Here is a 101,227-nt window from a genome sequence, read left to right as displayed (position 1 = left end):
GCTGGAGCGATTTGATGAGCCGTGTGTCCATTATGATTTTCATCCAGTAATTTTGGACGAAAGATCAGAAATCACAGGCTCATTTCATTTTGGAAACAAGGGCTCCGTTCAGGCTCATTTCATATTGGAAGAGACTCTGGCTGTCTTTTACGATCTTGCGGGTATTATACTCAAAAGTTGTTCTAAGTCCGACAGGCTCCTAGAGAATCGAGATAAATGACCATTCTGGTTGATGGTTTTGCTGAACCGGTAGAAAGATCCACCGTAAATGTTTCTGGAAGCTCCTGCCTGACCACGGTTTCCTGATAGTTGCCGTGGGGTTGGTCGGTGATAACCAGAGTGGAACCGGGTACCGGCTTCTGTTTTAACCAGTGCTTCAGCGTATCCCGGGTATTGGGGCGATACCAGTACCCTTGATGGACGTGGCCCGGAGTATCGATAAACTCTGCCGGTACGGCTTTCAAAGCGATTGGCAAGTCTGCCAATTTATGTAAAAGAATGGCTACATCGGTTTCTGTTTTTGCTGGCTTCAGTTCATAAGCCTGTGCCCATTTGGCCAATACATCGGACTGATCCATAGGGGTGAAATTAAAAGTGTCCTTTCACCGGTTACCCTAAGCGCTCCCAGTACTGATCCCATTCACCGTTAGCTCGTAATGTTCTTAAGCCAAGCATTGCTTCAGCGTTCTCGGGTTTCCACCAGGCGCCGGGTATCTTGAGTCGCATTTGCACTATTGAACTGTTCGCACTCTCTATTTCACCAGAACCGATGGGAAGGTTTACCGCTCTCGCTGCCGCATATTCAAACTGACCTGGACGGTTTCTGATGTATCGATGGCATTCCTCAGACTTATTCGCGGCCTTGCCCTTCTTTCCATTTCTATGCTGATCAAGCTCTGCTATGACTGCACTCACATCTCCTGACTTCATCCGTTCCTGTTGGCAATGCCGCCACTCGATACGAGCCGCCTTTTTATAGCCCACGCACTCTTCTGCTGCATCAGCAAAGTACTCAGAGAGATGGTAATAGTCGACAAGGTAGCTCCCTTGGTTTCCAAACACCCTTTTTGCCTGGCTGGCAATCCAGGTAGCTCCATCACTTACGCAGTGAATAGACGACTTCGGATTAAAGCCTTGTGCTAAAGCACAGTTTAACCACTGATCACCGGCCTTATTAGGGCCTTTCATAGTAGCCAGATGACGCTTATCATTGCTGCCGAGCTTATAGACCTGACAAAGCTTGGCTTCTTGCCATTCCGTTTTACGCGTTTTTCGTTTGTCTCCGTCTTCTACGTCATTAAATAGAACAACAGGAATCATACTGCCATCCATTTCGCCCACAAACTGCTCAGCTTCACCGGTGAAGTCCTGAGAATTCTGTTCGGGAATGAAGGTTTCCTCTTGCATGCAACTGGCATGTTCAAGCGTAATAGCACGTACAGACGACTCAGGAATATCTATACCGTAATGTTCGTGCATTTTCTTAGAGGCTGCCTGGAAAGAGCAGTCAGCAGCAAAGTCGACAATTTTGCGTTGAATAGTGAGAGAATAGTCTCTGCAGTGAACCTGGGCAGCATGGCTAAAGGGTCTGAATCGATGTTGATCGATCGTTGGACAGCGCTCAACGACGCCTATTTTTCCGTAAGTGCTGAACCAATGAGTGTTTTTTTTCGAACTTTACTGTCGGGGTGTTTCAGGCAGGCCTCAGAAAACTTCTGATTTTCTTTGCAGGCACCCCAATCAGTAAGAAGCTCGTTACCCATACTACGGAGGTTCTGTATGACGGTCTCCTCAGCATCACTGGCACGATCGAGCTGTCCAGACTCAGCTTCAACGATATCTAATAGGGCAGACACTCTACGTTCAAGTATCGGGTGGGCAGCAAGTCTATCAGCAAGAGAAACAGGCGAGGACATATTGATCTAACCGCTGAGAAATACTCATACAGTATTGTTCAAATCTTGGTTTTTTGGGGATGAAAAGGCTCTGGTGAGCACATTTAATTTCACCCGATCCATAGTGGCGTGCAATGGCCGTTCACTGACCAGAAAGATAAGGTGTTTAAATCTCAGCCCCTTATCCCAAAGCTCCGTCAGATGTTGCAGCCGATGAAGCATGCCCGGTGCTGTTGAGCCCAGCAGAAGTAGATAATCATATTGGTTTGACGATGGTTCAATAGACCCTGTCATTCGGAGCTGTTTCAGTAATTGGAATACTCGGTGTGTTTTTTCTGCGGACAGATTGATGTCCGGTAATTCCCAGCGCTCCTGTGCTGGCTTTCTTCGCCACTGCTGACTGGCTTCAATCATTGAGCTCAGGCAGCCATCGTGAGTGATATCAAATTCATTTAAAAGTTGGCTCAATGGTTCAAGCAGATGTTTATTATTTGAGACGGCGCTTGGTACATCGCTGAAAGCTTGTATGCTAGAAAATATCAAAACGATAAGCCCATAAGACCAGTGGTAAGTGGGTATCTTCCGAGTCAATTTCATTGATTTAGTCCCTGATAAATCAGGGACAAGCATAGACGATTTACAGATTAGTGCTGCTGGGATGCGGCAGATCCGCTGTTTTGACTTTGCTGAAGGATAAACTGGCTGAGTTCGGGCATATCCTGATTTTCAGGAAAGTGCTTGGCCATGGCTTCGAGCATAACGGTGTACTCATCAGCAGGTTTTTGCAGCAGGTAAGTCAGGAAGGTATAAATGCGATCTGACATTTCTTTGTTGATCTGACTGTATTGTTGATCATTAATCTGTCCCATTTTCTGACACTCTTCAATAGTAGATTGACGAGTGCAGTTGGCAGAGACAATAAGTGCCAGTTTTTTGATGTTTTGGTCTTCCATGGAACGCTCCGTGTTCGCTGATTTAATGTCTGCATCACTAATTAAAGCTAGTTGTTGAATTCAGGTATTCAAGTTGGATTTACTCTCGGTTTTAAATTTTTCGGACAATGCTACAAATTTACAAAGCCTATTTGATAGGTCATCGGTTTATTTTCCTCTTTGGCTTTTTGAAAACAGAGGTTCGAGTGCTGTAAGACTACTTCGGCAAGGAAATTCATCATGTTCTCAGGTTTAGCCGTTTCGGCTTTATAAGATTGATGTCCTTCTGGGTAAACCAAGTGAATAGCGTTATGGTCTGCATGAAGTACTTGTGTAAAATCGGGAGTATTTTGGTGGGTGCTGTAACAGGAAATAATGAACCCCATTTCACGATTTAAATCGAGGGTGCCACTTTCAATAACGGATTCAAGGCCCTCTAAAAAAGATTTCTTCAATTCATCTGATGTTGAAAATGGGGATGTTATTGTTAAAGCTCTTTCTTTGGTTGGGTCATCTATCAATGTTTTGTAGCTGGATACGCTTTCATTTGATGGTGAGAATGTCATGTTTGGAGAAACAGACCTTCCCGCGGTAACTAAAATATTAGGTAGCGGGTCGGAAAGTGAGTTTCGCCAATTCTTATTATCCGCTTCACTCTGTTTGACCGAATGATCGATACTCCTCACAGCACGAAACAATTGGAAAGATAGGTAAGTAGTAAATATAAGAAAAGTTGTTACTCCCCTTCCCTTAAGAGAGGTGATATCAAGGAGTTTACACGCCCCAACTGAGATAATACTTGGAATAGCAATATTCTCGACTGCCCCTACAGTAAATAAACCTGCTTTGGGTTTTGATGAATCCGGTTTGCTTGTGGCCTCTATGGGGAGAGGGTTCTTTCTGGCTGAATCGGCACTATTAAACTGACCGTTTTGAGCTACAGCACCGGTGATGTGATCCATAATTACCCTCCAGGATTGTGAAGTGGAGAGCAGTTGATCACTGCTAACCACTGGTAATAAGCAATTGGAGAGGAAATAAGCTAAATAGTTCAAAATCAAAGGTTGTTCGAATACCTATTACTTTCCAGCAAAAAACGCCGCCATCACCTGCCGGGCTTCCTCAGAAACCAACCTTTCCCCAAACAGCCTGCCCTCTTCATCAATACGATCAAGAACATCCTGCCGGTGGGTGCCGGTAATCAGCTGTTTGGTCAGCACTAGCGCTTCTTGAGGTTTGGAAGCTAATGCCTGTGCTTTCTGGAGTGCCAGATCGAAAACCTCATTATTGGAGACAATACCATTGGCAATGCCCAGCTCTTTTGCTGTCTTACTGTCAAAAAAATCACCCAGCATCAACAGTTCTGATGCCCGTTGACGCCCCATCAGGTTAGGTAGCAATAGGCTGGAGGCGGCCTCTGGAACAACGGCGAGATTCACAAACGGCAGGCGCATTCTGGTATCTTCACCGAGATACACCAGGTCACAATGCAACAGCAAGGTGACACCGATACCGACAGCAATACCGCTGGCTGCCGCAACAAGCGGTTTCTTCTGAACAGCCAGTTGCCGCAGCAGTTTCATGGCAGCCGGTTCTTCGGAAGTATCCTGGGCCAGGAAATCCTGCAGATCGTTTCCGGCAGTAAATACTTCAGGCTGAGCACAGAACAAAACCACACGTATACTGTCATCCTGATCCGCAGAGACCAGTGCCGTACGAATAGAGTCGTACATAGCCGCTGTAAGTGCATTTTTCTTTTCCACGCGATTAAAACGAATGGTCAGTACGGCATCCAGTTGCTCTATAAGGATGTGGTTAGACGAACCTGACATGATTCTACTCCCAGCGATATTTTGTCATTATTTTCTGGGCATACTCTATTACAGGTATGTATAAAATGGCAGGAAATATCGTGAAAATAGGGAGGTTGCTTCCTCCTCTCTCCCTCAGAATTGTACTCTATGACCAAGCTGTTGGACTCTTGAATCCACTTTGCTTATTTTGCGTCAGACTAAAGCTGGCTGCTCGTTCTAATAAGTAGCGATTTCCCTGGTAGCGGTAATCTTTATCATTGGATAAAAATTGATGTAGATGCTCAACTTGTTTGTCTTGATCTTCAGTTGTGGCGTTTTGAATTGACTGAAGATGATCTTTCAGAGTATTTGTTGTTCCCTGAAATCTTGAGTAACAGTGCATTTTTGTCTGCAGGTTAAGTGAATCCCGAATTGGCTCAGGTTTATTTATTTTTGCGTTTTCTGTTGCTTCAACTCCTTTAGTGTTCATTTCTTCTGCCAAGCTCTTAATTTCTGGCTTAGTCAAGCTGGACAGATATTTTCGGATATTTACAGTACTTATTCTCGATGTATCTGGCCCTGGCTGGCTAGAACCTTCTGAGGTTTTAATTTTGGGTATTTTTTGCCAGTCAAGATAGTTATTGAGTCTTTCAACAAAATAATCGGTACATGGTTTTAAATGAGTATTGGCGTGAACGAGAAATCGGCAAAAATTTTCAATATCACAATCATCGTTGGTGGAAAGCAGTAAGTTGTAGAGGATACTTTCCTTACCACCTCGAAAACTCTGAGTACACTCTAAGCTGTAGGCTTTCAGGGTAGGACGAAGAGTCAACATCTCATAGCATGGTGTATTTTCTGCTTTGAAGCGTTTGTAATCAAAGTTTACCCGGCTAACCAATGTAGCGATGCCTTGGCTGCTTAGGGAATTTATAAACTCTTTGAGGCGCGCTTTGCCTATTTTTGCTGGTAAAGGTTGAGGGTTGTTCTCAAGGTATTCTTCATTGGGGTGAGGTTGGTGTGTAGCATGTAGATGCTGTACAAACTTATGGGTTATTGTATTTTCCTTGCTTGCTAACTCACAGAAAGCTATGACCTTTTTTCTGTTCTCTGGGTATGAAAGATCAGTTTTGTCCTTAACTCGCTCAAACGTTTCTGTCATGGTCGCTAGAGGGTGTTGTTCCCAGAAGGCACTTGGTGCATTTGGCATAATTTTTTTCAGTTCAGGTTTCAGGCTTTCTTTAGTGATGCTGACGTTGCCATTAGAAGTGCATTCCTGATAGTACTCTCTGACTTTTTTGACAACGTCTGCCGAGTATTTAAGTGTTTGAATGGCCTTGACCGGACTGCTTTCATGCACTTCTTTGGCAAATGCGGAAGCTATAGCGACATGTTGTGGTGCTGGATTCTGACATTTATCAATGACTGGAGAACTCGGTGTTGAGCCATTAGTGACCGCTGTCATATAGAAAACCCTCACTTGCTTGTTGCAGTGAGGGTTTTGACTGGTTAATTGATATTTAGTTCAAACTTGTTTTCTCTCACATCTTGGAAGTGCTCTGGGCGTTATCCTCATGTTTCCGTTTTATTTCTTTTAGGCACCTTGAGCAATAACAGTTGGCAGCCTTTATTGGTAATGGCAGCTTCTCCGTTGAAGGCTGTTCTGGTGCACCTTGCATACACCAGCAAGTTTCTGGTGGTTGCCCCAGTGAAAAGGCGCATTGATTGGGTTGTAAACACCCAGGGCAAAGATTGACTTCTGTCATGACAAGTAACTTCAACGTTCATGCTGATAATTATCAGAACATGGATTAACAAATATTTGTTAGCATATTGCCCAAATAACGAATGCCAATAATAAACAGAACAGCGTTACTGGAGAAGAAATGAAACAGCCCTCCCGATCATTTCAACAAATCGCGCTGGTTTTCGTCGCGACAAGTCTATTTGCCGGATGCAGTCAAGAAGCCGAGGTTGAAGAAGAATTATTGAGGCCGGTGCGCTCAATAATGATTAGCTCTATGGAATCTGTTGAGGTCAAAGAGTTTCCTGCGGTCATTGACGCGGCTCAGAAAGCCAATCTGAGCTTTCGGGTGTCAGGAAAATTGCAATCGCTGATGATCAAAGAAGGCGAGATGGTTGAAAAGGGTGAAAGTGTTGCCCAGCTGGACCCTACAGATTTTGAAATTCGACTGAAAGATCGTCAAGCCTCTTATGATGTTGCCCGTTCAGATTATGAGCGAGCCCGAAAACTGGTGGATAAAGGCGCTATTGCCAGGGCCGAAGTGGAGGCTTTGAAGGCCAAAGTCAGCACCGCAGGCTCGCAGTTAGAGTCCGCACAAAAAGAACTTGAATACACCATCCTGACAGCGCCCTTTTCAGGCCGAATAGCCCGACGATATGTTGAGAACTACGAAGAGGTATCTGCTAAGCAGGAAATAGTGTCCTTGCAGGATACTTCAACTCTATTAGTAAAGATGGAGTTGCCAGAAAGCGTATTGGTTCGTGCCCGTGCGGATATGAAAAATGGGCTGTTTTATGCGCGCTTCAATGCCATTCCGGGCCAGCAATATCCACTGACGTTGAAAGAAGTCTCCACGCAGATTGATGAAAGCAATCAGACGTATACCGTTACCTTTGATATGGCCGCAGTTAATGATCGTCTCATATTACCGGGTATGTCTGCCGTGGTACGGGCTGAACAGAATATACCCATCAGTGACCTTGTTCGCATCCCGGCGTATGCAGTTTTGGAAGACAATAATGGCCGTTTTGTTTATGTCGTCAGTGATCAGGGTAATGGCGTCGGAGTGATTTCCCGTCGTGAGGTGAGTACGGGGGAATTATCAAAAGTGGGTCTTGTCATCACTACCGGTTTGGCCGTGGGGGACCGTGTTGTGACTGCCGGTATGAGTCAGATGACTGAAGGTATGAAGGTCCGTCTGCAAGAAGGGGCGGCACGATGAATATCACCCGGGCTACCCTCGAGAATAATCGCACGGCACTGGTGTTGATTATTGTTTTGATTATTACAGGCATTCAGGCCTATCAGAACTTACCACGAGCATACGACCCGGGTTTTATAATCCGGGCGGCTCAGGTGATCACCTATTTTCCCGGCGCCAGTCCGGAGCGTGTTGAGCAGCTTATAACAGATCCACTGGAAAAGGTTGTTCAGGAAATTCCGGAGCTGGACTTTGTGCAGAGTGTCTCCAGAACTGGTGTTTCCATCATTACCGTGAGTATAAAGGAAAGTTACTCCGATATGCGGCCTATCTGGGACAGTCTTCGGCGGAAAATAGAGAGTGCGCAAAAAACGTTGCCTGATGGTGTGATTGGCCCTGAGGTGAATGATGAGTTTGGTGATGTGTTTGGGGTTGTTGTCACGTTAACAGGTTCTGAATTCAGCTATGTAGAGTTAAAGGAGATCGCAGATCAGGCCAAAGATGAGTTTCTTAGATTACCGGAAGTAGCCAAAGTTGAAATCTATGGCGCACAGGAAGAACGTATCTTTGTAGAGTACGACAATGCTCGCCTTGCAGAGTTTGGTTTGTCGCCCACACAGCTTATGCAGATGTTGAGCAGCCGCAATATTGTTAATCCCGGCGGTTCGATCACGATTGATATGGAACGTATCGAGCTTGAGCCGACGGGTAATTTCGAATCGGTAGAAGATATCCGTAAAACCATTATTACCATTCCTGGCAGCAACAATGTGGTTTATCTGGAGGACATAGCAACAGTAAAACGAGGCTATGTAGATCCTGCGTCTTCTATGGTGCACTCCTCAGGCAAACGTGCTTTGGGCATCGGCCTTGCTATGCGTGAAGGTGGCAATAATATCCGTATGGGCCAGGAGGTAACGACGGTTCTGAAGGATCTGGACCAGACTTACCCCATTGGCATTAATTTCGATGTGCTGAGTTTCTCGCCCAAAGAGGTGGAAGATAAGGTTAATGACTTTGTCAGTAACCTGCTGCAGGCGGTGCTGGTGGTGGCGGCCGTTATGCTGTTTGCCCTTGGGCCACGCACCGGATTGATTGTTGCGTCATTGATTCCCATGAGCATGATTGCTGCCATGCTGGTTATGTCGTTTTTAGAGATCGGGCTAGATCAAATCTCCCTTGCGGCACTGATTATTGCTCTTGGCATGCTGGTGGATAATGGCATTGTGATGGCGGAAAGCATCATGGTGCAGATGAACAGTGGCAAAAAGCCGGTAGAGGCCGCTGTTGATTCTGCTGGTGAGTTAAAAATACCGTTGCTGACCTCATCTCTAACGACGGCCGCCGCTTTTTTACCGATTTATCTGGCCGAGTCCGCAGTGGGTGAGTTCACTGCTTCTCTCTTTCTTGTAGTGACGATTACCTTGTTGTGTTCATGGGTTCTTTCCATGACGGTGATTCCATTGTTGTGTGTTCAGTTTCTAAAACCCAGCACAGACACTACGGATTACCAGAGCGGGTTTTATCTGAAATACCGAATGCTATTAACATGGGTGTTAAAGCATCGGGCGATGACGTTATCAGCCATTGTTGTCACCTTTTTTGTGGTGATGAGTGGCTTTCAATTTGTACCCAAGATTTTCTTTCCCCCTTCGGATCGGCTCTATTTTAAAACAGAAGTCGAGCTGCCTCTGGGCACCTCCATTGAGCGAACAGAAGCCATTGTAAAAGATCTGGAAGCTTATATTGCGGCAGAGCTTCAGGTGAATGGTGAACGCAGTGAAGGCGTGACGAGCTGGAGCAGTTATATCGGTAATGGTGGCCCTCGGTTTGTCCTTCAACACAGCCCGGAGTCTGCAAGCCCGAATTATGCGTTGATGGTGATCAATACCACGTCGTCTGAAATTATTGATGACATGATGCAGAAACTGGATCGCTATGCCTTTGATTATTTTCCAGATCTGCAAACCAACAGTCGTCGTATAGAAAGCGGTGTGTCGGTGAAGAACCCGGTTGAAGTTCGGCTGTATGGTCGAGATGCTGATCAGTTGTTTGTGCTGGTTGATAAGCTAAAGGCAGAAATGCACCGGATGGCGGGTTTGAAAAATATTAACGATGACTGGGGACAGTGGATCAAAAAATTTACCGTTGTCGTTAATCAGACCAATGCGTTGCGAGTTGGCGCCACCAGTCAGGACATTGCCCTGTCATTGCAAAGCGGCTTGAGCGGTCTTGAGTTAACCCAGTATCGGGAAGGTGAAGATGTTATCCCCGTAGTGATGCGTTCCCGGGAAGGAAATCGGCAGGATATTGATCAACTGGAAACCTTGTCTGTTTACATTCAGTCCACGGGTAAAACAGTCACTTTGACGCAGGTAGCGGATATTGAAGTGGTTTGGGAACCCGCAAAGATACTTCGGCGCGATGGGCTTAAAACGGTTTCTGTCGGAGGGCAGTTGGCAGGTGGTATGACGGCAGCAGAAGGTTTTGCCGAGCTGCAGCCGTGGTTGGACGAGCACTCGGCCAACTGGCCTTCAGGTTATCGCTATGAACTGGGTGGCGAGGCGGAAACGTCTGGTAACGCGAATCAGGCCATTGGCGATAAACTGCCAATGGCCGGTTTTATCATCATGATTCTGCTGGTGGCGCAGTTTAACTCTCTACGAAAGCCGGTGATTATTCTGGCCACCATTCCTCTTGGGTTGATTGGGGTCATTATTGGTTTGTTAACCGCCCAGAGTTTCTTTGGCTTTTTCACCTTGTTGGGTGTGATCTCTCTGGCAGGGATTGTGATCAATAATGCCATTGTTCTGCTTGAGCGTATCAAGTATGAAATCGACGACAATGGGTTGCCGCCTCAAGAAGCCATCGTGATAGCTGCACAACGCCGACTTCGCCCAATATTGCTGACTACAGCAACCACGGTATTGGGTATGATTCCTCTCTATCTTGGCGGCGGAGAAATGTGGGAGCCTATGGCAGTAACGATTATTGCCGGGTTGTTGTTCTCCACTTTGTTGACGCTGGGGTTGGTGCCTTTGCTTTACTCACTATTTTATCGGGTACAGTATAAGGAATGAATGAGAGCAGGGTGTTTTTAGATTGCACCCTTAATCCGGGTGCTTCTTTAATCTTATGAACGAATTAAGTCGTTGCTGATGTGCTTTCAGCATTGTTTGGTTTGTCCCAGATTCGTTTGAAATCTGGTAGAGACTTCATTTTTTCGTATCTTTCCTGATATTGATCAAGGGTGTTGCCAAGAGTTGTTATGAACTTTTGGTACTCGTTTTTCTTTTCAGAGGCGAGATGTTCTAAAAAATAAGTTGCACTCTTTTTCAAAAATTCTGACTGTTTATCAAGTCTCATTGATTTGATATGCCCTTCAGCTATTAAGCGTATTGGTTCCTCAATGGTAACGCCGCAATCGGCAGCTTTTCGTTTTCTGCTAGCCATTGGTTTTGATTGTATATTGGATGGTGCTTCGCAGAAGTCTGATTCTGCAAGGTTTCTCCAGTGAAAATAGTTTTCCGGGATACGGGATTTATCGTCATCGGGTATGAAGTGTGTTGCACTCCAGTCAAGAGATATCGTTTGAAATTGAACTTCGGGGTCCGCTTTTGATTTAATTTCTTCTCGCCTATGGTTCATCAGCCAACGATGTAAATTTGGATTTTCATTAGCTAGTTTGCAGGCTGTCCATTGATGACCATGATGAATAATGTTGATAATATTCTTTTCTACATAATCATTGAATTCACACAGTTTGTTCCAGTCGTTTTCTTTTGTGACCCATATTTTTATAGCTGACGTATAGTGGCTGGATTCCAGTAAGTCTTGAATGTCCAAAGAAACAGCTCTTGCTATCGTTTCATTATAAGTTGGTTGGATTGATGGGTTTTCAGGTAGGTAAAAGGAACTTCGGGATGATCTTCCCATTATAGATGGGGTTTGGTTGGTCATTGCTATAGGCGGTGTTTTATTTTCCGTGGTTAACTCCATTTTTACTTTTCTGGTTTTAAAATATGTGTTTTTACCGCCTTCAATATTTGATTCGGGATGTTTGAATGATGAAGGCTCGGAAGAATTCGGTTTTGATGAAATGAGGGGGGGGGTAATCATAAAGATATCCTGCAAATTTTAATTTCAAAAAAATTCGACAAAAAAAACGAATGTAAGTTCCAATAGTATCCCTGATTGATTTATCTCGATCATTGAACGAAAGTATTCTTATCCAGGCAGAATCAAGGATGGTTTACACATGGTACAGCTTGACTCAAGGGTTGCTGCCCTGAAACCTTCAGCCACACTGCATATCAACGAACTAAGCCAACAGCTTATTCGTGACGGTAAAGATATCATCAGGCTGGGATTAGGGCAGTCACCATTTCCAGTACCTGATCGAGTGGTTCAGAGCCTGAAAGATCATGCGGGAGAAAAAGATTATCTGCCTGTGCGCGGCCTGCTTCAGTTGAGAACGACCATTGCGGATTATTACCAGCGTCGAACTGGTTTGGGTTTTAACAGTGATTCGGTGTTGATTGGTCCGGGCTCCAAAGAGTTGCTGTTTAACCTGCAACTTGCCACCAAAGCTGAACTTATTCTTCCGGCACCTTGCTGGGTGTCTTATGCGCCGCAGGCTGAAATGCTTGGGCGATCAGTGCGTTATCTACCCACCATCATGGAAGACAACTGGCGTATTGAACCAGAACAGCTGAAACAACTTCCGGATTCGGGCTCGCCCAGATTGTTGCTGTTGAACTACCCGTCCAATCCAACTGGAGCCAGTTATGAGCTGGAACATATTCAGGCGCTGGTTGACGTGGCGAGAGCACAAAACATCATTATCGTTTCCGATGAAATCTATGGAGAAACCCGGTTTAGTGGAGAGCACCATAGTTTTGCCAAGTGGTATCCAGAAGGCACAATTATCAGTGGCGGGCTCAGTAAATGGTGTGGTGCCGGCGGCTGGCGTCTTGGAGCGATGGTGTTTCCAGAATCGTTGCGTGAGCTTCAGAATGCCATGGCAGTGATTGCCAGTGAAACCTTCACCTCGGTCAGCGCGCCTATTCAGCATGCGGCCTGCTGTGCGTTTGAGGAGCATGACGATATTCAGTGCTATGTGCAAAATAGTAAATCCATTCTAAAAAATATTGCCGAGTATATGGTCAGTCAGTTACGAGCTATGGGGCTGAAAATGGTTGATCCTGTTGGTGGCTTTTATCTCTTTGTCAGTTTTTCCGGTCACCGTGACGAATTAAAAAAACGCGATATTCTTACTTCTGAAGCCTTATGCGATGCGTTGTTGTCGGAAGCGGGGGTTGCCATGTTGCCGGGCAGTGATTTTGGATTGAACGCAGATGAGCTGTTTGTCAGGTTGGCGTTTGTGGATTTTGATGGCGCCAGTGCCTTGCAAAACGTGCAAAATCAGCCAGTTGATTCTCAACGGTTTGTTGAAGACAATTGTCCAAGACTTGTCGAAGCCTGTCAGCGTCTTGCCCACTGGCTTCAATAGAATGCTCCATAAACAGAAGAAAAACGGAGAAGGTTGTTCATGAAGATGTGGCTTAAAGCGCTTGGAATCAGCCTGTCGGTATTTCTGGTCGGATGTCAGACGGTATCGACCACTAATTCCGGCGTCATCGGTGTTGACCGTGAACAGACCATGGTTTCCCTGTTGTCTGAAGAGCAGGTGAACGCCATGTCGGTGCAGGCCTATAAAGAAGAACTGAGCAAAGCCAGTAAAAAAGGCAATTTGAATCAGAACGCTGCAGAAGTGAAACGCCTGAGAGGCATTGGTAAGCGGTTGGTGTCCCATGTGGGGGTATTTCGAGAGGATGCCCGTCGCTGGAACTGGGAAGTGAACTTGACCACCGATGAGCAGCTAAACGCCTACTGTATGCCGGGCGGTAAGATTATGTTCTACACCGGCATCATTAATAAACTGAAGCTGAACGACGATGAGATCGCCGCGATCATGGGCCATGAAATGGCGCACGCCCTTCGGGAGCATGGCCGTGAAGCGATGTCCCAGGCTTATGGCATTCAGCTTGGTCAGGATGCCCTGGGGATCTTACTGGGAATCAGCCCGGATGTTATGAATATTGGCAGCACAGTCGTAAATTATGCGTTGACGTTGCCAAATAGTCGCACCAATGAGGCAGAGGCGGATTTGATTGGACTGGAGTTGATGGCAAGGGCGGGTTATAACCCGAGAGCTGCCGTGTCCCTCTGGCAAAAAATGTCTGCGGAAAGTGGGCAGAAAGTGCCGGAATTTATGAGTACTCATCCGGCGCACGATACCCGGATTAATGGATTACGAGCCAATATTGTTAAAGTTGACCCGCTATATAGGAAGGCTATTGGAAAATAGGTGGAGCTGAGCTTCTTCTCTTTCGAGAGGCTGTCGAAAAACTCCAAATATCTCACTCCTATGCTTTGAGGCTGCCGCAAAAGCCCTGGTTCCCATGCTTTGCGTGGGAACCCATACATCTATCTCTTTGAAAATTAAGAGGTATGCATTCCCACGCGGAGCATGGGAACGAGGTTTCTGGAGTTTTGCGACAGCCTCGCTCCGCGTGGGAACGAGGTTTAAACGGCATTGGCATTGTTGTATTGCTATTAATTGTTACTTGCCGCACAGGGTTCGCTTCTGAGCCCTTTCAGGAATGCGTCCAGCGGGCTTACTTCCTGACCTTGTAATAAAGAATGAGCTTTTTGAAAGCGGTCGTCCATGCATCGATTAAATTCACGTATATGCTCATTCATTTTCTTGTCACCTTCGCGTGAACTGCCTTTCGTTTTTACTTCAACACCAGCGACCACCCCATGGACTCCAGAGGTGAATAGGTTGATAGGTGCAGTAAACACTGTCGCTGCAGCAGCTGCAGGAACACCAGCCAGGAACCCCGCTATTTCACCGGCGTTGGCGCCAGTGCGCAAGCCACGAATGGTGAATTCCGACAGCGATTTCGTCTCCCGTTTGCACCAGCCAAAATGTTCCCCTATATAGGAGCCAGCAATGCGAGCACCGCCTTCAACGAAGCCCGCTGCAGCTCCAAGGCCTGCACCTATACCCTCGAGAGCGAGTTTAGCGACGTTATAGGTAAGCTTGGCGGTGGTAATTGCAATTTGGGCCACCGTTCTACCAAAGCATTTGGCGGCAGAGCTGAAGGCTCTGGTGTTGGAGTGCGGGGCGCCAGTGGCATCTGGATTATTCAGGGGGGATTGTTGCAGGAATGTGCGTTCCAATAAATAGTCTAAGGTTTCCATTTTTTTATCCTTATTTGTATTTGCTGAGAAGGGCGGTCTTCAAATTGAAAAGCGAGAGGTACGAAACGATTGTGCAATTATAGGAGGGATTTGGATTTTGTCTGTACAACCGTACTGACAAGTAGGTTAGCAGGGCTAACAAAATACGAGGGTATCCGGAGCCCTGAATAGAGAGAGGTGTGAATAGTTATTCAGATACAGGGTTGTTGGAGTCCAGGCTCCAGCCAGTCCAGCCATCATCAAAAAGGCTGATTTTCTCCCAACCCATCAGATACGCGGCAAATAATGCTTCGCTGGCTCGCCAGCCTGTGCCGCAGTAAAAGCTGATGTCTTTATCCGGAGTGATGGCTTTGTTTGCCCAAATGGTTTCTATTTCAGTCCATGAGCGCATAGTGCCATCAATATCCTGATAGTTGTCCATATCGTAGGCAGTATTGCCGCTTTCCAGTAGCGTTGATCCGGGAATATGGCCGGCTTTCTGGTAATACAGGTAACCGGACTTCTCACCATTAAACTCTGCCCTGGTCATGATACTGGCCAATACGCTATCGTTTTTCTCAAGAAGCGTTTTCGCTTCAGGAATATTGATAACCAGCTTCTTGTTGGTGGGGCTGGTTAATGATGGCTTGCTGAGAGGCTCGGGCTTATTAACTTCGGTCTGAAGATCAAATCCTTGGGAGCTCCACGCCTTTTTACCACCATTCAATACGCGAACATTGGTAACGCCGGCGTACATTAAGGCAATTGCAGCACGATAGGCGGCCATGGCCAGCTTATCTGCATAAACGATGACCGTTGTATCTTTGGCAATACCGTAGTTGCTTAGAACCTGAAGCAGCTTTTTATCAGGAATATAATTCCAACTGGGTGTGCCACCTTGGTCCCATTCTATTTTCTGAGTGTCTAGATAAACGGCACCGGGAATATGTCCGTCTTTGTAGGCTGATTGCTCATCGTAGCCCACTTCAATAATGATGGGTTTAACGCCTGTTTTGGCTGCCGTTTGTTCAAAAAGCCATTGGGGATGAACCAGCTTTTCATACAGTGGTAATTGACGGGTTTTATAACCTGACTCGCTCCAGGCTTTCATTCCACCGGAGAGTAAAAAGACCTTGGCGAAACCCTGCTGTTTCAAATACTGATAAAATGGCTGAACAGTGTGGTTGTTGCCATAAATCACCACAGGGCTGTCTTGAGTAATGCCTTTATCTTTTAGTAGCTGTCGTTGTTTTTCGGGTGAATCCAGTAGATCGAGCCAGTTGGGCTGAAAGCTGATGGCACCGTTGATATGGCCTTGCTTGATGCCTTCGCCTACAGGCCATCCGTTATAGAAATGATCCGGACGCGCATCAATCAGCTGATGAGGAAGATTTTGCTGCTTCCAGCGTTGCAGTTGTTGTGCAGAAATTTCAGCGATGGGGTAATCCACTGGCGCAGGCGTGTCTTTTTGTTGGTGTTGATAAATAGTAACGCCAACTAGAATGGAAACACACAGGGCTAGCGTGAAAACTGTTTGGGTCGCAGGCTTTTTGAAGGGCATTGAGAAATCTCTTCTGTTGGTTCAATAGCAACAGATCAGTGAAAGAGATGGTTGTGATGTACAGAGTAAAGGACTCGGCCTTATTAAATGTAAGGCCGTAGATTCACTGATTATGGCTTCTCAGGGAGTTTGCAGAAGCCCTCGGCTGGAACATCCAGCGCCGCATTGAACTTACTGGACAGGTTCTGAAAGGCAATAAGCCCGGTCAGTTCGATAACGCCATCTTCGTCGAAAAAGGTTTTTACCCGGGTCATCAGCTCCGGAGTGACGTGTTGATCGCTGTAGGTGATGGCTTCGGCGTATTCCAATGCAATCTTTTCTTTCTCATCGAACAGAGCAGAAGTTTGCCATTGATCGAGGGCGTTGAGTTTATCCATGCTGCCACTGCGTTGAGCCAAGGTCATGCCGTTCACATCAATGCAGAAGGCACACCAATTCACTTGAGAAACCCGAACCGTGATCAGAGAGCGCAGTTCCGGAGAGAGAGGAGAGCTTTTGCGATCCAATACACCATACAGTGCAGCAACAGCAGCAAACAATTTGGGTACTCTTGCCCACAACAGGCCAGGCTTTAACACTTTGCCATAGCGGCGCTTCTGGCTCCAGAAGAACGGCTTGAGCCACCAGGGGTAATTTTTTAGTGGTTTTTCAGATACGTACATGGCTGCTTGGCTTTGTTAAGTAGACAGTTCGGTTGATAGTCTCAGTTCAACGTTGCCCAGGCAAGCATTGAACGAGTGTTCTATAAGGAGCTTCATAAGGGATTGATCGGGACTTTCGACATGATGGGCAGAAGGAATCACTACTCTTATTCAGGAAAAAGATTCAGGAAATAACATATGGTAGCAGTCAGGTATTTTCTTTAGAATGCCGACCTAAACATTCCAATTTTTTAAATAGAGGTCGTCTCATGGACGTAATGGAGCAAATAAAAGAGCAGATCGAATCCCATGCGATCCTGCTGTATATGAAAGGATCTCCAAAACTGCCACAGTGTGGTTTTTCCTCCAAAGCCGTTCAGATCCTGATGGCTTGTGGTCAGCAGTTTGCCTTTGTAGATATTCTGGCGAATCCTGAAATTCGTGCAAACTTGCCAAAATACGCGAACTGGCCGACGTTCCCGCAGCTGTGGGTTAAAGGTGAGCTGATTGGTGGTAGCGACATCTTGATTGATATGTACAACAGCGGTGAACTTCAGACGCTGATTGATGAAGCGGCTGGTGCTGATAAGGCTGAGCAAAAAGAAGGCTGAGCGTTTGAACAGCGAGCAATAATGGATGTGTTCGCTGATCATTCAACCTGCTTCATCTGAGAACCTTTCTGAACGGTGTGTTGATCTACATCAAAAGCCCCTTCTTCTTCTTCGTCCTTATAATTATCTCTTGCTGGTGTTGATCGTTTTCAGCAGCTGTGGCCTATGTCCGTTTTTAGCGCTACATCTACAGACACCCGTCTTCTATTTGAATGCTTGTCGGTGTTATCATTAACTTAGGATTATTCAAGAAACATTAGCAGGAAGCACTTCATGAATCATACCCAAATTGCCATCAACTCTATTGGCAAAAATATTTCGTCGCTGCAGCAAATCTCTGCATTTATCAGTAAATCCAGAAAATACCATTACGCCGTTGCCTGTCTCAGTTGTTTAGCCGGTACCGGACTATTGTTATCCAATATCGTGCTTGGAAAAGAGATGAACGTCATTGCCGGCTTGAGTGGCGCAGTGATTGCTTATGCCTTTACCATTTACTCTTCCATTGGTGCCCGTTCATGCGTCCAGCAGATCGAGCAGATTAAAGCGCTGGAAAAGGAAATGGATCTTGGTAAAAGCGAACTCAAAGTGCTTGAGAGCAGAATCACCAAACAGAAGCTTTCCGTTCGAGATGCAACCACCGTTTAGCTTTCCTGAGATAGCTTACAGTTGAAACATTAGTACACCTCACAAGGTATGTATTTACCAGTCTGTAGTAGGCGAATCTCGCAACCCTGTGTATTATTGTGTACGTAGTTTTTCATAGTGCGCTCTGCTTGGAAGGTTAGATAGTACTACCGTATGAAGCGCATATCTTTGCACCCTACTGGAGATAAAAATATGGCCGTTCTAGTCGGTAAAAAAGCACCTGACTTCACAGTTCCAGCCGTTCTGGGCGATGGTTCTATCGTTGATGCGTTTTCGCTGTCTGAAACGATTCGCGGCAAGTATGGACTGATTTTTTTCTATCCTCTGGATTTCACCTTTGTCTGCCCTTCCGAACTGATCGCCCTTGATCATCGTATGGATGCTTTCAAAGAGCGCGGTGTGGAAGTGATTGGTGTCTCCATTGATTCTCACTTTACTCATAACGCCTGGCGTAACACACCGGTTAATGCCGGCGGTATTGGCCCAGTGAAATACACACTGGCTGCTGATATGACACACGACATCTGTAAGTCATACGATGTTGAGTCTGATGGCGGTGTTGCATTCCGTGGCGCATTCCTGATCGACAAAGAAGGTGTTGTTCGCTCTCAGATTGTGAATGATTTGCCTCTGGGTCGTAACATGGATGAATTGATTCGTCTGGTGGATGCCCTGCAGTTCCATGAAGAACACGGTGAAGTTTGCCCGGCAGGCTGGAACAAAGGCGACAAAGGCATGACAGCGTCTCCTGATGGTGTGGCAAAATACCTATCAGACAGCGCTGATAACCTGTAAGTAACTGGCGTATTGAGAAAAAAGCTGTGTTAGCAGCTTTTTTCTTTATGAATTTTTTGTTGAAGAAGGCTTGACTCTCAGCGAAATAACCTTAATATTCGCTGCCGTTGGTTGGCGACGAAACATCGCTTCCAAACGCTGTTCCCTGATAGCTCAGTTGGTAGAGCAAATGACTGTTAATCATTGGGTCGCTGGTTCGAGTCCAGCTCGGGGAGCCAATATTTTCTTTGAATCTTTGCGTAAGATTTGAAGATATGGGTCGTTAGCTCAGTTGGTAGAGCAGTTGGCTTTTAACCAATTGGTCGAAGGTTCGAATCCTTCACGACCCACCACTTTCGTTAAAGAAAGTTACAGGCAAGTAATAGCAAGTAGCTAGTAATAGTAGAGTGTAGCAGTGGCTACAAAATAAACCGCCAGAGCATCGGCGGTTTTTTTATCCTGACAGAAGTGTTGGTGATAAAACGAGTTGATTCACGTTGAATGCGTGAAGATTGAAACAGTTTCAAGGGTCGTTAGCTCAGTTGGTAGAGCAGTTGGCTTTTAACCAATTGGTCGAAGGTTCGAATCCTTCACGACCCACCATTTTAAGATGTGTGTTCAAAATGCTAGACGGTGCATTAAAACTGTCGCGTAGTTCCCTGATAGCTCAGTTGGTAGAGCAAATGACTGTTAATCATTGGGTCGCTGGTTCGAGTCCAGCTCGGGGAGCCATTTTACTCTTTAAGCCTTTGCGAAAGGTTTGAAGAAACGGGTCGTTAGCTCAGTTGGTAGAGCAGTTGGCTTTTAACCAATTGGTCGAAGGTTCGAATCCTTCACGACCCACCATTTTAAGATAGCGTTCAAAATGCTAGACGGTGCATTAAAACTGTCGCGTAGTTCCCTGATAGCTCAGTTGGTAGAGCAAATGACTGTTAATCATTGGGTCGCTGGTTCGAGTCCAGCTCGGGGAGCCATTTTTTTCTACTATGAACCGCTGCAGAGTCGATAATCACAGCGGGATCATAGGAAATCTTGATCTCTTCCTCTCCTACGACAATCTCATCCAAAACTGAACTTAGAAACTGACGAAGCTTTTTCGGATTGTTTTGTTCCTTCATCATTCCTGAAAAAAAGTCCGATACTTCTTCAACCATTCCATCGGTAATTTCAAACTCTGGCGGCCTTTCTTCAGATAGTCTTTCCAGCTCCGCTTCCAGTTCTTTAATTTTTTGATTGTTCTCTCTGAGTCGAGGTATCAGATCACCAAGGTTTGCAGGTCCTTCAGGATCTTCCAGAAACTCATAGAGTCTTCTGTTTCTGGTGCGCAGCTTTTCGGACTCCGCCAGAAGAGTTCGTTTCTTTCTTCTATTTTCTTTTACCCAGTTACCGGCCAGGTCATTAATTTCCATAATCAGTTCAGTAAGATTTTCACGAGTGAAAATTCTGGCAGCGATGGTATCGAGCAGAAAGTTATCAAGTGCACCTGCTGAAATACGTTTATGTTTTGTGTCACAGCCTGAACCGTTGCTTCGGCTCTGGCACTCATAATAGTAATAGGTTGAACTTCGACCAGTAGCACTGGTGATGACCATGTTCTCTTTGCAGCGACCACATTGAACAATACCCGTGAAGAGCCTGGTGCTTTTGGCAGAGCCTGCATTTCCTTTTGGTGATGCACCATCAATCAGTTTTTGCACCTGCACAAAGCGATCTTTTGAAATGATCCCATCATGACTATCAACAGTAATCCATTGCTCAGGCGGGTTTTTGGTGCCGTTGTGAGCGCGTTTATTGAATGTGGTCATACCTGCCACTTTCTCGCTCTTTAAAACGCTATATACAGAGGTTTTCGTCCAACGCTTGCCTCTATTGGATGAACCCTGCTCATTTAGGATTAGTGCAATAGATTTTGCTCCCATCCCTTCTTCACGGAGTTTAAATATTTGTTCAATGAGTAGCGTTTCAGTTGGTACTTGGACGAGGCTCTTTCTTTTAGGGTCTGCTGGGGATGGTGCGGATTTAAATCCGTATGGAGCGTTTCCTCCATTCCAAAAGCCGTGCTTGGCGTTTTTGATCATGGATCGGCGAGTGTCTGCGCCTACCTGGTAGCTCAGGTATTCATCGAACAATTCAAGCATGCCTTCCTGAAGGATGCCTGAGCCAGATTTTTCGATGTTTACCGTTACATAGGCAACTTCGGTTCCAGAGTCTGTCAGCCGGCGTTTATTGAGCTGTGCTTCCAACCGGTTTCTGGCGAAGCGGGAAGTTGACCAGCAGATGAAGTAATCAATATCGAGGTTTTCACAATAGGCCAGTGCTGCCTGAAAAGCTGGCCGGTTGTCATTTCGTGCACTTAAACCTTCATCTTTGAATATCTGCTCAACGGTTGCCCCAAGTTCAAGGGCTTTTTTCTCACATTGTTCAAGTTGAGATTCCAGGGGAAGCTCTTTCTCGGCCTGCTTGTCGGTACTGACTCGCAGGTATATGACGGATTTTTTCTTCTGCTGCTGGCTCATGACACCTTCTTGCAACTCTTTGAACGGTTCGCAGGCTGATATCGATACCCATTTCAGCCCGTAGATACTTATGTATGACAACAGGACTCTCACCTTCGTTCGCAAGAGCCTTGATAACTTGATCTCTCTGATAACGCAGATAGCGTTCGTATCTTGGCACGGTAACACGAATAGAGCTATTCAACTCTGCGCCCTGGTCGATTGCCTGATCAAGAACCTGCCACATTTCAAGAAAGGCAGGAACGCCAATCACGGCAGCAACATCCAACCAGGTTTTTGAAACACCCATCGAAGCGAGCTCAGAAAGAGCCGAACCGGAAACTTCAGAACTACTGCAGATATTCAGGTACCCACCCCCCTGCTGGGGAGGGATGGTTTGTTCTTGCCGAGCCCCCACCCCTTGCTTGATGAGGCCCATTTGCAGGTGTTCATCCAGATATATTGGGTTTGTACTGCGCTTTACCCTCAGTTGAGTATCCATAAGTGCTTGATCTCCCGTAGTGTGCGAGCTGTTCAACTGCGCATAATGGGAATATACGCAGTTCATATCATCTTCTGCCAAAGACGTTTTAGGCTGTTCTAAAGGGAAGTTTCCAGCACACCCGACATCGTGCGGGAAGCTCCGGTTTTACTGGGTTTAATAATATGTACAGGTTCCTCCTATATCAGTTCTATTACCCTGCTGCATTTGAAAGCAACATCCGTGACCTGATCTAAACCGTGGCCAGAAGATCCTCCTCTCTCACCAACAGAAAGCTCTGCCCTTCATACTTCACTTCAGTTCCAGAATACCGACTGAACAAAACCGTATCACCAGCAACCAACGGAGCGCTCACCTTATGCCCAATATCCAGAACCTTGCCATGAAACTGCTGTGGCTCATCGGTTGTTGGCAGGGCAATACCACCCTCAGAGGTTTGAGGATTACTGGCACGATCAACCAGCACCAGGTTATTCAAAGGTTTTGGCTGACTCATAGTGTGCCTCGCTTCTTCATTTCCTGAACCAACGGAGTCACCGCTGTAGTAATCTTGCCCAGAGGGTTGGTCTTATCAATCACATCGGTCAACTTCTTGCGGGCGATCCGGGCATAAATCTCTGATGTCTTAGGGTCCGCATGCCCCAGCACAGCCTGAACCTGCAAAGTACTGGATTCTTCCTCCATCATTTCTGCGCCCATCATGTGACGAAAAGCATGAGGGTGACAAAGCTCTTTTGGCAGGCCAGCCGCAGCGCCATACCCCTGAATCATCTTCCATACTGATTTGGTCGACAGCCGCCGCGCTTCACCTCGGTACTCATGCTCCGGCACTCTCCGATTGCGAACACTGACAAACAACACCCGCTCACCACTGGGCAACGTACGGTCAACCTGCTGAAGCTCATCATGGCCAAGATACGCCTGAAGCAACAAAGCCGCTTCATTGGGCAATGGCAATTCCCGCTCGTTTTCCCCTTTCTCGGAAACAATCAGCCCCAACCGTTGAACGCCGTTATGCTCAAACCAGTACAAACTCTCCTGATTCAAACTCACGAGACCAGCAACCCGCATACCGGTACCCATCAACAAAGCCAACATGGCCGCATCACGCACACCATTGAAAGAACTGATATCCGCCTGCATTAACAATTGCTCAGCATTCATCAACCCCAACTGGCGGGGCAATTTACGACCAACACTGGGATACAAAAGATAAGAGGAAGGATTGTCACTGATAAGACGCTGGCCATGGAGCCATTCATAAAACCCACGACAGGCCGCCACAACAACATGACGACTTTGCGGAGCGATGCCCTGCTTATGCAACCAGAGCCCGGTAAACTCAGTCAGTGATTTTTGATCAGCCTGGAAAATGGAACGATCACGCTCCCCCAAAAAAACCTGCAGCTGCTTTAAATGGCCACGATATTTATTCACAGTAGAAGACGCACGACCACGACTGGTCAACAACCAGGTTAACCAGCTCTCAATCAGCAGTAATTCTTCATCTGCCTGGTCATTATCCGACTCATTGTTCTTATTCATAATCCCGCCAGGCGCAGCGCAGTTCGTGGAACCGTTGAATGACTATTATTTTACCATATCTCCTTGATATATCAGCTATTACCTCACCACAAACACCCACAAATTTACCCGTGGATGACGGTTTCAGCCGTGGATAAAAAACCAACCTCAAAATAAAAACCGTGGATGCTCCTTGCTGGTATTTTTGTCTGTTTTCTTCCCCCTCTCTTTCTCTTTTCTTCTTCTATTTCAAAGAAATAAAAATATAAATAGATACTGGTTGGCAGAAAACGGCGAAAAATGGCGAATGTGGATAAAACAGGAGCAGTAGTGGGAAAAAGCACAAAGGCTGTGGATAGATAAAAACGTCAATGGCATAATATTCAGCAGGTTAACGACAGCAGCCCACGGAACCACGGAAAAACCAAAGGCTGCCCGATACCCCCATAAGGGAGCAGAGGCGCCCAGCTCCATCCATTCTTGGTTTGGCGCTTGCGCCCCATTCAGGCAGCGCCGCAGGCTACTCGTTGGGGGTGCGGGGGAAGTGGTAAATCATCATAAAGGCGTTGTTTCAGTAACAGACAGTTGGCGGGGTCGGGAGGTAAGTGATGAACAGGTTTATTACGATCAATGCAGGTGAATCATCATCCTTCTGGACACATAAGTGTGCAGAGAAACAGATAGTGGCCGTTTATGTCCGACAGACCAGTAAAAGCATGGCAGAAGTGCATTGGGATTATCAGCCTGGTGAGGCATGTAAGATCTTGTTCGAACAGGAACAACAGCTTGATGGCTATATCGCTGGTCTGCTGGATGCGATGGAAATTAAACCCCGTTCGCGTTGTTGTTATAGCGCTCTGACTGGAACAATCATTGGGTTAACCCATGATGCTGCGCACAAACTGGCCGGTCTTATTGCTGACAAACTGGTTCCTCTATGTGAGAAACGGCTAAAAGAAATAGGGAAATACAACAATCTTCCTCATGTTAAATATCAACGAGAGAAACTGAGTCAAGAGGTATAAAAATTTCTCGTTCCCACTGTCCTCCGTGGGAACGAGAAAGTACTGTAGTTAATGGGAAAAGACCAACGGATTGGTCTAATACGGCGTTATGCCCTCTAGCCAACCAAAGAGATTTTAGTGAAAAATTGATGATCAATAAATTGTAATAAACATATAGATTAGGGGTTAAATTGAAGAAAGTAATATTAGTAACTTTATCCTGCTTGATGAGTTTCACAGCTTATGCGAACGTTGAAATGTATGAATACCTTGGTCTAAAAACAGTTAAGGGAAATCCTTGTTATCTCACTAATGGGCAGTTTACGGAATCATCGATTAATTTTATGGTTTCTGCTTATGGTGATTTCAAAGAAAAGAGTCATATTATTCTTACTGTCATAGAAGTCGCATTAGATGCTGGGTGCGATATTGATTTGCCTAATGAGGTTGGTTTATCTCCTTTAAATAATGCGATTCTGTTCAATGAACCTAAGCTTGTAAGCTTTTTGCTTAACCAGGGAGCAAATCCAAGAAAGCGAATAAAAAGTGATAAGCAATTATTAAACGGTCTTGACTCATATCATTTCTTGGAACTAATAGAGTCTAAAGACCCAAAGAGATATGAAATAATTAGTATATTGGAAAATCATAAACAGAGGGCATAATCAAAAATTTCCAGGGGACGCCTACGGCGCCCCTGAAATTGGCGTTACATTTCTTTCTTAATTATTCACTAATCTTCAAGTATTTATAGGAGCAAATATGAATTACCCTGTTCAAGGATCATTAGATTTAAAAGTTGAAAAGGAAGTTGAAGTTGACGGGGTAGGAATGGGAGTTCTATCCGATGGTACACCCTATTTGACAGGTCGAGGTCTTGCCCGTCTTTGTGGTGTCGACAACTCTGTTATTACCCGACTCGGAGCTGAATGGTCTGAACAGCTTCAGAAACCTAGGGTAACAAGAATCCGACAGATTCTAAATCTCAGAGGCATCAACCCCCAAACTCCATATCTTGAATTTGCTGGCAACAAATATTGGACTGGTTCTGTATGTATTGCTGTACTTGAGTACTATGCTCTTGACGCATCTCAGAACAACAATTCAATTGCCCTTCGCAATTATAGAACTCTTGCTGGCAGAGGCTTTGAAGAGTTCATCTACACGCAAGTCGGATACGATCCCAGTCAATCTGTACCGGATCAATGGAAACAGTTCCACGACAGAGTATCATTAACTTATAATTCCGTTCCTGCTGGTTATTTCAGTATCTTCAAAGAAATTGCAGATATGATTGTAACGTTGGGTCAAGCTGGATTGCATATTGATAATACTTTTGTTCCAGATATCAGCGTTGGCAGAATCTGGAGCTCACACTGGAAAAGTAATAATCTAGCCTCAACTTACGGCGACCGTAGTAATTATTTACACAACTACCCTGATTATTTTCCGCAAGCAGCTTCAAATCCACAAGAACCACTCTGTTATCCTGAAGCAGCTTTAGGTGAGTTTCGTCGATGGTTCAGAGAAGTTTATATTGGGCAAGGAAAGTTTAAAAATTACTTATCTGGTCAAGCTAAGGCAAAAGCACTTCCAGCATCTTTCTCACAAATTGCATTGAAAGCTTTGAAGAAATAAGTAAACGAAATTTTCTCGTTCCCACGGTCCTCCGTGGGAATGCATACCTGACTTATCGGATGTACTTATCGCTTCCATCTACATTCCCACGCAGAGCGTGGGAACGAGGCAATGCTTGGCCACGATAAAACTCACAAGCATCCCACTCTTTATACTCTACGGGTTGCCTATCAACGGTTAGATGCTGAATATGACGATCTTCCGATTCAACCGAATAACGTATAAACCCAATATGGTTATCTTCGCTTGGGGAGTAACCTATAAAAGTTGATGTTTCGTTGTACACTCTTAATTCAATTTCTTTTTCATCCTGCTCATTATAGAAATCAGACACAGCCGATTCTATTTCTTCCATGGTGGTGTATTGCGAAATCTTCACAAATGCACCATGCCACTGAGCACTATTTATGCCTGGTCTAAATGCAATTAATTTCATCAGGAAAAACTCCTCATTACTTTGTTATAGGAAATACTGTTTTCAGGTGTAGCCCAGGCGGGTTTAATTTCAGTTAAGTAGAGAGTCCCTTTTTGATTAAACGCTCTTCTCCTCCCCACCCAGTCATCGACGATATTTTTTAACCCAAGCTTTTCAGCGATTTTCTTTGCATTTCGCGTTTTTCCACATGCAACAGGGCCGTATACAATTATGCTTTGATTCATAGCGTTTTTTCTCCACGGTAGTTATTTTTAAACAGCTTTAGAGAGCCACCTCAACCGGATAAACCTTATCTTCCCATTTCCTTTCTCTAACAACTTTTATCAGCTTTCGACGAATCAACCCCTGAATCGTTTGGGTTCCAAAATGCCAGGCAGGTACAGGGGTGTTAGTTATATGAGAGTGCCTGATCTCTACCCCCGGAGCAGACCAAAAGCCACCGGTGTATTTAATCAGGCGACCATGCTTTAACAGTCTGCTGTAAGCCTTTTGCATTTTCGGTGATAGCTGGCCTGCTTCTGATAAAAGCCCATATTCAACAACTTCCACCAATTTACTGGCATGAACTCTTTGCTTATCAGAACAATGCCCATCTGGGAAAGCGACAATCACAAAGACAAATTCATCTTTGTATGGCTTTCTGCCTGCCCATGCCTGCAATTCTTCCAATGAGTAAAACAGGTATTGACGACACCCTGTTTTCAAACGGAATACCAGAGCAATGATTTCGCTATTTGAGTCGTGTGATTGAGTCATCATCTTTCTCCCTTACCACCCATTCCTTTCAATCCGCTCTTCTTCCCGCTCCCTTTCCTCCCGAGCCTCCTGCGCCTTTAACTCCTTGCGAGCCTTCCGAAGCACCGACTCCAACAGCTTGATCAGATTCTCCCAATAGCTGGAGCCCCAATCCTTGCCAATACCCTTGAGCACAGAAACCTTGGTCAGCTCCATCTGGTTCAGATCGGATGGGTTCACCACTTCAAACTGGCGCAATTCAACAGAGCCCTGAACGTTAATCTCCGTATAAAAGAAAAGATCCGATGTGCGGTACTGGCCGCCGATGCCGCCCTCCCAGTGGTAACCGCAGATATCCGGCACAAAGCGAACGGGGAATGGCTTGTCCTGCTTCTGACCTTCGTAATACTTCGATTCCGGTCTGAGGTTGGCAAATACTGTGGACATAATATGCTCCTGATTTTATGAGTTATTGTTTTCCGGTTAATTCAAAGCCCTGCCCCTGGCGGCGCATGGAACCTTCTTTGAGCAAAATATTGAATGCACTTTTAACTACTGGATGCCGGGCGCCTTCTTTTTTCATCACTTCGCGAACAACCGGCCTCTTTCCATAAGCACCTGAACGAGCACGTTCAGTAATAAGAGAAACCTTTTCATCAAAAGGAAAAGAAGGAGGAGTGAAGCCTGATTGCACGTCGGGCAGAGGATTGTCTTTTTCTGTTTTGGCCGGTTTTGTTTCTTTCACCGGCAACGGCGTCTGAAAGCAACGAATAGCGCAATAATCCAGCAGCCAGGCAATCACCAGCCACACAGGCCAGCGCATCCAGTCCGGTGCGTTATTAATGGCTGCTTCCACAGAACCGGAAGGCGCAACGGATACCGAAGCCTGTTTCAACTGTTCCAGCTTCTCCAGCAAACCATCACGGCGGGCGGTTTTCTCTTCAACACTGGTATCCAATGCACTGAGACCACGGCCACGGTAGTTGCCATCGGTGTCGCGGTCAGACACCTTCAGGCGTATATCAATCTGCCGGTTCAACTCGGCTATCTGGCCCTTGAGCTGTTGCACCTGAAAGTCATCGTTCTGTAACGCCTGCAACTGTTGCGCCGTTGCAGAGCGTTGCAACTGCCATGCGTATTCAATAAAGGCAGCCGTTGCAAACATCGAAACACCCATGAGCAACAGCCCGATCAAACGATCCTGCTTCCGGCGGGCAAACAGGAACAGGCAAGCCTGTAACGCAACACCGGCAACCATGGCCATTCCCTGTTCCACCGGCGACTGCACCAATCCGGCAAGCGCCAGAACCAAAGCAGCGGTAGAGACCAGGGCCAGCATCAGGCCGAAGATCCACCGAGTGTAATATTCCGTATAGGTCATGGGGCAACCTCCCTAAAGCGCACAGTCAGCGCAGTAAAAAACATCATCTTCATAAACGATGTTTTCCGGTTCCATTTGGCTGGTAACCGCGCCACATTCTCCGCAACGGGAATCATGGCAAGTGTCACACAGCGTTAAATCACGGGAATGCCAGGCATTGGCCGGTTTCTCTTCTGTGCCTTTGATCAATTCCTTACAGCCGTCGCATTTAAAATTGCTATCTTCCATCCTTCTTCTCCACTAGCTCGATCAGTCGTTTCACATCCCCCAGGAACAAAATGCGAGCGGTCTTTCTGCGGTGCTCTTCCGGGGTTCGGGTTCTGGTGTCTTGCAGGGCTTCCAGTTCCATATTGGTTTCAATGAGCGCCCTTTCGTTGGTTCCCATTGTTGCCTCCAGTGGCTTCTGGTTTTTTAGGTTCAGGGTCATAACTAAGATCCGGAATGCTCACACTCAGCCCGAACCGCTCCAACTCTTTCAGGGAAATACCAAACAGGTGGGTGGCGCGTCTTTGTCCGATGGTGCGTTCCTTATCCCGGAACTCATCCGGGCAGACGCCGGCCTCCTTCACCTGACGGGAGAAAACCGTGGCACTCTTCACAGGCATGGCATCGAACTTGGCTCGCAGGCTGTTACTGGTAGACATGTGCTGCATCATGTGGGTAAAGCGGATGAACAACAGGGTGTCGTCCGGGTCGGTTGGGTGCTCTTCAAACTTGTAAGGGAAGCGGAAGTTACCAGAATCAATCTCACCCAGAATGATTTCCATAATCCAGACCCAGGGCTCACGATCGGCGCTGGTTTCAGTAACGTGGGCGTTCATGGCGCTGAGCAAATCCAGGGGGAAGTCACCCTGATTGGTGGGTATTTCCAGAAAGTCGCAAAGCAGACGCCAGGCGCAATAAATGGCAGCGTAGTTGCCCACCATCCGGTTTGCGCCATCGTCTTCGCCACTGGTGGCGCTCTTATCCATAAAAAACTGACGGCATTTGCTGTACAGGTCCATCACGGTTTTGCGGTCCATGGTGGCGAGCCAGCGAATCCATTCCCGAACCGGGAAGCGGGGCAGTTCTTCGGATAACAGGCCGTTCTGCCGTTTGGTCAGATCCGAGCGCACCACCTTGCCCAGCAGGGTATTTACCGGCACATCCTCACCGGCCAGCAATACCGGAGCACACTGCACATACTCAGTCATATCCGTACCCCGTCGGGTAACGGTGTACTGATAGCACTCCTGCAGCATGGCCACGGCTTTATCAATGATGTCCTGTCGCCGTGCAGAGAGCTCTTCCCAACCCACCGGATGGCCGGTATGGGAAACAGACGTTAGCAAGCGGAATTCAGTTTGCAGGCTCTGGCCACCAAACATGGTCATGCCGGCTGTACGTTCCAGTCGTTTCACCAGGGTGGATTTACCAGCAGCCTTGCCGGCCTGAAGCACAAAATGAGGCCAGAAGCCGAGAAACACTTTCAAGTGAGCGCCCAGCACCCAAACCAGGGGAATCAATGAAGCGTTGAACTTAAAGCTGTCCTGATAGGCTTCCACCACCTTCCGGCCTTGATGGATAGAACCGGAAGGGAATTTCAGGTTGTGATAAGGGCACTGCTTTTCCGGTTCGGTGAAATAACAATCCGGCCCTTCATTCAATACCGGGCGACCATTACGCCAGGCAAGCCCCACAAAGTTGATGGCATCCCGTGCGCCGATATCCGTTGCCCGTTCCATAATATTGAGCATGCGGGAGAAACGGGCAGCGGAATAAATAGGGCCAAACTTTTTCCACTGCTCCGGGTTGTGCAGCTGTTCATCCTGAAATACCCGACGCTGCAGGCGCTGACCATGGCGGGGAGTTTGAACCGTAGCGGCAAAAATTGTATTTGGCTGGGCGTCTTTCTCACCACTCATGGTGGCGGTGGCGCTTTGAATGGATACACGGCTAAGGCCAGCTATCCGAAAACCGCAAAGATCCTGATGGTCTATCTTGTCGTTGCCGTCTTCATCTTTACCGATTTTCAGAAACTGACTGAAATCTTCTTTAACCCGAAACTTCCAGTAAACCGCATAGTCATGTGATGGCAGAAACAGGCGCGGTTTACCGGGGGCTTTGCCTTCACTATCACGCTTGCCCTGATAACCAGGAATTAACCAGGGCTCAACTTCTTGCAATGCGGAGGCCAGCGCACTGCTGCCAGCGCTCGAACCGAGATTACAGAGAAAATCATTCAGGTCGTTAATGCCTTCCCATTTACCGCTGCTGATCTTATCCACAAACAGACAAGGCATATTCATGGATGTCAGTTTTTCATGGACGCTCCAAGCGGCCTTATCGCCGGGGCAATAGCCGGTTTTCTCGTCGGGCGCGTCGTTATCAAAGGCAACCACCACCCGTTTACCTTCCAGAATGCTCCAGTCCTTTTCATGGAGATTACTGGCACCCATCACCGCCAGCGCCGCCCAGCCTTTTTTAGCCAGCGTGGTGCAGTGTACCGACAGGGCATTCATTGGGGATTCCACCAGAACAATGGTGTGGGCCTGCTTAATCAATTGTGGATTCAGGCACCAGAATGCGGGTCCTTTTTCACCATGACAGTGGTTTTTTACGCCGCCATTAAGTTCCTTATCGAAGTAGCGATACTCCAGAGCTGTCACCCGTTTACTGGTGAAATCTCTGCAGATAAACGCCACGGCAGGGCCGCCATGGAACTTCTCGCCAGCCTTGAGTTTGGTGGAGGTGTAATCGGAATAACCCAGAGTGCGTGCAGAAATGGCCTGCTTCACCACATCATCGGATAAACGGCGTTGGTCGATCAGATAAGCACGGGCGTCTTCAGGGTTTTGCAGCACCTGATCCGCCAGCCACTCCTCTTTTGTTTTTTTACGGACGGGCGCGTCCGGTTTATCCAGGGGAATATCAAATTCATTGTGCAGCCAGCGCAATGCCTCGCCAGTGTCTGAAGCATTACCAACATAGATCACCAGATCAATAATACTGCCGCCTTCGTCGGTGGCGTGATCTTTCCAGCGCAACTCACCACCGCGACTGAACACTGAAAAGCTGGCGTTTTTATCCTTGCGCACCGGTGAGTGGTACATGGCCGCACCACTGGTTTTTATACCGCCATCCCGCTTCATATCCAGCCGATCACACAATTCATTCAGGTCGATCTGCTGCTTCAGTTGCTCAATGCTGGCCATAGAGCGCCTCCTTCACATCGTCAGCGTCTACTTGAATATCACCGTTAAAGTGTTCTTTCAGTGTCTGGAAGGTTTCATCCTGCAGCAGCTCCGCCACTTTGGGCTTGCGGGCTTTTAAATGCTGCCATGCCTTTCGCTTCTGCGCCGGTTTCAGCTGGGAGAGCGATATCTTTCTTCCTGTGCGAGTCTTCATTCCTGTTCCTGATTTTCCGCGCCATCTGCCAATAGCGTTCTTTGTTATTGATGCTGACGGTTAAGAGCAGCTATTCACCAGCTTCACCCGCTCGGCTTCTGGTTTATTGCACTGCCCGGAGTCGGGGCAGAGTGGACGATCAGCGGCAAAGGCCGGACGACATTTGGCGGGTATCTGTCTGCCAGTGCAGATGCTCGCCGGGTAGAAATGACAGCGAAAACCCAGAAGGTCATCGCTTTTGCTGTGTCTTTGTCGGTTCTGTTGTCTGTGCTGCTGTCTGTCCATGGTCTTGTTCTTTCTGTTCAGTGTCTGGGCGGGGTTTCCGGTAGATCGCCTGCCCTGGCTGCTTTGGCACCAGTTCATAGCCGGTGCCATTGGGTTGGTTGCGAATTACGAACATCGAATAACTCGTTTAGTGAACAGTGGCGGTAACGTCGCCCCCATCATTCCGGTGCTGGGCAGGGGATCAACTTTCCCCATATGGGCAATGCTCTTATTAATGTCATTCAACAGTTTCAGCACCTGCCGGGACTCCTGATCAGAAAGAGCCCCATCCAACGTCATGTGATGCTGACGAATATGGGAGATCAGCTTGCTGAATGCCTTTTCTTCATCACTGGTGATTTCCAGAGATTCAATCTCAAAGTCATACACGGGTTCAGCCATGGTCATTCCCTCTTACCTGGTAGTGCAGGTGATCCTTCCAGCGCTCAGCGATTTTCGGGAACAGTTTGTAATCATCAAACAGCTCCTGAGGCTCGATGCCGTCCAGCACCCGCAAATTGATCAGCAGCAGCGCTGCCTGATAGTGCTGTTTATCCAGAACACACATATCCCGAATACACAGATGAAAACTTGAGCCGTCGTAACAGCTCAGCAACACCTGGGCTGCTGCCGAAGCAGCACCCGTGTCGCCCATGGCCAGATCAACCAGGGAACGCACCAACGCCTGCGCTTGCTTCCGATTGCTCTGTTGGTTGGGTTGCGTAGCCACTAAGCCACCTCCTTTTTATTCAATTGTTTTTGTTGTTTGGGCTTACACGCTACTTCCTGCCCATTCATCTGTAGCCAGATCTCTTCGCGCCAGATCTTCACGTCTTTGGGCGCATCAATCAGAAACCGGACGAAATTGCTCCGGGGTTTGCTGATCACTTTCAAGCCAGCAGCATTGAACAACACGCCATGGTTCCGGTTGATCAGTACGCGCTCCTCACTGGACGACAGGGAGACATGGATATAGTCATTGCTGAAACCCAGCAGCTTCAGGCTCAGGGAACCGTTAATACGAATGACTTCTCCGGTTTTGCGGGTCAGTACCAGCATGAAATTCTCCTAAAATTGATAAAGCTGTTTGACCAGCCCGGCAGCCACTGGCCAGTGATCAATACTGGTGTTGGCTTCTTCAATCAGTTCATGGAACAGGCGCATTTCTTCCCGGCCAAATTCGGCTAAACCTTGCAGATCCACCGGAGAACGAAGCGCCAGACCGACAAAAATGGCGGCAAGCTGCCTGGCGTTGTCGCCTACCGGGTGATCAATCAACACGTATTGCAGAACCTGTTTCACCACCGGTGGTTGAATATCAATACACAGAGCAATAGACGCCTGTTGTTGTTCATAGTGAGCTTGATCACTTCTTGATAATTGGCTGTTCATACCGCAAACCTCCCGAAATCCTGCATCTCTTCTTTGTCTGGCTGGGTATAGATGGCCGTGGTCTTTAAATCTTCATGGCCAAGAAACACCTGAACCCGCAGTAATGTCCGGCCGACATCATCACCGGCCTCTACCTGTCGCTTTGCCCAGGTATGCCGCCACCAGTGGGGAGAGCCGGGAGCAACACCCGCCGCTTTGCACCAATGAGTCATGCGGGATTGGAAGGAACGAATGCTCATGCCTTTATGGTTGCGGGAGAGAATCAACGGGCGATCGTGGTAGGGAGTTTCTGGCCAGTCCTGTTCCTGAGCCATCTCCTTATGAATTTTCACCAGGGTGCGCAGGGCTTTAAGAATGTTCTTACTGGCAAACAGGCTCTGATGTTTATTGCCCTTGTTTATCTCCGGGCGAATTTCCAGCCGTTCACTGCGCAGTGCCAACATGGCATCACCCAGGGTGAGGCCAGAAAGCACACAAACCCGAACCGCCGAGTGGCGAGCCAACTGCATCCATGCCAGATCCCGACGGGCTTCGACACTGGCCTGTTGTTTCAGGCAGGCAAGCAGCCGCTTTTCTTCGGAATGGGTAAAGTAAGTATCAAACACCTGTTGTTTTCTGGTTTTTATATTCTGCTTCACGGCTTACCTCCTTCAGCTTCACCGATGGCCTGTTTCTGGTTCTGTTGCCTTTCCCGGGTTGCCCGGGCATAGAGCTTGATGATTCTTCTGAGCAAATCGTCATCCATGGCTTCTTCAAAGCTCATGGCATTCACCAGGGAGCTTCGTTGAAAGCACTCCGACATCTGCGCTGGTGTCACGTCCTGCTGCTCCAGCGTTATGCACAGCTGTCGCTTGGGGAATCGCTGCCAGCGGTGTTCGGGTCTGATACCTGGCATGGTGTGTTCTCCTGCCGTTCCTGGTACCTCGTTAGGAACTCGATTAGTTCGTCCTTAAAGAAAATACGAGCAGCTTTGGCAACATGCTTTGGGTCTAACACCTGACCGGGCGCAACATTGTCGGTAACCCGCTGAATCCCCCGCTTGCGAAGATCTTTCGGTATTTCAGCCATCGATCAAGGCCTCTAACCGGTTCATAAACAGAAAGAACTGCTGAACCTGTTCCAGGCCTTCTTTGAGAATCCGCTGGTACTCATGCATTTCGATGCGACCGTCTTCCAGAGTTTTGGACACTTCTCGGGCTACATCTCCGATCTCCGCATGCCATTTGGCATAGGCATTGAGTAACTCAACATCACTGGTGGTAGAGAAATCTCCCAGGGGAATAATGGTGTGGTTGAGAATGGCGGCAATGGCTCGCAGGGGAGCAGGGTCTTTCAACAGGCTTAACAGGGTAAGGGCATCGAACAGGCCAAGCTTGTGGCTGCTCATGGCGGGGTTTAGTTCGTTGGCAAGGGTGTTACTTCCTTTCCCCAGCGCCAGACTTAAGGCGTTTGTACCGCCGGGGTATTGCTCACAGGCTTTGCGGATCGCGGACAGTACCAGGCTGAAATCAGGCCGGGCAGTATCGGTTGATGTGGGCATTGTGACGTCTCCATTTCCATTCACATGGTTAATTGGTGGACGCCGAAGTACCCTTGACATACAGAAGATGTGCTAATATCTGCTGTGTGGCGAAAGTGTGCGAGCTATCGGTTCAGCCCTAGGGCTTTCCGGCGTCACTGGCAGGGCCTGCTAGCCTTGCCTGTAAAAGCCCCCCTGCCAGGGGGCTTTTTTTTTGCACCTTATAAAGGTGTTGTGCGAACTATCGGTTTAGTTGAAACCTTTAATGCTGAGATTTTCCCTCTTCCAGCAAATCGATTTGCATACCGTGTTTTTTCAGGGTTCCACCCATCGCATCATTAATTTCTGCCAGGGCTACCCGCTTCATCGAGGCATCCTGAATACGATCTACCCTTGCCAGCATTTTGCTCACCTGGTCAGCTTCAGCCAGTCGGTTCTGGCGAACCTTGTGGAGGTCAAGGTCTAAACCGACACCGTTAGCGATACGAGCGGCTCGCTCGGTTTCGAGGAGATATTTTTGAACTTGTTTGGCTTGATCTGTCGTTGAGTGCATTCCAGCAACTAAGAACGAGTCCCAACAGATGAGAGTGGCTTTTGTGTCTTTTGGACTTAGGTCTAAAGCTTCGATTAATTCAGACCGGACATTTTGTCCGAATGAACCAATGGATCGGGTAGGAATTTGAAGTCTGGTGAAAATTTTTCTCACACCAGACTCATCTGTATACCCAAAAACGCGGGCTAACGAACTCCTTCGTCCGTAGCAACGCCCCTCAATAAGCACTGTTTTGAAACCAAAATGCTCACCGGCACGTTGGAACAGCTCAGTTTCAGTCTTACGATCAATCTCACTCAGATAACTTTGAATGCCTGTGTTGTCGTCTGCCAGTACTGCGATTTGCAATTCAATCAGAGATTTCATATTCTTATGTCTCTTGTTTTAAGTATGTTTATTGAACCCTGCCAACTCCACATTGGTGGGGTTTTGTTTTTTCAGGCCGCATGATCTGCCTCGTTACTGCTTGCTTCACTTGCCTTATCAATGGGTGGCAAACCCAACTTCTTCTCCATGGCATTCAGACCATCTTCAATAATCAGTCTTGCCATTTGTGCCACCTTTCGACGATCTGTTTCCGCCAACCTCACTAAACGCTGGTCAGACAACTCATCGATAAACCGAAAAGTGCGAATAGGCAGTTGCTTGTTGCTTGCCATAATTTGCTCCCCGTCTAAGTTGATTAATCTTGCCCACTGTACGTTGGCGGTTTATTCAGGCCGCATGATCGTTTACGGCTTTTTCGCCTTCAGTGATTGGTGGCAACCCCAGAGCTTGCTCTTCTTCACTTACCGCCTTTTCCAACATCATTCGCATCTTCTGTGAGCGACTGCGATTCTCCGCCGTTGCCAGTCGGTCTATTCTCTCGGTAAGTTCGAGAGATGCTCTTGAACTGAGCAGAACGAATTGCATATTTGTCTCCTTATAAGGAATAATTAATGTAATGTGTCACACTGTGCAGCAAGTCATATATTTATGATTGTTTGCAGAGTCAGATTAATTTAAATCATGTATTTATAACTGTCAAAGCATTTTAATCACATTTTGATGACTATTTTTCTCGAGCGACTCACAGATATACTTCACGGGCGAAAAATAACCCCGTTTATTAATGACTTGGGTTTCTCGAGAGGGGTATCAATGCACATTACGAAAGGCAATATTCCCGGAGCAGATATTCTTGTCGCAATTCAGAGATCAGAGAATGTAAGTACAAACTGGTTACTCGAAGAGAAAGGCTCGCCTTATATCGTTGCGAACTTTGAAACTGATTTGCTCCTGGCTGAAGAGCTTCAGGCGCATGCAGAAGACGGCATATGGGAAAATGTTTATATTTTCACCGACGGTCGTCGGGTAGTTATCGAATTAACGACACCGGCTTACCATGAGTACAAAGGAAAGGGCATTAACTATACCGCCAGAGAGTTTATGGCTGGGCCTTTCGGTGACGAGACCTTACATTATTTATGGGATTCTTTTGCAGATAAGCGCCTTTACATTTGCTACATGGAACCGGAACCATTAAACGGTATTGCCACCGGAAGAGTTGGTCCTTACCAGATACACGGCGATGGTAAAACACTTGGGCTATATCAACCGGAACCAGTAAACGACAGGGATTTATCATTTGGACAGCTGCAAACCGTAAAACCCGTAGTGGAGAAAGGCGAAGTATCCATCACCTTGATGAGAGCAGTCATGCAAATGGTGAAGCAGTTGCAGGCCGATGAAGGTGTTAGCCTGAACCTGGATGATGAGATCAAGGTGATCGCTGCAGCCTATAAACATGCGGTAAAAAAGAATCTGGCACCGGCCGATCTGGACCCCCTTGTTGTACAGGGGATGATTGACGTTTTATAGACCCGCCAAGCACAACAGCCATCAAGGAGGATAGTATGTTGACTGAATGTAGAGAATGCCATCATTTGGTATCAAACCAAGCCCCTGCCTGCCCTCAGTGCGGTATTAAAGCTCCCGGTCTATCACGCAGGCAGAGAATCATCTCGTGGGTAGTTTTTTTGACTTTGCTACCTATTGGACTGATTGGAATGTTTGTTCTGTTTCTCCTGTTTGTTGGTTAAGCAGGTTTTCAACTTTCTGTTTATAAAACCCCTTGTACTTTTTTCGATGAGCAACCAATTTCACCCGAAGGCGCGCCAGAGATATCAAGCGAGCAAGGTTGTCACGATAGTTCTCCGTCACCATACGTTCTATGACCAAACACTCTGCCGCCTTCATTCTTTGGTAGTCAGTAATGCTGATACTTACCTTGGATGTCATGGTGTTCTCCTTTCTGGCTTCCTGCTTCAGGTTTCGTTCCATTACGCTATTTGTTTTGTCAATGTGAACTCAAGCCCTTCTGTCACATCGCCTACCCTGTAACGCTAACTACTTTTCAAAGGCATGACTACAACAAGCCAGTTCAAAGGTACTTGAGGTGCAGTAATGGCCGGGTCAACCGACTACCTCCCGGGAACAGCCTATAAACGATTGAGGTTTGCCCGGAACACGGCAGGCCTATCACAGAAGCAGCTGGCACAAATGATGAACCGAAGCCTGAGTGCGGTTAAAGAGTGGGAGAAGGATAGCTATCCGAAAACCATGCACTGCATCGAAAGGCTCTGTGAGATTCTGGATATCAGTATGGATTGGTACATAAGAGGCATTGGTCAAATGAGAAGCAAAAGAATCTGCCGTATTGAGCAGGAAATAGTGATGGAAGCTCAACGCTTAACCGATGAAGAAAAAGCGTTAATACTGTCGGTTGCCAAGCGAATGATCGGCGCTAAGCAGGGTTAGGCACCTGTTTTACCCGTTGCTTGGGATAACTGGCGGTAAAGCTCTGCCATAAGCCCTGATTATCCAGGGTTTCCGTTAAGGATTTCACCACCCATTCCCCGTTAGCCTGTGGTCTGCGATGACCGGTGATATTCACCAGGGCTTCTGCCCGCACATCCTGATTCACCGGCATTCTGCTCATAATAAATTCAAACTGCGCTCGCTGAATTTCATGGAGCGCCGCCCAGGCTGCTTGTCGGGCATCGGGTTCAAAATCGTAGAGCTGAGGCAGCACCTTTTGAGGTTGTTCTGATGACGTTTCGACAAACTGCTCACCACCGGCATTGAGGTTGCGGTAGTTGGCCCGTACCGAGTTCTGCCTGACCCGGCCACTGAGTTTCACATTACCGGCGGTTTCCTGATTAATGGGAATATGCACTGGCTTGATACTGTTACCGGACACACTTTTCCCGTCGCCTTTCTCAAACAGCACCAGTTTATTACCTACCGGTTTCATGGTGGCATCGTAACGACTGGCTAACCGAGTGAGCAGATCGGCATCGCTCTGGGCTTTCTGATCTTCAAATTCGATGGGGATGTTGTTGAGCTTTTCGGAAATGGCCAGATCAAACCCATGACGCACCGCAATGGTTTCGGCAATGGTGCCCAGAGTCATCTCCTGCCAGACGCCATCCCGGGGCGAGGTAAAGCCACCGCGTAAACGGGCACCGGAAGCGGAGAAAATCATTCGATAATCCGGAAAGGGAAACTCCACACCATCGAGCCGGTAGTTACCCCGATACACCAGATCAATATTACGGGTCAGTGGGTTGCGATAACCGATCCAGAGTTTTATATCCTGCTCTTTGGAAGGAAACGCCAGTTTGCCATTGTCGTGCAGCTCAATGGTCAGGCTGTCGGATTTGTGCCCGGCCTCATCGGTACGGCTGATGCTGATCAGGTTTTCCCGGATAATCTCTGTTCGATCTTTACCGCCTATGGTGATTTTAAAATCTGGCGTCATGGGTGTTCCCGTTATTCACATTATTCAAACAGATCAATGCTTTCGGTGGTGCCTGTGGCTTCCAGCACTGGCAATTCAATCACCAGCCCGGCGGGCAGTAGTATCGGCTTTTCGCATAAGCAGGGGTTGGCATTGAGTACCTTTTCCAACGTGCCGTTCAGGTGGCCGTAATACTGGTAACAGATGGCATCCAGCATATCCCCGTCTCTGGTGGTGTATTTGGCCATTATTGAACGGCGCCTCCGTATTGTTTCAGGGAGATTCTGAAATCAATTTTTAGGGGCACGCCTTGTTGTTGGAGTACGGTTTTACGCTGAGTAATTCGGCGAATGGTCCAGAGCCCCATATCCTGACCGGTACCCAGCACCAGTCGCAATGGTGAACCCTTGTCGGCTTCTGCTTTCATGGCTTCCACCTGACCCAACCCACCGCGAAAGTGAGGATAAATCACACCGGGTAATTCAAGTGAATCCAGCCCGGGGCCAATATAATCAGATCGGGGTTTGCCCTGAATAACCTCTTTATCTGCCCAGCGCCATTCGGAGGTTTCGTCCATCTCCTGCAGTGCTGCGGTAGTGGTGCCAAAACGATATGCACCCAGTGCCAGTTGTGGTTCGACCATAGAGCCCCCTAATAATCCGTTAGCTGTCGCTGTTGATCCCGGCGCATTTTGTCAGCGGCACGTTCCATTTCTTCACGCATCATTTGACGGGCTCGCTCTAAAAACTCTTCATCGCGCTCGCCTTCTTTCTGAATGAAATTCATATCACCCATATTGACGGTAACTGGGGAACTACTGGCCGCGGCCTTTTGTTGAATGCTTCGCTCCTGTTTCTGGAATTCCTGCAACAGGGCTCTGGCTTGCTGATCTGCCGGGCGCTCCTGATCTTCTGACAGGAAATAACCGGAAAGCGCACCACCCATACCACCAATAAGGGCGCCGACACCTGCGCCCACAGCGGTACCAACTACAGGCACAATGGAACCGATAGCAGCCCCGAGAGAAGCACCACCGGCCATACCCATCGCACCAAGACCCGTTGACCCCACCACCTTTTTAGCCGTGTCGTTGTCGGTATCTTCAAAAAGGCTTGCAGTGGAGCTGATCAGTGAACTACCAGCATCATCAAGAAAGGAATTCCAGAGGGCTGAGATATAGGTCAGGTTCGATGATGCGGTGTTTCGGTTCTCCATTGCCGCATTGGTCAGCGCTTTTCCATCACCCTGAGTACCAAGATAATTGTCGTAGTCTTTCCAGCCGTTTTGATAATCAATCATCATTGGCTTAATCAATTCGAATGCTTCATCACCAAAGACTTTAGTCAGCTGGGTAGGCAATCCTTCAGTGGCATCAAAAAGCTCTTTAAGAACGACTGACGGCAAACGCATTTGTTCCCCGGGTTTTGTTTGATCGAACAAATCCACCCCGAAACCTTCCAGTTCGTCCCGGTTTGCAAGCAAATCACGAGTCACCGCTTTTGAGGCACTCACTGCGGTATCTTTAGTACTGGTACCAGTCATACCAAACTGCAGTAAAGACATAGCTTCAACATTACCCTGAGTACCGGTGATGCCACGGGCTCCAAGGTCGGAAAGCACACGGCCACCCATACTGGAATAATCTTTCAGGGTAAACGCGCCTTTATCACCAAGCTGTTTGGCAATATCTAAATTTTCCAGCATCTCCTTTGCACTTCGAAGCCCCATTTTTTTATTCAGATTGGCAACCAGGCCACCAATATCCACACCGGTAGAGCCTGAACCCTGAATACCAATAGCCATGTTTTCCAAGTTTTCAGAAGCCAGATCCAGATCACCGGTCAGCTTTTGTATTTCTGCAATGGAGGCTTTCAGCATGGTAGGGTTTATCCGCATTTTCACGGCCATATCAAAAGTGCGGTTTTTCAGGGATTCAATTTTTTCAGCAGAGGCGCTGGAGTCAGTTTTCAGTCGAGTCCAAAAGGCTTCATCATCCACCAATTGTTTAGCCGAAAGCCCGACAGCCGCGCCGCCACCAATAGTGGCCACTTTGGTATTGATGGCATTGCCTGTGGCTTTGGCGGCTTTCTTTAAACGACTATGGCTTTTGGTAGCGGCTTTGATTTTGCGATCGTAATCACCAATGGATCGGGAAGCCCGTTTGAATGCCTGGTCTTCCCGCCCAATACTGCGAGTGACGTCTTTAACCGTACGATTCAGGCGACCCTGAGAGCGAGCCACCTGACCAATAGCCCGGGTATCTCTACCCGCATTGCCGATCATGCGCTTACGGGCATTCTCCGATTCTTTCGCCGTAGTACGAAAAGCCCGGATGGTGCGTTTATCCACCTCGCCAGTAATGCGAATACCGATGTCATTCTTCTGGGACATCCCGGGCCAGCTCCTTTAGTTCCTGCAGGGTTTCAAAGATTTCATGAACCGGTGTCGCTTTCAGCTCTTTGAGGCTGTGGCCTCCAAGGGCTTTGGCAAGAACAATGCACGCTTGTCGACATGATCGAACACCGGGCACATAAAAGCATCGAAGGCACTCTCCAGTTGCCTGAAGTCGTAAAACGCCAGAGAACGCACAAACTCTTCGGATGTTTCTGTGAGATTGGCGTAGAGCAGAATGTCCTTATGAACAGGGCTCTGCGCCATGAGTTGAGCCAACTCCACATCTTCCGTAGTGGGCGGCCGCATAATGACGGATTTTTTCAATTCACCACCCAGTTCTTTTGGTACTTGAAACTGGATGGGAATTGGCTGATAACCCACAGACTGTTCGCTATCACTCATATCAGTTACCAATCAGGTTATTAATGTCAGCCCGCAGATCCTTACCATCAACGATCAGTTGCCCACCATCGGCATCCACATCGAAGATAACTTCGCCTTTGCGCTCCAGTTTGTAGGTAACCAGCGTCATCTCAATATCGCAGTTGGAGAGTTTTTTGCGCTCAATGTCATCCATAGAGAAGTTTTTCAACTGCGCCTGACACTTCACCACAAAGCCTTCGGCCTCACCACGACCGGTCAGTGCCGAGCGGAAGGTGTACATCTTTTCTTCACCGTTGGTGAATTTGAACAGCTTCAATACCTGTGGGTCAGGCTCTGCCAGAGTGACTGTCATGGTTTGCGCTTCAATACAGCCCATGAAAATCTCAATAGGCGCTGCCATACCGCCCGCCATATATTCTTCCATCACCTTGGTGAAGTCGGGCAGTTTGATTTTGGGGACCAAACCGACTTTGCCGATGCCATCAGCAAACCAGTTGTAATCCGCCAGTACTTTTGGGGTTGCCATAATGTGTTCTCCCTTTCTGGTTTATGGTGCCGTTGAGTAGCCGGGGCTACTCAAAGATGGTGGTGGCGTAGTCATTGACGAAATGACTGGTGATCATGATGGCTTGCGCCACACCCGGAGGGGTGAAGTTGTAATCCATATAAAATTCACCAGCGAGAATCACATCAGGGGCATTCAGCTCCGGATCTGCGTAGGCAATACCACCCAACAGGTTCTTGGCGCGGGTTTCCCCTGCCAGAAAGTTGTTCTGGGTTTCCAGCACATCATCCACAAAGGTCTTGTTCATCTTGCGATCCCTTGCCCATTTCAGTGCAGCGGTGGAGGCATCGAGAATGATGTCGTTAATGCGCACATGGGTTGAGAACTGCCACTTCGGATCATCAGAACAGTTGTGATTGCCCCAGTACCGAAGACCACCGTCGTTGATAATGGTGCTGATCTGGTTGCTGTTGAGAATGTAAGCCAGGCAGCTGTTATCACCGTCTACAAAATCCACCGGATATTCAGTGCCGATAATAGGCAAAACTTTCCAGTTGGAAATGCTGGCGGAATACTCTTCCCAGGGTGTGTTGTCTACTTTTGCACGGAGCCCCGCAGCCACGGCAGACATCGGTACTTTTTCGGCCTTGGTGTTGATGACTCTTGGCCAACACACTTCGAGACGACGGGAACCGAAGTTCTGACGATAGACATTGGCGCCGGTTTCGGTGCTGCCGGGAGCGTCTGCGTAACAGAACCCACGGAGACGATTGGCCACTGTCTGCAATTTAGTGGCAACCGCCTGATCACTGGAAAAACCGGGAGCAATCAAAATACGGGGCTTGAGCCCGTGCATGGCCTGAACATTGAAGACTGCATCGATGCCGGTGCGCTTTCCGGTGGCATCGGTCCCGCCCAGAATGTTGGTGATGGCTGCTGCATCGTCGTCACCTTCTTCGGTACGGATGACAACAACAATAGCGCCGGTAATGGCCAGAATGATTTCCACCGCTGATAACAGCGTGCCGGTGCGCTGGCCTTTGGTATCCAGCTTGGCGGCTTTCAGGGGTGAGCCCGGAATCAGTACCGGTGTATTGAGGGGAAATACCGCTTCATCCGCATCGGGAGCGGTTCCCCAAATAACAATGGTACTGGTAGGTGCGATAGTGACGGGGCGGGGACCAGCTGCGCTGGTTGCGCCATAAATGCCGTGTCGAAACTGAGGCATTGTGATTCTCCTTCTCCTGAGAGAGTGAATCGCAATACCTTCGATGGCTTCTGCGGGTTGTTTGGGACTGCTGTTAGTTGGACTGCTGTTAGTTTACTGCTTGTGGTTACTGCTAATCAATGCACTAGCCTACGGGGCGTGGTACACCTTCCGGCCAGATCGGGCGCCATGACTGATCAGGGAAATCCGAATGCTCGTTAGGGCCGGTTTTTAACAGGTCGATGTAGTCGCCTATTTTATCCTGGGCTGTTTGGCGTTGTTCTGTCGTCCAGGTAGTGTGGCCGAATTTTGGGGTGAAGCAGCGGTCGGCTAAGGCCAGTTCCTGGTTGCGCCATTGGCGTTCGATGGTTTTATCTAGGTTTATAGGCTGATCTGGTAATGGTCTGCCAGTAATAGAGCCAGAAACATCTCCGTATAATTCTGTGCTCTGGTTACCAAGCAGTAATGCTTTTTCATGCTCCTTTTTGTTTGTTTTTATGGCATTTCCAGGTGGTTTATTAGTGATGTAAAACCCAGTAATTAAACCATTGTTATCAATCGTATAGAAATACTGTTTCACAGTCAGACCCTCCCCATGGCAACCCACCAGAAACTACCAACAACACCTCCGTGAACTTTCATTGCAGAAGTACTTGCCGTAATAGTTGTTATGGATATATGGCTCCCGGATTGATCGTCAATAGCATTGACGTAATGTATCGAACTAAAGGCAGCAGGAAAGAGCACATTATTATTACCATTATTTGCACCTTTACCGAAATAAATCCTAAATATACCGGCAATGGTAATACTGCTGATTTGAGGTGAATTAGAATGATTAGCCCAAACGCATACTTTTGAAAGAAGCCAGCCAGCTAATGTTTTAGGGGTCACGGCCACGTCGTTTATCTCACCTGCATTCACCTCATCCTGTGTGCCGATTCGTAAAAAACCTTTCAATAATTCTGTGGCATCTTTTGCGAATAATGATAGGCGGCGCTGGAGCTTCTTTGAAGTAACCCAATCAAAATCATCTTCCCCTTCATCTACCTTCGCATCCGTAGCAATCTGCCCAATCCCCAAAAACTTCTCAGTGGCCGGCGGATTAGTCAGCGTAATATCCCCCGAAGGCATTATGCTCCCCGGCGCCGCACTCAGATTCAGCTGCTCTGCCAGAGAAAATACCGAATCAGGTCCTTTACTCTGAAGTACCGAGCCATCATCACTTTGTGCGGTGGCAAACAACGCACCGGAGCTGACGTAAAACTCCATCTTGGTCACATCGTAACTTTCGTTCACGGTGGCATCGGTAGCGACGGTGTAAATCCGTGAGGGTTCGATCACGGACACACCTTGCAACGTCAGTTCTTTAACCAGGCTGCTGCCGTTGTACAGTTTGACTTTACTCAACGTCTCGCCGGAAAAACCGGAAGCCTGGGCGTTGATGGCGGCATCGATGCCGCTCTGGTGAATAGTGAAAGCCATTATTCCCAGTTCCCCCTGTGTAATACATGAATGGTCAGCCGTGATTGCAATTCCACCGGTGCCGATTGCACGGTACCCACGGTGAAATCAAAATGACTGCGTAATGGTTTGGCCTTGTTGATTGCGTTGATCATATCGGACTGCAAATCCCCATCGGGGCGAAAAGCAGCACTGGTGATGGTGCCGGGGGCGTTGTCGGGGACGGTTTCGCCACCATAATCACGACTCCAGCCTTGCTTGCCATTTTCAAACCGGGAATTTGTTATCAGTTGCTTATTGTCGAATAAATCCCACAATTCAACCTCTGCTACTTGCGCCAGCCCTGAACCTGAATAATTCACAATAAAGTGAGGGCGAACATAAACCGTTCCCTCTTTAAATGAATCATCACTGGTGCCGATTCCTGCAACCTCACCCTCAAAGGTTACCCAACCATCTTCAGGTTTGATCGCTACACCTTTAGCTGCACAATGAACACGAGGATAACCACCAATGTTTATCCCTTTGTATTCAGAGTCCAGAACAGTAATTCCTGCATAGAACTGACCACTTCCTTCAACTTTTCGAGTCTTTATTTTGAGCTTGTAAATTCGGCTTGTTCTGACAGGGATAGGATCTGCCCCATAAATAAAAACCTGTCCACTGATATCCAACACCGGCAACATCCGCTCATTATCCTGAGCCGATACATCCACCTTAAAAGTATGGGGTTTACCTTTTGGCGTGGTTTCCCACCATTCGGTGATATGCCCAACGGTACCAAACCGGGCAATGGCATTTTCCACCGCCAGGCGGCTGCCCTTAATACGGTGTTGATAGAGCGCATCATCAATGACCTGTCGTTTGATATGTTCTGGCCAGTTGTTGTTCCACTCATCCACTGAGCTTTGATAGGCGAGATAGGGCAGCAAATCCAACGGACATTTAAACGGGTCCCAGAATTCACGATACAGCACCGGAATGTTGTTCAACCGTTCATCCAGCTGAGCAACGGCGCGTTCCTGCCGGGTAGCGGAAGCGGGTAACAGATCAACCATTGGCCACCTCCAGCGTTAATTCAATAGCAGAACAGAAGGTTGAACCGGTATCGCCCGGATCAATACTGGCAACGGGTGAAACAAGATTCACATCAATAATGCCGGGCTGCTGAAGTGCCGCATAAATACCGGAGATGGAGGCTTTTACCTTCATCCGATGCACCAGTGATACGTATTCCTGAGCTTTGGCTCTGGCGGCTTCTAATGCCAGCGATGCTGTAGGGCCGGCAGCGGCAATCAATCGTGCTTCCAGTCGATAGGTGTGAACGGTGGCACTTTGAATCACGACTTCATCAGTCATCTGTCGGATATGGGGTTGCATCATATGCGCCCGAACCCGTGACAAAAGTTCTTCACTGCCGGTGCCATCCCCTTCCCGGGAAAGAATACTGATTAGCACTTGGCCTTCAGTAGGGCTTTTCTCGGCAGAGTCCAACACCATTGGGTCAGACGATAACGCATGGAAATGATAAGCGGATTCTGTACCAGCATTGGTTTGCCCTTCCATAGCCAGCAGGATTCTTTCCAGAAAACGTTCATCGTCTTCTTTAATCGGGTCAATGGGTGGTGTGGCGTCCGGATCACCGGGGTCAATCACCTGTCGTTCAACTTTCCAGCGGGCGCCCAATTGATCAAGGTCATTACCTTTTGCATAAGCCGGCATTACTCCCTTGCCGGATTCATTCACATACTGCCGCAGGTGCAGTTCCCGCAGTGATCCCTGGAGGATGCTGTTATAGGTTGGATCACCCACTCTCAGGTTATCCGCCAGCTTCGGATCAGTGGTTCGCAATACTGCTAGGCGCTGCTGAAAAATAGTGTCTACCGACAACTCTTCGACAAAGCGCGGTGGCGGCAGCTGGGAAAGGGGATTGCTCATAAACCGATGCCCTCCAGAGTCACGACCCGACCATCCACCAGGTATTCACCTTTCAATATCAGCGATACATCGCCGGTTTCGTTATCAATGGCCATATGCGTCTGGTGCAGTTTGAATTCGTCGTTAATCTCGTTGACCGGGTTGGCCAGTGTTTCCGCCGCTTCTGCGTACACATCTAACCGGTAGCCGGGCACGATTTTTCTATCCACCTGTTTTGGCATATCCGAACCGTAGGTACGCTTGATCACCAGAGTACCTTTGCGGGTACGGAACAGGCGCTGAATGCGTTGCTTCAGTTCCTGCAAGCCGGTGATTTTTTTACCGGTGATTTCATGGGTACCGATGGCCATTCAAGTCATCTCCGGAGCTGGGGGAACATGATTGCCTGTGGCGTGGGTGTTATAGGTGTCCCGCATATCATCCATAGAGGATTTTTTGTCGGTGATGTCTTTGGTGGAGGTGATCGGGCCATCTACAGCCAGCGGGCCTTTCATGTTGATGCCGCCCTGGCTGATAAAGTTGGTGGTTGCGGCAGCTGGCAACGTGATATTGAGCTGATGACTTTTGCTGTTGTACTCAAACATTGCACCATCTGGCATATCACGACGGAATACATCAGGGGAGTTGCTGTGCTGGCCGTGCTGATCGGAATCCACCGCGCAGATCACCACACCCTGACGACCGCCACCGGGGCGGGCACACAATACTTGCTCACCTTTTACGTAAGGGTCCCAACTGGCAGAACTGGCCATACGCTGAAAACCATGGCGAAGCCAATAGCTTTGCCTTGAGCTGGAAAACTTCACCCGATAGCGCAGAGGGTTTAACTTCACCTCATCGATGGTGCCGGTTTCCAGCAGCTTTTCCAGACGCTGATTAATGTCTGCCAGATCAATCATGGTCGTTCTCCAGCAGATGGGTGTAGTCGTCTTTATGGGCTGCGCCGATTTCCGGTTCCCGGCTGGCGTACATATTGCCGGTAAACTCTCGTCCATCGTCCCAGCGGTTTTCATTGATGCTGAGATCTAAAGGGCCGTATTCGCATTCCGCCATGTACCAACCTTCAGGGCATTCCACCTGCAGGCTGGTGACAATGTTGTTAATCCGCACCAGGGCGCCGGCATCACTCTGGGTAAAACCCTTGAGCTGTTGAATCATGGCCAGTTCCTGTTGTTCCAGCTGCAGGCCATCGCCGTTTTTCTGGTGAACACGGGTTAAGCCATAAATCAGCACTTTGATGGTGCTGGCGTAGGGATTGTCCGATGACATTTCACCCCGGTAGAGCAGGGCATGAATACCGATGTTTCGCTGTTCTTTTTTATAATGATCCCGGTCGCGCCATTCTCTGGTCACCAGTTGCTCCGGATCGGTTTGATGCACATAGGCTTCGAGATTGGTGCGCAGCTCTTCCATCACCTGATCGGTCATATTCATAAGCCCACCTCCGCCAGTGCGTTGGTGACGGACTGCCGCAACAGTTGCTCAATACGAGGGGTGATTTTTTCTGCCGCTTCATCATTAAACGGCTGTGGCTTAATACCATTGCGGGCAATGGAACGGCGAATCATAAACGCTAAGTCACGCTGATCATGGGCGGGATTGTTCGGAGTGATGCCTTTTACCCTGATCCAGTCAATCAATGCCTGCAGTGGCGGTGCGCCACCGGGCTGAGAACCGTTATTTATAAATGCGGCGTAATCAGTATTGGGTGCAGCAATGGCAGTCAGCTCACCATCCCGCGCACTGCGGATGCTGTTTACCAGTGTGCTGTGGGCTTTGGGTGCGTTGCGCTTCAGTTCTCTGGCGGCTTCCTGACCACCACGACCTACGCTCTTTTTAAGGTGCTTGCGCAGCGTCTCGGGGGCCTGCTCCAGAGCTCTACGAAATTGTTCATCGTTTAAGACATCGATAGAGAGAGCTCTTAGCATGATGCCCTCCGCTCAAAGTCGTTCAGGAATTCTTTATAGAGTGCTGCCGGTGTGCCTATTTTTGTTGCGCCGGAAACCATTTGCTTGCTGCTGATGGTTTTATCTGAATAGCGGATCGACAGAATCTTCATGGCTTCTGCCTGGGCCCGGAGTAATAGCAGATCTCTTTCGGATTCCGGTACTGTGGTTTCTTCTGTGCTCTCACTCAATACATGACGGGCGTAGTATTGATAATCAAACCGGCAGCCCGCTTGTCCCATCAACACATGATCGGGCGGAAATGAAAGAGCCAGCTGTTTCGTTTTTCCACCGGTGATGGATACCGTTGGCAACCGTTGTGGATAACCAGGCTGCCAGGGCTGATACATCTGGCGCTGTGCTAATCCCCAGCTGTGACATTTAAAACCGATCAGATCGGCAGGGGCATCGTAGACAGTGACGCCCTGTTGCAGAGTAACAAAGCTGTGGCGGGTGTAGTGTTTGAAACGTGCCAGCTCTGCCGCCGCCAGAGTAAGAAGCTGCTCGAGCATATCTTCCAGATACTCGGCAGAATCAGTCAGAGAGGCTTTTAAATCTTCTTTGAGGGATTGGAGGGACATATCAGTCATGGCGCCCCTCCAGTAGCTTTAATACAAGATCAAGCTTGGTTTCAATGCGGTTTTCCATGTCTTGCAGGAGCGCACGAATCTTCTGTTCTGGAATGTACTCTTCAGCTACTTTCATCTTCAGGTTGTAGAGCTGGGTGAACAGGAAAACATTCCATGCCAGCAACAGCCCACCGATGAACAGAATTAACGGCATTAGTGCTACGAGTGCATCCCAGAATTCCATTACTTATCCTTGCCCCAGATTTTGACAATGAGTGGCATAAGGTTTTTGACGGTTCTTTCACCAAACAAAAAACCAAGCACCAGCAAATTAATAACGATCATTGCTGTTTGTTGTTGCTCTGTTAGTTCCCAGCTGCTGAACCACTTGAAATCCAGATACATGCAAAGGAAACCCCAGACAGGTCGCTGGCACCCCCTAAGAAAAATAATAATCGGGCCCAAAACTGGAATAACTTTCAAGTCAGCAGCAGTGCCTTCAAGATCCTTGATTCTTTGATTAAACTCCTGAGCAGCTTCAGACGTTGCCTGTTCTGCCCTGGCTTCGCGTTTATCCTGAAGATTCTGCAAAGCCATTTGCACTTGTGACTTTTCTTTCTCCGACATAGATGGAGGAAAGTAATCTTTCACTGTGCTGAAAATCTCTTCTGCCAAGCCTCCGGTGAGTGTCTTGGCCAGTTTTCCAAGAAAACCCATATCAATAGCTCCAAACCCACGGACGATTTCCAACACGGGAAATATCCAGATGAATAAACCGACGACCATGATCACCTTTCTGGCTAACACCAATCCCGGTAAAGCAACTCATACGGGTTGCTTCCCGCAGTAAATGGTGTGCCTGCTGACCACTGACCAGAATATCCACAGCAACCCCTTGGCTATGAGTACCGGGGTTTTTCTTTCTGGCTTCCGTTGGATGGTTTTTGCAGCGGTAAGCGGAACTGATGGCAAAGGGAAAACCGCAGCGATTCCGTAATTCCTGAACCTGCTCCATCAACTCCGGGCTGATCTGCTTGCCCGACTCAGGTGAACAGCTGCCACATTTGCAAGCCAGCTCACCGTAAGAAAAGTTAGGCCAGGGAGAATCGCTCATTTTGGTTTACTCCTGACCGTCGCTGTCAGCTTCACCACGAACACTCAGCTCATGCTGAATCATGGCCAGACGACCTTCGTCTTCTGCATGAGCCATCAGCTCACCTTGAAGCTCTTCGTCGCTCATGGCCTTGAGTGTGGCGGCGAATTCATCCGCTTCTGCTTGCGCTTTGCGGGCTTCCGCTTCAACAGGGAGCGCGGCTTCCAGTTTCTTGGGTGGCTTGTTGGTTTGGTAATGCTCTACCACGGCGGCAAACTGCTCATTAGTGAGCTCGGGCAGTTGTTTGATTTCTTCTGCCTGATTCTGTTTGACGAACTCTTCAAGGCTCCAGACCGTTTCAGCAGATGACGATTTTGGCGCGTCCTGTCGATCTTCCTGGTTGGTTCTGGCCAGAATATACGAGGATTCAACCATACGGGTTTCCCCAGGCGGAACAGTGACACTGCCGAGATGCTGAGCTTTTTCTGTTTTGTTTTCGTAAGGAATTCTCATGGCTCCGGGTCCTTATTCTATTGGGAGTTACCCAACCCCGGGGAAGGGGTTGGGGCATGCCTGCCAGTCCTTTGGCGTTAGTAAAAAAGGGTTAGCGATTGCTCTTGCTGTAAAACAGCACCGAGGTGTAACGCTCGTTCAGCGCGGGCGGTGTATCAATGGCGTTGTACTCTTCGCCATAGCTTTCTTTACCGCCGATCAGCTGGCCTTTTTCGTCCCGGGCTTCTACTGGCTCGGACATCTGCCAGGGCTTGGCCACGGTATAGCTGGTAACACCACGCTGACCGAGAAGGATACGCTCGTCGCCCAGATCAATGCCGGGGGCATTGGTACCAAAAGCAGGAATTCCCTTCACGGTGGTCAGGTCACCATCGGCGCTGGTGTTTGAACCATCCCGCTTGGCCTGATAGGTGAACTGCTCGGCGTTGGTGCAGGTGTCGTTGAGGGTTGGGCTCATCAACATAAAGTTGGGAGCAACAAAACGCTCAGAAGACATCATGGCCTTACGACCACCAATGGCCTGAATCAGCTTGTTGAGATGAATTTCCTGAGTGATGCCATCAGGCACATCGGAATCTACCTTGATAACGTTGGTAGCGTAGCTGTAGCTGCCCTTGACTGTGCCGGATGGTGTTTTAACCTGGCCATGCTGGTTAACAATACTGATATAGCCAAGGTTGTAGTTCACCACTGCGTAGTAGGTGCCTGCGTCCTGCTTGCCGGAACCATCGAAAGCCGCCAATGGTGTGCTGCCGTCTTTTACGACGATGGCATTCTGTGCATTACCAACCGGAGTGCCCTGAAGGTCATACACCTGCTTTTCCCGAACAATCGGGAACTTATCAGTTTTATAAACACCAGCTTCAATGGTCAGTGTCTCGTCAGAAACAGACGCTGCATTGTAGGCATCGGAAGCCCGTTGCATTTCGTTGGCAATGCGACGGCAGAGGATCTCTTTAACCAGGCGGGAAGCACTGGCCAGATTGCGGCCCCAGGCATCCCAGTTAATGCCAGAAGTTTTGCTGAAGTGTGCCACTTCGTTAGAAACATCAACTGCCAGTTTCATTGCGTTGATGTACGCAGTGTACATACGCTGCTGAACACCGACTTTAGGAATCGCCCCTCTTTCAGAAACGATGCCGCTGTGAGTCAGGCCACCTGTGTTGCGCTGCTCGTAAGGAATCTGAGTAGCAACGGTTGCTGTTGGATCAACAAATGTACTGACCAGTTGCAGCACATTCATATCTGAATACGCTTCGCGGATCACTTCGCGCTGGAAGCCAACCGGCAGATCGGTGTGATTGATGTTAGTGGGGCCACCTTCAGCGAGAGTGCGAACCGCTTCACTGATCTGGGGAGCGTTGACGGAATCAAAGACGCGCAACACTTCACGGGTAAAGTGTGAAAGGTTCTTGTCTTCCGCCAGTTGAATCTGACCATTCATAAACGCACTGGTAGTGCGCAGCTGTTCGTGCTGAACAGATTGCAGACGGATAGCTTCAGTGGACAAACCACCGCTGACCTGAACCTGACCACGGGGAGTGGTGACATTGAATCCCATCTCCTGCAGTTTGACGGCCGCAGCCTGTTCGTTACCGTGTTTGATTTCACGCTCGGCCAGGGCCTTGATTTGATCATCGCTCATTTCTGGTGTGATCAGTTCGCCCAGCTCTTTTTTGATCGTGGCTTTTACATCGTCGTCCAACCCTTCGGCGGCATCGATGGCTTCTGCCAATACTTTCTGTTTGTTTTCTCTGGATTCCTGCAGCTTGCGAGCGTTGGCGGCAGTTTCATCATTGGCTTCTTTTAATAGCCGTTTAACGTCGTCTTCCGAGAGCGTTTTCGTTTTGCCCTTATCATCAAGATTGCCATCAGCAGCAGAACGGCTAAAAGCTGCCAGCGCTTCATCCAGCTTGATGGTGACGGTGCCACTTTTGCCGCTTTGCGCGTACTCTTCAGACAGTTTGATAGCGCCGTTTTGCAGCGTATCAATGATGATTTTTGCTTTGGCTTCGTCTTCCACGCTGGAGAGCATGGTTTCGGCCAGCTGCTTGAATTGAGCCTGGATGGATTCACCCAGTTTTTTATCTGAAAACATCGCCATCATGGCGGCGATAAGGTGTGCGAATTTCATGGTGTTCTCCTCCTGGAGCTTTTTGGCGATTCGTTCTGGGATAATGGTGGGAATATTGCTGTCGAGATCTTCCGCCAGCACCACACGATCCAGTCCTTTCACATGGGGACGAACCACCAGACCGGCACCGAAAAGCAGTGGGCCATGTTCGTTCCGTTGTTCGTTGTCGATGTAGTTTTCGGTGTAATCAACCGAGAGGTAGCGATAACCCTTGTTCTTCACCGCATCCACGCCGAAGGAGGTCCACTCTACCAATCCCCGCAGTTTGCCCCCGTCCAGACGCAGTTTGCGGATATAGCCAGCGGCACCGTCTTCAGGCTTATGGGCAACATCAATGGCGATGTCTTGCCCGTAGGTGCCGTTGTCAAAATTCTTGATTAAGTCTTCCAGCAGCTTACGGGTATGTTCAAAGCGCCCGTATTGCGGATGATAAAAGCTGCCGGTGCGGGTCAGAGTGACCCAGGATTGAGGATTGCCGTCGCTGCTTTCTGATTCAGACAGCGAAAGCGCATCGGACAAAATCCGTATGCGCTTACTGAGTTCGGTCGGTTCGCTGAGCTTTCTGCGTTCTGGTTTGCGAATCACACCAGCTTGCCCTCTGTTGACCTGGTAACAAAAAAAAAGCCCGGGACTCTGCGGGAGAGTCACCGGGCTTTAAAAATGCCTTCGTCGGTAGGGTTCCAGATTCTCAGGTATGGGGCGACAGTAAAAGGGAACGGGGTGTCGTCCTATCTTTTAGAAAATCTGAAGGTTTCAAGGTCTTTAATAATCATTGACCGCAAACCGTCGGGTGAAAATAAGCTGCCACCAACAATACTTGGCCTATTCGCTTCATCAGATTTACCTTCATACATTATTGATAATCTGCTCTCTACCGCCTCAAAGTTGAAGTTGGAATAATACTCTGAAGAAAAATCTTCAAACCCGGCTGCCTCATAGAGACTCTCGTAAAGTACGAATTTGCTTTTAGCCTTCTCATAAAGGTCAGGACGCTCTAGTTTCCAGACGGCAAATAATGCGGATATTGAAATTATGTCCCATGCGTAAGTATGCATCCTTGGCCAGCAAGGCATTAATATTGTGTAGACTTTTTCTATCTTCCTATAGGAAAGGTCATAGAATTCTGCAAATGAAGATATAGCAAGCTTTAGCGTATCTGCTGCTTCCTTTTCTCTTTTTGTGTTTAGAAGTTCAAACCTTTCACTCATGGACTGACAGTATTTTACAAAGTCATTTCCAAAATTCCTGTCATTATATTTTCCCGAGCCATATTGCTTAGGTAGTCTCGTGTGTAGATGGTAGAACTTCTGCAAATAGTCTTTAGCCTTAATATCTGCACCATAAATGCCTTTGACAGATCCCTCTATTTGCTCATTATTCATAGAAAGAACAAAGACGACATTATCTACACAAAATAGATGCTTAACTTTTTCCAAAACCTCCAAAGCATAATCTGGTCTGCATCGGTCCAGTTCATCGATAATGACAACTAAAGGAAAGCCTTGAGATTGTCTTACCTCTTCAGCACTTTTTTTAAGCACCTCTCTGAAATGGGTTAATGATGCCTCATCTTCGTTTTTTTCAAGTTTCTGTTCGAGATAACTTGTCGTACTATTTTTCAGCGTGTCTCCTATGTCTTTCTCAATATCCTTAAAGTCTTCTGACGTTATGGTATTGAGTGTTATAGCTTTTAGACCAAGCCCAATGCTTTTAGATAGAACAACTTTACCAACATTTAGTGCAGCGTTTTTGAATTCCTTGCTTTTCTCTTGTGAAATATGCTGCTTAAGGCTGGTTTGAAGTGATTTCAATATTGAACCAGTTATCGCAATGTATGGATCACTGATGTAATCGTACTCGAATGCATCGATGTATATTGTTTCGACAGAGTCTGGTCTCGCCTTCAGGTATTCTCTCCATAGCTGGATGAAAGTAGTCTTTCCATCCCCCCATTGTGCGTCAAGGTTGATGACCAAAGGCTCATTGATGGACTCAATCAAAGCATTTAGCTCAATGCAGAACTGTTCTCTTTCGAAGCAGTCATGCTTGAAAATGTCCTCAGGATCAATAGACAGTGGTTTAGGGTAAATTCTCATATATAACTCCATTTATGTTTCAATAAAGTTATAAGAAGAAAATTCCTATCTGGCAATGTTTATTGTTAACTTTAGTAGTTCAATGGCGCATAAACGACAAAATACGTATTTCTATAACTGTAAACGTTAGGAGCACGGATAGGCTCCTAACAGAACTTTTAGACTGGTTGCTTTTTGAGTCGCTGAGACGCTACCTCAAAGTAATGATTCGTATACTCAATACCAACGAACTGTCGTCCAGAATTGACGGTTGCAACACCGGTACTCCCTGAACCCATGAATGGATCAAGAATAGTTCCACCAGGTTCAACAATAGAGATAATTTCCTTCATCAATTCTACTGGCTTGCCGGTCTGGTGAAAGCGCCCGCCTTTATTGACTGAACAACTACTCATGCCGGGAAGACAACCAACCCCTCTGTCATTTGATGGCATATTGCCCTTACTGCCCCAGAGTACAAACTCGGCAGTCTGTCGGAACTTACCTTTGTTTGGTCGTGCGTTTTTCTTATCCCATACATAGGCTCCACGCCAGACAAAACCGGCAGACTGGAGAACATCACTTAATACGGGGTACTGACGCCAATCAGTAAACACACAGATAGGGGCGCCGGGCTTGGCGATTCGATAGGCTTCTGACAGCCAGAGTGAAAGCCAGAAGGCATAGCTTCTTTGATCACGGCTATCGCCGGGAAAGTCTGGAAAGCTGTTAATGGCATTGCAGGAGGTGTATTTCTGACCTGTGGTCTGGTTTTTAACATTCTGGTGAATCCCACCAGATGAATAGGGCGGGTCGGTGATGATGCCATCCACTGAATTGTCTGGCTGCTCCATCATGATTTTCAGGCAATCACCCTGGTACAGAGTGACACCCTCGACTGGTTGTTGAACAACTTCTTTCACTACAATTCCTGTATAGAGTTCGGCTCCTTCGTCCTTCTTTGTTGTTATGGCACTATCAATACGGCAGATAGCAAATGGGTACAGAAACCCATTCCTTGCAACGGCATAGTGCCATGGATTCATGGACTTTGACACACCGGGATCGCACCACCTCACCATCAAATATTTTATGACCACATTTACAGGTCACGGTGTCGATTTTGGCAAAGTGTGCTTTGTTGAGTTCTGATTTTGGGGCTAAATCGCTCATAGAAGGTCGTCCTCATAGTATTTTTTAATGTCCTTCCATGGACGTTCAATATGGTTTTCTTTTAGCAGGCCGGCATTCAGTGCCTGTGCTTTTTTCTGGCTGCCCAATACCTGGTATTGAAGTTGGCCGGGTTGTTTCTGTAGCCATTGAATGCGGGTTTCTTTTTCCGCTTTGTCCTCTGATGTGATTTCGTCATCAAACACCGCTTCGGTGTAGGAAAGCGTATTGGGGTGGGCGGGCCATGGAGTTTTTCCTTGTGGATAGACGCCCTTGCCCAGACCGTATTTGTTAACCCGGGCGTGCATATCGCAAATGTCCGGCTCGGGATGACCAGGAGAGAGCAGAAAACGAGTACCCACCACACTGTCTTCTTCAAAGGCAGAGGATTCATAGGCCATACCATGGGCGCGGTTGATTTCAGTTCTGAATAATCGGCGTGCATTGTTGTAGGGTGCTCCCTTTCCTGTCATCAGATCCGCTGTTGTGGCACGACCAATAGACGACGCATCCGCCATTTTTATTTTCTTTTGCAGCTCTGCCGGAACTGGCGCTCCCCGTTTTATAAAATCTTCCGCTGCCTGGCTGGCGCTGTTGCCTTGAATAATGGCGGATTCAATGGCACGGCCCACCACTTCGCGGGCATGGTTATTGACCCGCCATAACCGATCAGACAGTTGCAGACCATCGGCAGCCTGAAAAGCACGAGCCATACGCACCGCTTCACCGGCCAGATCGTTCAGCTTTGCCACCGGCATTGTTGTTGCAAAGGCGCCAGTGGCCACGGCTGCGGTTTGGCTTTGATAACCGGTAAGGAGTTTTTCTTTTATCTGGGCCAGTTGCTCCAACACTTCGTCTACCTGACGACGAAGTAGACGCAGATTATCCAGCCTTACGGTGCCATCACTGGCCGCCATTAAGGTGATACGCAGTCGTATTTCTTCTGCAGCCTGCCGGTAAGCTTGCTGCAATCCATTAAGCGCTTGAGCGTCTAGCTGGTTTGCTTCCTTTCTTGCCTTGTTGCTGGCTTTTTTTATGGCGGCTTTGCGCTGCGCTGGTGTCATCAGTTGCCGCCTCTGGTGGAGATAGTCGTGGCGCTTTCTCCTTTGGGCGCATTGTTAGGGGTGACATTGACGGTTGGTTTTTTGTTGCTGGTTTCTTCCGGTTTTTTGTCTGTCGTCTTTTCTGGATAAGGATTGTGCGTGTTGTCTTGTTCTTTTAGCTTGGCTTTTACCCGGGAGACATCGAGCCCCGCTTCTTCCCACACCATGTCTTGTGGTGTGCCCATAGCCTGAAGCTTGAGCGCTCTGTCTGCTCTCTGGTTTTTGGTTTCGGTGTTGCGCTCTGCGAATTCAATGGTGAAGTCGCTGGCATCGGGGTTGATGCCCTGAAGTAATAGATCAAGATAGAACCCCTCACGGTATGCCTGGCTGATCATATCCTGCAGGCTGTCGACTTCCTGGTAGTAGTCCGCTTTCAAGTCTTCCAGAACATCACGGGCGAGGTCTTCCACGTAACCGAATAAACCTTTTGGCGCTGGAGAACCGGCAAAGAAGGTATCTAGCAGGTAGGAAACATCCGCGATTTGATCAAGGTTGGCATCGCCTTGAATGGCGTTCACGGCACCTTTTTTATTCATAAAGAAGTCGGTTTGAACTTGCCCGGCATTGCTTTCTACTTCTTGCTTGTATTCCTGCATTTCGGGAGCGGTATAACCTTCAAGCACATGCGCCAATTTTTGAGGAGCACGATGGCGACGACGAATCACCAGATCTTCTTCTGTCATGGTGAGTTTTTGCCAGATGGTGCGGGTGGCATCCAGATAAGGCCGCCCCAGAGAACCCATGTCGTCAAAGTTGTCCGGCTCCAGTCGTACCATTGTGAGTTGCCAGAATGAAAAACGAGCCAGCTCTTTTCCGGTGAGCGGGTCTACTTGTTTGTACGCTTCCTGCATATCTTTAAAGCGGCCTGTTCCATCTACCCTGGGAACAATGGTTTCTGATGGCATACGGATACCGCCGCATATTTTCATATCTGAACTGAGCACCCACTGAATAGGCAAATTGCCTTCCATGGCCGCGCCCCGGGCATCGGAGAATAGTTTGTTGCGATTGTTCAGTTGCACCCGCTGGCAGAACTGCTGCCAGAGTTTTGTTATCCGTTTGTTCTCTTTGCCTTTCCACTTGAGCATTAGGCCGCCTTTGGTGACATCGCGGGCCATGCGTTTGTGAATTTGTTTGATCCGGCCATCCGTCTTATCCATATACCGTAAGTGGAGGATGGATTGACGCAGGTCAGGATCAACATGCATCTGGTTGTAGAGGTGCTTGATGCTGTTTTCGGGAGTGGCGATCTGGCCACGGCTTTGCCGCTGGCGATCGTATTCTGCATTCATGGCAAGGGCTTCTTTGTACTCTGCGCCGATGCGATTCCCGAATAGTTGGGGGAGTTTGAATTTCATAGAGCGCCTCCTATCAGATCAAGAGGCGACTGACCTAGCAGCTGCGCCCGTGTTTGTTTGCGGGTTGAGATAACGGTTTGCACATGGCACTCGCCCCGGGTAACAAAACCCCAGACCATGGCCATGAAGGCATCGAACAGGTCATCGCCGATGGTGCGTTTGACCATTTTGTAGCTGGCGTATGCACCTTTGGTGGGTACGGATTTGATATTGACCAACTGACGACAGAGTAATTGCATGTCTGCCATTACCGGATCAGAGCTGTCGTCATCATCCATCATGGGAATAGCGACCCGGCTGTTGTTAAACAGACTGCTGACCGCTGAAGCCATTTGATGTTTGGTCATGCCTTCAAAGCGAATAGGAGAAAACGGCCATTCTGGCCAGGTGCTGGCGGTGGATTCACCACCACCGATGGCGCGGCGATCAACAGGGGTTAAACCTTCAAAGAAAAGACGGTCACAACAGGCAGTCATCATGCCGACACCGTAGGCATCACCAAGAGCATAATCAGGTCGGAAGTATTTCCAGAGGGTGACAATATCCTGCATGACAGTCGCTTCATCGGTACCCGCTGACCATGTACGACAAAAGATGGGTACCACAAAGCCTGAGATTTCTTCACCGACCACCAGGGCGTGTTTTGACGCTGCGGGATCTTCACCATGGCCGGAGGCATCGTAACCGAAACTGATCAGGCCCCGTTTTTTGTATTCCACTCCCGGAACGGCCTCTTCTATTTTGATTTGTGCAGCAATGCCACGGACTTTGGCTTTTTGCAGCCACTTTTCCCAGATCAGGTTTCGGGCTGCGACGTTTTTGCAGAGGAGCTGGCGGATAAACTCTTCAGGAGCCAGCTGGTCTCTCATATCCATGATGAATTGTTCGTTGAGAATGCCGAGCTCTATGCCCAGATAGCAATCAACGATGGGAAGGATTTTGTATTTGCCGGATTCCACCATTTCTGAAAGCGTGTCAGCTCCTTTGAACACACCAGTGATACGGATGATGGGTTTATTGACCGCTTTCTTGCTGGCACCCATACGGCGGGTTGCGCCCATGGTCAGCAGGAAGCGGGAGTACAAACGCTCCGGTGGCATGTCGTCCACTTCTTCCAGGCTGGCAATGGTTAAATCAGAACCGTCTACCTGAGCCATGATGCCAAAAGCACCCGCTTTGCTGCGGTTGCTGAATTGGTAGGAAGCGTCTGCCATCTGTTTTCTACCTGCTTTATATAGGAGGAAGTTTTCCAGAATGGCAGAGCGGCGTATGGCATCGGTGTGATAGGTCAGGTTAGTGATGGACTGGGCTTCTCTTGGAGCAACAACTCCAAGCTCCTGATCGGAGTGGGTGGCCATGTATTCCTGAATCCACATTTCCTTAACGGCGGTTTTGCCAGTACGACGGCAGGAGAAGTCGAGCGTGTTGTCGTTTTCGTCCATGTCGATCATCTTTAAGACCTGCATGGAGTCGAGCTCAACGTTATGCACATGTTTGTGCCACATGGCATGGTCGCCCGCATAACGCTGGATTTCACGTTCGGAGACCTGGCAAAGTTCGAGGCGCTGAGCAGCGCTAAGACGTTGAGCCATTTACCACCTCAGCTTCAATATCTTTGGGTTCGCCGTCGTCTTGTTGGTGTTCAATGAGAATTGGGTCCTGACTGGCTCTTAATTGAGAGCGGCCAATCTTGTGACGCAGATCGGAGAGTTGATTCTCCATTTTCTTGCGGTATTCCTGCGCTGATTCTTTTTCTTCCTCTTCCTGCTGTAACTGGCCTTGCTGGATTCCCTGATCCGCTTGAATTTTTGGCGTCATGTTGAGGTCAGCCAGAGAAAGATTGTTGCGACCAATCATTTCCATCATCGGTTTGAGAAGTGGGTGGGCTTTTATTTCTTCAATGGTCCGTACTTCACCAGTTGCTGAATCTGCGTATCTGGCAATGCTGCAATTACCGTCTTTATCAAACCCAAAGGCCGGATTTTTTAAGGCAACGCCATCAGCAATTAATGCCTGCATCATGTCCTGCAATATGGCCATAAAATTAGCCTGGTTAATGGCATGCAGGTCTTGAAGTGCAGTAGGGTCGCCAGATTCCATTGCAACCAAAACCCGCAACATTAAATCGGATCGTTTAAGGCAGGCGATTTGTTGAGAGCAGTAATCGCGATCTACATCACAGGTTTTGCAGTGCGGATATTTGTCAGGCTTTGCCGGAAAGTACATGGCGGTTTTAGACGATGCACCATGCTTCATGGCATTGAATCTGGTAATACGTGCTTCTTCTGGCGTTGGATGCCCTGCCAGATTTGCAGCTGATGCTGCTTTGCCTTGGTTGGTTTTTGGTCCGGTTGCTTTCAGGTGAGCATTGAATAAACCCACCTGCCAATGAACTTGCGGGCTCTCGCTTTCACATTCCGGGCAGGATGAATAATACCGGTAAGGGTGCGCACGCTCTGGAGCAGATTCCGTGCGTGTCGGTTTGGCGTCAAAGGTCTTTTTACAATCAGCACAGCGGAAGGTCACCGAACCCGCTGGCTCAACAGGCACTGGTTTCATAGTGCCATGATTTCAATCAATGGACGACAGTAAAAGGGAACACTATGTCGCGGAAACTACTAATGCAGGTCGTCCACGTTGGGGCTTTACAAGGTCTAGGGGGATGGGTACTATTAGCGCCGCTCTGGTTCGCAGTGAGTTGTGAACGGGGAGCCATTTTACTCTTTAAGCCTTTGCGAAAGGTTTGAAGAAACGGGTCGTTAGCTCAGTTGGTAGAGCAGTTGGCTTTTAACCAATTGGTCGAAGGTTCGAATCCTTCACGACCCACCATTTTCGTCTTGTCGAAAACGATCCAGGCAAACAATCTCTGGGTAAAGAATTGAGCGTGTGTTTTGTTTATATAGCCGTTGACAACCTTTTTTGTCAGCGGCTTTTTTTGTCTGCAGCTTTTATAATTAATGAAGTTTCAACTGAGGTCTGGTGGTTCTAATAATCAGATCTTTCAAGATTAACGTCCCCGTTCTAAATTTGCCAAACAGTGTCATCTGGTGCATTCGGTAAAGGCTGATGTAAAACCACTTGGCCAATGTTCCCTCAATCATCATATCACCGGTAATGGCGCCCATAAGGTTGCCCACGGCACTAAAACGGCTCAGGGAAATCAGTGAACCGTAATCCTTATAGTTAAACTCCAGAGATTGGTTGCCATCCTTCACTTGGCTGATCAGGCTTTTAGCCAAAAGAGAGGCTTGCTGATGGGCAGCCTGCGCTCTGGGCGGAATGGTAACGCTTTCGCCGTTATTGGTCAGTGTGCAGCTTGCACAATCGCCCATGGCGTAAATCTGGTCATCCTGTGTGGTTTGTAGAGTCGGCTTGACGATTAGCTGGTTGATGCGATTACTCTCAAGCCCTGCGATCTGGTTAAGGAATTCCGGTGCCTTGATGCCCGCTGCCCAGATGCGAATATCGGACTCAATGAACTCTTCATCTCGAGTGAGCAAACCATTGGATTTAATCTCGCTGACCAGTTGCCCGGTCCTTACTCGAATGCCCATCTTCAGCAGCTGTTTGTGAACACTGCTGCTGATGCGCTCCGGCAGCGCGGGCAGAATTCTTTCCCCACCTTCAATAATGGTCACTTCCAGGTTTTCCGGCTTAATAGCATCAAGGCCGTAATGAGCCAGTTCAATGGCGGCATAGTGCAGTTCAGCCGCGAGCTCTACGCCCGTGGCGCCCGCACCAATAATGGCAATACGAAGTTTTGATACATCATCTTCACAGGCCTGAGCGTGCTGATAATGATTGATAAGCGTCGTATGAATTCGTTCAGCCTGTTTTCGGTTATCAAGGAAAAGGCAGTGTTCTTTTGCACCCGCTGTATTGAAATCGTTGGCCGTACTACCAACAGAAATAACCAGTTGGTCGTATTCCAGTGTTCTGGCAGGCACAACTTGACGGTTTTGCTCATCAATAATAGGGCCGAGGCTGATGGATTTATTGCCCCGGTTTAAACTCGCCATTCGCCCGGGAATAAAACGGAAGTGATTCCATTTGGCTTGAGCCAGATAACTGAGTTCATCTTCAAAGGCGTTGAGCGATCCGGCAGCCACTTCGTGAAGGAGAGGTTTCCAGAAGTGGGTGTTCTGTGCATCCACCAACGTAATATCTGCCAGACCTTTCTTGCCCAGCTTTTTTCCAAGACGGGTTGCCAGCTCAAGCCCACCGGCACCGCCACCCACGATCACGATTCTATGCTTCTTATGTTTCACCGTTGCTCCAGCAATTATTTTTGTTCTTTATACGTTTACGTCGATTCAGGATGGAATAATCAGGTAACCAATAAACTGACTCAGCCCACCGAGCAGCAGGATAATGACAGTCAACCAAAACATGAGGCGCAAAGGTTTGAACGGTGGTCGCTCCACTTCATTAATGCCGCTCTGCAAATATTCATCCACTACGGCCTGATCTTCAGGGTAGAGTCGGCCACTATTGTTATTAGTGGAAGGCTTTGCTGTGTCTGAACTCATACTGATAACTCCCTTGTGGCACAACCAACATAGTATATTCTATGACTGGCGGAAAGAGGTGCGCTCCGGTATAAAAATAATACGTCTCAAAATTGTGGAATTAAATGTGAAGCTCAACAGGGATGTGATTAGCCTTGCAATTAAGCAATGGTTTTATCAATGGTATCGAGGGGTTAAGGAATTTGCGCGTTATGGGGTTCATCTCCGATTTTTACTGCCCTGGCTCTGGCTGAAACTGAGTTACCTTCTGGACAGTCCCTACGCAGTCAGCCGACGCTACCAGCGGCAACAACAAGCAGCTGATTTATACGTCTATGGTGAAACACCACTGGAAACGCTGGAGGAGATAGCTGAACGTTCATCTGTGAAGGCTGCAGATCATGTCTTTGAACTCGGTGCTGGCAGTGGTTTTACGGCTATTTGGTTGCACGGCGTTAAAAAATGTCGAGTCACCGCTGTGGAGCAAGTCCCTTTGTTTTGCTGGCGCTTGCTTAGAACCGTGAAGCGCATGGGTCTGAGTGCTGTTAGTGTCCGCTGTGAGAGTTATCTTCAAACATCGCTATCAGAGGCGACTGTTGTCTATCTATACGGCTCTAATCTTGAGGATGCGGTAATCACTGAATTGGCTGAACGTTTGGCTGAACTTCCTCAGGGTGTTCGATTAATTACTATCAGCTATCCGCTGACTGATTTCGTGGGGCAGGAAACGTTTGTGGTAACCGATCAGTTTTCTGCTCAGTTCGAGTGGGGTGAAGCAGAGGTGTTTATCCAAGAACGGATTTAGAACATTCTATGGAGAGAATAGAGCCTGCCGGTGATGCGATTACTGTACCTGATAATCAACTCAGGTGCGGGTGAATAGGATGTGGCATCAAACTGGTTATGAATGTATTGCCAGGTATTCTGGGCTTCTTGGATTGATTGCCCGGCATGGGTGTGTTGAGCCAGCGCCTGTTCAAAAGCCCTGAGTTGCCTGTCAAAACGCTTAACCATTGCATTGATTCTGAGCTGACTGCTATCAGTGTTCTCACCTTTTTTCTCAGAAACCAGCATCGCCAGATAATCTCGGGTGAGTTGTTGAATCAATAATGCCTGTTCAAGAAAAGGGTAGCTTGGCTGCCCTCCGGTGAGCCGCTGTCGCATGATCAAAAATTGATGATTCATCCTGACCAGAAAGCTCATCAATGTGTTTATGTTTGGTGAGTTTGATCCTGATGGTAAAGTGCTTAACCAGTCCAGGTGATTACTGGCTGTCAGCCACAGAGACTTAATATTTTTCAGCTGTGCGTTAAGGCTTTGATCTTCTATCTGTTGGGGGAGTGCATGTATGCCATTATCCAGAGTCTGGTGTGCTTGTTGAAGTGCCTCTCTGATATCTTGATCCAGAAAATCCAGCTGCAATAGGTAAACGTGAGAGATTACTTCGCTCAGCTCTATTTCCCGGTGAAGCAGCTGTTGTGCCGAGAATGTGATTGAGGTGTTATCAGATTTCACATTGACGCTAAACAGTAAGAAAAGCACAGCAAAAAAGTGAGTGGATTTGAAGGTCATGTGAAGTCCGTGTCGTAATCGGCTTTTGTACTGACTGCAACCGTCCATGGTTACAGCTGAGCTGTGTACTAAGCCGTGGAAGAATTCGCCTAACTAACTGTTACGACTGTTTTAACTGTTCTTTTAACTTATCCGGTACGCCAGTAATGATCAGCTGGTCATTGACTTCATCGTAGCGAATCTGTCCGCCCAGTAATTCACCATCAAAGGAAAGGCTGAGCCCCTTACTTCTTCCTGTATATCGCACTAGTTGGGTGAGCTTACGGCGCTCCGGTGACATGGGGCTATCCATGTCATAATCCCGGGTATTAACAAATTTGGCGAATTCATCCGGACCGGCTTCGCTTAAATAGCCAGTAAGTTCCTGCATAGAAAGGCTTTCCCCTTCATCTAGACGATTCTGACAATAATCATAAACCTGACGTTTAACCACGGTACGATTTTCGGCGACTGGCTCTTCCTGGCAGTACTCTTCCACCGCTTTGATCAGTGTATTGGCTTCGTCTTTACTGCTGCTGGTTTCGCTGCAGCCAATCACTTCTTGAAATACGTTGCTTAACCGTTTGCCGCCTTTCGGGCGAAGGAAGGAAAGGTATCGCCCTGCTTCCGTCTTTTTCTCCCAGTCAGTCATGTTCAGGCGGCAGGCCAGAGACATGCGGGCGGTGTCCAGATAGGAGGTGTCCTGAATGGTCAGGTCGTCAGTAATCGTAATGCTGTTTTGGCTGCTGAGCATGCAAAGTATGAGGTAACGGGTCAGCCCTTGCTGATAATCCGCAAAGAGTACATAGCCACCACTGATGGCGCCGGCTTCATTTAAACCTTCACAGAGGCGGGTTAACGTAGATGATGTGAGCGTGGCAAATGCAGCCGCCTGCTCTTCAGAGCTGGCTTCCGGAGATTGGTTGATATAGGTCTTCAGTGTGGCTGGAAACCCTTCTTCAGAGAGATCTGAAAACTGGCCGTAACACTTGTCCTGCTTTTTGTTGTAGGTTTGTAGCAGGTCATCTAGCACCAACTCGAGAGAGGGTGATGCGTTGAGGCTTTGTGTTGCCGGAAAGGCTTCAAGCTGGTCGCCGCTTTGGCCGTGATCCAGCTTGTGAACAATAATTTGTTTAATACTCATGGGTTACAGATAAGCTATTCAGGTAGTTTATTGTCATTATGGTACAGCGAATTACCCAACTAAAGGCAATTATTTAAAGAGCCGCTGATGAATTTTTGGCCATATCCAACATGCCCACAGGCTAATGAAGAATCCTAATAACCAGAACAATAGATATTGAAGAAAAGAGTGAGGTAAATCCTGAATAAATGGTGAAAGATAGTTTTTCGATTGCCAGATGACATACAGAGAAATTACGCCAGGAAAGACTTTGGTCGCCAGTCGTTTTTTAATGGTTCCATGATGATGTGAGAGCTTATTGCTGAGCATGGGTAAAAGGGATATGGCAATGCCAAATAATAGACCAGAAAAAAAGGCAAGGTGCTGGTAGGAGGGTGATTCGCCAGGTTGAATAGTTAAAATACCATGTGCTAAAAATGTGAGTAGACATGGTAGATGAACCAAGGCAAAAAGCAGTGCGAGCTGCCGGGGCGATGACAACCGGGTTATCCACCGACAAAACCGGGCTTCAAAACGGTAACTGAAAACGATAATGACCATCCCCAGTAAAAAACCAACAAGCACTTGTGAGAGATAGTGGACGCCCAGGTACAGTCTGGATAGGCCGATCGTAAAAATAAGTAAGATGGCAACGAACCGGAACAGTCTGGATGATATGGATACCGCCGCAGAACCCCAAAACACCATGGCATTTTGACTGTGCCCGGATGGCATTCCCCACTGATTTTCCCGCCAGCCATTGAACAGCTCCGGATAGTCCATATAAGGGCGGGATGAGAGAATAAACTGCTTCAAACCAGTAAATATGGCAGTGCTAAATAGTGTCAGGCAAGACAGCCGTGCTGCCAGCGCAGTACACCCACACCAGAAAAGAATGGCGCAGAATAGCAGATAGAACTCGCTATAGGCGCATTCAGAAATAACGCGAAGTCCGTCGTCAAAGGGTTTGAGGTGAACCTGCAGAAAGGCAATGAGTTGGCTTGAATCAGACATTATTTTTCCGGGAAATGCGTTGGAAAAAGTGAGTGAAGACATCGGCAGACCTGACGGTCAAGGGATTGCTGGTTAAGATCAAACCTTGCAAACACTTGAATGCTTAAATAAAGCCCTAAAAGCTGGTGGGCATAGGATTCAATATTGTTATTTGGAAGGTTGTCAGAAAGCATGGGCTTACTTAACGCGGCTTTAAAACCATCAGTGAGTACTTTAATACCCTTATGCATCAAATCTTCAGACTCTTCAGGCAGTAAGTGTTGCTCATGGCTGGCAGAGACCAGAAAGCAACAGCTGCGATAATTGAATTCGGTTTTATGGCGGTAGCCAGAGGTAAAAAAACGACGAAGCTGAATCAAAGACACGGCGTCGTGCAGATACTTGCTCACTCGCGGTTGAAGGTGCTTATCAATGTAATAAGACAGGGCACTCAAATACAATTGTTCCTTATTTTTAAAGTGATAATAAAGACTGCCCGGGTTCATTCCGGTTGCCTCTTCTAATTGTTTGAGAGAGCAGGCAGAGAACCCCATTAGCCAGAATTGATCCAGTGCCGCATTGATGGCTGTTGGAGGATCAATACAGCAGGTTCTTCCCATTCTTGCTTTTCCTCAGGTGCTGGGTACTGATATGCCCGCAAGTTGTTTACAGTGTTATTTTTAGATGCAGATATAAAATAGCAGAGTTTCTAAATACCGCACGCAGGAGCCAAATATGTCACTAACACCCTCTTACATGGTTGAGCTGGGTTTTTCTGCACCAGCATTTGAGCTTACTAATGTGTTTTCAGGCTTACCGACAAAATTGCAGGATGTGGCTGGAGAAAAAGGACTTCTGGTGATGTTTATCTGCAACCACTGCCCTTTTGTGATTCATCTTGAGCAAGCGCTGGTGGCGCTTGGCAAAGAGTTTTACGGTACAGGGCTGGGCATTGTTGCCATCAGTGCCAACGATGCTGAGAACTATCCACAGGATCGACCAGAGCTGATGGCGGAAAAACCGTATGGTTTCCCTTATCTCTATGATGAATCTCAGGAAGTGGCAAAAGCCTATAAAGCGGAATGCACGCCGGACTTTTTCCTTTTTGATGGTGACCTGAAGTGTGTATACCGAGGGCGCTTTGATGATTCAAAGCCGGGCAATGGTAAACCGGTGAGTGGCAGTGATTTGAGAGAAGCCATGACAGCGTTGCTGAAAGGTAAGCCGATCAACCAGAACCAGCAACCCAGTATGGGCTGTAATATCAAGTGGCGCTAGGTGGGTTGTTTTTCTGGTGGTTCCTCTGATAGTTCTTCTGATAAGTGCTTTGCCCCATGGCATTGATTTGCTGATTGATCATTTGATCAAACGCATTGAGTAATGGTTCATGAGCCTGTGGATCATTAACCGCTTCTCGCAGCAGTGCCACCGTTGCCTCCAGAGTTGATAGTGATTCTTTGCCCGGTGCTTTACGAATTCGGTAGTTAGACGCGGGTAAATCCTTCAACGCTATGCAGGGTAATGCCTGTAGCCAGAGATTGGTAAAATAGATTTTCTTGGCTTTGCGCCACGTACCGTCTAAAACAATAAGCACCTCAGGTTTCCCCTGCTCAAGGGCTTCATCACTGGTGATAGCGTGGTCACCCGGAAATAACAGATACGTTTTTCGTCCTTTCAACGCTGCCAGCAGCTCAGCGTTGTCCTCGAAATTCTCTCCGATGAAAATGGAGCAATTCTTAATACCGAGTTCAAGAATGCGGGCCGTATTCAGTGGGTGTCGAGTTTCTGTTGGGTGCTGGAGAATCACCAGATCCATGCAGGCCGTTTCTTCGCTAAGTGATTGGCAGAAGCACTGATTGAGTGGTCGGGTACAGCGCGGGCAAAGAGGTCTGGACATAATAGTATTTTTTATTTCTGTGAGCAGTCAAAAATGACTGCTCAGATAGAAACTGCAATTCAAGCATGCTTCATTTGAAAAATCAGTTTTTCAGCGGTGCAGTCAAAATCAAACATGGCGCGAATGATCGTTTGACCACTTTCATCAATGGTTTCAGACGTGATTTTGCAATTTCCGGAACCAATTTTAGCGGCTTCTACTTTCAAACCTTCCAGTTCGAAGTGCGCATTCACGCCGGAGAGGTTGATGGTCAGTACAGTATCGTCTTCGCGAATGACGGTACCTACTTCTACGCAGTTGCAGGCAATGCTTTCGAACTCGTCAGTATCTTGCATGATGTTAACCTTTAAAAACAACAAAGCCGGGCAGTGAGCCCGGCTTTTATTATTGATTGGATGATAACGAGGTATAAAAAATTACACCAGAATATTCATCACAAACATCGCCATCAGAGCGTTCATAATACAGATGCCGAACATGATCGGATAACGACGGCCATCAGTACCAACAACACCCAGAATACGGCCAGCGTATTGAATGGTAGAACCCATCAGGTAAATAGCAGGTGCCAGAATAGCGATATCACGAGCGTGCAGAGCACCCTCGTTCAGCAGGCCAACCGCAACACCCACAGCGCCGCCCATGGACATAACCGCAGCCATCAGAACCGCAGCGCCTTCACCAGGAACACCGAATACTGCCATCACTGGGCCAAAGACCACAGCCAGCAGGTTCAGAGCGCCGGTCAGGGACAGAATCTTGATGATAATAAAAGCCATCATGATGTTTGGGATGATACTACCAATCCCAATGCCCCAGCCTTTACGAGCGCCTTCAACGAAGACGTCAGTAATCATTTTCTTACTTTCTGGTGCAGCGCTCATGATTATTTCGCCTCCGCAGCTTGAGCTGAAACTTCTTTAGTGGCACTGGCTTTCTTGTCGATGGTCTTCAAGTAGAAGCGCATGACGTTGGCACCAACGATTTTGAAGATGAACATAACGATCAGAGCCAAGCCGATAGAGCCAGGCACGGCGGCGCCTGTTGTATCGGACAGGGTGAACAGGATCGCACCGGAGCCAAAGAAGTTCACGATCAGTGCACCACCAGAGAACTGGAATGCGGTAAAAATGTCTTTTTCTGTATCGTTCAGTTCACCTTCGTCGGACAGTGACTTGGTGATACCGGCGCCAACGTCAGTAGACTGAAGGCTGCCAATGATGGCCAGGCCAGTGGAGCCAGGAATACCCATCAGAGGACGCAGAAGTGGTGTCAGCATTTTCCGTGCTGCTTTTAGAGCGCCAAAGTGTTCCAGAACACTGATCATGCCCAGTGCAAACATGGCAGTAGGCACCAGACCCAGGGCAAACATGAATCCGTCGGCTGCGCCGCTACCGCCAACGCCACGGAATGTGGTTAAGCCACCAGTGGCATCTTTTAATACTTTACCAAAGCCACCGTTAAGGGTGGTGAAGTCAAAGACGCCATACCACTCTGTGGACTTAAGCAGTCCGGAAAAAAACACGACAGCAAATGCCAGCGCAATATAGGCTCCAATCGAAACCTTTTCCTGGTCATCAGTTTTCATCATTCCCCCCTGGGATGTTCACTCTAAAACCAGCAGATAAGGGTTTTATCCACAATATTCAAAAGCTTATAGAGGAGGGGGGGAAGTTAGAATCAGGGTTAGTCGTAGTATTTCGCACTATCGTTTCGGTAAATAGCGTAGGCGCAGACGATTGTAGAAAAAGACTGTTGTTATCGGAGGTTCGGTGATGTTTTTTGCGACTTTTGCCCTTTCTTTTCTGTTGAAATCTGGTGTTTTTCGTGGTGCGGCGATTTTGCTTTTTTCTGTTGAATTTCTGTTATAGGCTGCGGTCTAAGAAAAACTACTTATAGGCGAGTAACTATGTCAGAGAGTCCGTCATCGCTGCGCCGAAACGTCAATATGCTGGGTACCCTGCTCGGGGATGTTATCCGGGATCATAAAGGCGATGCTTTTTTCAATAAGATCGAAGCGATTCGTCAATTCTCCAAAGCGGCCAGAAGTGATGAAGGCCACGATGCTTCTGAAAACGCCGATCAGCAGGCACTGCTGGAGCTGCTCCACGAACTGCCCGATAACGAACTGACCCCCGTTGTACGTTCTTTCAGCCACTTCCTGAATCTCACCAACATTGCTGAACAGTACAACCTGGTGTCCCGGGAGTGTGAAGACAGTTATTGCGTGCCGGATCATTTTCAGGAACTCCTGAAAGCCCTCAAGCAAAAAGGCTTTTCTGATCAGCAAATTGCCGATAAGGCCGCAGAACTCGATATCGAGGTGGTGCTGACGGCGCACCCGACAGAAGTAACCCGTCGTACACTGATTCAAAAATACGAACAGATTTTTCAATGTCTGGATGAGTTGGACAACCCTTCTTTGGCAGAACGTGAACAGCAACGGGTGGAAGGTCGTATTCGCCAGCTAATCACACAAGCGTGGCACACATGGGAATTCCGCAGTAAGCGCCCAACACCAGTGGATGAAGCGAAGGGCGGCTTTGCCACCATTGAGCACTCATTGTGGTCTGCAGTGCCACAGTTTGTTCGCAAAATGGATGAACAGCTTCAGTCGTTTACTGGCGAGCGCCTGCCAATTGATGCGGTGCCGGTGCACTTCTCTTCCTGGATGGGCGGTGATCGTGACGGAAACCCATTTGTCACGTCCGAAGTGTCCCGGGAAGTATTGTTGCTCAGCCGTTGGATGGCCGCTGACTTATATCTCCGTGATTTAAAACCGCTGATCAGCGAACTCTCCATGAACGATTGCAGCGATGAGCTGCGTGAGTTGGCTGGGAATTCTCTGGAACCTTATTGGGAGGTTCTGAAAGACCTGCGGGAAAAACTGAAACACACCCGGCAGTGGTGCGAACGGGCGCTGGCTCGTCATGGCAGTGCCAATGAGTTACCAACGGCTGGCGTGCTGTTTGATAACGACGATCTGATCAAGCCTTTGCGCCTTTGCTATGAATCGCTGCACAGTTGTGGCCTTGGCATTATCGCGGATGGCCCACTGTTGGATGTGTTGCGCAGAGCTCATTGCTTTGGCTTAACGTTGATTAAGCTGGATATCCGTCAGGAGTCCAGCCGTCATACGCAGGTGTTTAGTGAGCTGACTAAATCACTCGGGCTGGGTGATTATGAACACTGGGAAGAGCTGGAGCGCCAGAGCTTTCTGTTGAAAGAACTACAAAATCCAAGACCACTGTTACCCCACAACTGGAAGCCCAGTGCCGATGTGCAGGAAGTGCTGGATACCTGTCGTGTGGTTGCCGCCGAAGGTGCGAAAGCACTGAACTGTTACGTGATATCCATGGCGAAAAAGCCATCGGATGTGCTGGCAGTGGCGCTGTTATTGAAAGAGTGTGGTGTGGATTTTGATATGCCCATCGCACCATTATTTGAAACGCTGGATGACTTGGATAACGCTCAGGAATGTATCCGTCATCTGTTGTCTTTACCGTGGTACCGCGGCTATTGCCACGGCGGCCAGATGGTAATGATTGGTTATTCAGATTCAGCAAAAGACGCTGGTTGGATGGCCGCGGCCTGGGCGCAATATCGCGCCATGGAAGCGGTCACCAAAGAATGTGCGGAAGCGGGTGTTCGTTTGACGCTGTTCCACGGTCGCGGCGGTACCATTGGCCGTGGTGGCGGCCCTGCACATGCGGCGATTCTTTCTCAGCCTCCGGGCTCAGTGAATAACCGCCTGCGAGTCACTGAACAGGGAGAAATGATTCGCTTCAAGTTTGGTTTCCCTCAGGTCGCCGTTCAAAGCCTGATGCTTTATGCCAGTGCGACATTGGAAGCCACGCTACTGCCGCCACCCACGCCTAAGCAGGAATGGCGGGATGTGATGGATCAGCTCTCTGAAGATTCCGTGAAGGTTTACCGTGGCATTGTGCGGGAAGAGCCGGATTTTGTGCCTTATTTTAGAGCCGTTACCCCTGAGTTGGAGTTGGGTAAGTTACCGCTGGGTTCTCGCCCGGCAAAACGTAAACCCAACGGTGGTGTGGAAAGTCTGCGGGCTATTCCATGGATTTTCGCCTGGACTCAGATACGACTGATGTTGCCTACCTGGTTAGGCTGTGGTCAGGCGCTGGCGACCGCCATCGAAAAAGATAACCGGGGCGTCATCGAAGATATGATGACCAACTGGCCATTCTTCAAGGCTCGTCTGGATATGCTGGAAATGGTGTTTATGAAAACCGATGCCCAGCTGGCGAAGTACTATGAAGATCAGCTGGTGCCGGAAAATCTTCGTTACCTTGGCGAACGTTTACGTCAGATGTTGTCTGATGCCATTGGTATTCTTTTGGATTTAAAAGGTGGCGATGAACTGATGTCTGGCAACCCTCAGACTCGGGAAGCCATTGCTCTGCGAAATCCTTATACCGATCCTCTGAACTTTTTGCAGGCAGAATTGCTGCAGCGAGTTCGTGCTGAGAGCTCTGATGAAGATGAAAAGCTGAGTGAAGCGCTTGAGCAGGCATTAATGGTCACCATGGCAGGTATTGCCGCAGGCATGCGCAATACTGGCTGATCGGTTCAAATTCGCAACTGTTTCAAGTTAAGATGGCCTGACAATAAAAAGAATACAAGTCAGGGCATCTTAAGTAGTTAACCACATGAAATCATATTTTCTGACTAAGTGGGCTGTTACTAAGCTTACTCCGATGTGCCCGGCACAGTAACCAACCGCTAAGTCAGAATATTCGATTTCATATGATCGGGTACTTAGGAACTGTCACAAAATAACTTCCACATTTAACCAGAACCGATGTCCGTTTACCGTAAAAGCCTCGCTGCTTGCGCTTTTATGGTAAACGGTAAACGCTTCTCTGAGGAGTGAAGTTATTCAGGGTCAATTCCATATGAGCTTTTATTGTTCAGTGAAGAGCTTTGCGTATTCCCTTTGGTAATCACCATCTATCTTTAGCAGGTCTTTTTTAACTTTGACCAAGGTGTCCTTCAGTTGAACAGCCTTAGATTGGGTGATGTGGAGTGGTTCAGAACGTTGAGTAGTTTCTGGCCTGTCTATAGCTGACAAGGCAAAGTCATTTTTACCTGAAAACAATAAGGGTTCAGAATCTGGCTGAGGAAGGTTGTTGTCTTTGTTTTTTGGCGATTCTTGCTTAATGCCCCCCAAGCTGGTTTCGAGGTTTTTGATATCCTTTTCAAGCAGATCGATATCGTTCTGACAGGGTTTTTTAAATTCTGCTGATCTTGGTAGTTTTGTGGAATGGTCTAAAGGTTGCTTCCTTTTTTTATTTGACGGCTTTGTTCTTCTTGCCTGGCTATTTGAGTTTTCTTGTTCCGTTTTAGATGGATCTGTATTTAACCCCATTAGTGCCATTGTGTGATAAGCATTCTCGGTTGCGCTATTTAAGTCGATTTCGGCCATTCTTTTTTCAAAATTCATGCTCTCGTTGCTGAAATAGTCCCGCAGTAATTCAAGCTTGTTGCGAACTTCTGATAATTCAGTGATCAGTTTTATTTCAATTGATTTATCAGGGTGGGTTACATAATTATCTGCATCGTCTATCGTATTTTTCAGAGTTATTTCGATATCCGATACTTCTTTGTGTATTTCTGATAGGCAATCCTGTGCTTCTTTTTTAGCAAAGGCTTCGGATGAAACGTTTTTTTCAATATTGGTCATCCTCGTTGTTCGAAGAGATGATCCTATATCATTATCTAGTGGTTCCGATAGTAGTTCCGATGAGTCTCTATAAGCACGCGCTTCGGATTGCTCCCCCCCCTTTCTGCTCATCTTAAGAATGGACATATCCAGTCTGTGTTGAGGGGTTTTTCCTCTACCGGAAATAGCCCGGCTGGAAATATCTCTCCTTGCATGTTGGGGGGGATTAAGTTCGCTTGTTTTCACCTTCAAACTGGCGTTTGACGGATGAGCAGCCAGATGCCTGTTATTGCGATGTACCGGTTTTGGGATTATAGAGAGGTTTACGTCATCTGTACGATTATCGAGCACTTTAGTAAAGCGGTGATCAGAAGAATTTATCATTTTATATCTCACTTTATATAATTGAACAGACTGCGTAACTATGACAATAGTCTATTACCAAATGATTGGTTTTAGTGACTTGAAAAGCTATCGGACTATACTCAGTAATATTGATTTCACAGAGCTATACTGCACGTCCATATCTCGTCAAAACCCGCTGTTAGCGAAAGTGCTTCCCGAGCATTATCCGGAGCCAGTATGTCGCAGTCGTTTAATATCCTGAAACAACCCAAACCTTTCTATTTAATCTTTTTTATCGAACTGTGGGAGCGCTTTGGCTACTACGGCCTACAGGCGTTGTTATCGCTGTATCTGGTACAGAGTCTTGGGCTTGATGAAGACGACGCCTTTATCACGTTTGGTGCATTCAGCGCCCTGGTTTTCGGTTTTGTCTCGGTTGGCGGGTTTATTGGTGACAACCTGTTTGGCACCAAGAGAACGATGGTTCTTGGCGCGCTGGTGATGATGGCTGGCTACTTGATGATGGCGTTCTCTAAGAATGATCAATCCATTGTCTATCTGGCGCTTGGTGTTATTGCTGTTGGTAATGGGTTATTCAAGGCCAACCCTGCAAGTTTACTGGCTAAATGTTATGAAGAAGGCGACAGTCGCCTGGATGGCGCTTTTACCCTTTATTACATGTCTATTAACATTGGTTCCTTTATTTCAATGACCATGGTTCCCTACATAGCAGACTATTTTGGTTGGGGTATGGGCTTTCTGGTCAGTGCTATTGGACTATTTATTGCTGTCAGCAATTATTTCCTTATGCGTCACTGGGTGTCTGATTACGGGTCTAAACCCGATTTCAGCCCAGTGTCGTTAAAAATACATGTTTTGCTATACGCTGCAATTATCATTGCCTGTGGGTGCAGTGCTCTGGTGCTGAATTATTTAATGATGGCAAACATCCTGCTCGCTGTTGTGGGCACTGGCGCATTGATAAAATTCATAAAAGAAATTCTGGTGGCCAAAGGACATGATCGACGAAAGATGATTGTTGTTCTGGTGCTTATGCTGGAGGCCGTGGTGTTTTTTGTGATGTATATGCAGATGCCAACCTCTCTGAATTTCTTTGCTATCCAAAATGTGCAGCCAGTGTTGCTGGGCATTACGATCAATCCAGTCACTTTTCAATCCTTAAACCCATTCTGGATTATGGTTGCCAGCCCCATATTCGCCTGGCTTTATAATCGCACTGAGCAGGATGGCCACGGCTTGAGTATGCCGGGTAAATTTGCGCTCGGAATGTTATGCACTTCGCTCAGCTTCCTCGTTTTACCCATTGCGGCAAAGTTTGCGGATGATCTGGGTGTTGTTTCATCATCCTGGTTGGTTCTGAGTTATCTGTTTCAAGCGATGGGTGAGTTGTTGATCAGTGGTCTCGGGTTGGCAATGATTGCCCAACTTGTACCCTCGCGCCTTCACGGCTTTATTATGGGTATCTGGTTTCTCACCAGTTCTGCAGCTTCGGTCATTGCTGGTCATGTCGCGGGGATGACGGCGTTAGACGACGATGAGGTGTTAACCGCCCTTGATACCTTGCCCATCTACAGTGATTTTTTCACTCGCATGGGCGTTATATCCCTTGGTGTTGCCATTTTGATGATGCTGTTTGCCCGTAAACTGCACCGGATGATTGTAGAGGAATGAAAAGCACAGACCCTAATTAAGTAGACTACCCTGTATGGGTCTTAATACTATGAGGTCTATTGATATGCCATTTGTTTCTGTAAAAACGGTTAAGGGCGTGTTTAACGAGATTCAAAAGCAGGAAGTGATGGATGGTATTTCAGAACTGTTGGTCAAGGTAGCCGATGTGGGCAAAGACGGTTTTCAGGATGCTGTCTGGGTAGTGATTGAGGAACAGGAGCCGGGGAATTGGAATCAGGGAGGTGAGAGCATTGAGTTAGATGCTTCAAGGAAACGTCGGGGACGGTAATTTAATGTCAGCGTGTGTCTGAACTTTTCTCATTTTTGAGTATCTATGTCACCAAGCAATTCAGTGGAATGGATACTCTATGTCATGGAGTCAAAATCCTTACAATTCGATTATCATACAACGGGCGTTAGTCGTGTGGCTTCGCAGGCAGTACCCAGTAGCAGTCACTCATTCGGTACTTCAAATCCAAGTAAGCCGGTTGGTAATGCCTTTCATTCAATCAGTGGTCATTCTGTTCGCTCAGCTACAACGCCTTCACCGTATATGCCGAAGCTTGATGCAAATCAGTTGGGAGGGAGGCAAGTGAAAACAGAAAACCGGCATATTACTCTCCCTTCCTCAAATGTAATTGCCGTCGGGCAACATATAAACAAAGCTGCTGATAGCCATTGGTGTGACGCTATTGATACGGATGGTCATCCCTTTATTTCATATGATGAGGGTATTTTCGGTGCTGATTCGCCAACAAGGCCCCACTCTCCTGATTTCGCGTCGGCGTGGGGTTATGAATCACCACGCTCATCATCTCCGCAGCTGAGCGATGGTTCAAGTAGTGGCTATGGCTCCTCTCGTAGGGGATCCCCCGCAAGCCCCATTGACAATCCTACTGAGTTTTGTCCAGCTTCGATCGCTGAAGTTCAGTCTGGTATTGCATCTTTACTGAGTGGTTGGAACAATCAGTCTGTTGTTCAAGGGTCCTTGATGGTACACAGACCCTCTGCCCCTGTTGAGAATAGTGACTCTGACTCTATGGGGTCATCAGCGTGTCGCTATGCTTCTGTTACAAGCGCCATGTCGCAGGAATCCACTGACAGTTATGTCTCATGTACCAGGCGTACAACAGCTCGTGAGTTCTTCGGAAGTGACAATGTAAAACTATTGCAACAGATCAAAGAGATGGGGTTTACAAATAAAGATATTGATGATGGCGTCCATTCTATTGTACGTACAAACCCATTTACCGTGATTCATAATAAACGGGAACTGATGGCGGCAGTGTTTCAAGGGTTGGTTGAAAAATATAAAACACAAGCGTCCACTGTCTTTTATGTGTTGCCATCACCTCTTCCTGCGCCGTCAGTGGTATTGGGGTCTCAGACGGCAAAATTAATAGAGAAAGCAAAAGAGTGGGGGCTTTCGGATGATTGCATTGCCATTGGTTTGAATTATTACTTTAACGCTCGGTGGGAAAGTGTTCCCTGGACTCTCCAGCAGCTGGTTGATTCGGCTGCGCAGGCCACAGCTTACAAAATATCTCATCCTGACGTTGGCACAATAATAGGCGGCAATAAAGATATTATCAGTATGTTGTTGGATTTAAGGGCGTTGGAATTCCCTAAGGAATGTACTTTGCAGGTGCTGACTTGTTTTGTGAAAGACAATCAGAAATACCCCAGACATGTTGCCGAAATAGTGGATTTTATGACAAGAAAAATTGGTGTGGGTGAGAGAGATCCATTTGAGTATGCTCCTTGGCAGCTTTGGCAATTTTGGCAGTTGAAATTTTAGTTTATTGGGCGGTTCTATTGCTACGAAGAAAAAATAACTCATTGATTTACTAACATTGGCTCTTCATTTAATATCTTTTCGCAAGTTAGTCTTACACTAATAATAAAAAATCAAAGCACACGAGTTTGATGTCCACATAAATAATAAAATCGTAGTGCTTTGCAGTAAAAGGCAGTCTCTATGAAGTGGTTTTCATTATTCCTCGGTTTATTCTGTTTTTCAGCTTTCGCTTCTGCGTCGGAAACTATTTCCCCAGACGCTGAAGCCGCTAAGATCAAACGTAAAAGCCTTAATTTTGCTGCCCCGGTATGGGCTGGTTATACGTACAATAATGGCACGGGACTTTATTGGGATCTTCTTAAAGAAGTGTATGAACCTCTTGGTTTTACATTGAACTTTAAGAGCTTGCCCTGGAACAGAAGCATGAAGTTGATGACGGAATATCGAACGGTGGATGGTGTTCCCGGAGAAGGGCTTGATTCTGATTATGAGCACCTGGTTTTTAGTAAATACCCGTTAGAGCCGGAGTATCTTGCCCTTGTGTATTCGCCAGGGGTAGTAGCCTCTTTTGAACGATACCCGTCACTCAGTGGGAAAGTGGTTGGCATGCGCGCCGGATACAATTTAGTACCGGAAGGTGAGCGTTATGGTGAATTTCAACTGAAAGAATTCACCAGCCTGCAAAAAGGCATGCAGTTATTAAAAGCCGGTGCAATAGATGTGCTGGTGGATGAATTTTCTGAAATAGATACCATCGCAGGTGAAAATAATATTAGTCTGGATCAGTTTGAAGTGACTGAGTTTGAAACCGGAGACTATTATTACATGTCGTTCAATGACAGCCCTGCCAACAAACCATTGGTGACGATTTTCGATGCCCGCATGGAGACACTGGCTAAAGAAGGTGTTCTAGAAGAACTTTATGCCCACTGGATGGTGGATATGCCTGAGCCTTTGGTAGCGTTGAGTGGTAATAGTAAGTAGTAACAGTGGGCAATAAATTGTTGCAAAAATATGAACACTATTTGACAGCATTGAGTTCCCTTGCTTTTTGCCCTGCTATAAGATGCTGGAATATAAAAGCTATAAAGCATGGGAAGGAATTATTGTGCCAGACGTAGTGATTAGTGGTACCGGGCTCTATACCCCGCCAGAGTCAATCAGCAATGATGAGTTGGTTGAAGCATTCAACACTTGGGTGGATCAGGAAAACGATCTGAATCGTGAAGCCATTGCTGCTGGTGAAGTTGAGCCGCTGGCAAAGAGTAGCAGTGAATTTATAGAAAAGGCTTCCGGCATTGTCAGCCGCTATGTTGTCAACCGGGATGGCGTTCTCGATCCTCAGCGAATGATCCCCCGGATTCCTGATCGATCAAATGATCAGATGTCCATTCAATGTGAAATGGCCATCCATGCTGCTCGGGGTGCCTTGGCGCAAGCGCAGGTGGATGCCACCGAAGTAGATATGGTTATCGTTGCCTGCTCCAATCTTCAGCGTGCTTATCCCGCCATTGCGGTAGAGATTCAGCATTATTTGGGCTGCGATGGTTACGGCTACGATATGAATGTGGCTTGTTCATCGGCGACCTTTGGTATTAAAGCGGCAGCCGATGCCATTCAAAGTGGTTCCGCAAAGCGGGTGTTGATGGTGAGCTCGGAGATCTGTTCTGGTCACCTGAATTTCCGTGATCGGGACAGTCACTTCATCTTCGGTGATGCTTGCACAGCCGTATTGTTGGAGCGTGAAGATCTGGTTCGTCGTAAAGACGGCTACAAAGTGGTTGGTTGTCATCTTTGGACTCAATTCTCCAACAATATCCGCAACAACTTCGGTTTCCTGAATCGTGGTGATGAAGAGGGTGTTGGGAAACTGGACAAACTGTTTATCCAGAACGGTAGAAAGGTGTTTAAAGAAGTCTGCCCGCAAGTGGCGAAGCACATCGCAGGTCATCTTGAGTCTTTGGAATTGGCTGCCAGTGATATGAGCCGGTTATGGCTTCATCAGGCCAATCTGAACATGAACCAGCTGGTTGCCCGCAAGCTTCTGGGGCGCGAGCCTACGGTGCAGGATGCACCGGTTATTCTAAATGAGTACGCTAATACCAGTTCTGCAGGTTCCATCATTGCTTTCCATAAGCATTCACTGGACCTTAAAGCCGGTGATAAAGGCGTGATTTGCTCCTTTGGTGCAGGTTATTCCATCGGAAGTGTGGTGGTTGAAAGGCAGTAAAGGTGGTCTTAGGTAAGACAGTCCAAGCTTGTCACCGGGCGTCAGGCTGTATATCCTTGTCGGCTTTTTAGAAGTTTGCGAATTATCCAGGCCAGACGTTGTCTAAATGCCTTTAACATAAACAGGCATAAGCATTGGCTTCGATGGCTGGCAACAGGAGATTTTCATGCGCGTAATTCTGCTGGGTGCGCCGGGCGCCGGTAAAGGGACTCAGGCTCAATTTATCATGGAAGAGTATGGGATTCCCCAGATCTCGACTGGCGATATGCTTCGTTCTGCTATCAAGAATGGTACTGAGCTGGGTAAAAAGGTGAAGGCAGTTATGGACTCCGGAGCTTTGGTTTCTGACGACATCATCATTGCACTAGTGAAAGAACGTATCACTGAAAATGATTGTGCACATGGCTTTCTGTTCGATGGCTTCCCCCGCACGATTCCTCAGGCTGAAGCCCTGCGTGATGCCGGTGTTGCCATTGATCACGTGGTTGAAATCGCTGTTGCCGACGAAGAAATCGTCAAGCGTATGAGTGGTCGTCGCGTGCACCCGGAAAGTGGCCGTACTTACCACGTGGTATTCAATCCACCTAAAGACGAAGGTAAGGACGACGTCACCGGCGAAGCACTGGTTCAACGTGCGGATGATGAAGAAGCAACCGTTCGCAAGCGCCTGAATGTTTACCATGATCAGACGGCACCACTGGTGGCCTTCTATCAGGAAATGGGCGGTGAAACCCGCTACAGCCGTATTGAAGGTGTAGGTTCTGTTGCTGATATCAAGCAGCAGGTGCTGGATGCCCTGAAGCCGGTAATTGCCTGAGAACCAATGGTTCTTGATTAAATAAGAAAAGCCGGAGTGTTTTGCACTGCCGGCTTTTTTGATTGTTTAAAAGAGATAGACTTAAAAACCATCATGAAAATCCTTGCACTGGATACCGCCACAGAAGCTTGTTCTGTTGCCCTGAATCTGGATGGTGAAGTGATTGAACACTTCGAGCTATCCCCCCGTCGCCACAGCCGTGACCTGTTGCCGATGGTTGAGTCACTGCTAGCCAAAGCCGGGGTAACACTTAAACAGCTTGATGCCATTGCCTTTGGCCGCGGCCCTGGTGCATTTACTGGTTTACGTGTGGCTACCGCCATGACTCAAGGGCTGGCTTATGCCGTCGACTTGCCGGTAATCCCGGTGTCCACACTGGCCGCTCTGGCACAGCAGGCGTACCGTGAACAAAATACATCCCACGTACTTAGCGCCATTGATGCCCGCATGAGCGAAGTCTACTGGGGTGCATATAAGGCAGAGAATGGCCTGATGACGCCAATGCTCGATGAGCAGGTGATTGCTCCGCAGCTGGTTTCTGCGCCGGTAATTGAAACCCAATGGTATGGCATTGGCACCGGCTGGGCTTTTCGGGAGCAAATGCCGGTAACGGTGTTTGATTGTGTGACGGAAACCTGGCCACGAGCTTACGATATAGCCCTGCTGGCTGCCGCCGACTTTACTATGGGTAAATTACTTCCAGCCGAGCAGGCCATGCCCGTTTACCTTCGGGATAAAGTGGCTCTGAAAAAGTCGGAACGTTAAGGCAGAGGACAACATAATGGATGCATTTCAGACGATCATTCTTGCCCTGATTCAGGGCATTACCGAGTTTTTGCCAATTTCAAGCTCTGGTCACCTTATCCTACCGGCACAACTCTTTGGCTGGACAGATCAGGGGCTGGCATTTGATGTAGCCGTTCATATGGGTACGCTAACGGCAGTCGTTGTTTATTTCTGGAAAGACCTGTTTGCCATCGCCAAAGACTGGCTGGGATCACTGGTGGGCAAAGGCTCAACCTTTAATAGCCGTTTGGGTTGGTACCTGATTTTTGCCACATTACCTGCAGTGGTTTTTGGTCTTGCCCTGAAAAGCATGGGGCTGGACGATGCCATGCGAACGGTAGCCGTCATCGCCGGTACTACACTGATCTTTGGTGCACTGCTGGGTTGGGCGGATGTGAAGGGTACTCATGTTCAACCGCTGGATAAAATGTCCTTTAAACAAGCCATGTTTATTGGTTTTGCCCAGGCGCTGGCGCTGATTCCCGGTACCTCGCGTTCTGGTATTACCATGACTGCGGCATTGATGATGGGCTTTACTCGTGACGCTGCTGCCCGTTTTTCATTCCTGTTATCCATTCCAGTCATAGTTGGTGCAGGCAGTTTGTTACTGCTGGATCTGGTAAAAAGCACGGTGCCGGTGGATTGGAATACGCTCGCTATGGGGACGGTGGTTTCAGCTATTAGTGCCTGGGTTTGCGTTTATTGCTTTTTATCATTTATTAACCGTATTGGTTTGATGCCATTTGTCGTTTATCGAATGATACTGGGTGTGGTGCTTTTAGGTTTCATTTTTGTGTAGTTCATAATTAACCAGATACCTTGAATTTAGGTAAATCAGATTTGGAACTTATCTACAGTGACTGTAGTCATATCTGAGTGCATTTGATTCAAGGTACTTTAGATGTTATCAAAAATGTTGCCCACAGATGATTGTTTCAGTGTCAGTTCGAGTACGTCGTCACTTAGCGACTTTGGAGAGCTGTGTTTAAAAGACCCTGTCAGTGAGTCCACTCAGCGGTTTGAAAGTTCTGGCTCCTTAAATGAGTTTCAGGACGCAGCAAATATTATTATTTCTTCTTACGCTAATACTGAAGTTGACGTTCAGGAACTTATAGATTTTCTCGCACCCAATGGGTTTACACTGCTTCATCTTCTTCCTCTGGCTAGTCAAGTTGAAGATGGGGATAAACAAGCGCTTCTTGATAACCTGACTGACAGCGAGGTGCAGCTATTACTCAATAAGGCAACAGAAAAACATTCTGTAGATAAGCTTAGTGTTGAATGTGCGGTCGGTCATAAAATGCCGCTTGCCAATGGCGATACACCACTGCATATTGCAATATTTATGGGATCAGAGCGTGTGTTTGAGATGCTCTTGGACATATTGTCTGATACAACATATGCAGATGAAACGACATCGTCAGAGGTCAGCATTCCATTAGAGGGTAACTATAATTGCCCTCGCAATAACACGGGAAATAATTATTTTAATTTGGCTGCAGGTCAAAGTCTGGGTATGTTGGAGCAATTATGTGACCATTTTCGTGGGCAGGAAGAATTCAATAGCTTCATAACCAATCAGACGAATAGTGGTAAAACGCCACTTCATCATGCTGCCAAAAGTCAGCATAAGGAGCGCTTGGAGGTTTTTGCCAAACTGCTTGTGGAGGGTGCAGAAGCTAGTATAGATATCGTAGATAATGACGGTAAAAAGCCTCTGGAATACCTGAGTTCATTACAAGATGACTTCCCAGAGCTTAAAGAGACAGTTATTCATTTTTTAAGTGCCGATGACGACGAGGGAAAGCGACAAGGAATTATAGATAGTTTGGATAATGCCTTCCAAACTATACAAAATGATCCTGAAATTGCCGTAGATAAGCCCAGAGTAATTATCCCTTGACGTTGAATAGGTTTAGTTAGCTTTTTTTGGAGAAAGTCTTTTTCTAAGTCGTGACGGCACTGCCATCAGCAGGAAGCTTATTAATAACACAGGCCATGATCCAAATATCATAAAGGGTGTTGTGCCTGACCTGAGCTCTGTTGTGGCGCTGAGTACTCCACTGTTAAATCGAGGAATGGTTTCAAGCACTTCACCTTTCTCGTTAATCAGTGCCGTAATACCATCATTGGTCGCACGAATCATAAAACGCCCGGTTTCCAGCGAACGCATGCGGGCAATCTGGAAATGTTGAACCGGGCCAATGGATTGACCAAACCAAGTGTCATTGCTGATGGTGACCAAAAGATCACTGTCGTTTGCTAATTGGGCAGCAAAGTCTGGATAAACCACTTCATAGCAAATGTAAGGTGCGATCTGTGCGTTTCCGGCTTTTAGTAATTCCTGTTCAGGGCTTCCCTTAGAGAAATCAGACATGGGCAGGTTGAAGAAATCAATCAATCCGCGAAGTGCAAACTCCATCGGTACATATTCACCAAAGGGCACCAACTGTTGTTTGAAGTACATACCTTCACCTTCGCCCATAGATAGAATACCGTTGTAATAGCGGGTTCTATCACCGGAGTTGTCATCTACGGGCATGCCGAGAATCAGAGCGCTGTTGTTCTGTTTGGCGTGCCTGTCCAGCTGGTTCATTAACCCTTTGGCACGGTTGTAGAACAGGGGAATGGCATTTTCGGGCCATATCACCAAATCCTGATCCCAGTGGCCCTCACTCAAATCCATATAGGTGTTAAGGGTGGATTGCACATAATCCGGGTTCCACTTTAAATTCTGGGGAATATTTCCCTGCACAGCGCTAAACGACAAAGTGCCGGTTTTCTCTGTCCACTGAACAGAAGACAGTGACCAGGCCACAGCCCAACACGCCATCAATGGCACTAGTGCCAAAAGGTTTTGTTTCTTCTGCGAGTTAGGAATCAACAACGTAGCAAGCAGGCAAATCGTAGCGGTGATTAACAGGCTTAGGCCGTAAGTTCCGGTTACAGGTGCTAATCCGGAAAAGGGTGTATCAATTAGGGTGTAGCCAAGCAACAGCCATGGGAACCCGGTAAACAACCAGCTGCGAACCCATTCAAACAATACCCACAGTCCGGCAAAAAGAAGTGCTTGCTGCCAGGGTTGCAATTTATTGCCGGTATTTGTTTTGCGTTGGTTTAGCCAACCATAAATCCAGAACAGCGGTAGAATCATTGCAGCCGAAACACCGGCGACAAACAGTGAAGTTAAAAGCCCTGCCAGCAGAGGCGATGCAGCACCAAATTCATGAATACTGACGTACACCCAGGATGTCCCCGCGCCAAACATGCCAAGTCCAAAAAGAAAACCGCACAGTGCAGTGACTTTTACGGGAAGGTTTCTACTGAGTAGAAAAATAGCGCCCACAGCCAGCATGGAGACCGGCCAGTAATCAAACGGGCTGAAGCCAAGGGGAATCAGAGCACCTGCTGCCAGAGACAGCAGGTAACGAACAGCATTCATTGAAGAGAAAGTGCGAGGCATTAGCAGGGCGTGACTCTCAGCAGTCGAATACGACGACCATCAGCGTTTAAAACATCAAAGCGGAAACCGGAGATTTCTACCGATTCACTGCGGGTTGGCATATGACCAAACTCCTGCATAACGATGCCACCGATAGTGTCAAACTCGTCATCCGGAAATTTGGTGATGAACTGCTCATTGAAATCTTCAATGGGCGTCAGGGCTTTTACAATGAAGGAGTGTTCAAGGTCATCCGCCGGTTTGATGTAAGAATCTTCATCCACATCAGTTTCATCTTCAATGTCACCGACGATCTGCTCCAGAACGTCTTCAATGGTCACCAGACCGGCAACACCACCAAATTCATCAATGACAATGGCCATATGATTGCGGTTAGTTCTGAATTCCCGCAGCAAAACATTGAGACGCTTACTTTCCGGAATAAACGTCGCCGGACGTAAGTGGTTCTTGATGTTGAACTTGCTGGTAGTGTTAAGAATCAGCGGCAGTAGATCTTTGGCGAGCAGAATACCAATCACTTCGTCTTTGGTATCGCCAATTACCGGAAAACGAGAGTGAGCGGACTCAATCACCTGTGGAAGAAATTCGGCAGGGTTCTGATCCTCATCAACGCAGACCATCTGGGAGCGGGGAATCATGATCTCCCGAACCTGCATGTCTGCTACCTGAACGGCGCCTTCGATAATGCTCAGTGCTTCATCATCCAGCATGCCTCGGGTTCCGGCATCCCGCAAAATAGTGAGCAGTGCATTGCGGTCTTTGGGATCGTGATTGAACATCCCGGTGATTTTTTCAACCCAGGAGGTTGACGAATGGTCGTCGCTCATTGCCCTCGTTCTTCATAAAAGTGCCATTGTCGTCTGGCAGTGTTGAGTTAAAGGTTATGATCCTGATACGGGTCAGGGTAACCGAGCTGTCGCAGAATGTCTGTCTCAAGAGATTCCATCGCTTCCGCTTCCTGATCCACTATATGATCATAGCCAAGCAGGTGAAGTGTGCCATGAACCATCATGTGCGCCCAGTGGGCATCGAGACTTTTTTTCTGCTCCATGGCTTCTTTTTCGACCACCGGAGCACAAACAATAAGATCGCCTAACAGTGGCAGCTCGAGCTCTGGCGGTAGGTCAGAAGGAAAAGACAATACATTGGTCGGCCCTTCTTTGCCTCGCCACTGACGATTCAGCTCTGCGCCTTCTTCAGCATCAACAATTAAAAGACTAATTTCAGCTTCTTCACGTTGGCTGCTTTTTGGGCAGCCTGTGACTGCGGCTGCTGCCCATTTTTCCAGATGGTTTTGATCCGGCAAGCGCTGGGAAGCACTGTTGATCATGATATCGACGTGCACTGTTGTCATTCTTCAGTGCCTTTATTAACGGGTTTACGGAACGGCGTTTTGTTTTTTTCTGCATGAACTTTCTGATCGTAACGATCATAGGCTTGCACAATGCGTTGTACGATTGGGTGACGGACGACGTCTTTTGCCGAGAACCAGGTAAAGCCAATACCTTCAACACCTTTCAATACTTCAATGGCACTTTTCAGACCCGATTGAGTGGCTTTTGGCAGATCGATCTGGGTGATATCGCCGGTGATCACCGCGGTGGAGCCAAAACCTATTCGGGTCAGAAACATTTTCATTTGTTCCTGCGTGGTGTTCTGGGATTCATCCAGAATAATAAACGAGTTGTTCAGGGTGCGCCCGCGCATATAGGCCAATGGCGCGACTTCAATCACGTTCTTTTCAATAAGCCGGTCAACCCGTTCAAAGCCAAGCATTTCATACAAAGCATCGTAAAGAGGGCGTAGGTAAGGGTCGATTTTCTGGGACAGATCACCCGGTAGGAAACCCAGTTTTTCGCCGGCTTCCACCGCTGGGCGAACCAACAGAATACGGCGAATCTGTTCTTCTTCTAACGCCTGTACTGCCGCTGCAACGGCTAGATAAGTTTTACCCGTACCGGCAGGACCAATACCAAAATTGATATCGTGCTGCAGAATGGATTTAACGTAGTTTTGTTGGTTGGGACCACGAGGGGTGATCAAACCTTTGCGGGTACGCAGGGAAATCAGTTTGTCTTCGGGTTCTTCGTGAATCCATTCAACAGTGGATTCCTGCAAAAACAGGTGAACGGTGTTTGGACCCAAAGGCTCATCTTTGCCGGTTTCTCTGAACAGGCGCTTGAGAATTTCTCCGGCAACCTCGGCGTTTTCCCCTTGCACGGCAAAGCTATTGCCCCGGTGGCGTATAGAAACCCCCAGGCGTTCTTCGATTTGCTTCAGGTGCTGATTGAATTGCCCACAGAGCTCGGCAAAACGCAATGGTTCGTCGGGTTCAAGAGAGAAACGGCAGATATTTTGGGAGGGTTCCTGGTGAGTGTCGGTATTCAAAGTCTGTGTCTGGCCTCTACGTCAATATGGCTATATTACAGGGTCGCTTTTGGCGGGTAAATAAGAAGGAGTGTGACGAAGATTTTCCTGAGAGGAAAAGATAAATATAAAAAAAGGAACTTTATTGCCGGAAAACAATCATTAACTCTAAATATTTCGCCAATTACTGTTGTCAGTATTGCTACATTAGGGTGGTTTTCAGTGCTGGGAATAAATGGACATAGAGGCAGCTATGAGATGGGTTTGGGTTATAAACCCTATAATGAGTCCAGTCATGATTGTTCGAACAAAGGAGTCTCGAAGAAAAAGCGAGCCAAAAAAGCCAGTGAATTTGAGAAAAGCCTAAATGGACGTAGTGTGGCTAAGACGGCTAGCCAACCGACTCCATCGTTTATCAAAGCAGTAAATTCTGACGGTGGTCGATTCCGGCCATTCTCAGAAATGACGTTATTGCAAAAGTTTGTTTTTGTGCTCAGTGTAATGCCAAACGTTTCTCAAGTGGGAGCCGGCAGTGCATCCTCACAAACGACTCTACAACCATATTCAAACAGCTTCCCTCAGAGCTATCGTTTTGATAGTGGAATCTGTGGCCTGAACAACATGACATCTCCTATGGCATTGCCAGAGCGAGTTCAGAGCAACACAACAGAGAAAATAAGTCAGCATCAGTCAGGTAAAGGTGCGAGTAAAGTCTCTAAGCCTCCCACATTGCTTGAGCAGATTGGTCCTGAAAAAAATGTGAAAAGGGTTTTCAAAAAATCCGATGAAGTTGAAGTGCCCTTTGGTTATCGACAAGCCTCTACAGTTTCTGTTCCTCTGGCCTATAAGTCGTTTTCCGAAAAGGAAATGGCTCTAAAGCAGTTGCATCATTGGATAAGCTCGGTTCAGAAGTCCATTGATAGCGACAATTACGGAGGTGGTAAACTATTTGGCCGCCTAGTGTATGACCCGGGCAGCGGCAAACTGACTATGCAGTCATCTCATAAATTTTGGCGGACACAAACATCCTGCTTCCAAGGGATGATTGATGAAGCAGAAGCGGAGTGGGACGCTCTAAAATCGATATTGGCATATCAAAAAAACACGGGGAACTATGATGAGTTTGCAAAGGAGCTTGAGGCTTCTGAGGCTGGTTTCATTGAGTCCTTGAGGGCAATTGCAGGCACTATGTATCCGGATTTGCTAAAGGCGAAAGAGACTCTTCGTGATGCAGGGAAGATCTTTGGCGTAAATTTTGATAATGAGTTAAATCATCACTTTCAATCAGACGTTGGCGCTCTGATTGAAGGGGATAAAAAGGTAGTGTTGCCCAGGGTCTCTACCGGGGTGATTGATTTATCTAAACACAAAACACCTATAGACCTTTTGAAACAACAATGGCAGAAGCTGCAAGCTTTTGAGGATAAGTTTGAGGAACATTATGGCGACCTGCAGCGTGCTTGCCTTGCCCGAGTGGCGGCTCAGAATAAAGAGTCTGAGCAGCATTGTAAGAAGCAGGAAAAAATAGATCGAGCCAGATTGATCAGAGGTCAGGTGGAAGCCCGTCAGAAAGAGGTGGAGGCGAATCGCAATTCATTTGGAATGAAAGCGCTTAAAACTGCGTCAATTGTATATGTTCGAGCATTGGCGGCTTTGGGCGTGACTTTAGCCGTTGCGGCCACAACGCCGAAGAAGTATCAGAGTTACCGAAGGCGAAGGGTTGAAATTAACACTGGGCAGATTATTCAAAAAATCGCAAAGCAGAGAGCGCAGGCTTTACACAATCTCGAAGAGCAGATGATACAGTGTGAAAAAGCTGCAGAAAGATCAAGACGCTCTCATATAAAATTCGATTTGCCGGAGGAGAATGATTCCTTTCAGACTTTCCCAAGTGGTTGGCGTGAGCCCAATGAGAATGACTTTAGTAAAAGGGATTATCGATATCCGAAGTTGTCAAAAAATGAAAGAAGAGCAAAAAAGCGAGAGGAGAATGGGAATAAGGCATCTGAAGCAGGTTCATTTTTGGACAAGGCCAAGCAGGTTTTGTTAAGCAAAAACAGTATTCCAGATTACCCATGGAATGAAGAGATTCCCTGGGGACACCAATGTATCAAGCCAATTTATGGTAAAAACAAGCATATTTTGGCCCATGCTTATTGTGATCTAAATAAGTTGGCTAATGGGAAAAGTAAAATATCAGATGCGGATATTAAGAAAATAAGAGAAGTTCATGAGTCAGGACGATATGTTCCTCATGAAACCAGTGCCGCTGGCTATAAATGCTTTGTGCACAACGGTTGGAAAATTTGGGAATTCAAGTTGAGTTCAAATAGAAGGTATTTAGGGTTTACCGTTAAGCCAAATCGAGAAGGTAAAGCCGCCGGGGTTAATGATTTGGTGGTCTTTGATAAAATTTTGTCCAAATAGGTAAGTGCACGAAGAAAGGGCTTGAGTCAGGTGTTTTTATCGATTTGGTCGAATGTCAAATCGATAAAAACACCTGTTTAGGCTTTTGTTACGCAGCACTTTCCAATTCGGATCGAATCAAAGCTCCTCGCAGGGAGTGTGGCAGTGCTTCTACAATTTCTACATCCGCAAAACGACCAATCAGGCGCGGATCGGTGCATTGGAAATTCACCACTCGGTTGCACTCTGTGCGACCAGAGAGTTGGCCTGGATCTTTCTTAGAGTAACCGGTCACCAGAATCTTCTGGGTGCTACCAACCAGTCGGCGGCTGATCTGAGCTACCTGCTGATTAATTCGATCCTGCAGAATCGCCAGTCGCTGCTTTTTGGTTTGTTCAGATACATCATCAGGCATATCAGAAGCGGGAGTGCCCGGACGTTTACTGTAGATAAAACTGAAGGAAGCGTCGAAGCCCACTTCGGCAATCAGGTTCATGGTGTCTTCGAAGTCCTGATCTGTCTCACCGGGGAAGCCGACGATAAAGTCTGAAGAAATACGCAAGTCTGGACGAATGGTCAGCAGCTGGCGGATTTTTCTCAGGTAATCATCAGAAGTGTGTTCCCGTTTCATCAACTGCAGAATACGATTAGAACCACTTTGCACTGGCAGGTGCAGATGGCTTACCAGTTCAGGGACTTCTGCGTAGACGTTGACCAGACTGTCGGAGAACTCAAGAGGGTGTGAGGTGGTGAAACGGATTCGATCGATGCCATCAATGGCAGCAACGAGGGTGATCAGTTCCGCCAGATCGCAAAAAGAGCCGTCGTGCTTTTCACCACGGAAGGCATTAACGTTCTGCCCTAGCAGGTTGATTTCCCGAACGCCTTTTTCCGCAAGGCCAAAGCATTCGGCAATGACATCATCCATTGGACGACTGATTTCGGCACCGCGGGTGTAAGGTACGATGCAGTAGGTGCAGTATTTGTCGCAACCTTCCATGATGGATACGAAGGCGCTTGGGCCATCCACACTGGGCTCTGGCAAGCGATCAAATTTCTCGATTTCCGGGAAGGTAACGTCTACCACGGGAATTTGATTGGATTTTGTTGCATCAATCATATCCGGCAAGCGGTGCAGGGTTTGTGGACCAAAGACCACGTCTACCTGGGGTGCGCGCTTGCGAATTTCTTCCCCTTCCTGACTGGCAACGCAGCCGCCTACACCAATGATCAGGTCCGGATTCTTTTCTTTCAGTTTGCGCCAGCGACCTAGCTGGTGGAAGAGCTTTTCCTGGGCTTTTTCCCGAACAGAACAGGTGTTGACCAGCAGTACATCGGCCTCTTCAGGATTGTCTGTCAGCTCCAGAGTATGGGTTTCGCCGAGCAGATCTGCAATACGGGCTGAATCGTACTCGTTCATCTGACAACCGTGGGTTTTGATATACAGTTTTTTGCTCATGTCACACTTTACTGGTTTGGGCTCGGGAATTTGAATCGGCTAAGACGCAGAACTCCGATCGGGCTCAAACCTACCGTTGAGGTTAAGCCTGCGGTTAATAAACCGAGCATTATAGCCGTCAGGCTGACAGTATGATAGTCACAGTGTCCCTCGGAAAAACAGTGGTACAGTCGTTAGACATCCCTAGACGTAGTGTTCAACGCTTAGCAAAGACCCTGTTTCAACTGAAGGTTTTCGCCCTTTGCGGTAGCGAAGACCTTGTTGAGATTCATGTTGAGGGGGAGCCGCTTCTTTTTTCATCACTTCATGGCTTTCATGAAAAATGATCTCAACGCTGGAATTTAAGATGGCTATCTGACTGATTAACGAGGTGAAGGATGCTGTGCCGTTCACTGATCTATGGAAAAAAGGTAATTTGAAACTCATGTCGGTTCTAAGGCCAACAGGGCTTGCTACTGCTTTCTTTTCTTCATAAATAGTCATTGTGCTCAATTTATATTCATCATGGGTAATATCAGTGAGTTGTCGTTTGAATGGTTCGGCACTGTAGATCAAATTGAGGCTGTAGTTATTGGCGCCAGCGCTGACAATGGAGCGTATTATGTTGAACACTTCTTGATTGGTGACACCGGCATTGACTAACGATCTTTTTATGGTGCGCAGGTCTTTGTTGGATGTGCCAAGTGTGAGTTCATAAAAAGCGAGGCCAGAGTGTTCGTCGATTGATAGTTTTGCTTTTATCGCCGAAGCGTGATCTTTGTTCCGCCAAAGGTTCTTCTGATATTTGAACGTTTGCGTATCCACCTCCATAGGATAACAGAAAAACCAGATATCCTGGCCATGTTCCCCTTGGCCCAGAATGTTGTTCGCGCTGACTAAGCTCACGTTTCCCATAGCGGAGAGCTCGATATATGAAGGCCCCTCGTGCTGACGGGAGAAAGTGCTATGGCTGTTCAGATCTCTGCATTTGTAGATATCACTATTAAGGAGCAACTCCAGGCTAGGCCAAAACCAGACTTCTGATTCAAGTTTGTCAGTCGCTGCCATGTGGCCACTGGCGACGCCAGCGCCGGCTTCAATCTCAAAGCTGCCGTTGAGGTTGAGCCAGCGTACTTTTTCTAAGGTGACTTGCTTTTGTTGATCATCATTTGTCTTGGTAGGCTTTACTATTGATGTGGACTCTATTGAGGCTGATTTTGCACATTCAGTAGCTATCTCTATATTCAGCGTTCCACCAAGTAGCGCCTCTAAGAACTTTTTTTCATTTTCAATATCAATAGTGAAACTTAATTGGCGTTTAAAACCGGCTTTAAGGCCTATGGATAATGATGTGTATAGAAAGGCGAAAGCGGTTCCGTCCGTTTTTTTCTCCTCGTTACTGTCCATCCAATAAGGATCCAGTGCAAACTCTGCACTGGGCTCGACGCAATATTCTATCGAAAACGCTGCGACCAACTCACCTTGAGTATTTCGTGTAATGATGATTTGAGCATGCTGACTTATCTCTACACCGGCAGAAAGCCACAGTGTGGTTAGGTCTTTTGCTGTTTCACTAAGACCTTGCAGAAACTCCAGAATACCGGCGAAAGGAAATAAATCAATTCTTGGGTTAATACTAGCGTTCCGGGCGTAGCACTTTTCTTCGCCCGGACGCATTTGCAGGAGTGTGTTCAATTCAAAGTTATGATGTCCAATTGCACCTAGCCTCTTGTTTGCTTTGTGAACGGGTTCGGTGGCAATGCTTTGTTCAAGGACAGTTTGCAACAGTGAGTCTATCCCTCGTATATCCTTTTCGGACATTCCTAACGATTGGGCAACTAACTGTTCGTCTGTATGGGATAGGTTACTGGGCGAAATCGTTGAAGGTAGCCCACTGTCGGTGGTCGCGATTTTGGAGCCAGGTTTTGCCACCAGATACGCAGTGTCAGTATTAAGGCCAAACATGGAGAAAGTAAGTAAAGGTGTTTTGGTACTACAGAGGCAATCTCCGGGTGTTTTATTCATTAACGCTTGTTTGTCTATGAGTTTAACGCTTCTTGACCAGATGCTTGTTTGATCTGAGTTATTCTTTCTAAGAATGAGATTGTTTTGGTTGGTGGAGGTGGTTTTCGTAATGCAATCATGTGCGCAGAGATCGACAGGGGGTAAGACTTTGCAATGGAGTTCCTTATTATATCATTTATTGGCTGAGCATCTGGAAAGAAGCAGTGTAGCTTGTCTACAGCCTTTGACCAGCAATTCCCGCTCTTTCCTGAACCCTAACAGCTGCAAGATGTACAGAGGAGGTAGAAAAACACAGCCCGCACAATTCTTCGACTAAAATTACTGATTAATCAATCTTTGTCGTCGGTATAGTTATGGGTACGGCCATTCAGAAAAATATCAGACATTTCAGTGCGTCTTACTTGATAAAAACAGTGTCCGATTGCTTTGAAAATATTCCAGACCACCGCCCTAATAAAAGCAGTATTCCCTTTGGTAATTTCCCAAAATCAGCTTTTGCAGTGATGCATCAAAAATTTGATTCGCTCCTGGGATTTGACGAAGAGCGGCTTGAGCCAAMCTGCTGTTATAACCTGGAAAAACTCTATCATGTTAAAGAGGGCAAAGTACCTTCTGATACGCGCATGAGGGAAGTCCTTGACCCGATAGATCCCGTGGAATTCAAGAAACCATTTAAAGAACTATTCTCGATCATTCAGCGTAACGGAGCCCTTCAGGGATACACCTTTAATTGTGGAAAGTTAAAAGACCATTACTTACTGCCCATTGACGGCRCCGGTCTTTTTTATTCAGACACCAGCCGTTGCGCTGATTGCTGCGTCAAGAATGAAGGGAAGAAAAATGAAACCTATTACCACAATATAATGGGTGGCTGCCTTGCTCATCCCAACAGAAAAACCGTTATTCCCTTGGCGCCTGAAGCTATTTGCCGCCAGGATGGTTCCACAAAAAATGATTGCGAGAAAGCCGCAATCAGACGGTTTTTGGCTCAGGTAAAAAAAGACCATCCTCGTCTACATCTGGTCATTCTTCTGGATGGCTTATACGCCGACAACCCTACGGTAGCAATGATCAAGGAGTTTGGATGGCACTACATTATCGTCGCAAAGGATGGAAATCATGTGGCACTTATCGAGGCCATGAATGCGCTTTATGATCAGGGCGAGGTCCATCATCATACCGTTGTTGATGCACCAAATAAGACGACACATAAATTCCGTTACGCTCATAACGTGCCACTCAATCTTCAAGATGATACTGAACACGTTAATGTGCTTGATTACATTGAAATCGACAAAAAAGGCATTCAGCACTTCTGGTGCTGGGTCAGCGATATTGAATTAACCAATAACACCGTTGAATCGGTGATGCGAGGTGGACGCTGCAGATGGCGCATTGAAAATGAAACGTTTAATACCCTGAAAAACCAAGGCTATCAACTTGAACATAGCTATGGGCATGGCGAAAAACACCTGGCTACGAATTTCGCCTACCTTACTTTCCTGGCGTTTCTGGTCGATCAGATCCAGGAACTGGCTTGTCCACAGTTTCAACAAGCGTTGAATAAACCAAAAAAACCGACACGTAAGCGACTTTGGCGAAAAATCACATCGTTCTTCCTGACGTTGAGAATTGACAGTTGGGGTAGCTTGTTTAGAGCAATTTCTCATGGGTCAAAAGCACAAGATATAGCTTTTGATTCATCGTGATTTACGAAACAGCCAGGTTTGATCGGGGTGACAATCATTTCCATACTGCAGAAATGTCTGTAGGTGTCTCATTGTTCTATCAAATAGTGCTTACGACAATTTTCTGATAATGGATTGTGTCGTATATTCATCGGGAGTGGCTGGGCTTTGACTGTCCGTTTCATATAGCGATATAGCGTTGATAGAGTCATAAAATACTTACCTTGTAATGCACTCCAGCAATACACTCTTTATGTTATGATCTGTGCCCATTTTTCTATCTGCTCTGCGGAGCTTGACGGGTAATAGAGATATATGTCGAAAACCCCAATATTCAAAGTAATCTTCCAAAACCAGGGCGAAGTGTTTGAGATTTATGCACGGCAGATTTTTCAAAGTGAGCTGTGGGGTTTTATTGAAGTAGAAGAGTTTGTCTTTGGTGAGCGCAGCCAGCTGTTGGTTGATCCGGGCGAAGAAAAACTGAAGGCTGCTTTTGAAGGCGTTAAGCGCAGCTATATTCCACTGAATACCATTATTCGGATCGATGAAGTGGAGAAAGAGGGCGCCGGTAAGGTGTCTGAAGCAAAGGGCGATAATGTTCGACCTTTTCCTGTGATGCCTCATCTGCCGGCAAGGGATTGATGACAATACCCCGCATTTTAGCGGGGTTTACAGCGTTTGTTTAGTGCGATCCTTAAACACAAAATAAAGCCCTGTGCCCATTAACAAGTTGCCAAGGCCGATCAGGTAACGGAATAAATCCAGCCTTAAATACCCCGCCAGAGTGCCTTCCGTACCAATAATCAGAGCACCAATGAAATAGCTGGCTACACCTGTGAGCACCAGCCAGCGCGCATTGTTATCGATGGCGTTGCGGAACACCGAATACACAATAATCAGCAGTAAAATGGTGTTCTGAAGGTCGCGGTAAATGATATCCATGCCATACCAGCGGGAGACTTCATACATCAGACAAATTCCCATGATCAGCTTTCCCCAGATGGGTTTGTTCCATGCTTTAGTGGAAACACCCAAGATGGTAGCAATGCCGATAAGTGGGGGTGCCATGTACATCGCAGCGTTGGACAGCATTTCATGGGGTGATGCCCAGATACTGGAAAAACCATAGCGCAAACTGCCAACAATGGAAGCAAGACCCATTAATATAAAGCCAATCAGTGCGGCGGTTGCAGAACCTTTATGAAGGTCGGCAAACGCTTTTTGCTGAGCCATCATAAAAACGGCAAACAGGCAGGCCAGAGCCAGAATAGCATCCGATAACGCCAGAGAACTCATTGTTAGCAAGTTGGTACAACCACACGTTCATTAACTGTTAAATTACCTTCGTCGTATGTTATACAAAATACGACGAAGGGTTTATATGATCAAGCGTCAAGCGAGTTTAGCAAAAGCCTTTTCTGCAGCATTGATAGTGGCATCTAACTCTGCCTGACCATGGGCAATGGAAATAAACCCGGCTTCGAAAGCAGAAGGCGCAAGGTAAACACCATTATCCAGCATGCCATGAAAAAATTTGGCGTAGCGATCAGCGTCGCAAGCCATGACTTGGGCAAAGCAGTCGACAGTTTCCTGCTCTGTGAAGAACAGCCCAAACATGCCACCTACCTGAGATGTGGTAAATGGAATGCCTGCTGCCTGTGCTTTTTCTTTCAGCCCTGCCAGCAGGGTGGCGGCTTTTTCAGTCAGGGTTTCATGGAAGCCGTGGGTGGACAGGTTTTCAAGCGTGGCCAGGCCTGCAGCCATGGCCAGCGGATTACCGGAAAGCGTACCCGCCTGATAAACCGGACCCAGAGGCGCCAAGTGTTCCATGATCTCTTTACGGCCGCCAAACGCGCCAACGGGTAAACCACCACCGATGATTTTACCCAGAGTGGTCAAATCGGGTTTCACACCGTAGTACTCTTGAGCGCCACCTAATGCCACACGAAAGCCGGTCATCACTTCATCGAAAATCAGAACCGTGTCGTACTCATCGCAGATCTTTCTCAAGCCTTCCAGAAACCCTGGGGCTGGTGGGATGCAGTTCATGTTGCCAGCAACAGGCTCGATGATAATGCAGGCAATCTCGTCGCCCATCTGGCGGAACGTGTCTTCCACTTCAGAAAGGTCGTTATAAGACAGTGTAATGGTTTTTTCTGCCAGTGCTGCGGGCACACCGGGTGAGTTAGGAACACCAAGAGTCAGTGCGCCAGAACCGGCTTTCACCAGCAGGGAGTCGGAGTGACCGTGATAACAGCCTTCAAACTTGACAATGCGATCCCGGCCAGTAAAGCCACGAGCCAGACGGATGGCACTCATGGTGGCTTCAGTGCCTGAGTTGACCATACGCAGCAGCTCCATGGACGGCACCATGTCACGAACCATTTTGGCCAGCCGCGTTTCCAACTCAGTGGGTGCGCCAAAGCTCAGTCCTGCCAACGCCTGGTCACGGACGGCGGCAATCACATCAGGGTGGTTATGGCCAAGAATCATCGGGCCCCAGGAACCGATGTAGTCGATGTACTCTTTGCCATCCACATCGTGGAGATGAGCGCCCCGGGCTTTTTTAAAGAAGATGGGCTTGCCCCCAACACCCTTGAAGGCTCTTACCGGAGAGTTTACACCTCCGGGAATTACAGTCTGGGCGTCTGCAAACAGGTCTTCTGAGCGAGACATCTGGATCATCCTTTATTCTGTTAGTGGAATCGCTTAAGCAGGTTGTTTATTAAACAGTCTGATAAATTGCTCTGAACGTTCTCTGATGTTCTGGGCTGCAAACAGGTTATTGACCACGGCTACCATGTCTGTGCCAGCAGCAATAACTTGGGGGGCATTGTCAACAGTGATTCCACCAATGGCAACCACGGGAATATCAAACTGTGTTTTTGCTTCGGTAATGATGGAAAGCTCTGCACTTTTAGCATCAGGCTTGGTGCGGGAAGGGAAGAATTTTCCGAAGGCAATATAGCTTGCGCCTTGTTCAGTAGCGATTCTGGCTTTATCCAGAGAGTTCTCGCAGCTGACACCTATGATGGCGTAGTCGCCCAGCTTTTCTCTGGCCAGGGCAATGCTTTCATCTTGTTGGCCAAGGTGAACGCCGTCTGCTTCAACGTCCAATGCCAGCTCAATATCATCATTAATTATCAGAAGGGCTTGATGCTGGTGGCAGAGCACTTTCAGGGCGCCAGCCTGACGAAGCCGCTTACCGGCATCCAGGCTTTTATCGCGGTACTGAAGCACCTTCATTCCGCCGGCTAAGGCCTGTTCCACCGTTTCGATCAGAATTCTGTCATCGGGCTGAAGCTGACTGTCGGTGACACCGTACAGGCCGTGAAATCTATGCATGGTCTATACCCAATCGCGAAATAACTGGCAGAATATACCAGCTTTCCCGGTGTCTTTTTAGCAAAAATCCGGCCTGCTTTGTATTTCGGCTTCGTTACCGGATGTTTCTTCCACGATTTCAGGCTCTCCCACTGAACAGAAAATGCCTGCTACCGTGTTACCCACTACATTCACCACGGTGCACCCTGCATCCATAATACGGTCTGTGGCGAGAATGATGGCCATGGCTTCCATAGGCAAGCCCATGGTCTGCAGTAATACGCCAGTGGATACAGCGGCACCGGCAGGTACGCCACCGGTGGCAATCGCCAGCAGCAGTGTGGTGAAACCCATAGTGACTAGTTCAACGATTGTCAGATCGATATTCCAGGCATTGGCAACAAAAACAGCGGCCACACTCATGTAAATAGCGGAGCCAGACATATTGATGGTGGCGCCAAGAGGGACGGTGAAGCTGGCAATGTGCTCAGGGACTTTAAACTTGTTAGTCAGGGTCTGATAGGTGATGGGAATGGATGCGTTAGAGCTGGCAGTGGAGACGGCAAACATTACCTGTTCTTTGGTATTCTGAATAAAAAATTTAGGTGATTTTTTCAGAACCAGACCAACCACTACTGGATAAATCACATACAACCACAGACACATGACGGCAATGCCTGTTGCCACATAGGAAAGAACACTGAGAATGCTGGCACCATTAAGGGTGGCTGCTAGTTTTGCAGTGAGGAAGAATACACCTATCGGAGCAAGGCTCATGACCATGCCAATCAGCTTCATCATGACGCTGTTAGCCAGCGAAAATGCATTACTGACACTGTGAGTCTCGTGATTCTCCAGCTTTTTGATGGCAACGCCAGTCATGATAGCGATGAAGAGAATCTGGAGAATATTACCTTCAACCACCGCCAGAAACGGGTTTACAGGTACAATGTTGATGATCATATTTAATATTGAAGGTAACTCGGCGCCGCTTGTTTGTGCGGCGTGTGCAATATAACCGAGATTGGCGTTGGAGCCAGGGGCAATGATCAAGGCAATAGCAATAGTTGAAATAATCGCCAGTATGGTATTGGTGATATAAATGCCAAAGGTCTTGGCACCGAGCTTTCCGACCTGAGCGATGTCATTCAAACTGCAGACAGCATGAACAATGGAAATAAAGATCAAAGGCACAACCAGCATTTTGATCATGGCCACAAACATACTTCCTACCGCATGAAACAGCCCATGCACTAAATAAGTTTGTGCTGCCCCATTTGGAGAGGCAAACAGTTGTATGAAGCAGCCTGACAGAACTCCCAGTGTCAGGGCTATTACTATCTGCGGGGCTAGATTCTTCTGATGCATACGCTCTCCAAAGTCAGTTAAAACCGATTCGCATATCCTGCTCCCTTACTCCTTAGAAGCATTTGTTAGAAACAAGTTCCAAGCAATTATTAATAATTGGTGTAATTTTATGGTAACCCGGATATTTCATAAAACCAAGCAGGTTCCGCCCAATCACTTGATATGATTGGGTCGACAAAAAGAAAGCTTCGGAAGAAGCAAACCGGAACCTGC

Annotated in this window: 113 protein-coding genes and 7 tRNA genes; 34 read left to right on the top strand and 86 right to left on the bottom strand. The window is 47.6% G+C overall.

Translation table 11 applies throughout. From position 1 onward, the window contains the following. Window positions 1-182 precede the first annotated feature (182 nt). The 9 genes from AKL11_RS17135 to AKL11_RS26685 form a co-directional block, all read right to left on the bottom strand. The gene (locus AKL11_RS17135; RefSeq protein ID WP_067519652.1) at window positions 183-578 is read right to left on the bottom strand and encodes a PDDEXK family nuclease; all 396 of its coding nucleotides are present in this window, start codon (window positions 576-578) and stop codon (window positions 183-185) included. A 31-nt stretch (window positions 579-609) separates the two neighbouring features. Next, the gene (locus AKL11_RS17130; protein WP_366556863.1) at window positions 610-1,539 is read right to left on the bottom strand and encodes a UPF0236 family transposase-like protein; all 930 of its coding nucleotides are present in this window, start codon (window positions 1,537-1,539) and stop codon (window positions 610-612) included. A gap of 92 nt (window positions 1,540-1,631) precedes the next feature. Further along, complete coding sequence (locus tag AKL11_RS17125) at window positions 1,632-1,916, bottom strand: hypothetical protein (RefSeq protein WP_067517018.1); 285 nt, start codon at window positions 1,914-1,916, stop codon at window positions 1,632-1,634. A 24-nt stretch (window positions 1,917-1,940) separates the two neighbouring features. Further along, entirely contained in the window at window positions 1,941-2,363 is a 423-nt protein-coding gene (locus AKL11_RS17120) for a hypothetical protein (protein WP_157673625.1), read from the bottom strand. Window positions 2,364-2,539: 176 nt separating this feature from the next. Next, window positions 2,540-2,848 carry a hypothetical protein gene (locus AKL11_RS17115; protein ID WP_067519648.1) on the bottom strand — a complete coding sequence of 103 codons (309 nt, stop codon included), beginning with the start codon at window positions 2,846-2,848 and terminating at the stop codon, window positions 2,540-2,542. A gap of 110 nt (window positions 2,849-2,958) precedes the next feature. Continuing rightward, window positions 2,959-3,789, bottom strand: a complete 831-nt coding sequence (locus AKL11_RS17110; protein WP_067519645.1) for a hypothetical protein — start codon at window positions 3,787-3,789, stop codon at window positions 2,959-2,961. Window positions 3,790-3,906: 117 nt separating this feature from the next. Continuing rightward, window positions 3,907-4,659, bottom strand: coding sequence for an enoyl-CoA hydratase-related protein (locus AKL11_RS17105; protein WP_067519642.1), 753 nt, complete (start codon window positions 4,657-4,659; stop codon window positions 3,907-3,909). Window positions 4,660-4,786: 127 nt separating this feature from the next. Beyond that, window positions 4,787-6,085, bottom strand: a complete 1,299-nt coding sequence (locus AKL11_RS17100; RefSeq protein ID WP_067519640.1) for a hypothetical protein — start codon at window positions 6,083-6,085, stop codon at window positions 4,787-4,789. 76 nt (window positions 6,086-6,161) lie between these two features. Then, window positions 6,162-6,386 (bottom strand): cysteine-rich CWC family protein, encoded by a 225-nt coding sequence (locus tag AKL11_RS26685; protein WP_095210458.1) that lies wholly within the window; start codon window positions 6,384-6,386, stop codon window positions 6,162-6,164. A 120-nt stretch (window positions 6,387-6,506) separates the two neighbouring features. On the opposite strand from AKL11_RS26685, the gene AKL11_RS17095 reads away from it, so the two are divergent. Together AKL11_RS17095 and AKL11_RS17090 are read left to right on the top strand one after the other, a co-directional pair. Beyond that, window positions 6,507-7,586, top strand: a complete 1,080-nt coding sequence (locus AKL11_RS17095; protein ID WP_067519637.1) for an efflux RND transporter periplasmic adaptor subunit — start codon at window positions 6,507-6,509, stop codon at window positions 7,584-7,586. Continuing rightward, window positions 7,583-10,645, top strand: coding sequence for an efflux RND transporter permease subunit (locus AKL11_RS17090; protein WP_067519635.1), 3,063 nt, complete (start codon window positions 7,583-7,585; stop codon window positions 10,643-10,645). Before AKL11_RS17095 ends, AKL11_RS17090 begins: the two co-directional genes overlap by 4 nt. Before the next feature lie 64 nt (window positions 10,646-10,709). Here the strand turns inward: AKL11_RS17090 and AKL11_RS17085 are convergent, their stop codons facing one another. Continuing rightward, complete coding sequence (locus AKL11_RS17085) at window positions 10,710-11,684, bottom strand: hypothetical protein (protein WP_067519632.1); 975 nt, start codon at window positions 11,682-11,684, stop codon at window positions 10,710-10,712. A 139-nt stretch (window positions 11,685-11,823) separates the two neighbouring features. Between AKL11_RS17085 and AKL11_RS17080 the strand changes: the two genes are divergently transcribed. Beyond that, window positions 11,824-13,077, top strand: coding sequence for a pyridoxal phosphate-dependent aminotransferase (locus AKL11_RS17080; protein ID WP_067519630.1), 1,254 nt, complete (start codon window positions 11,824-11,826; stop codon window positions 13,075-13,077). A gap of 39 nt (window positions 13,078-13,116) precedes the next feature. Beyond that, window positions 13,117-13,935 (top strand): M48 family metallopeptidase, encoded by an 819-nt coding sequence (locus AKL11_RS17075; protein WP_067519628.1) that lies wholly within the window; start codon window positions 13,117-13,119, stop codon window positions 13,933-13,935. 248 nt (window positions 13,936-14,183) lie between these two features. On the opposite strand, the gene AKL11_RS17070 is transcribed toward AKL11_RS17075, so the two are convergent. The 3 genes from AKL11_RS17070 to AKL11_RS17060 all read right to left on the bottom strand — a co-directional run bounded on the left by AKL11_RS17070 (window position 14,184) and on the right by AKL11_RS17060 (window position 17,036). Next, complete coding sequence (locus tag AKL11_RS17070) at window positions 14,184-14,834, bottom strand: hypothetical protein (RefSeq protein ID WP_067519625.1); 651 nt, start codon at window positions 14,832-14,834, stop codon at window positions 14,184-14,186. Between the two features lie 187 nt (window positions 14,835-15,021). Then, window positions 15,022-16,374 carry a sulfurtransferase gene (locus tag AKL11_RS17065; RefSeq protein WP_067519623.1) on the bottom strand — a complete coding sequence of 451 codons (1,353 nt, stop codon included), beginning with the start codon at window positions 16,372-16,374 and terminating at the stop codon, window positions 15,022-15,024. Window positions 16,375-16,484: 110 nt separating this feature from the next. Then, a complete protein-coding gene (locus AKL11_RS17060; protein WP_067519621.1) occupies window positions 16,485-17,036 on the bottom strand; it encodes a carboxymuconolactone decarboxylase family protein in 552 nt (183 codons plus the stop codon). Between the two features lie 248 nt (window positions 17,037-17,284). Between AKL11_RS17060 and grxD the strand changes: the two genes are divergently transcribed. The 9 genes from grxD (at window position 17,285) to AKL11_RS17015 (ending at window position 20,022) form a co-directional block, all read left to right on the top strand. Beyond that, window positions 17,285-17,626 (top strand): Grx4 family monothiol glutaredoxin, encoded by a 342-nt coding sequence (gene grxD / locus AKL11_RS17055; protein ID WP_067519618.1) that lies wholly within the window; start codon window positions 17,285-17,287, stop codon window positions 17,624-17,626. Between the two features lie 273 nt (window positions 17,627-17,899). Further along, window positions 17,900-18,274, top strand: a complete 375-nt coding sequence (locus AKL11_RS17050; RefSeq protein WP_067519614.1) for a hypothetical protein — start codon at window positions 17,900-17,902, stop codon at window positions 18,272-18,274. A 192-nt stretch (window positions 18,275-18,466) separates the two neighbouring features. Further along, the gene (locus AKL11_RS17045) at window positions 18,467-19,069 is read left to right on the top strand and encodes a peroxiredoxin (RefSeq protein WP_067519612.1); all 603 of its coding nucleotides are present in this window, start codon (window positions 18,467-18,469) and stop codon (window positions 19,067-19,069) included. A 142-nt stretch (window positions 19,070-19,211) separates the two neighbouring features. Next, window positions 19,212-19,287: transfer RNA gene (locus tag AKL11_RS17040), tRNA-Asn, on the top strand. Window positions 19,288-19,325: 38 nt separating this feature from the next. Next, a tRNA-Lys gene (locus tag AKL11_RS17035) sits at window positions 19,326-19,401 on the top strand. Between the two features lie 174 nt (window positions 19,402-19,575). Further along, window positions 19,576-19,651: transfer RNA gene (locus tag AKL11_RS17030), tRNA-Lys, on the top strand. Between the two features lie 53 nt (window positions 19,652-19,704). After that, a tRNA-Asn gene (locus tag AKL11_RS17025) sits at window positions 19,705-19,780 on the top strand. Window positions 19,781-19,818: 38 nt separating this feature from the next. Further along, a tRNA-Lys gene (locus AKL11_RS17020) sits at window positions 19,819-19,894 on the top strand. A gap of 52 nt (window positions 19,895-19,946) precedes the next feature. Further along, a tRNA-Asn gene (locus AKL11_RS17015) sits at window positions 19,947-20,022 on the top strand. Here the strand turns inward: AKL11_RS17015 and AKL11_RS26680 are convergent. The 4 genes from AKL11_RS26680 to AKL11_RS16995 form a co-directional block, all read right to left on the bottom strand. Continuing rightward, window positions 19,981-21,564: a recombinase family protein gene (locus AKL11_RS26680; protein WP_366556862.1), complete on the bottom strand. Its 1,584-nt coding sequence runs from the start codon at window positions 21,562-21,564 to the stop codon at window positions 19,981-19,983. The genes AKL11_RS17015 and AKL11_RS26680 overlap by 42 nt on opposite strands. Then, on the bottom strand, window positions 21,470-22,045 hold the full coding sequence (locus AKL11_RS17005; RefSeq protein ID WP_157673624.1) for a hypothetical protein: 576 nt from the start codon (window positions 22,043-22,045) through the stop codon (window positions 21,470-21,472). The genes AKL11_RS26680 and AKL11_RS17005 overlap by 95 nt, the downstream gene beginning before the upstream one ends. 232 nt (window positions 22,046-22,277) lie before the next feature. Continuing rightward, a complete protein-coding gene (locus AKL11_RS17000; RefSeq protein ID WP_067519604.1) occupies window positions 22,278-22,541 on the bottom strand; it encodes a co-chaperone GroES in 264 nt (87 codons plus the stop codon). Further along, window positions 22,538-23,590 carry a tyrosine-type recombinase/integrase gene (locus tag AKL11_RS16995; protein WP_067519602.1) on the bottom strand — a complete coding sequence of 351 codons (1,053 nt, stop codon included), beginning with the start codon at window positions 23,588-23,590 and terminating at the stop codon, window positions 22,538-22,540. The genes AKL11_RS17000 and AKL11_RS16995 overlap by 4 nt, the downstream gene beginning before the upstream one ends. A gap of 587 nt (window positions 23,591-24,177) precedes the next feature. Here AKL11_RS16995 and AKL11_RS16990 point away from each other — a divergent pair. From AKL11_RS16990 to AKL11_RS16980, 3 genes are all read left to right on the top strand, one after another. Then, entirely contained in the window at window positions 24,178-24,594 is a 417-nt protein-coding gene (locus tag AKL11_RS16990; protein WP_067519599.1) for a hypothetical protein, read from the top strand. Between the two features lie 170 nt (window positions 24,595-24,764). Then, the gene (locus AKL11_RS16985; protein WP_157673623.1) at window positions 24,765-25,238 is read left to right on the top strand and encodes an ankyrin repeat domain-containing protein; all 474 of its coding nucleotides are present in this window, start codon (window positions 24,765-24,767) and stop codon (window positions 25,236-25,238) included. Window positions 25,239-25,335: 97 nt separating this feature from the next. Continuing rightward, window positions 25,336-26,211, top strand: coding sequence for a BstA C-terminal domain-containing protein (locus AKL11_RS16980; protein ID WP_067519594.1), 876 nt, complete (start codon window positions 25,336-25,338; stop codon window positions 26,209-26,211). Between the two features lie 52 nt (window positions 26,212-26,263). Here AKL11_RS16980 and AKL11_RS16975 read toward each other — a convergent pair whose 3' ends face one another. The 20 genes from AKL11_RS16975 to AKL11_RS16885 form a co-directional block, all read right to left on the bottom strand. Beyond that, entirely contained in the window at window positions 26,264-26,647 is a 384-nt protein-coding gene (locus AKL11_RS16975) for a hypothetical protein (RefSeq protein WP_067519592.1), read from the bottom strand. Beyond that, window positions 26,647-26,871, bottom strand: coding sequence for a hypothetical protein (locus AKL11_RS16970; RefSeq protein ID WP_067519589.1), 225 nt, complete (start codon window positions 26,869-26,871; stop codon window positions 26,647-26,649). Before AKL11_RS16970 ends, AKL11_RS16975 begins: the two co-directional genes overlap by 1 nt. A 37-nt stretch (window positions 26,872-26,908) precedes the next feature. Continuing rightward, on the bottom strand, window positions 26,909-27,406 hold the full coding sequence (locus tag AKL11_RS16965) for a hypothetical protein (protein ID WP_067519587.1): 498 nt from the start codon (window positions 27,404-27,406) through the stop codon (window positions 26,909-26,911). A 9-nt stretch (window positions 27,407-27,415) separates the two neighbouring features. Beyond that, complete coding sequence (locus tag AKL11_RS16960; protein ID WP_067519584.1) at window positions 27,416-27,829, bottom strand: hypothetical protein; 414 nt, start codon at window positions 27,827-27,829, stop codon at window positions 27,416-27,418. A 22-nt stretch (window positions 27,830-27,851) separates the two neighbouring features. After that, window positions 27,852-28,763 (bottom strand): hypothetical protein, encoded by a 912-nt coding sequence (locus AKL11_RS16955; RefSeq protein WP_067519582.1) that lies wholly within the window; start codon window positions 28,761-28,763, stop codon window positions 27,852-27,854. A 12-nt stretch (window positions 28,764-28,775) separates the two neighbouring features. Next, a complete protein-coding gene (locus AKL11_RS16950) occupies window positions 28,776-28,991 on the bottom strand; it encodes a hypothetical protein (RefSeq protein ID WP_067519580.1) in 216 nt (71 codons plus the stop codon). Then, entirely contained in the window at window positions 28,981-29,148 is a 168-nt protein-coding gene (locus tag AKL11_RS25260) for a hypothetical protein (RefSeq protein WP_157673622.1), read from the bottom strand. Before AKL11_RS25260 ends, AKL11_RS16950 begins: the two co-directional genes overlap by 11 nt. Continuing rightward, the gene (locus AKL11_RS16945; protein WP_067519578.1) at window positions 29,120-31,957 is read right to left on the bottom strand and encodes a toprim domain-containing protein; all 2,838 of its coding nucleotides are present in this window, start codon (window positions 31,955-31,957) and stop codon (window positions 29,120-29,122) included. The genes AKL11_RS25260 and AKL11_RS16945 overlap by 29 nt, the downstream gene beginning before the upstream one ends. After that, complete coding sequence (locus tag AKL11_RS16940) at window positions 31,944-32,150, bottom strand: hypothetical protein (protein WP_067519576.1); 207 nt, start codon at window positions 32,148-32,150, stop codon at window positions 31,944-31,946. Before AKL11_RS16940 ends, AKL11_RS16945 begins: the two co-directional genes overlap by 14 nt. A gap of 60 nt (window positions 32,151-32,210) precedes the next feature. Further along, a complete protein-coding gene (locus tag AKL11_RS16935) occupies window positions 32,211-32,435 on the bottom strand; it encodes a hypothetical protein (RefSeq protein WP_157673621.1) in 225 nt (74 codons plus the stop codon). A 105-nt stretch (window positions 32,436-32,540) separates the two neighbouring features. After that, entirely contained in the window at window positions 32,541-32,816 is a 276-nt protein-coding gene (locus AKL11_RS16930; RefSeq protein ID WP_157673620.1) for a hypothetical protein, read from the bottom strand. Beyond that, window positions 32,809-33,144: a DUF7673 family protein gene (locus AKL11_RS16925; RefSeq protein WP_095210457.1), complete on the bottom strand. Its 336-nt coding sequence runs from the start codon at window positions 33,142-33,144 to the stop codon at window positions 32,809-32,811. The genes AKL11_RS16930 and AKL11_RS16925 overlap by 8 nt, the downstream gene beginning before the upstream one ends. After that, the gene (locus tag AKL11_RS16920; RefSeq protein ID WP_067519569.1) at window positions 33,144-33,473 is read right to left on the bottom strand and encodes a carbon storage regulator; all 330 of its coding nucleotides are present in this window, start codon (window positions 33,471-33,473) and stop codon (window positions 33,144-33,146) included. The genes AKL11_RS16925 and AKL11_RS16920 overlap by 1 nt, the downstream gene beginning before the upstream one ends. Window positions 33,474-33,482: 9 nt before the next feature. Next, a complete protein-coding gene (locus AKL11_RS16915) occupies window positions 33,483-33,806 on the bottom strand; it encodes a hypothetical protein (protein ID WP_067519567.1) in 324 nt (107 codons plus the stop codon). After that, on the bottom strand, window positions 33,803-34,444 hold the full coding sequence (locus AKL11_RS16910; protein ID WP_095210456.1) for a tyrosine-type recombinase/integrase: 642 nt from the start codon (window positions 34,442-34,444) through the stop codon (window positions 33,803-33,805). Before AKL11_RS16910 ends, AKL11_RS16915 begins: the two co-directional genes overlap by 4 nt. Beyond that, window positions 34,441-34,701: a hypothetical protein gene (locus tag AKL11_RS16905; RefSeq protein WP_067519565.1), complete on the bottom strand. Its 261-nt coding sequence runs from the start codon at window positions 34,699-34,701 to the stop codon at window positions 34,441-34,443. The genes AKL11_RS16910 and AKL11_RS16905 overlap by 4 nt, the downstream gene beginning before the upstream one ends. Window positions 34,702-34,866: 165 nt before the next feature. Further along, on the bottom strand, window positions 34,867-35,346 hold the full coding sequence (locus AKL11_RS16900) for a phage regulatory CII family protein (protein WP_067519562.1): 480 nt from the start codon (window positions 35,344-35,346) through the stop codon (window positions 34,867-34,869). A 241-nt stretch (window positions 35,347-35,587) separates the two neighbouring features. Then, complete coding sequence (locus tag AKL11_RS16895) at window positions 35,588-36,244, bottom strand: hypothetical protein (protein WP_067519560.1); 657 nt, start codon at window positions 36,242-36,244, stop codon at window positions 35,588-35,590. A gap of 71 nt (window positions 36,245-36,315) precedes the next feature. Beyond that, window positions 36,316-36,537 (bottom strand): hypothetical protein, encoded by a 222-nt coding sequence (locus AKL11_RS16890; protein ID WP_067519558.1) that lies wholly within the window; start codon window positions 36,535-36,537, stop codon window positions 36,316-36,318. Between the two features lie 55 nt (window positions 36,538-36,592). Then, window positions 36,593-36,790, bottom strand: a complete 198-nt coding sequence (locus tag AKL11_RS16885) for a ribbon-helix-helix domain-containing protein (protein WP_067519556.1) — start codon at window positions 36,788-36,790, stop codon at window positions 36,593-36,595. A gap of 228 nt (window positions 36,791-37,018) precedes the next feature. Between AKL11_RS16885 and AKL11_RS16880 the strand changes: the two genes are divergently transcribed. Beyond that, window positions 37,019-37,738, top strand: coding sequence for a hypothetical protein (locus tag AKL11_RS16880; RefSeq protein ID WP_067519553.1), 720 nt, complete (start codon window positions 37,019-37,021; stop codon window positions 37,736-37,738). Between the two features lie 171 nt (window positions 37,739-37,909). Here the strand turns inward: AKL11_RS16880 and AKL11_RS16875 are convergent, their stop codons facing one another. Further along, window positions 37,910-38,158 (bottom strand): hypothetical protein, encoded by a 249-nt coding sequence (locus tag AKL11_RS16875; RefSeq protein ID WP_157673619.1) that lies wholly within the window; start codon window positions 38,156-38,158, stop codon window positions 37,910-37,912. A gap of 165 nt (window positions 38,159-38,323) precedes the next feature. On the opposite strand from AKL11_RS16875, the gene AKL11_RS16870 reads away from it, so the two are divergent. Further along, window positions 38,324-38,677 carry a helix-turn-helix domain-containing protein gene (locus AKL11_RS16870; protein WP_067519549.1) on the top strand — a complete coding sequence of 118 codons (354 nt, stop codon included), beginning with the start codon at window positions 38,324-38,326 and terminating at the stop codon, window positions 38,675-38,677. Here AKL11_RS16870 and AKL11_RS16865 read toward each other — a convergent pair. The 27 genes from AKL11_RS16865 to AKL11_RS26030 all read right to left on the bottom strand — a co-directional run bounded on the left by AKL11_RS16865 (window position 38,664) and on the right by AKL11_RS26030 (window position 62,071). Further along, window positions 38,664-39,680: a contractile injection system protein, VgrG/Pvc8 family gene (locus AKL11_RS16865; protein WP_067519546.1), complete on the bottom strand. Its 1,017-nt coding sequence runs from the start codon at window positions 39,678-39,680 to the stop codon at window positions 38,664-38,666. The two genes, AKL11_RS16870 and AKL11_RS16865, sit on opposite strands and share 14 nt — an antisense overlap. Before the next feature lie 20 nt (window positions 39,681-39,700). Continuing rightward, a complete protein-coding gene (locus AKL11_RS16860; RefSeq protein ID WP_067519544.1) occupies window positions 39,701-39,907 on the bottom strand; it encodes a tail protein X in 207 nt (68 codons plus the stop codon). Next, window positions 39,907-40,302 carry a phage tail protein gene (locus AKL11_RS16855; protein WP_067519542.1) on the bottom strand — a complete coding sequence of 132 codons (396 nt, stop codon included), beginning with the start codon at window positions 40,300-40,302 and terminating at the stop codon, window positions 39,907-39,909. The genes AKL11_RS16860 and AKL11_RS16855 overlap by 1 nt, the downstream gene beginning before the upstream one ends. A gap of 8 nt (window positions 40,303-40,310) precedes the next feature. After that, window positions 40,311-42,050 (bottom strand): glycine zipper domain-containing protein, encoded by a 1,740-nt coding sequence (locus AKL11_RS16850; protein WP_067519539.1) that lies wholly within the window; start codon window positions 42,048-42,050, stop codon window positions 40,311-40,313. 60 nt (window positions 42,051-42,110) lie between these two features. Beyond that, window positions 42,111-42,455: a phage tail assembly protein gene (locus AKL11_RS16845; protein WP_067519537.1), complete on the bottom strand. Its 345-nt coding sequence runs from the start codon at window positions 42,453-42,455 to the stop codon at window positions 42,111-42,113. A gap of 1 nt (window position 42,456) precedes the next feature. Further along, window positions 42,457-42,963 carry a phage major tail tube protein gene (locus AKL11_RS16840; protein WP_067519535.1) on the bottom strand — a complete coding sequence of 169 codons (507 nt, stop codon included), beginning with the start codon at window positions 42,961-42,963 and terminating at the stop codon, window positions 42,457-42,459. Between the two features lie 46 nt (window positions 42,964-43,009). After that, the gene (locus AKL11_RS16835) at window positions 43,010-44,170 is read right to left on the bottom strand and encodes a phage tail sheath subtilisin-like domain-containing protein (protein ID WP_067519532.1); all 1,161 of its coding nucleotides are present in this window, start codon (window positions 44,168-44,170) and stop codon (window positions 43,010-43,012) included. Window positions 44,171-44,294: 124 nt separating this feature from the next. Beyond that, window positions 44,295-44,729, bottom strand: coding sequence for a hypothetical protein (locus tag AKL11_RS16830; protein ID WP_067519530.1), 435 nt, complete (start codon window positions 44,727-44,729; stop codon window positions 44,295-44,297). A gap of 2 nt (window positions 44,730-44,731) precedes the next feature. Then, entirely contained in the window at window positions 44,732-45,634 is a 903-nt protein-coding gene (locus AKL11_RS16825) for a hypothetical protein (RefSeq protein WP_067519527.1), read from the bottom strand. After that, the gene (locus tag AKL11_RS16820; protein ID WP_067519525.1) at window positions 45,634-46,671 is read right to left on the bottom strand and encodes a phage tail protein I; all 1,038 of its coding nucleotides are present in this window, start codon (window positions 46,669-46,671) and stop codon (window positions 45,634-45,636) included. Before AKL11_RS16820 ends, AKL11_RS16825 begins: the two co-directional genes overlap by 1 nt. Beyond that, window positions 46,664-47,551 carry a baseplate assembly protein gene (locus AKL11_RS16815; protein ID WP_067519523.1) on the bottom strand — a complete coding sequence of 296 codons (888 nt, stop codon included), beginning with the start codon at window positions 47,549-47,551 and terminating at the stop codon, window positions 46,664-46,666. Before AKL11_RS16815 ends, AKL11_RS16820 begins: the two co-directional genes overlap by 8 nt. Next, the gene (locus tag AKL11_RS16810) at window positions 47,548-47,901 is read right to left on the bottom strand and encodes a hypothetical protein (protein ID WP_067519520.1); all 354 of its coding nucleotides are present in this window, start codon (window positions 47,899-47,901) and stop codon (window positions 47,548-47,550) included. The genes AKL11_RS16815 and AKL11_RS16810 overlap by 4 nt, the downstream gene beginning before the upstream one ends. After that, window positions 47,902-48,450, bottom strand: a complete 549-nt coding sequence (locus AKL11_RS16805; RefSeq protein ID WP_067519517.1) for a phage baseplate assembly protein V — start codon at window positions 48,448-48,450, stop codon at window positions 47,902-47,904. It abuts the gene before it with no gap. Beyond that, window positions 48,443-48,985 carry a hypothetical protein gene (locus AKL11_RS25255; RefSeq protein WP_067519515.1) on the bottom strand — a complete coding sequence of 181 codons (543 nt, stop codon included), beginning with the start codon at window positions 48,983-48,985 and terminating at the stop codon, window positions 48,443-48,445. Before AKL11_RS25255 ends, AKL11_RS16805 begins: the two co-directional genes overlap by 8 nt. Beyond that, window positions 48,982-49,479 (bottom strand): HK97 gp10 family phage protein, encoded by a 498-nt coding sequence (locus AKL11_RS16795; RefSeq protein ID WP_067519513.1) that lies wholly within the window; start codon window positions 49,477-49,479, stop codon window positions 48,982-48,984. The genes AKL11_RS25255 and AKL11_RS16795 overlap by 4 nt, the downstream gene beginning before the upstream one ends. Beyond that, a complete protein-coding gene (locus AKL11_RS16790; protein ID WP_067519511.1) occupies window positions 49,473-50,087 on the bottom strand; it encodes a hypothetical protein in 615 nt (204 codons plus the stop codon). The genes AKL11_RS16795 and AKL11_RS16790 overlap by 7 nt, the downstream gene beginning before the upstream one ends. Beyond that, window positions 50,080-50,310 (bottom strand): hypothetical protein, encoded by a 231-nt coding sequence (locus AKL11_RS16785; protein WP_067519508.1) that lies wholly within the window; start codon window positions 50,308-50,310, stop codon window positions 50,080-50,082. Before AKL11_RS16785 ends, AKL11_RS16790 begins: the two co-directional genes overlap by 8 nt. Beyond that, window positions 50,310-50,819, bottom strand: coding sequence for a hypothetical protein (locus AKL11_RS16780; RefSeq protein WP_253705218.1), 510 nt, complete (start codon window positions 50,817-50,819; stop codon window positions 50,310-50,312). The genes AKL11_RS16785 and AKL11_RS16780 overlap by 1 nt, the downstream gene beginning before the upstream one ends. Beyond that, window positions 50,785-51,180 carry a D-Ala-D-Ala carboxypeptidase family metallohydrolase gene (locus AKL11_RS16775; protein ID WP_095210454.1) on the bottom strand — a complete coding sequence of 132 codons (396 nt, stop codon included), beginning with the start codon at window positions 51,178-51,180 and terminating at the stop codon, window positions 50,785-50,787. The genes AKL11_RS16780 and AKL11_RS16775 overlap by 35 nt, the downstream gene beginning before the upstream one ends. Window positions 51,181-51,186: 6 nt before the next feature. After that, complete coding sequence (locus AKL11_RS16770; RefSeq protein WP_067519504.1) at window positions 51,187-51,672, bottom strand: hypothetical protein; 486 nt, start codon at window positions 51,670-51,672, stop codon at window positions 51,187-51,189. A gap of 91 nt (window positions 51,673-51,763) precedes the next feature. Further along, window positions 51,764-54,391: a phage protease gene (locus AKL11_RS16765; protein WP_157673618.1), complete on the bottom strand. Its 2,628-nt coding sequence runs from the start codon at window positions 54,389-54,391 to the stop codon at window positions 51,764-51,766. A 143-nt stretch (window positions 54,392-54,534) separates the two neighbouring features. Next, a complete protein-coding gene (locus AKL11_RS16760; protein WP_067519502.1) occupies window positions 54,535-55,902 on the bottom strand; it encodes a KAP family P-loop NTPase fold protein in 1,368 nt (455 codons plus the stop codon). Window positions 55,903-56,060: 158 nt separating this feature from the next. Then, entirely contained in the window at window positions 56,061-56,927 is an 867-nt protein-coding gene (locus AKL11_RS16755) for a DNA-methyltransferase (RefSeq protein WP_216636813.1), read from the bottom strand. Between the two features lie 123 nt (window positions 56,928-57,050). Then, the gene (locus AKL11_RS16750; protein ID WP_067519499.1) at window positions 57,051-58,115 is read right to left on the bottom strand and encodes a hypothetical protein; all 1,065 of its coding nucleotides are present in this window, start codon (window positions 58,113-58,115) and stop codon (window positions 57,051-57,053) included. Further along, on the bottom strand, window positions 58,115-59,512 hold the full coding sequence (locus AKL11_RS16745; RefSeq protein WP_067519497.1) for a portal protein: 1,398 nt from the start codon (window positions 59,510-59,512) through the stop codon (window positions 58,115-58,117). The genes AKL11_RS16750 and AKL11_RS16745 overlap by 1 nt, the downstream gene beginning before the upstream one ends. Beyond that, complete coding sequence (locus AKL11_RS16740; RefSeq protein WP_067519494.1) at window positions 59,509-61,104, bottom strand: hypothetical protein; 1,596 nt, start codon at window positions 61,102-61,104, stop codon at window positions 59,509-59,511. The genes AKL11_RS16745 and AKL11_RS16740 overlap by 4 nt, the downstream gene beginning before the upstream one ends. After that, window positions 61,088-62,071, bottom strand: coding sequence for an FmdB family zinc ribbon protein (locus tag AKL11_RS26030; protein ID WP_067519492.1), 984 nt, complete (start codon window positions 62,069-62,071; stop codon window positions 61,088-61,090). The genes AKL11_RS16740 and AKL11_RS26030 overlap by 17 nt, the downstream gene beginning before the upstream one ends. Window positions 62,072-62,265: 194 nt before the next feature. On the opposite strand from AKL11_RS26030, the gene AKL11_RS16730 reads away from it, so the two are divergent. Further along, window positions 62,266-62,341 (top strand) — tRNA-Lys (locus tag AKL11_RS16730). A gap of 125 nt (window positions 62,342-62,466) precedes the next feature. Here AKL11_RS16730 and AKL11_RS16725 read toward each other — a convergent pair. Then, window positions 62,467-63,780 (bottom strand): NAD(P)/FAD-dependent oxidoreductase, encoded by a 1,314-nt coding sequence (locus AKL11_RS16725; RefSeq protein WP_067519489.1) that lies wholly within the window; start codon window positions 63,778-63,780, stop codon window positions 62,467-62,469. Window positions 63,781-63,825: 45 nt separating this feature from the next. Continuing rightward, window positions 63,826-64,041: a DUF3094 family protein gene (locus AKL11_RS16720; protein WP_067519486.1), complete on the bottom strand. Its 216-nt coding sequence runs from the start codon at window positions 64,039-64,041 to the stop codon at window positions 63,826-63,828. 106 nt (window positions 64,042-64,147) lie between these two features. Here AKL11_RS16720 and AKL11_RS16715 point away from each other — a divergent pair, with 106 nt between their 5' ends. Beyond that, on the top strand, window positions 64,148-64,825 hold the full coding sequence (locus AKL11_RS16715; RefSeq protein WP_157673617.1) for an SAM-dependent methyltransferase: 678 nt from the start codon (window positions 64,148-64,150) through the stop codon (window positions 64,823-64,825). Here AKL11_RS16715 and AKL11_RS16710 read toward each other — a convergent pair. From AKL11_RS16710 to AKL11_RS16695, 4 genes are all read right to left on the bottom strand, one after another. Next, on the bottom strand, window positions 64,822-65,592 hold the full coding sequence (locus AKL11_RS16710; RefSeq protein WP_067519482.1) for a hypothetical protein: 771 nt from the start codon (window positions 65,590-65,592) through the stop codon (window positions 64,822-64,824). The two genes, AKL11_RS16715 and AKL11_RS16710, sit on opposite strands and share 4 nt — an antisense overlap. A 100-nt stretch (window positions 65,593-65,692) precedes the next feature. After that, window positions 65,693-66,715 carry a nucleoid-associated protein gene (locus tag AKL11_RS16705; protein WP_067519480.1) on the bottom strand — a complete coding sequence of 341 codons (1,023 nt, stop codon included), beginning with the start codon at window positions 66,713-66,715 and terminating at the stop codon, window positions 65,693-65,695. A gap of 69 nt (window positions 66,716-66,784) precedes the next feature. Next, window positions 66,785-67,708 (bottom strand): phosphatase PAP2 family protein, encoded by a 924-nt coding sequence (locus AKL11_RS16700; RefSeq protein WP_067519477.1) that lies wholly within the window; start codon window positions 67,706-67,708, stop codon window positions 66,785-66,787. Beyond that, window positions 67,708-68,307: a TetR/AcrR family transcriptional regulator gene (locus AKL11_RS16695; RefSeq protein ID WP_067519475.1), complete on the bottom strand. Its 600-nt coding sequence runs from the start codon at window positions 68,305-68,307 to the stop codon at window positions 67,708-67,710. The genes AKL11_RS16700 and AKL11_RS16695 overlap by 1 nt, the downstream gene beginning before the upstream one ends. Before the next feature lie 115 nt (window positions 68,308-68,422). Between AKL11_RS16695 and AKL11_RS16690 the strand changes: the two genes are divergently transcribed. Beyond that, window positions 68,423-68,965 carry a thioredoxin family protein gene (locus AKL11_RS16690; protein WP_067519473.1) on the top strand — a complete coding sequence of 181 codons (543 nt, stop codon included), beginning with the start codon at window positions 68,423-68,425 and terminating at the stop codon, window positions 68,963-68,965. Here the strand turns inward: AKL11_RS16690 and AKL11_RS16685 are convergent. The 4 genes from AKL11_RS16685 to AKL11_RS16670 form a co-directional block, all read right to left on the bottom strand. Continuing rightward, window positions 68,952-69,584: a tRNA-uridine aminocarboxypropyltransferase gene (locus AKL11_RS16685; RefSeq protein WP_067519471.1), complete on the bottom strand. Its 633-nt coding sequence runs from the start codon at window positions 69,582-69,584 to the stop codon at window positions 68,952-68,954. The genes AKL11_RS16690 and AKL11_RS16685 overlap by 14 nt on opposite strands. A 59-nt stretch (window positions 69,585-69,643) precedes the next feature. Next, a complete protein-coding gene (locus AKL11_RS16680; protein WP_067519469.1) occupies window positions 69,644-69,919 on the bottom strand; it encodes a DUF406 family protein in 276 nt (91 codons plus the stop codon). Window positions 69,920-70,000: 81 nt separating this feature from the next. Then, a complete protein-coding gene (locus AKL11_RS16675) occupies window positions 70,001-70,468 on the bottom strand; it encodes a YjiG family protein (protein ID WP_067519466.1) in 468 nt (155 codons plus the stop codon). Between the two features lie 2 nt (window positions 70,469-70,470). Continuing rightward, entirely contained in the window at window positions 70,471-71,175 is a 705-nt protein-coding gene (locus AKL11_RS16670; RefSeq protein ID WP_067519464.1) for a nucleoside recognition domain-containing protein, read from the bottom strand. Window positions 71,176-71,493: 318 nt separating this feature from the next. On the opposite strand from AKL11_RS16670, the gene ppc reads away from it, so the two are divergent. Beyond that, window positions 71,494-74,169: a phosphoenolpyruvate carboxylase gene (gene ppc / locus AKL11_RS16665; protein ID WP_067519461.1), complete on the top strand. Its 2,676-nt coding sequence runs from the start codon at window positions 71,494-71,496 to the stop codon at window positions 74,167-74,169. Between the two features lie 339 nt (window positions 74,170-74,508). Here the strand turns inward: ppc and AKL11_RS16660 are convergent, their stop codons facing one another. After that, complete coding sequence (locus tag AKL11_RS16660) at window positions 74,509-75,651, bottom strand: hypothetical protein (protein ID WP_157673616.1); 1,143 nt, start codon at window positions 75,649-75,651, stop codon at window positions 74,509-74,511. Between the two features lie 198 nt (window positions 75,652-75,849). On the opposite strand from AKL11_RS16660, the gene AKL11_RS16655 reads away from it, so the two are divergent. From AKL11_RS16655 to AKL11_RS16615, 9 genes are all read left to right on the top strand, one after another. Further along, window positions 75,850-77,304, top strand: a complete 1,455-nt coding sequence (locus AKL11_RS16655; protein WP_067519457.1) for an oligopeptide:H+ symporter — start codon at window positions 75,850-75,852, stop codon at window positions 77,302-77,304. 34 nt (window positions 77,305-77,338) lie between these two features. Continuing rightward, window positions 77,339-77,593 (top strand): tautomerase family protein, encoded by a 255-nt coding sequence (locus tag AKL11_RS16650; protein ID WP_245673617.1) that lies wholly within the window; start codon window positions 77,339-77,341, stop codon window positions 77,591-77,593. Window positions 77,594-77,638: 45 nt separating this feature from the next. Next, the gene (locus AKL11_RS16645) at window positions 77,639-79,102 is read left to right on the top strand and encodes a hypothetical protein (protein ID WP_157673615.1); all 1,464 of its coding nucleotides are present in this window, start codon (window positions 77,639-77,641) and stop codon (window positions 79,100-79,102) included. A 180-nt stretch (window positions 79,103-79,282) separates the two neighbouring features. Further along, on the top strand, window positions 79,283-80,086 hold the full coding sequence (locus tag AKL11_RS16640) for a substrate-binding periplasmic protein (protein WP_067519453.1): 804 nt from the start codon (window positions 79,283-79,285) through the stop codon (window positions 80,084-80,086). A 124-nt stretch (window positions 80,087-80,210) separates the two neighbouring features. Continuing rightward, complete coding sequence (locus AKL11_RS16635) at window positions 80,211-81,332, top strand: beta-ketoacyl-ACP synthase III (protein ID WP_095210468.1); 1,122 nt, start codon at window positions 80,211-80,213, stop codon at window positions 81,330-81,332. 166 nt (window positions 81,333-81,498) lie between these two features. Further along, the gene (gene adk, locus AKL11_RS16630; RefSeq protein ID WP_067519448.1) at window positions 81,499-82,149 is read left to right on the top strand and encodes an adenylate kinase; all 651 of its coding nucleotides are present in this window, start codon (window positions 81,499-81,501) and stop codon (window positions 82,147-82,149) included. Window positions 82,150-82,242: 93 nt separating this feature from the next. Next, the gene (gene tsaB, locus AKL11_RS16625) at window positions 82,243-82,914 is read left to right on the top strand and encodes a tRNA (adenosine(37)-N6)-threonylcarbamoyltransferase complex dimerization subunit type 1 TsaB (protein WP_067519790.1); all 672 of its coding nucleotides are present in this window, start codon (window positions 82,243-82,245) and stop codon (window positions 82,912-82,914) included. 16 nt (window positions 82,915-82,930) lie between these two features. Then, the gene (locus tag AKL11_RS16620; protein WP_067519446.1) at window positions 82,931-83,734 is read left to right on the top strand and encodes an undecaprenyl-diphosphate phosphatase; all 804 of its coding nucleotides are present in this window, start codon (window positions 82,931-82,933) and stop codon (window positions 83,732-83,734) included. A gap of 102 nt (window positions 83,735-83,836) precedes the next feature. After that, window positions 83,837-84,838 carry an ankyrin repeat domain-containing protein gene (locus AKL11_RS16615; protein WP_067519444.1) on the top strand — a complete coding sequence of 334 codons (1,002 nt, stop codon included), beginning with the start codon at window positions 83,837-83,839 and terminating at the stop codon, window positions 84,836-84,838. A 12-nt stretch (window positions 84,839-84,850) separates the two neighbouring features. On the opposite strand, the gene lnt is transcribed toward AKL11_RS16615, so the two are convergent. From lnt to AKL11_RS16595, 4 genes are read right to left on the bottom strand one after another with little or no spacing between them, the layout of a single operon-like run. After that, complete coding sequence (lnt, locus tag AKL11_RS16610) at window positions 84,851-86,398, bottom strand: apolipoprotein N-acyltransferase (protein ID WP_095210447.1); 1,548 nt, start codon at window positions 86,396-86,398, stop codon at window positions 84,851-84,853. Then, a complete protein-coding gene (locus AKL11_RS16605; protein ID WP_067519442.1) occupies window positions 86,398-87,225 on the bottom strand; it encodes a CorC family transporter in 828 nt (275 codons plus the stop codon). Before AKL11_RS16605 ends, lnt begins: the two co-directional genes overlap by 1 nt. A gap of 47 nt (window positions 87,226-87,272) precedes the next feature. Next, window positions 87,273-87,752, bottom strand: coding sequence for an rRNA maturation RNase YbeY (gene ybeY / locus AKL11_RS16600; RefSeq protein WP_067519440.1), 480 nt, complete (start codon window positions 87,750-87,752; stop codon window positions 87,273-87,275). Next, window positions 87,749-88,786 (bottom strand): PhoH family protein, encoded by a 1,038-nt coding sequence (locus tag AKL11_RS16595; RefSeq protein ID WP_172807309.1) that lies wholly within the window; start codon window positions 88,784-88,786, stop codon window positions 87,749-87,751. Before AKL11_RS16595 ends, ybeY begins: the two co-directional genes overlap by 4 nt. A 72-nt stretch (window positions 88,787-88,858) precedes the next feature. Here AKL11_RS16595 and AKL11_RS16590 point away from each other — a divergent pair, with 72 nt between their 5' ends. Further along, a complete protein-coding gene (locus tag AKL11_RS16590) occupies window positions 88,859-91,192 on the top strand; it encodes a hypothetical protein (protein ID WP_157673614.1) in 2,334 nt (777 codons plus the stop codon). An 88-nt stretch (window positions 91,193-91,280) separates the two neighbouring features. Here the strand turns inward: AKL11_RS16590 and miaB are convergent, their stop codons facing one another. Together miaB and AKL11_RS16580 are read right to left on the bottom strand one after the other, a co-directional pair. Then, window positions 91,281-92,630 carry a tRNA (N6-isopentenyl adenosine(37)-C2)-methylthiotransferase MiaB gene (gene miaB, locus AKL11_RS16585; protein WP_067519438.1) on the bottom strand — a complete coding sequence of 450 codons (1,350 nt, stop codon included), beginning with the start codon at window positions 92,628-92,630 and terminating at the stop codon, window positions 91,281-91,283. A gap of 183 nt (window positions 92,631-92,813) precedes the next feature. Then, complete coding sequence (locus AKL11_RS16580) at window positions 92,814-94,634, bottom strand: hypothetical protein (RefSeq protein ID WP_157673613.1); 1,821 nt, start codon at window positions 94,632-94,634, stop codon at window positions 92,814-92,816. 353 nt (window positions 94,635-94,987) lie between these two features. On the opposite strand from AKL11_RS16580, the gene AKL11_RS16575 reads away from it, so the two are divergent. Next, the gene (locus tag AKL11_RS16575) at window positions 94,988-96,343 is read left to right on the top strand and encodes a transposase (RefSeq protein ID WP_067519434.1); all 1,356 of its coding nucleotides are present in this window, start codon (window positions 94,988-94,990) and stop codon (window positions 96,341-96,343) included. Between the two features lie 294 nt (window positions 96,344-96,637). Next, entirely contained in the window at window positions 96,638-96,964 is a 327-nt protein-coding gene (locus AKL11_RS16570) for a DUF1820 family protein (RefSeq protein WP_067519432.1), read from the top strand. A 27-nt stretch (window positions 96,965-96,991) separates the two neighbouring features. On the opposite strand, the gene AKL11_RS16565 is transcribed toward AKL11_RS16570, so the two are convergent. From AKL11_RS16565 to AKL11_RS16550, 4 genes are all read right to left on the bottom strand, one after another. After that, window positions 96,992-97,627, bottom strand: coding sequence for a hypothetical protein (locus AKL11_RS16565; protein ID WP_157673612.1), 636 nt, complete (start codon window positions 97,625-97,627; stop codon window positions 96,992-96,994). 87 nt (window positions 97,628-97,714) lie between these two features. Continuing rightward, entirely contained in the window at window positions 97,715-98,998 is a 1,284-nt protein-coding gene (hemL, locus tag AKL11_RS16560; protein ID WP_067519784.1) for a glutamate-1-semialdehyde 2,1-aminomutase, read from the bottom strand. Between the two features lie 33 nt (window positions 98,999-99,031). After that, entirely contained in the window at window positions 99,032-99,667 is a 636-nt protein-coding gene (gene thiE / locus AKL11_RS16555) for a thiamine phosphate synthase (protein WP_067519428.1), read from the bottom strand. Between the two features lie 57 nt (window positions 99,668-99,724). Continuing rightward, a complete protein-coding gene (locus tag AKL11_RS16550) occupies window positions 99,725-101,014 on the bottom strand; it encodes a dicarboxylate/amino acid:cation symporter (RefSeq protein WP_067519425.1) in 1,290 nt (429 codons plus the stop codon). Window positions 101,015-101,227: the final 213 nt, after the last annotated feature.

This window comes from Endozoicomonas ascidiicola, from assembly GCF_001646945.1.
Taxonomy (GTDB): Bacteria; Pseudomonadota; Gammaproteobacteria; order Pseudomonadales; family Endozoicomonadaceae; genus Endozoicomonas; species Endozoicomonas ascidiicola.
The sequence above is the reverse complement of the archived record's forward strand: the minus strand, read 5'-3'. Positions and strand labels throughout refer to the sequence as shown.

What these genes read in the sequence shown, in the direction of transcription:
- AKL11_RS16755 (WP_216636813.1), bottom strand. Translation starts at nt 56,927, where the DNA reads ATGAATCCATGGCACTATGCCGTTGCAAGGAATGGGTTTCTGTACCCA.
- AKL11_RS16945 (WP_067519578.1), bottom strand. Translation starts at nt 31,957, where the DNA reads ATGGCCAGCATTGAGCAACTGAAGCAGCAGATCGACCTGAATGAATTG.
- AKL11_RS16860 (WP_067519544.1), bottom strand. Translation starts at nt 39,907, where the DNA reads ATGGCCAAATACACCACCAGAGACGGGGATATGCTGGATGCCATCTGT.
- AKL11_RS17125 (WP_067517018.1), bottom strand. Translation starts at nt 1,916, where the DNA reads ATGTCCTCGCCTGTTTCTCTTGCTGATAGACTTGCTGCCCACCCGATA.
- AKL11_RS16685 (WP_067519471.1), bottom strand. Translation starts at nt 69,584, where the DNA reads ATGTCCAGACCTCTTTGCCCGCGCTGTACCCGACCACTCAATCAGTGC.
- AKL11_RS16975 (WP_067519592.1), bottom strand. Translation starts at nt 26,647, where the DNA reads ATGAAATTAATTGCATTTAGACCAGGCATAAATAGTGCTCAGTGGCAT.
- AKL11_RS16820 (WP_067519525.1), bottom strand. Translation starts at nt 46,671, where the DNA reads ATGGTTGATCTGTTACCCGCTTCCGCTACCCGGCAGGAACGCGCCGTT.
- AKL11_RS16700 (WP_067519477.1), bottom strand. Translation starts at nt 67,708, where the DNA reads ATGTCTGATTCAAGCCAACTCATTGCCTTTCTGCAGGTTCACCTCAAA.
- lnt (WP_095210447.1), bottom strand. Translation starts at nt 86,398, where the DNA reads ATGCCTCGCACTTTCTCTTCAATGAATGCTGTTCGTTACCTGCTGTCT.
- AKL11_RS16810 (WP_067519520.1), bottom strand. Translation starts at nt 47,901, where the DNA reads ATGGCCATCGGTACCCATGAAATCACCGGTAAAAAAATCACCGGCTTG.
- tsaB (WP_067519790.1), top strand. Translation starts at nt 82,243, where the DNA reads ATGAAAATCCTTGCACTGGATACCGCCACAGAAGCTTGTTCTGTTGCC.
- grxD (WP_067519618.1), top strand. Translation starts at nt 17,285, where the DNA reads ATGGACGTAATGGAGCAAATAAAAGAGCAGATCGAATCCCATGCGATC.
- thiE (WP_067519428.1), bottom strand. Translation starts at nt 99,667, where the DNA reads ATGCATAGATTTCACGGCCTGTACGGTGTCACCGACAGTCAGCTTCAG.
- AKL11_RS16785 (WP_067519508.1), bottom strand. Translation starts at nt 50,310, where the DNA reads ATGGAATTCTGGGATGCACTCGTAGCACTAATGCCGTTAATTCTGTTC.
- AKL11_RS16980 (WP_067519594.1), top strand. Translation starts at nt 25,336, where the DNA reads ATGAATTACCCTGTTCAAGGATCATTAGATTTAAAAGTTGAAAAGGAA.
- AKL11_RS26680 (WP_366556862.1), bottom strand. Translation starts at nt 21,564, where the DNA reads ATGAGCCAGCAGCAGAAGAAAAAATCCGTCATATACCTGCGAGTCAGT.
- AKL11_RS16825 (WP_067519527.1), bottom strand. Translation starts at nt 45,634, where the DNA reads ATGGCTTTCACTATTCACCAGAGCGGCATCGATGCCGCCATCAACGCC.
- AKL11_RS17065 (WP_067519623.1), bottom strand. Translation starts at nt 16,374, where the DNA reads ATGCCCTTCAAAAAGCCTGCGACCCAAACAGTTTTCACGCTAGCCCTG.
- AKL11_RS16710 (WP_067519482.1), bottom strand. Translation starts at nt 65,592, where the DNA reads ATGACCTTCAAATCCACTCACTTTTTTGCTGTGCTTTTCTTACTGTTT.
- AKL11_RS16695 (WP_067519475.1), bottom strand. Translation starts at nt 68,307, where the DNA reads ATGGGAAGAACCTGCTGTATTGATCCTCCAACAGCCATCAATGCGGCA.
- AKL11_RS16970 (WP_067519589.1), bottom strand. Translation starts at nt 26,871, where the DNA reads ATGAATCAAAGCATAATTGTATACGGCCCTGTTGCATGTGGAAAAACG.
- AKL11_RS16680 (WP_067519469.1), bottom strand. Translation starts at nt 69,919, where the DNA reads ATGCAAGATACTGACGAGTTCGAAAGCATTGCCTGCAACTGCGTAGAA.
- adk (WP_067519448.1), top strand. Translation starts at nt 81,499, where the DNA reads ATGCGCGTAATTCTGCTGGGTGCGCCGGGCGCCGGTAAAGGGACTCAG.
- AKL11_RS16805 (WP_067519517.1), bottom strand. Translation starts at nt 48,450, where the DNA reads ATGATTGATCTGGCAGACATTAATCAGCGTCTGGAAAAGCTGCTGGAA.
- AKL11_RS16720 (WP_067519486.1), bottom strand. Translation starts at nt 64,041, where the DNA reads ATGAGTTCAGACACAGCAAAGCCTTCCACTAATAACAATAGTGGCCGA.
- AKL11_RS16870 (WP_067519549.1), top strand. Translation starts at nt 38,324, where the DNA reads ATGGCCGGGTCAACCGACTACCTCCCGGGAACAGCCTATAAACGATTG.
- AKL11_RS17105 (WP_067519642.1), bottom strand. Translation starts at nt 4,659, where the DNA reads ATGTCAGGTTCGTCTAACCACATCCTTATAGAGCAACTGGATGCCGTA.
- AKL11_RS16960 (WP_067519584.1), bottom strand. Translation starts at nt 27,829, where the DNA reads ATGTCCACAGTATTTGCCAACCTCAGACCGGAATCGAAGTATTACGAA.
- AKL11_RS16890 (WP_067519558.1), bottom strand. Translation starts at nt 36,537, where the DNA reads ATGGCAAGCAACAAGCAACTGCCTATTCGCACTTTTCGGTTTATCGAT.
- AKL11_RS17060 (WP_067519621.1), bottom strand. Translation starts at nt 17,036, where the DNA reads ATGTACGTATCTGAAAAACCACTAAAAAATTACCCCTGGTGGCTCAAG.
- AKL11_RS16965 (WP_067519587.1), bottom strand. Translation starts at nt 27,406, where the DNA reads ATGATGACTCAATCACACGACTCAAATAGCGAAATCATTGCTCTGGTA.
- AKL11_RS16745 (WP_067519497.1), bottom strand. Translation starts at nt 59,512, where the DNA reads ATGAAATTCAAACTCCCCCAACTATTCGGGAATCGCATCGGCGCAGAG.
- AKL11_RS17090 (WP_067519635.1), top strand. Translation starts at nt 7,583, where the DNA reads ATGAATATCACCCGGGCTACCCTCGAGAATAATCGCACGGCACTGGTG.
- AKL11_RS16740 (WP_067519494.1), bottom strand. Translation starts at nt 61,104, where the DNA reads ATGGCTCAACGTCTTAGCGCTGCTCAGCGCCTCGAACTTTGCCAGGTC.
- AKL11_RS16915 (WP_067519567.1), bottom strand. Translation starts at nt 33,806, where the DNA reads ATGAACAGCCAATTATCAAGAAGTGATCAAGCTCACTATGAACAACAA.
- AKL11_RS16920 (WP_067519569.1), bottom strand. Translation starts at nt 33,473, where the DNA reads ATGCTGGTACTGACCCGCAAAACCGGAGAAGTCATTCGTATTAACGGT.
- AKL11_RS16550 (WP_067519425.1), bottom strand. Translation starts at nt 101,014, where the DNA reads ATGCATCAGAAGAATCTAGCCCCGCAGATAGTAATAGCCCTGACACTG.
- AKL11_RS17050 (WP_067519614.1), top strand. Translation starts at nt 17,900, where the DNA reads ATGAATCATACCCAAATTGCCATCAACTCTATTGGCAAAAATATTTCG.
- AKL11_RS16640 (WP_067519453.1), top strand. Translation starts at nt 79,283, where the DNA reads ATGAAGTGGTTTTCATTATTCCTCGGTTTATTCTGTTTTTCAGCTTTC.
- AKL11_RS16850 (WP_067519539.1), bottom strand. Translation starts at nt 42,050, where the DNA reads ATGTCCCAGAAGAATGACATCGGTATTCGCATTACTGGCGAGGTGGAT.
- AKL11_RS26030 (WP_067519492.1), bottom strand. Translation starts at nt 62,071, where the DNA reads ATGAAACCAGTGCCTGTTGAGCCAGCGGGTTCGGTGACCTTCCGCTGT.
- AKL11_RS17080 (WP_067519630.1), top strand. Translation starts at nt 11,824, where the DNA reads ATGGTACAGCTTGACTCAAGGGTTGCTGCCCTGAAACCTTCAGCCACA.
- AKL11_RS16865 (WP_067519546.1), bottom strand. Translation starts at nt 39,680, where the DNA reads ATGACGCCAGATTTTAAAATCACCATAGGCGGTAAAGATCGAACAGAG.
- AKL11_RS17100 (WP_067519640.1), bottom strand. Translation starts at nt 6,085, where the DNA reads ATGACAGCGGTCACTAATGGCTCAACACCGAGTTCTCCAGTCATTGAT.
- AKL11_RS16840 (WP_067519535.1), bottom strand. Translation starts at nt 42,963, where the DNA reads ATGGCAACCCCAAAAGTACTGGCGGATTACAACTGGTTTGCTGATGGC.
- AKL11_RS25255 (WP_067519515.1), bottom strand. Translation starts at nt 48,985, where the DNA reads ATGAATATGACCGATCAGGTGATGGAAGAGCTGCGCACCAATCTCGAA.
- AKL11_RS16855 (WP_067519542.1), bottom strand. Translation starts at nt 40,302, where the DNA reads ATGGTCGAACCACAACTGGCACTGGGTGCATATCGTTTTGGCACCACT.
- AKL11_RS16950 (WP_067519580.1), bottom strand. Translation starts at nt 28,991, where the DNA reads ATGGAAGATAGCAATTTTAAATGCGACGGCTGTAAGGAATTGATCAAA.
- AKL11_RS16615 (WP_067519444.1), top strand. Translation starts at nt 83,837, where the DNA reads ATGTTATCAAAAATGTTGCCCACAGATGATTGTTTCAGTGTCAGTTCG.
- AKL11_RS16895 (WP_067519560.1), bottom strand. Translation starts at nt 36,244, where the DNA reads ATGAAATCTCTGATTGAATTGCAAATCGCAGTACTGGCAGACGACAAC.
- AKL11_RS16845 (WP_067519537.1), bottom strand. Translation starts at nt 42,455, where the DNA reads ATGAGTGATAGCGAACAGTCTGTGGGTTATCAGCCAATTCCCATCCAG.
- AKL11_RS16995 (WP_067519602.1), bottom strand. Translation starts at nt 23,590, where the DNA reads ATGAATAAGAACAATGAGTCGGATAATGACCAGGCAGATGAAGAATTA.
- AKL11_RS25260 (WP_157673622.1), bottom strand. Translation starts at nt 29,148, where the DNA reads ATGGGAACCAACGAAAGGGCGCTCATTGAAACCAATATGGAACTGGAA.
- AKL11_RS17115 (WP_067519648.1), bottom strand. Translation starts at nt 2,848, where the DNA reads ATGGAAGACCAAAACATCAAAAAACTGGCACTTATTGTCTCTGCCAAC.
- hemL (WP_067519784.1), bottom strand. Translation starts at nt 98,998, where the DNA reads ATGTCTCGCTCAGAAGACCTGTTTGCAGACGCCCAGACTGTAATTCCC.
- AKL11_RS16655 (WP_067519457.1), top strand. Translation starts at nt 75,850, where the DNA reads ATGTCGCAGTCGTTTAATATCCTGAAACAACCCAAACCTTTCTATTTA.
- AKL11_RS17070 (WP_067519625.1), bottom strand. Translation starts at nt 14,834, where the DNA reads ATGGAAACCTTAGACTATTTATTGGAACGCACATTCCTGCAACAATCC.
- AKL11_RS16605 (WP_067519442.1), bottom strand. Translation starts at nt 87,225, where the DNA reads ATGAGCGACGACCATTCGTCAACCTCCTGGGTTGAAAAAATCACCGGG.
- AKL11_RS16940 (WP_067519576.1), bottom strand. Translation starts at nt 32,150, where the DNA reads ATGAAGACTCGCACAGGAAGAAAGATATCGCTCTCCCAGCTGAAACCG.
- AKL11_RS17110 (WP_067519645.1), bottom strand. Translation starts at nt 3,789, where the DNA reads ATGGATCACATCACCGGTGCTGTAGCTCAAAACGGTCAGTTTAATAGT.
- AKL11_RS16660 (WP_157673616.1), bottom strand. Translation starts at nt 75,651, where the DNA reads ATGATAAATTCTTCTGATCACCGCTTTACTAAAGTGCTCGATAATCGT.
- AKL11_RS16905 (WP_067519565.1), bottom strand. Translation starts at nt 34,701, where the DNA reads ATGCCAGGTATCAGACCCGAACACCGCTGGCAGCGATTCCCCAAGCGA.
- AKL11_RS16795 (WP_067519513.1), bottom strand. Translation starts at nt 49,479, where the DNA reads ATGCTAAGAGCTCTCTCTATCGATGTCTTAAACGATGAACAATTTCGT.
- AKL11_RS16930 (WP_157673620.1), bottom strand. Translation starts at nt 32,816, where the DNA reads ATGGCTGAACCCGTGTATGACTTTGAGATTGAATCTCTGGAAATCACC.
- AKL11_RS16645 (WP_157673615.1), top strand. Translation starts at nt 77,639, where the DNA reads ATGTCACCAAGCAATTCAGTGGAATGGATACTCTATGTCATGGAGTCA.
- AKL11_RS17135 (WP_067519652.1), bottom strand. Translation starts at nt 578, where the DNA reads ATGGATCAGTCCGATGTATTGGCCAAATGGGCACAGGCTTATGAACTG.
- AKL11_RS16775 (WP_095210454.1), bottom strand. Translation starts at nt 51,180, where the DNA reads ATGAGCGATTCTCCCTGGCCTAACTTTTCTTACGGTGAGCTGGCTTGC.
- AKL11_RS17085 (WP_067519632.1), bottom strand. Translation starts at nt 11,684, where the DNA reads ATGATTACCCCCCCCCTCATTTCATCAAAACCGAATTCTTCCGAGCCT.
- AKL11_RS16790 (WP_067519511.1), bottom strand. Translation starts at nt 50,087, where the DNA reads ATGACTGATATGTCCCTCCAATCCCTCAAAGAAGATTTAAAAGCCTCT.
- AKL11_RS16705 (WP_067519480.1), bottom strand. Translation starts at nt 66,715, where the DNA reads ATGAGTATTAAACAAATTATTGTTCACAAGCTGGATCACGGCCAAAGC.
- AKL11_RS26685 (WP_095210458.1), bottom strand. Translation starts at nt 6,386, where the DNA reads ATGACAGAAGTCAATCTTTGCCCTGGGTGTTTACAACCCAATCAATGC.
- miaB (WP_067519438.1), bottom strand. Translation starts at nt 92,630, where the DNA reads ATGAGCAAAAAACTGTATATCAAAACCCACGGTTGTCAGATGAACGAG.
- AKL11_RS16650 (WP_245673617.1), top strand. Translation starts at nt 77,339, where the DNA reads ATGGGTCTTAATACTATGAGGTCTATTGATATGCCATTTGTTTCTGTA.
- AKL11_RS16880 (WP_067519553.1), top strand. Translation starts at nt 37,019, where the DNA reads ATGCACATTACGAAAGGCAATATTCCCGGAGCAGATATTCTTGTCGCA.
- AKL11_RS16760 (WP_067519502.1), bottom strand. Translation starts at nt 55,902, where the DNA reads ATGAGAATTTACCCTAAACCACTGTCTATTGATCCTGAGGACATTTTC.
- AKL11_RS17045 (WP_067519612.1), top strand. Translation starts at nt 18,467, where the DNA reads ATGGCCGTTCTAGTCGGTAAAAAAGCACCTGACTTCACAGTTCCAGCC.
- AKL11_RS16580 (WP_157673613.1), bottom strand. Translation starts at nt 94,634, where the DNA reads ATGAATAAAACACCCGGAGATTGCCTCTGTAGTACCAAAACACCTTTA.
- AKL11_RS16815 (WP_067519523.1), bottom strand. Translation starts at nt 47,551, where the DNA reads ATGAGCAATCCCCTTTCCCAGCTGCCGCCACCGCGCTTTGTCGAAGAG.
- AKL11_RS16955 (WP_067519582.1), bottom strand. Translation starts at nt 28,763, where the DNA reads ATGACCTATACGGAATATTACACTCGGTGGATCTTCGGCCTGATGCTG.
- AKL11_RS16750 (WP_067519499.1), bottom strand. Translation starts at nt 58,115, where the DNA reads ATGACACCAGCGCAGCGCAAAGCCGCCATAAAAAAAGCCAGCAACAAG.
- AKL11_RS17005 (WP_157673624.1), bottom strand. Translation starts at nt 22,045, where the DNA reads ATGGATACTCAACTGAGGGTAAAGCGCAGTACAAACCCAATATATCTG.
- ybeY (WP_067519440.1), bottom strand. Translation starts at nt 87,752, where the DNA reads ATGACAACAGTGCACGTCGATATCATGATCAACAGTGCTTCCCAGCGC.
- AKL11_RS16770 (WP_067519504.1), bottom strand. Translation starts at nt 51,672, where the DNA reads ATGAGAATTCCTTACGAAAACAAAACAGAAAAAGCTCAGCATCTCGGC.
- AKL11_RS16935 (WP_157673621.1), bottom strand. Translation starts at nt 32,435, where the DNA reads ATGGACAGACAGCAGCACAGACAACAGAACCGACAAAGACACAGCAAA.
- AKL11_RS16875 (WP_157673619.1), bottom strand. Translation starts at nt 38,158, where the DNA reads ATGACATCCAAGGTAAGTATCAGCATTACTGACTACCAAAGAATGAAG.
- AKL11_RS17000 (WP_067519604.1), bottom strand. Translation starts at nt 22,541, where the DNA reads ATGAGTCAGCCAAAACCTTTGAATAACCTGGTGCTGGTTGATCGTGCC.
- ppc (WP_067519461.1), top strand. Translation starts at nt 71,494, where the DNA reads ATGTCAGAGAGTCCGTCATCGCTGCGCCGAAACGTCAATATGCTGGGT.
- AKL11_RS16885 (WP_067519556.1), bottom strand. Translation starts at nt 36,790, where the DNA reads ATGCAATTCGTTCTGCTCAGTTCAAGAGCATCTCTCGAACTTACCGAG.
- AKL11_RS16690 (WP_067519473.1), top strand. Translation starts at nt 68,423, where the DNA reads ATGTCACTAACACCCTCTTACATGGTTGAGCTGGGTTTTTCTGCACCA.
- AKL11_RS17095 (WP_067519637.1), top strand. Translation starts at nt 6,507, where the DNA reads ATGAAACAGCCCTCCCGATCATTTCAACAAATCGCGCTGGTTTTCGTC.
- AKL11_RS16670 (WP_067519464.1), bottom strand. Translation starts at nt 71,175, where the DNA reads ATGATGAAAACTGATGACCAGGAAAAGGTTTCGATTGGAGCCTATATT.
- AKL11_RS16900 (WP_067519562.1), bottom strand. Translation starts at nt 35,346, where the DNA reads ATGCCCACATCAACCGATACTGCCCGGCCTGATTTCAGCCTGGTACTG.
- AKL11_RS16570 (WP_067519432.1), top strand. Translation starts at nt 96,638, where the DNA reads ATGTCGAAAACCCCAATATTCAAAGTAATCTTCCAAAACCAGGGCGAA.
- AKL11_RS16990 (WP_067519599.1), top strand. Translation starts at nt 24,178, where the DNA reads ATGAACAGGTTTATTACGATCAATGCAGGTGAATCATCATCCTTCTGG.
- AKL11_RS17075 (WP_067519628.1), top strand. Translation starts at nt 13,117, where the DNA reads ATGAAGATGTGGCTTAAAGCGCTTGGAATCAGCCTGTCGGTATTTCTG.
- AKL11_RS16835 (WP_067519532.1), bottom strand. Translation starts at nt 44,170, where the DNA reads ATGCCTCAGTTTCGACACGGCATTTATGGCGCAACCAGCGCAGCTGGT.
- AKL11_RS16620 (WP_067519446.1), top strand. Translation starts at nt 82,931, where the DNA reads ATGGATGCATTTCAGACGATCATTCTTGCCCTGATTCAGGGCATTACC.
- AKL11_RS16675 (WP_067519466.1), bottom strand. Translation starts at nt 70,468, where the DNA reads ATGAGCGCTGCACCAGAAAGTAAGAAAATGATTACTGACGTCTTCGTT.